The organism is Agrobacterium sp. ST15.13.013, assembly GCF_027956525.1.
Lineage (GTDB): Bacteria > Pseudomonadota > Alphaproteobacteria > Rhizobiales > Rhizobiaceae > Agrobacterium > Agrobacterium salinitolerans.
In genome coordinates, this window is the sequence record NZ_JAQKGP010000002.1 from 56,129 (window position 1) to 167,797 (window position 111,669).

At 59.8% G+C, this 111,669-nt stretch carries 110 protein-coding genes (2 of these 110 only partly in view); 53 read left to right on the forward strand and 57 right to left on the reverse strand.

All coding sequences use genetic code 11. The annotated features are described in order from the left end of the window. Both PL597_RS02140 and PL597_RS02145 read right to left on the reverse strand, forming a co-directional pair. Nucleotides 1-806 carry the 5' portion of a bifunctional monoglucosyl/glucuronosyl diacylglycerol synthase gene (locus PL597_RS02140; protein ID WP_271364505.1) on the reverse strand. 244 nt of this gene lie to the left of the window's left edge, so the window shows 806 of its 1,050 coding nt (coding positions 1-806); its start codon is at nt 804-806; its stop codon lies off the left edge, out of view. A gap of 258 nt (nt 807-1,064) precedes the next feature. Next, the gene (locus PL597_RS02145) at nt 1,065-1,985 is read right to left on the reverse strand and encodes a sugar kinase (protein ID WP_271364506.1); all 921 of its coding nucleotides are present in this window, start codon (nt 1,983-1,985) and stop codon (nt 1,065-1,067) included. A gap of 156 nt (nt 1,986-2,141) precedes the next feature. Here PL597_RS02145 and bglA point away from each other — a divergent pair, with 156 nt between their 5' ends. The 3 genes from bglA (at nt 2,142) to PL597_RS02160 (ending at nt 5,120) form a co-directional block, all read left to right on the forward strand. Further along, nucleotides 2,142-3,806, forward strand: coding sequence for a beta-galactosidase BglA (gene bglA, locus PL597_RS02150; protein ID WP_271364507.1), 1,665 nt, complete (start codon nt 2,142-2,144; stop codon nt 3,804-3,806). After that, nucleotides 3,803-4,261 (forward strand): aminoglycoside 6'-N-acetyltransferase, encoded by a 459-nt coding sequence (aac(6'), locus tag PL597_RS02155; protein ID WP_271364508.1) that lies wholly within the window; start codon nt 3,803-3,805, stop codon nt 4,259-4,261. Before bglA ends, aac(6') begins: the two co-directional genes overlap by 4 nt. 307 nt (nt 4,262-4,568) lie before the next feature. Continuing rightward, nucleotides 4,569-5,120, forward strand: coding sequence for a hypothetical protein (locus PL597_RS02160; RefSeq protein WP_271364509.1), 552 nt, complete (start codon nt 4,569-4,571; stop codon nt 5,118-5,120). 65 nt (nt 5,121-5,185) lie between these two features. Here PL597_RS02160 and ade read toward each other — a convergent pair whose 3' ends face one another. Next, a complete protein-coding gene (gene ade, locus PL597_RS02165) occupies nt 5,186-6,880 on the reverse strand; it encodes an adenine deaminase (protein ID WP_271364510.1) in 1,695 nt (564 codons plus the stop codon). A 271-nt stretch (nt 6,881-7,151) separates the two neighbouring features. On the opposite strand from ade, the gene PL597_RS02170 reads away from it, so the two are divergent. Next, nucleotides 7,152-8,099, forward strand: coding sequence for an HD-GYP domain-containing protein (locus PL597_RS02170; RefSeq protein WP_271364511.1), 948 nt, complete (start codon nt 7,152-7,154; stop codon nt 8,097-8,099). On the opposite strand, the gene PL597_RS02175 is transcribed toward PL597_RS02170, so the two are convergent. Together PL597_RS02175 and PL597_RS02180 are read right to left on the reverse strand one after the other, a co-directional pair. Further along, nucleotides 8,096-8,605, reverse strand: a complete 510-nt coding sequence (locus tag PL597_RS02175) for a GNAT family N-acetyltransferase (protein ID WP_271364512.1) — start codon at nt 8,603-8,605, stop codon at nt 8,096-8,098. The two genes, PL597_RS02170 and PL597_RS02175, sit on opposite strands and share 4 nt — an antisense overlap. Next, nucleotides 8,605-10,794: an anthranilate synthase gene (locus PL597_RS02180; RefSeq protein ID WP_269825210.1), complete on the reverse strand. Its 2,190-nt coding sequence runs from the start codon at nt 10,792-10,794 to the stop codon at nt 8,605-8,607. The genes PL597_RS02175 and PL597_RS02180 overlap by 1 nt, the downstream gene beginning before the upstream one ends. Before the next feature lie 335 nt (nt 10,795-11,129). Here PL597_RS02180 and PL597_RS02185 point away from each other — a divergent pair, with 335 nt between their 5' ends. Next, a complete protein-coding gene (locus tag PL597_RS02185) occupies nt 11,130-12,053 on the forward strand; it encodes an extensin family protein (RefSeq protein ID WP_271364513.1) in 924 nt (307 codons plus the stop codon). Nucleotides 12,054-12,109: 56 nt separating this feature from the next. Here PL597_RS02185 and PL597_RS02190 read toward each other — a convergent pair whose 3' ends face one another. Then, entirely contained in the window at nt 12,110-14,350 is a 2,241-nt protein-coding gene (locus PL597_RS02190; RefSeq protein ID WP_271364514.1) for a TonB-dependent hemoglobin/transferrin/lactoferrin family receptor, read from the reverse strand. Nucleotides 14,351-14,692: 342 nt separating this feature from the next. Between PL597_RS02190 and PL597_RS02195 the strand changes: the two genes are divergently transcribed. Then, complete coding sequence (locus PL597_RS02195; protein ID WP_271364515.1) at nt 14,693-15,214, forward strand: TIGR00645 family protein; 522 nt, start codon at nt 14,693-14,695, stop codon at nt 15,212-15,214. A 93-nt stretch (nt 15,215-15,307) separates the two neighbouring features. Further along, nucleotides 15,308-16,024, forward strand: a complete 717-nt coding sequence (locus PL597_RS02200) for a helix-turn-helix transcriptional regulator (RefSeq protein WP_271364516.1) — start codon at nt 15,308-15,310, stop codon at nt 16,022-16,024. A gap of 27 nt (nt 16,025-16,051) precedes the next feature. Here the strand turns inward: PL597_RS02200 and PL597_RS02205 are convergent, their stop codons facing one another. The 4 genes from PL597_RS02205 to PL597_RS02220 form a co-directional block, all read right to left on the reverse strand. Then, entirely contained in the window at nt 16,052-17,209 is a 1,158-nt protein-coding gene (locus tag PL597_RS02205) for a DUF2333 family protein (protein ID WP_077981539.1), read from the reverse strand. A gap of 235 nt (nt 17,210-17,444) precedes the next feature. After that, nucleotides 17,445-17,897 (reverse strand): pseudoazurin, encoded by a 453-nt coding sequence (locus PL597_RS02210; protein ID WP_077981540.1) that lies wholly within the window; start codon nt 17,895-17,897, stop codon nt 17,445-17,447. A gap of 113 nt (nt 17,898-18,010) precedes the next feature. Then, nucleotides 18,011-18,592, reverse strand: a complete 582-nt coding sequence (locus PL597_RS02215; protein ID WP_077981541.1) for a thymidine kinase — start codon at nt 18,590-18,592, stop codon at nt 18,011-18,013. Between the two features lie 25 nt (nt 18,593-18,617). Beyond that, complete coding sequence (locus PL597_RS02220) at nt 18,618-18,920, reverse strand: hypothetical protein (protein WP_131829392.1); 303 nt, start codon at nt 18,918-18,920, stop codon at nt 18,618-18,620. A 56-nt stretch (nt 18,921-18,976) separates the two neighbouring features. On the opposite strand from PL597_RS02220, the gene PL597_RS02225 reads away from it, so the two are divergent. From PL597_RS02225 to PL597_RS02240, 4 genes are all read left to right on the forward strand, one after another. Further along, on the forward strand, nt 18,977-19,879 hold the full coding sequence (locus tag PL597_RS02225; protein WP_416372218.1) for a choline ABC transporter substrate-binding protein: 903 nt from the start codon (nt 18,977-18,979) through the stop codon (nt 19,877-19,879). A gap of 286 nt (nt 19,880-20,165) precedes the next feature. After that, complete coding sequence (gene choW / locus PL597_RS02230; RefSeq protein ID WP_077981628.1) at nt 20,166-21,017, forward strand: choline ABC transporter permease subunit; 852 nt, start codon at nt 20,166-20,168, stop codon at nt 21,015-21,017. Beyond that, entirely contained in the window at nt 21,014-22,060 is a 1,047-nt protein-coding gene (choV, locus tag PL597_RS02235; protein WP_191217489.1) for a choline ABC transporter ATP-binding protein, read from the forward strand. The genes choW and choV overlap by 4 nt, the downstream gene beginning before the upstream one ends. Before the next feature lie 543 nt (nt 22,061-22,603). Beyond that, entirely contained in the window at nt 22,604-22,924 is a 321-nt protein-coding gene (locus PL597_RS02240) for an ArsR/SmtB family transcription factor (protein ID WP_006314636.1), read from the forward strand. A 130-nt stretch (nt 22,925-23,054) separates the two neighbouring features. Here the strand turns inward: PL597_RS02240 and PL597_RS02245 are convergent, their stop codons facing one another. Next, nucleotides 23,055-24,230, reverse strand: coding sequence for a DUF3095 domain-containing protein (locus tag PL597_RS02245; protein WP_077981544.1), 1,176 nt, complete (start codon nt 24,228-24,230; stop codon nt 23,055-23,057). Nucleotides 24,231-24,515: 285 nt separating this feature from the next. On the opposite strand from PL597_RS02245, the gene PL597_RS02250 reads away from it, so the two are divergent. From PL597_RS02250 to queF, 4 genes are all read left to right on the forward strand, one after another. Continuing rightward, the gene (locus PL597_RS02250) at nt 24,516-25,622 is read left to right on the forward strand and encodes a branched-chain amino acid ABC transporter substrate-binding protein (RefSeq protein ID WP_077981545.1); all 1,107 of its coding nucleotides are present in this window, start codon (nt 24,516-24,518) and stop codon (nt 25,620-25,622) included. A 67-nt stretch (nt 25,623-25,689) separates the two neighbouring features. Continuing rightward, the gene (locus tag PL597_RS02255; protein WP_191217491.1) at nt 25,690-26,091 is read left to right on the forward strand and encodes a glyoxalase superfamily protein; all 402 of its coding nucleotides are present in this window, start codon (nt 25,690-25,692) and stop codon (nt 26,089-26,091) included. Nucleotides 26,092-26,247: 156 nt separating this feature from the next. Next, entirely contained in the window at nt 26,248-27,162 is a 915-nt protein-coding gene (locus PL597_RS02260; RefSeq protein WP_137410786.1) for a cation diffusion facilitator family transporter, read from the forward strand. 16 nt (nt 27,163-27,178) lie between these two features. Next, the gene (gene queF / locus PL597_RS02265) at nt 27,179-27,643 is read left to right on the forward strand and encodes a preQ(1) synthase (RefSeq protein ID WP_137410785.1); all 465 of its coding nucleotides are present in this window, start codon (nt 27,179-27,181) and stop codon (nt 27,641-27,643) included. Nucleotides 27,644-27,667: 24 nt separating this feature from the next. Here queF and PL597_RS02270 read toward each other — a convergent pair whose 3' ends face one another. Continuing rightward, nucleotides 27,668-28,414, reverse strand: coding sequence for a DUF2076 domain-containing protein (locus PL597_RS02270; protein WP_271364517.1), 747 nt, complete (start codon nt 28,412-28,414; stop codon nt 27,668-27,670). Nucleotides 28,415-28,514: 100 nt separating this feature from the next. Next, nucleotides 28,515-29,105 (reverse strand): HupE/UreJ family protein, encoded by a 591-nt coding sequence (locus PL597_RS02275; protein WP_271364518.1) that lies wholly within the window; start codon nt 29,103-29,105, stop codon nt 28,515-28,517. 235 nt (nt 29,106-29,340) lie between these two features. Between PL597_RS02275 and PL597_RS02280 the strand changes: the two genes are divergently transcribed. From PL597_RS02280 to PL597_RS02290, 3 genes are all read left to right on the forward strand, one after another. Continuing rightward, complete coding sequence (locus tag PL597_RS02280; protein WP_271364519.1) at nt 29,341-29,922, forward strand: ATP-dependent Clp protease proteolytic subunit; 582 nt, start codon at nt 29,341-29,343, stop codon at nt 29,920-29,922. Nucleotides 29,923-30,159: 237 nt separating this feature from the next. Further along, entirely contained in the window at nt 30,160-30,675 is a 516-nt protein-coding gene (locus tag PL597_RS02285) for a sigma-70 family RNA polymerase sigma factor (protein ID WP_162520318.1), read from the forward strand. Further along, nucleotides 30,672-31,316, forward strand: a complete 645-nt coding sequence (locus PL597_RS02290; RefSeq protein ID WP_271364520.1) for an NrsF family protein — start codon at nt 30,672-30,674, stop codon at nt 31,314-31,316. Before PL597_RS02285 ends, PL597_RS02290 begins: the two co-directional genes overlap by 4 nt. Before the next feature lie 73 nt (nt 31,317-31,389). Here the strand turns inward: PL597_RS02290 and PL597_RS02295 are convergent, their stop codons facing one another. Next, a complete protein-coding gene (locus PL597_RS02295; RefSeq protein ID WP_077981553.1) occupies nt 31,390-32,472 on the reverse strand; it encodes an esterase-like activity of phytase family protein in 1,083 nt (360 codons plus the stop codon). Between the two features lie 277 nt (nt 32,473-32,749). Between PL597_RS02295 and PL597_RS02300 the strand changes: the two genes are divergently transcribed. The 4 genes from PL597_RS02300 to leuA all read left to right on the forward strand — a co-directional run bounded on the left by PL597_RS02300 (nt 32,750) and on the right by leuA (nt 36,484). Further along, complete coding sequence (locus PL597_RS02300; protein WP_269826241.1) at nt 32,750-33,928, forward strand: benzoate/H(+) symporter BenE family transporter; 1,179 nt, start codon at nt 32,750-32,752, stop codon at nt 33,926-33,928. Between the two features lie 36 nt (nt 33,929-33,964). Further along, a complete protein-coding gene (locus PL597_RS02305; protein WP_142911745.1) occupies nt 33,965-34,258 on the forward strand; it encodes a BrnT family toxin in 294 nt (97 codons plus the stop codon). Continuing rightward, nucleotides 34,215-34,457 carry a type II toxin-antitoxin system BrnA family antitoxin gene (brnA, locus tag PL597_RS02310; RefSeq protein WP_020808480.1) on the forward strand — a complete coding sequence of 81 codons (243 nt, stop codon included), beginning with the start codon at nt 34,215-34,217 and terminating at the stop codon, nt 34,455-34,457. Before PL597_RS02305 ends, brnA begins: the two co-directional genes overlap by 44 nt. A 317-nt stretch (nt 34,458-34,774) precedes the next feature. Beyond that, nucleotides 34,775-36,484 (forward strand): 2-isopropylmalate synthase, encoded by a 1,710-nt coding sequence (gene leuA / locus PL597_RS02315; protein WP_077981555.1) that lies wholly within the window; start codon nt 34,775-34,777, stop codon nt 36,482-36,484. 43 nt (nt 36,485-36,527) lie between these two features. Here the strand turns inward: leuA and PL597_RS02320 are convergent, their stop codons facing one another. Then, nucleotides 36,528-37,493 (reverse strand): metallophosphoesterase family protein, encoded by a 966-nt coding sequence (locus PL597_RS02320; RefSeq protein WP_271364521.1) that lies wholly within the window; start codon nt 37,491-37,493, stop codon nt 36,528-36,530. Nucleotides 37,494-37,574: 81 nt separating this feature from the next. Between PL597_RS02320 and PL597_RS02325 the strand changes: the two genes are divergently transcribed. Next, complete coding sequence (locus tag PL597_RS02325) at nt 37,575-38,051, forward strand: NUDIX domain-containing protein (RefSeq protein ID WP_202048244.1); 477 nt, start codon at nt 37,575-37,577, stop codon at nt 38,049-38,051. A 15-nt stretch (nt 38,052-38,066) separates the two neighbouring features. Here the strand turns inward: PL597_RS02325 and PL597_RS02330 are convergent, their stop codons facing one another. Then, a complete protein-coding gene (locus PL597_RS02330; protein ID WP_077981558.1) occupies nt 38,067-39,059 on the reverse strand; it encodes a glutathione S-transferase family protein in 993 nt (330 codons plus the stop codon). 295 nt (nt 39,060-39,354) lie between these two features. Between PL597_RS02330 and PL597_RS02335 the strand changes: the two genes are divergently transcribed. Then, complete coding sequence (locus tag PL597_RS02335) at nt 39,355-39,924, forward strand: GNAT family N-acetyltransferase (RefSeq protein WP_271364522.1); 570 nt, start codon at nt 39,355-39,357, stop codon at nt 39,922-39,924. Between the two features lie 124 nt (nt 39,925-40,048). Beyond that, complete coding sequence (locus PL597_RS02340; protein WP_271364523.1) at nt 40,049-41,362, forward strand: MFS transporter; 1,314 nt, start codon at nt 40,049-40,051, stop codon at nt 41,360-41,362. A 59-nt stretch (nt 41,363-41,421) separates the two neighbouring features. Here PL597_RS02340 and PL597_RS02345 read toward each other — a convergent pair whose 3' ends face one another. Continuing rightward, complete coding sequence (locus PL597_RS02345) at nt 41,422-42,387, reverse strand: MBL fold metallo-hydrolase (protein WP_271364524.1); 966 nt, start codon at nt 42,385-42,387, stop codon at nt 41,422-41,424. 88 nt (nt 42,388-42,475) lie between these two features. On the opposite strand from PL597_RS02345, the gene PL597_RS02350 reads away from it, so the two are divergent. Next, nucleotides 42,476-43,429: a LysR substrate-binding domain-containing protein gene (locus PL597_RS02350; protein ID WP_271364525.1), complete on the forward strand. Its 954-nt coding sequence runs from the start codon at nt 42,476-42,478 to the stop codon at nt 43,427-43,429. Nucleotides 43,430-43,447: 18 nt separating this feature from the next. On the opposite strand, the gene PL597_RS02355 is transcribed toward PL597_RS02350, so the two are convergent. The 5 genes from PL597_RS02355 to PL597_RS02375 form a co-directional block, all read right to left on the reverse strand. Next, the gene (locus PL597_RS02355; protein ID WP_137410771.1) at nt 43,448-43,861 is read right to left on the reverse strand and encodes a GNAT family N-acetyltransferase; all 414 of its coding nucleotides are present in this window, start codon (nt 43,859-43,861) and stop codon (nt 43,448-43,450) included. 89 nt (nt 43,862-43,950) lie between these two features. Beyond that, entirely contained in the window at nt 43,951-46,035 is a 2,085-nt protein-coding gene (locus PL597_RS02360) for a hypothetical protein (RefSeq protein ID WP_137410770.1), read from the reverse strand. Between the two features lies 1 nt (nt 46,036). Beyond that, entirely contained in the window at nt 46,037-48,847 is a 2,811-nt protein-coding gene (locus PL597_RS02365) for a DUF4159 domain-containing protein (protein WP_173989880.1), read from the reverse strand. Next, the gene (locus tag PL597_RS02370) at nt 48,844-49,770 is read right to left on the reverse strand and encodes a DUF58 domain-containing protein (RefSeq protein ID WP_271364526.1); all 927 of its coding nucleotides are present in this window, start codon (nt 49,768-49,770) and stop codon (nt 48,844-48,846) included. Before PL597_RS02370 ends, PL597_RS02365 begins: the two co-directional genes overlap by 4 nt. A 38-nt stretch (nt 49,771-49,808) precedes the next feature. Further along, nucleotides 49,809-50,819, reverse strand: a complete 1,011-nt coding sequence (locus tag PL597_RS02375; RefSeq protein ID WP_077981567.1) for an AAA family ATPase — start codon at nt 50,817-50,819, stop codon at nt 49,809-49,811. A 138-nt stretch (nt 50,820-50,957) separates the two neighbouring features. Between PL597_RS02375 and PL597_RS02380 the strand changes: the two genes are divergently transcribed. From PL597_RS02380 to PL597_RS02390, 3 genes are read left to right on the forward strand one after another with little or no spacing between them, the layout of a single operon-like run. After that, entirely contained in the window at nt 50,958-51,587 is a 630-nt protein-coding gene (locus PL597_RS02380; RefSeq protein ID WP_271364527.1) for a DUF1285 domain-containing protein, read from the forward strand. Continuing rightward, the gene (locus PL597_RS02385) at nt 51,584-52,216 is read left to right on the forward strand and encodes an NUDIX hydrolase (RefSeq protein WP_191217499.1); all 633 of its coding nucleotides are present in this window, start codon (nt 51,584-51,586) and stop codon (nt 52,214-52,216) included. The genes PL597_RS02380 and PL597_RS02385 overlap by 4 nt, the downstream gene beginning before the upstream one ends. Further along, nucleotides 52,213-53,469, forward strand: a complete 1,257-nt coding sequence (locus tag PL597_RS02390) for a CCA tRNA nucleotidyltransferase (protein ID WP_271364528.1) — start codon at nt 52,213-52,215, stop codon at nt 53,467-53,469. The genes PL597_RS02385 and PL597_RS02390 overlap by 4 nt, the downstream gene beginning before the upstream one ends. 26 nt (nt 53,470-53,495) lie before the next feature. On the opposite strand, the gene PL597_RS02395 is transcribed toward PL597_RS02390, so the two are convergent. From PL597_RS02395 to hemF, 3 genes are all read right to left on the reverse strand, one after another. Further along, a complete protein-coding gene (locus PL597_RS02395; RefSeq protein WP_004442982.1) occupies nt 53,496-53,681 on the reverse strand; it encodes a DUF1059 domain-containing protein in 186 nt (61 codons plus the stop codon). Nucleotides 53,682-53,801: 120 nt separating this feature from the next. After that, entirely contained in the window at nt 53,802-54,071 is a 270-nt protein-coding gene (locus PL597_RS02400) for a hypothetical protein (protein WP_077981571.1), read from the reverse strand. A 123-nt stretch (nt 54,072-54,194) separates the two neighbouring features. After that, nucleotides 54,195-55,106, reverse strand: coding sequence for an oxygen-dependent coproporphyrinogen oxidase (hemF, locus tag PL597_RS02405; protein ID WP_173989874.1), 912 nt, complete (start codon nt 55,104-55,106; stop codon nt 54,195-54,197). A 129-nt stretch (nt 55,107-55,235) separates the two neighbouring features. Here hemF and PL597_RS02410 point away from each other — a divergent pair, with 129 nt between their 5' ends. Then, nucleotides 55,236-55,511, forward strand: a complete 276-nt coding sequence (locus PL597_RS02410) for a hypothetical protein (protein ID WP_077981631.1) — start codon at nt 55,236-55,238, stop codon at nt 55,509-55,511. Nucleotides 55,512-55,571: 60 nt separating this feature from the next. Here PL597_RS02410 and PL597_RS02415 read toward each other — a convergent pair whose 3' ends face one another. Together PL597_RS02415 and PL597_RS02420 are read right to left on the reverse strand one after the other, a co-directional pair. After that, nucleotides 55,572-57,224 carry a Na/Pi cotransporter family protein gene (locus tag PL597_RS02415; protein WP_077981573.1) on the reverse strand — a complete coding sequence of 551 codons (1,653 nt, stop codon included), beginning with the start codon at nt 57,222-57,224 and terminating at the stop codon, nt 55,572-55,574. 173 nt (nt 57,225-57,397) lie between these two features. Continuing rightward, nucleotides 57,398-57,859 carry a tRNA (cytidine(34)-2'-O)-methyltransferase gene (locus PL597_RS02420; RefSeq protein WP_191217501.1) on the reverse strand — a complete coding sequence of 154 codons (462 nt, stop codon included), beginning with the start codon at nt 57,857-57,859 and terminating at the stop codon, nt 57,398-57,400. Between the two features lie 378 nt (nt 57,860-58,237). Here PL597_RS02420 and PL597_RS02425 point away from each other — a divergent pair, with 378 nt between their 5' ends. After that, on the forward strand, nt 58,238-60,088 hold the full coding sequence (locus tag PL597_RS02425) for an ABC transporter ATP-binding protein (protein WP_142911734.1): 1,851 nt from the start codon (nt 58,238-58,240) through the stop codon (nt 60,086-60,088). 124 nt (nt 60,089-60,212) lie between these two features. Continuing rightward, entirely contained in the window at nt 60,213-62,081 is a 1,869-nt protein-coding gene (locus PL597_RS02430; RefSeq protein WP_271364615.1) for an ABC transporter ATP-binding protein, read from the forward strand. A gap of 9 nt (nt 62,082-62,090) precedes the next feature. Here PL597_RS02430 and PL597_RS02435 read toward each other — a convergent pair whose 3' ends face one another. Then, a complete protein-coding gene (locus PL597_RS02435) occupies nt 62,091-63,023 on the reverse strand; it encodes an endonuclease/exonuclease/phosphatase family protein (RefSeq protein WP_142911733.1) in 933 nt (310 codons plus the stop codon). A 309-nt stretch (nt 63,024-63,332) separates the two neighbouring features. Between PL597_RS02435 and petA the strand changes: the two genes are divergently transcribed. The 4 genes from petA to PL597_RS02455 all read left to right on the forward strand — a co-directional run bounded on the left by petA (nt 63,333) and on the right by PL597_RS02455 (nt 66,977). Further along, complete coding sequence (gene petA, locus PL597_RS02440) at nt 63,333-63,911, forward strand: ubiquinol-cytochrome c reductase iron-sulfur subunit (protein WP_035220195.1); 579 nt, start codon at nt 63,333-63,335, stop codon at nt 63,909-63,911. A 14-nt stretch (nt 63,912-63,925) separates the two neighbouring features. After that, complete coding sequence (locus PL597_RS02445; RefSeq protein ID WP_077981576.1) at nt 63,926-65,248, forward strand: cytochrome b; 1,323 nt, start codon at nt 63,926-63,928, stop codon at nt 65,246-65,248. Between the two features lie 22 nt (nt 65,249-65,270). Further along, a complete protein-coding gene (locus tag PL597_RS02450; protein ID WP_077981634.1) occupies nt 65,271-66,182 on the forward strand; it encodes a cytochrome c1 in 912 nt (303 codons plus the stop codon). A 252-nt stretch (nt 66,183-66,434) separates the two neighbouring features. Further along, complete coding sequence (locus tag PL597_RS02455; RefSeq protein WP_077981577.1) at nt 66,435-66,977, forward strand: adenine phosphoribosyltransferase; 543 nt, start codon at nt 66,435-66,437, stop codon at nt 66,975-66,977. Nucleotides 66,978-67,021: 44 nt separating this feature from the next. Here PL597_RS02455 and PL597_RS02460 read toward each other — a convergent pair whose 3' ends face one another. The 3 genes from PL597_RS02460 to ychF all read right to left on the reverse strand — a co-directional run bounded on the left by PL597_RS02460 (nt 67,022) and on the right by ychF (nt 69,362). Beyond that, the gene (locus tag PL597_RS02460) at nt 67,022-67,489 is read right to left on the reverse strand and encodes a MaoC family dehydratase (protein WP_271364529.1); all 468 of its coding nucleotides are present in this window, start codon (nt 67,487-67,489) and stop codon (nt 67,022-67,024) included. Then, nucleotides 67,486-67,959: a MaoC family dehydratase gene (locus PL597_RS02465; protein WP_080790123.1), complete on the reverse strand. Its 474-nt coding sequence runs from the start codon at nt 67,957-67,959 to the stop codon at nt 67,486-67,488. The genes PL597_RS02460 and PL597_RS02465 overlap by 4 nt, the downstream gene beginning before the upstream one ends. A gap of 299 nt (nt 67,960-68,258) precedes the next feature. Then, nucleotides 68,259-69,362, reverse strand: a complete 1,104-nt coding sequence (gene ychF / locus PL597_RS02470; RefSeq protein WP_035260423.1) for a redox-regulated ATPase YchF — start codon at nt 69,360-69,362, stop codon at nt 68,259-68,261. Between the two features lie 238 nt (nt 69,363-69,600). On the opposite strand from ychF, the gene clpS reads away from it, so the two are divergent. Continuing rightward, nucleotides 69,601-69,915 carry an ATP-dependent Clp protease adapter ClpS gene (gene clpS / locus PL597_RS02475; protein WP_373692756.1) on the forward strand — a complete coding sequence of 105 codons (315 nt, stop codon included), beginning with the start codon at nt 69,601-69,603 and terminating at the stop codon, nt 69,913-69,915. A 3-nt stretch (nt 69,916-69,918) separates the two neighbouring features. On the opposite strand, the gene PL597_RS02480 is transcribed toward clpS, so the two are convergent. From PL597_RS02480 to PL597_RS02500, 5 genes are all read right to left on the reverse strand, one after another. Continuing rightward, complete coding sequence (locus PL597_RS02480; RefSeq protein ID WP_142911732.1) at nt 69,919-70,371, reverse strand: GNAT family N-acetyltransferase; 453 nt, start codon at nt 70,369-70,371, stop codon at nt 69,919-69,921. Between the two features lie 7 nt (nt 70,372-70,378). Then, the gene (pth, locus tag PL597_RS02485) at nt 70,379-71,095 is read right to left on the reverse strand and encodes an aminoacyl-tRNA hydrolase (protein WP_077981582.1); all 717 of its coding nucleotides are present in this window, start codon (nt 71,093-71,095) and stop codon (nt 70,379-70,381) included. A gap of 88 nt (nt 71,096-71,183) precedes the next feature. Next, nucleotides 71,184-71,897: a substrate-binding periplasmic protein gene (locus PL597_RS02490; RefSeq protein WP_269823766.1), complete on the reverse strand. Its 714-nt coding sequence runs from the start codon at nt 71,895-71,897 to the stop codon at nt 71,184-71,186. Between the two features lie 17 nt (nt 71,898-71,914). After that, entirely contained in the window at nt 71,915-74,302 is a 2,388-nt protein-coding gene (locus PL597_RS02495; protein ID WP_271364530.1) for an EAL domain-containing protein, read from the reverse strand. 308 nt (nt 74,303-74,610) lie between these two features. Continuing rightward, nucleotides 74,611-75,219, reverse strand: coding sequence for a 50S ribosomal protein L25/general stress protein Ctc (locus tag PL597_RS02500; protein WP_077981585.1), 609 nt, complete (start codon nt 75,217-75,219; stop codon nt 74,611-74,613). A 302-nt stretch (nt 75,220-75,521) separates the two neighbouring features. Here PL597_RS02500 and PL597_RS02505 point away from each other — a divergent pair, with 302 nt between their 5' ends. From PL597_RS02505 to adh, 3 genes are all read left to right on the forward strand, one after another. Beyond that, nucleotides 75,522-77,603, forward strand: a complete 2,082-nt coding sequence (locus tag PL597_RS02505; RefSeq protein WP_142911834.1) for a putative bifunctional diguanylate cyclase/phosphodiesterase — start codon at nt 75,522-75,524, stop codon at nt 77,601-77,603. A gap of 107 nt (nt 77,604-77,710) precedes the next feature. Beyond that, nucleotides 77,711-78,670: a helix-turn-helix domain-containing protein gene (locus PL597_RS02510; RefSeq protein ID WP_077981636.1), complete on the forward strand. Its 960-nt coding sequence runs from the start codon at nt 77,711-77,713 to the stop codon at nt 78,668-78,670. 173 nt (nt 78,671-78,843) lie between these two features. Next, the gene (gene adh, locus PL597_RS02515) at nt 78,844-80,361 is read left to right on the forward strand and encodes an aldehyde dehydrogenase (protein WP_191217506.1); all 1,518 of its coding nucleotides are present in this window, start codon (nt 78,844-78,846) and stop codon (nt 80,359-80,361) included. Between the two features lie 132 nt (nt 80,362-80,493). Here the strand turns inward: adh and PL597_RS02520 are convergent, their stop codons facing one another. After that, on the reverse strand, nt 80,494-82,758 hold the full coding sequence (locus PL597_RS02520; protein ID WP_271364531.1) for a methyl-accepting chemotaxis protein: 2,265 nt from the start codon (nt 82,756-82,758) through the stop codon (nt 80,494-80,496). A gap of 342 nt (nt 82,759-83,100) precedes the next feature. Here PL597_RS02520 and PL597_RS02525 point away from each other — a divergent pair, with 342 nt between their 5' ends. The 4 genes from PL597_RS02525 to PL597_RS02540 are packed head-to-tail and all read left to right on the forward strand — an operon-like array spanning nt 83,101 to nt 86,425. Beyond that, nucleotides 83,101-83,796 carry a glycosyltransferase family 2 protein gene (locus PL597_RS02525; protein WP_271364532.1) on the forward strand — a complete coding sequence of 232 codons (696 nt, stop codon included), beginning with the start codon at nt 83,101-83,103 and terminating at the stop codon, nt 83,794-83,796. 20 nt (nt 83,797-83,816) lie between these two features. Beyond that, nucleotides 83,817-84,104: a lipid-A-disaccharide synthase N-terminal domain-containing protein gene (locus PL597_RS02530; RefSeq protein ID WP_031233742.1), complete on the forward strand. Its 288-nt coding sequence runs from the start codon at nt 83,817-83,819 to the stop codon at nt 84,102-84,104. Continuing rightward, entirely contained in the window at nt 84,079-85,587 is a 1,509-nt protein-coding gene (locus PL597_RS02535; protein WP_271364533.1) for an ArnT family glycosyltransferase, read from the forward strand. The genes PL597_RS02530 and PL597_RS02535 overlap by 26 nt, the downstream gene beginning before the upstream one ends. Then, nucleotides 85,577-86,425 carry a phosphatase PAP2 family protein gene (locus tag PL597_RS02540; RefSeq protein ID WP_269833372.1) on the forward strand — a complete coding sequence of 283 codons (849 nt, stop codon included), beginning with the start codon at nt 85,577-85,579 and terminating at the stop codon, nt 86,423-86,425. Before PL597_RS02535 ends, PL597_RS02540 begins: the two co-directional genes overlap by 11 nt. Before the next feature lie 250 nt (nt 86,426-86,675). On the opposite strand, the gene PL597_RS02545 is transcribed toward PL597_RS02540, so the two are convergent. From PL597_RS02545 to lgt, 6 genes are all read right to left on the reverse strand, one after another. Next, entirely contained in the window at nt 86,676-87,608 is a 933-nt protein-coding gene (locus PL597_RS02545; protein WP_010972147.1) for a ribose-phosphate pyrophosphokinase, read from the reverse strand. 220 nt (nt 87,609-87,828) lie between these two features. Continuing rightward, entirely contained in the window at nt 87,829-88,563 is a 735-nt protein-coding gene (locus PL597_RS02550) for a hypothetical protein (protein ID WP_173989848.1), read from the reverse strand. Nucleotides 88,564-88,652: 89 nt separating this feature from the next. After that, entirely contained in the window at nt 88,653-89,804 is a 1,152-nt protein-coding gene (locus PL597_RS02555) for a M24 family metallopeptidase (RefSeq protein WP_080790155.1), read from the reverse strand. A gap of 1 nt (nt 89,805) precedes the next feature. Then, entirely contained in the window at nt 89,806-90,600 is a 795-nt protein-coding gene (gene pgeF, locus PL597_RS02560; RefSeq protein ID WP_271364534.1) for a peptidoglycan editing factor PgeF, read from the reverse strand. A 150-nt stretch (nt 90,601-90,750) separates the two neighbouring features. Beyond that, nucleotides 90,751-91,851 (reverse strand): class I SAM-dependent methyltransferase, encoded by a 1,101-nt coding sequence (locus PL597_RS02565; protein WP_271364535.1) that lies wholly within the window; start codon nt 91,849-91,851, stop codon nt 90,751-90,753. A gap of 15 nt (nt 91,852-91,866) precedes the next feature. Further along, on the reverse strand, nt 91,867-92,679 hold the full coding sequence (gene lgt, locus PL597_RS02570) for a prolipoprotein diacylglyceryl transferase (protein ID WP_162520317.1): 813 nt from the start codon (nt 92,677-92,679) through the stop codon (nt 91,867-91,869). Between the two features lie 310 nt (nt 92,680-92,989). Between lgt and PL597_RS02575 the strand changes: the two genes are divergently transcribed. The 4 genes from PL597_RS02575 to PL597_RS02590 all read left to right on the forward strand — a co-directional run bounded on the left by PL597_RS02575 (nt 92,990) and on the right by PL597_RS02590 (nt 95,353). Further along, nucleotides 92,990-93,253, forward strand: coding sequence for an accessory factor UbiK family protein (locus PL597_RS02575; protein ID WP_077983100.1), 264 nt, complete (start codon nt 92,990-92,992; stop codon nt 93,251-93,253). 425 nt (nt 93,254-93,678) lie between these two features. Beyond that, nucleotides 93,679-94,179, forward strand: coding sequence for a YbjN domain-containing protein (locus tag PL597_RS02580; RefSeq protein ID WP_052818067.1), 501 nt, complete (start codon nt 93,679-93,681; stop codon nt 94,177-94,179). 1 nt (nt 94,180) lies between these two features. After that, entirely contained in the window at nt 94,181-94,999 is an 819-nt protein-coding gene (proC, locus tag PL597_RS02585; protein WP_271364536.1) for a pyrroline-5-carboxylate reductase, read from the forward strand. A 12-nt stretch (nt 95,000-95,011) separates the two neighbouring features. Beyond that, nucleotides 95,012-95,353 carry a tRNA-binding protein gene (locus PL597_RS02590; RefSeq protein ID WP_003522868.1) on the forward strand — a complete coding sequence of 114 codons (342 nt, stop codon included), beginning with the start codon at nt 95,012-95,014 and terminating at the stop codon, nt 95,351-95,353. 15 nt (nt 95,354-95,368) lie between these two features. Here the strand turns inward: PL597_RS02590 and PL597_RS02595 are convergent, their stop codons facing one another. The 4 genes from PL597_RS02595 to PL597_RS02610 form a co-directional block, all read right to left on the reverse strand. Beyond that, nucleotides 95,369-96,748 (reverse strand): ATP-binding protein, encoded by a 1,380-nt coding sequence (locus PL597_RS02595; RefSeq protein WP_077983062.1) that lies wholly within the window; start codon nt 96,746-96,748, stop codon nt 95,369-95,371. A gap of 31 nt (nt 96,749-96,779) precedes the next feature. Continuing rightward, nucleotides 96,780-97,493, reverse strand: a complete 714-nt coding sequence (locus tag PL597_RS02600; protein ID WP_077983101.1) for a response regulator — start codon at nt 97,491-97,493, stop codon at nt 96,780-96,782. A gap of 2 nt (nt 97,494-97,495) precedes the next feature. After that, nucleotides 97,496-97,996, reverse strand: coding sequence for a MarR family winged helix-turn-helix transcriptional regulator (locus PL597_RS02605; RefSeq protein WP_077983063.1), 501 nt, complete (start codon nt 97,994-97,996; stop codon nt 97,496-97,498). 240 nt (nt 97,997-98,236) lie between these two features. After that, complete coding sequence (locus PL597_RS02610; RefSeq protein WP_142911723.1) at nt 98,237-98,836, reverse strand: DUF1236 domain-containing protein; 600 nt, start codon at nt 98,834-98,836, stop codon at nt 98,237-98,239. A 231-nt stretch (nt 98,837-99,067) separates the two neighbouring features. On the opposite strand from PL597_RS02610, the gene PL597_RS02615 reads away from it, so the two are divergent. After that, on the forward strand, nt 99,068-99,712 hold the full coding sequence (locus PL597_RS02615) for an MBL fold metallo-hydrolase (protein ID WP_077983066.1): 645 nt from the start codon (nt 99,068-99,070) through the stop codon (nt 99,710-99,712). A 152-nt stretch (nt 99,713-99,864) separates the two neighbouring features. Here the strand turns inward: PL597_RS02615 and PL597_RS02620 are convergent, their stop codons facing one another. The 4 genes from PL597_RS02620 to PL597_RS02635 all read right to left on the reverse strand — a co-directional run bounded on the left by PL597_RS02620 (nt 99,865) and on the right by PL597_RS02635 (nt 102,964). Beyond that, nucleotides 99,865-100,080, reverse strand: coding sequence for a cold-shock protein (locus PL597_RS02620; protein ID WP_003494703.1), 216 nt, complete (start codon nt 100,078-100,080; stop codon nt 99,865-99,867). Nucleotides 100,081-100,525: 445 nt separating this feature from the next. Further along, the gene (locus PL597_RS02625) at nt 100,526-101,428 is read right to left on the reverse strand and encodes a DMT family transporter (protein WP_271364537.1); all 903 of its coding nucleotides are present in this window, start codon (nt 101,426-101,428) and stop codon (nt 100,526-100,528) included. A 151-nt stretch (nt 101,429-101,579) separates the two neighbouring features. Further along, nucleotides 101,580-101,891, reverse strand: a complete 312-nt coding sequence (locus tag PL597_RS02630) for a hypothetical protein (RefSeq protein WP_271364538.1) — start codon at nt 101,889-101,891, stop codon at nt 101,580-101,582. Nucleotides 101,892-102,037: 146 nt separating this feature from the next. Next, nucleotides 102,038-102,964 carry an EAL domain-containing protein gene (locus tag PL597_RS02635; protein WP_077983069.1) on the reverse strand — a complete coding sequence of 309 codons (927 nt, stop codon included), beginning with the start codon at nt 102,962-102,964 and terminating at the stop codon, nt 102,038-102,040. A gap of 211 nt (nt 102,965-103,175) precedes the next feature. Here PL597_RS02635 and PL597_RS02640 point away from each other — a divergent pair, with 211 nt between their 5' ends. Next, nucleotides 103,176-104,378: a pyridoxal phosphate-dependent aminotransferase gene (locus PL597_RS02640; protein ID WP_077983070.1), complete on the forward strand. Its 1,203-nt coding sequence runs from the start codon at nt 103,176-103,178 to the stop codon at nt 104,376-104,378. A gap of 58 nt (nt 104,379-104,436) precedes the next feature. On the opposite strand, the gene PL597_RS02645 is transcribed toward PL597_RS02640, so the two are convergent. Beyond that, nucleotides 104,437-105,543 carry a calcium:proton antiporter gene (locus tag PL597_RS02645; RefSeq protein WP_271364539.1) on the reverse strand — a complete coding sequence of 369 codons (1,107 nt, stop codon included), beginning with the start codon at nt 105,541-105,543 and terminating at the stop codon, nt 104,437-104,439. 194 nt (nt 105,544-105,737) lie between these two features. Here PL597_RS02645 and PL597_RS02650 point away from each other — a divergent pair, with 194 nt between their 5' ends. Continuing rightward, entirely contained in the window at nt 105,738-106,004 is a 267-nt protein-coding gene (locus PL597_RS02650; protein WP_077983072.1) for a DUF2188 domain-containing protein, read from the forward strand. Nucleotides 106,005-106,062: 58 nt separating this feature from the next. Here the strand turns inward: PL597_RS02650 and PL597_RS02655 are convergent, their stop codons facing one another. Next, nucleotides 106,063-107,007, reverse strand: a complete 945-nt coding sequence (locus tag PL597_RS02655; protein WP_077983073.1) for a LysR family transcriptional regulator — start codon at nt 107,005-107,007, stop codon at nt 106,063-106,065. 88 nt (nt 107,008-107,095) lie between these two features. Here PL597_RS02655 and PL597_RS02660 point away from each other — a divergent pair, with 88 nt between their 5' ends. Both PL597_RS02660 and PL597_RS02665 read left to right on the forward strand, forming a co-directional pair. Further along, the gene (locus PL597_RS02660; RefSeq protein ID WP_271364540.1) at nt 107,096-108,133 is read left to right on the forward strand and encodes an NAD-dependent epimerase/dehydratase family protein; all 1,038 of its coding nucleotides are present in this window, start codon (nt 107,096-107,098) and stop codon (nt 108,131-108,133) included. After that, entirely contained in the window at nt 108,133-108,522 is a 390-nt protein-coding gene (locus PL597_RS02665) for a DUF6220 domain-containing protein (protein WP_077983075.1), read from the forward strand. Before PL597_RS02660 ends, PL597_RS02665 begins: the two co-directional genes overlap by 1 nt. A gap of 54 nt (nt 108,523-108,576) precedes the next feature. On the opposite strand, the gene PL597_RS02670 is transcribed toward PL597_RS02665, so the two are convergent. The 4 genes from PL597_RS02670 to trxB form a co-directional block, all read right to left on the reverse strand. Next, nucleotides 108,577-109,689, reverse strand: a complete 1,113-nt coding sequence (locus tag PL597_RS02670) for an alkene reductase (protein ID WP_271364541.1) — start codon at nt 109,687-109,689, stop codon at nt 108,577-108,579. 122 nt (nt 109,690-109,811) lie between these two features. Then, nucleotides 109,812-110,102 (reverse strand): ArsR/SmtB family transcription factor, encoded by a 291-nt coding sequence (locus tag PL597_RS02675; RefSeq protein WP_137411041.1) that lies wholly within the window; start codon nt 110,100-110,102, stop codon nt 109,812-109,814. 599 nt (nt 110,103-110,701) lie between these two features. Beyond that, nucleotides 110,702-111,598, reverse strand: a complete 897-nt coding sequence (locus tag PL597_RS02680) for a LysR family transcriptional regulator VtlR (RefSeq protein ID WP_046798419.1) — start codon at nt 111,596-111,598, stop codon at nt 110,702-110,704. 24 nt (nt 111,599-111,622) lie between these two features. Beyond that, on the reverse strand, nt 111,623-111,669 hold the 3' portion of the coding sequence (trxB, locus tag PL597_RS02685) for a thioredoxin-disulfide reductase (protein WP_077983077.1). 928 nt of this gene lie beyond the right edge of the window; only the last 47 of its 975 coding nucleotides appear in the window; its start codon lies beyond the right edge, outside the window — the gene reads right to left on this strand; it ends in the stop codon at nt 111,623-111,625.

Genomic DNA, 111,669 nt, shown 5'->3' on the forward strand with positions numbered 1-111,669 from the left:
CCGCTGGCCAGCGCTTCGAGAATGGTGTTGCCGAAGGTGTCGGTTTTCGAGGGGAAAACGAAGACATCGGCCTGCGCATAGGCATCGGCCAGCTCCTCACCGGTCTTGATGCCGGTGAACAGAACATCAGGGTATTTTTCCTGCAATTCATGGTGGGCGGGACCGTCGCCAACGACGATCTTCGATCCCGGTAGATCGAGTTCCAGGAATTCCGGCAGGTTCTTTTCCACAGCCACTCGTCCCACCGTCATGAAGATCGGTCTCGGCAGATCGAAAGGCAGCTTGGTTTTCGGGCGGGGATGGAAAAGCTCGGCGTCGATGCCGCGGCTCCAGCGTTTCAGATTGCGCACGCCGCGGGCTTCCAGTTCGGTCTCAAGGCTCGGCGTGGCCACCATGCAGGTGTTGCCGCCATTGTGGAACCAGCGCACGAAGGCGTAGAGCCAACTTTCCGGGACGGGGAAACGGGCGGCTACATATTCGGGAAAGCGGGTGTGGTAGCTGGTGGAAAAACGCATACGGTTCTTCACGCACCAGCGCCGGGCCATGAAGCCCAGCGGCCCTTCCGTGGCAATATGCACAAAGGAGGGCTGGCTTTTTTCGATCTCCGCCGCCACACGACGATAACCGGCGACCGACAGGCGGATTTCCGGATAGGTGGGGCAGGGGATGCTGTAAAAACTCTGTGGCGTGACCATGTGCACATCGACGCCGAGCCGTGCGAGTTCGGTATTGGTGTTTTCAATGGAGCGAACCACGCCGTTGACCTGCGGGTGCCAGGCATCTGTGACAATCGTGATTCTCGTCATGAAACACTGATCCTGCTCATCTGCGCGCGGGCGAATCCCCATTGCCCGGCTTCTGCCCGTATATGCGGCGTGCGTGTTACAGGATCATGTCAGGGTGTATGGCGGTGGGGAATCGTGGTTGCGCTCAAAATTTTGCTGTTGTCGGCGGCGCTGCCTTCTGTCCTTATCCCTGTTCCTCGGACTTGTTCCGGGGAACAGGAATGAGGGAACCCGAGGTGGCTGCATGCGAAAATCCACGTTCGCGCAGTGTGGCGAGCCCTATCCCACCAGTGGAAGCAACTCGGGGCTGATCAGCGCGCCATGGTGGCCGATGACGGTTGCCGCAGCCCTTGCCGCGAAGGTGGCGGCCTCTTCGGGAGAGCTGCCGGTCACGTAACGGGCGAGGAAGGCGCCGTTGAAGCTGTCGCCGGCGCTTGTCGTATCCACCACGTCCACGGCTTTCACCGCCGGGGCGTGAGTGCGACTGCCGCCGAAATCGAGCGTCGCGCCCTTGGCGCCGTCCTTCACGACGATGTTTTCAACGCCAAGTGAACGGTAGCGGGTGATGGTCGCTTCCACGGACACATCGCCGAAATGGCTGGCCTCGTCATCGAAGCTCGGCATGACAAGCGTTGCGGCGCGCGCACCGTTGGAGATGGTTTCGAGCATCGTATCCCTGTCCGCCCACAGGCGCGGGCGAATGTTGGGATCGAAGACCACCAGCTTGCCCGCCGCTTTGGCGCGGCGCAGTTCGGCGAGGAACGTATCGACATCATGGGCGGAGGCGAGAACGGCGAGCGTGATACCGGAGAAATAGACCACATCGGCACTCTCGACCGTTTTGCGCAGGTGGTCCGCGTCAGTGGCAAGCTGCCTTGCGGCGGCGGCGTTGCGCCAGTAACTGAAGGTGCGCTCGCCGTCCTTCAGGTTGATGAGGTAAAGGCCGGGCGTGCCGCCCTTGATGCGGCGGATTTTTTCCGTGCCGATGCCGGCATCCGCGATGAAGGTGAGCATGTCTTCAGAGAGAGGATCGTCGCCGAGCGCGGTAAAATAATCGACGGACCAGTCTTTCGGCAGGCAAGCCCGGGCATACCAGGCGGTATTGAACGTATCGCCGGCAAAACCCTTGCGCAGCAGCCCGTTGCCGGCCTGCGACAGTTCCACCATGCATTCGCCAATCGACAGAAACCGTCCGCCCACGCCGTCATCCTCCCGTTTTTTCCAGCCATGCGGCTTACGACGAGTGCGCGCCGCTGACAAGGGCGGTTGTCGCCGTTTGTGCATGTGCGAAGTTCCGGTTTACGCGGGCGCAACGGCTTTATATTCTCCCGGCGTGACACCCTCAGGAGATCGCCGATGACACTGCCCCATGCCCCGGTCCACAAATCTCAAGCACAATCGGACTGGTGGAAGGGAGCGGTGATCTATCAGGTCTATCCGCGCTCGTTTCAGGATACGACCGGCGACGGCTATGGCGATCTTGCCGGAGTGACGAAACGTCTGCCCTATATCGCCTCGCTCGGCGTCGATGGCATCTGGCTCTCGCCCTTCTTCACCTCGCCCATGGCCGATATGGGCTATGACGTTTCCGATTATTGCAATGTCGATCCGATGTTCGGCACGCTTGCCGATTTCGACGCGCTGATGGCCGAGGCGCACCGGCTGGGGCTGAAGGTCATCATCGATCAGGTCATCTCGCACACGTCGGACCAGCATCCCTGGTTCGTGGACAGCCGAGCGAGCCGCACCAACAGCAAGGCCGACTGGTATGTCTGGGCCAATCCCAAGCCGGATGGCACGGCCCCCACCAACTGGCTTTCCGTCTTCGGCGGCCCGGCATGGGAGTGGGACGGCGTGCGCAAGCAATATTACATGCACAGCTTCCTCGCGTCGCAGCCGGATCTCAATTTCCATAATCCGGATGTGCAAGATGCGCTTCTCGAAACCGTGCGTTTCTGGCTGGATCGCGGCGTTGACGGTTTCCGGCTCGATACCGTCAACCATTATTTCCATGACAGGCTTTTGCGCGACAACCCGCCGCTTTTCGACGAGGAAAGTTTCGGTCTCGATGCTTCCGACGTCAATCCCTATGGCATGCAGGACCATCTGTACGACAAGACGCGGCCGGAAAACGTGGCCTTCCTCAAGCGTTTTCGCGCGCTGCTCGACGACTATGAGGGCCGCGCCACGGTGGGTGAGGTGGGAGACGGGGCGCGGTCGCTGAAGACGGTGGCGGCCTATACGTCCGGCAATGACAAGCTCAACATGTGCTACACTTTCGACCTGCTGGGGCCGGATTTCAGCGCGAAGCATCTGCGCGCCTCGGTCGAGACCTTCGGCAAGGTGGTGACGGATGGCTGGGTGTGCTGGGCCTTTTCCAACCATGATGTGGTGCGTCACCTCAGCCGTTTTTCCGAAAGTGCGGAGGAGCAGGTGCGGGTGGCGAAGCTTGCCATCTGCGTTCTCGCCAGCCTGCGGGGTTCCATATGTCTTTATCAGGGTGAGGAACTGGGTCTGACCGAGGCGGAACTTGCTTTCGAGGATCTGCGCGATCCCTACGGCATCCGCTTCTGGCCCGCCTTTAAGGGGCGGGACGGATGCCGCACGCCGATGGTGTGGGAGACAGGAAAGCCGAATGCCGGTTTTTCCAACGCTGAAAAGCCCTGGCTGCCGGTGCCCTATGTCCATGCCATGCAGGCTGTGGATGCGCAAGAGCGCAAGCCGGACTCGGTTCTGAACCATTACCGCGCCGTCTTGTCCTTCCGAAAAGGTCACGGCGCGCTGCGCGATGGCGACATGCATTTTATCAAGACCAATCTCGATGTGCTGGCCTTCACGCGCCAGAAGGGGGATGAAAAACTGCTGTTCGTTTTCAACCTCACCCGTGAGGCGGTGGAATTCCCGATACCGAAGGCCATGCGGGTCACCGATATACTGCCGATGCCGGGTTTCGCACCGTTATTCGATGCGGGTATCGTGACGCTCGAGGGGCTGGATGTGTTTTGCGGGGTCGTTGCATGAGCGGGCAATTTGCCATCGAGACGGCTGGCGAAGCATCGCTCGATGAGTGGTCGCTTCTGCGGCACCGCTTGTGGCCGGATGCTTCACCCGCCGAACACCGGGCGGAGTTGCAGGACACCTCCGACAATGAAGTTGGATTTATTGCCTATGATCCGGCGGGCATGGCCATCGGTTTTGCCGAAGCCAGCCTGCGGCATGATTATGTCAACGGATGCGACACCTCACCCGTGGCGTTTCTCGAAGGCGTTTATGTGGAGGAGGCCTTTCGCAAACAGGGCGTTGCGGCTGCTTTGATTGCCGAAGTAACCCGTTGGGCGACCAGCAAGGGTGTGAGCGAACTTGCTTCCGATGCCGACATTTCCAATGTCGATTCACACCGCATGCATGCGGCGCTGGGATTTGAGGAAACGCAGCGGGTGGTTTATTTTCGCAAGTCCCTGCTTTTGGGTTCATAGCCTCCCGGCACTGTTCGGCGATGGATTAATATCAGACATTGCGGGTGCGTTCTGACGATCAAATGCGGCACCATGATCGCGTCTTGGGGCGGTGAATAGTAATATTTAAGTATTTATGAATTCTACAATCTCTTAAATTTTAATTATTTCATAATTAAAACTTATTTATATTCGTGATGATAGCTATTGAGTGGAAATTTTTTCAGATTTACTTCGCTTTTGGCGAGCCTTATGCAAGCTTCCAGTATTAATCGTTGAAGCCTACAGATTTTTCGGTCTCCACCCATAAGGTGAAGCAGGGATTGTCATGTCCGTTTCAATCAAGAATTTCAATCAGCCCAATACCGCGAATTCCACCTCGTCGCGCGCCAAAGCTAAGGCCGCGCCTCCATCCATCCGAGAGGTCTTTCTCTCCGGACAATCGGCAGCCGGCGCATCAACACCGAAACCAGCCCCCAAAACCTCGTCAGCCGACTATATCGCATCGCCCGACTTCATGCGGAATCTGAGGGCCAAGCTTTCCCTGGCGGGGGACGATCCGGCGCAATATCTGCGCGCCCGGTCGATGATGAGTGCTCTCGAGCGTGGGGCCTTGCAGGTTTCGAACCCCACTCAGGGCAAAACGATCCATGCGTGGGATCCGAACCAGAAAAACGCCAAGCCGACGACAGCCACTGACATTACCAAGACCAACTGGGTGGATTTTCTCAATACGCAGCTGAAGCGCAGCGAAGACGGCGCGCTTTCCAGGGATGGAAGCGGCAGCTATGTCGACAATGCGACAGGAAAACACGCCTATTTTGGCAGGGTCGCGGGCAAATATTATTACGTCACCTGGCCTTCGGAAGCGAAAGCATGAGGCCGCTCTAGCAGCCTCAAAGCGCGAATTGAGCGTTTTCCGCTGCTCCGGTCGGCAAGCCTCCGTCAGATCAGCGCAAACCTGTCCACATCCACCATACCCATATCGGAAATCTTCAGATGCGGGATGACGGGCAGGGGCAGGAAGGCGACCTGCAGGAAAGGTTCTTCCAGTGTCGTGCCGAGCGCATAGGCTGCTTTTCTGAGCGTGTGCAGCGTATCTCGAACGGTCTCGTAGGGTTCTAGGCTCATCAACCCGGCGACGGGCAAAGCGATCTCGCCCGTCACCCGGCCGTCTTCCACCACCACGAAGCCGCCCTTGATTTCGCCGAGCCGGTTGGCGGCCAGCGCCATGTCGTCTTCGCTGACGCCGACAACGCAGATATTGTGGCTGTCATGGCCGACGGTGGAGGCGATGGCGCCCTTTTTCAGGCCGAAGCCCTGAACGAAGCCATTGGCGTGATTGCCGTTCTTGCCGTGGCGTTCGATGACGGCGACCTTGATGATGTCGTTTTCAAGATCGACGGTGGTCTGGTTGCCGTCCGTTGGCAGCTTGTAGCGGCGGTGTTCGGTAATGATCTTGCCGGGAAGCACGCCCATGACGGGGCTTTCGCCCTCTGTGACCGGCACGCCGAAATGCGAGGCGAGCACGGGCCTTGCCTTGACGCTGTCAAGGCCGACGGGTGCGACCGGTTTGCGGGTGGCAAACAGCGCGTCATCGACGATCCTGCCGCCGGAAAGCACCATGCTGGCCTTGCAATTCTGCAGGCTGTCGATGACCACGAGATCGGCGCGCCACCCCGGTGCGACAAGGCCGCGGTCGCGCAGGCCAAAGGCTTTTGCGGCGGAAATCGAGGCGGCGCGGTAGATGGCGAGCGGTTCCACGCCGCTGGCGATCGCCGTGCGGATCATATAGTCGAGATGGCCCTGTTCGGCGATATCGAGCGGGTTGCGGTCATCTGTGCAGAGCGCCAGATAGGGCGAGAGGCGCTCGGTGATGATCGGCATCAGGGCGTGCAGGTCCTTCGAGACCGAGCCTTCGCGCACCAGAATATGCATGCCCTTGCGGATTTTCTCCAACGCCTCAGCCGCGCTCGTGCATTCATGTTCAGTGCGGATGCCGGCGGCGAGATAGCCGTTCAGTGCCGTGCCGGAGAGAAGCGGCGCATGCCCATCGATATGCTGGCCCTGAAAGGCCTCCAGCTTTGCCATGCACACCGGGTCCTTGTGGATGACGCCCGGAAAATTCATGAATTCGGCAAGCCCGATGACCTTCGGATGATTTCGGAACGGTAGCAGTTTTTCGATGGGCAGATCGGCGCCAGCGGTTTCAAGGTGGGTGGCGGGCACGCAGGAGGAGAGCTGCACCCGGATGTCCATGATGGTTTCCATGGCGCTGTCGAGGAAGAACTGAAGCCCCTCAACGCCCAGAACATTGGCAATCTCATGCGGGTCGCAAATGGCGGTGGTAACGCCATAGGGTAAAACGCAGCGGTCGAATTCATGCGGTGTAACGAGCGACGATTCGATATGGAGATGCGTATCGATGAAGCCGGGAACGATGATTTTGCCGGAAATATCGATTTCCCGCCGACCCTTGTAGTCTCCACATGTGCCAACGACAGTATCACCGCAAATGGCAATGTCCGAAGCAACAAGTTCCCCGGTCACCAGGTCGAAGAATCGCCCGCCTTTGAGAACCATATCTGCCGGTTCGCGGCCCGTACCCTGATCGATGCGCGTTTCAAGTTTCGAATTCATGCGGCTCTTCTTCGACTTCTGGTTTGCGTCATATGCGAGAATTTTCAGTATTTACATTCGTGGGTTGTTTCTTGGTGTCTTCGTATTGATTCTTCGTATTTTAAATATATCCTGAGTAAATAATTTTCATATTTGTGCTATGTTGTGTTTAGTGTTGCATACTTGAATATTTTAACGGGCTTATATTTGTCCATCTGGAGGCTGGTTTATGTCGGCCTTTATCAATAGCGGGCCACGTTAACATTCCCGGGGAGGAAAATAAAAGCGTCTGATGTTGAAGCGAATTTCCACCCGGCAATTAACTGTTGGCATGTTTATCGAGGCGGTCGAGGGAACGGCGTCGAACCGGCAGATTATGCAACGACATCGCTTTCTCCTGCGGCATGAGGATGGGGTGCGCCAGCTGAAAGCGAGCGGCGCGGAAAGCATCGTCATCAATACCGCCAGGGGAAACGATGTCGAAGTAAGTTTGGGTGTTGGCGGACCGGCGACAATGAAAACGGACAGTTCCCCAGAGACCACCGCTGTGATCAGCCATGCCGTGCGTTTGGCAGCCGATGCGGTTGCGGAAACCTTTGCGGTTGCGGAAACCGGTGGCGGTGTCTCGTTGACAAGCATGGCGACGGCAGCGGGTAGGATTTCCGACGCCGTGCAGTCGAACCCGGCGATTTTCATCGGGGTCACCCGATTGAAATCCAAAGACGAAACGACGTTTGTGCACTCCGTCTCCGTCAGCGGGCTGATGATCCTTTTCGGTAATTATCTCGGGCTCGACAGGGCAACTGTCAATCTGCTCGGTATCAGCGGGTTGCTACATGATATCGGCAAGGTGGAAATTCCTTCATCGATCCTCAACAAGGCGGAAGGGTTGAGCGCCAGCGAGCGGCAAATCATCAATCTCCACCCCGCATTCGGCCGAGATATATTGTCGCGCAACGCGCAGATGCCGGAGATGCTGCTCGATGTCTGTTTCAATCATCATGAGCGGATGGATGGCGGCGGTTATCCGAGCGGCCGTGCGGGCAGCCAGATCAGCCTCTATGCGCGTATCGCGGCGATTTGCGACGTCTATGACGCCATCACCTCGGTCAGGCCCTACAAGAAGCCGTGGACTGCGAATGATGCGTTAACTTGGATGCTGCGGCGGGAAGGGCATTTCGACATGCAGCTGCTGAAGAAATTCGCGCTGTGCATTTCCGCCTCGCTGCCGAGGGGTTAGTTGCCGAAGATGATCGCCATATTGAGGCTGTCGATGTAACGCCCGTCGATCAGAACGGCATCGCGGGCCCGGCCTTCATGCACAAAGCCGATCTTTTTATAAAGTGCAATGGCTCTCGCGTTGTCCGCATGCACGCTCAGTTCGACACGATGCAGCCCGAATTCGCGGGCGGCATCGAGCGTCCGCCGCATCAGTCGTCCACCCAGTCCCTTGTCCCGATAGGCAGGCAGGATACCCATGCCGAGCGTGCCGCAATGGGCGCGGGTCGCTCTGTCCTGGCGGCGGATATCGCACCAGCCAATCACTTCGCCATCCGCAATCGCCACGAATTGCGGATGGTCGTTTTCGATCATGTCGAGAACGAAGGCGCGGACCGAATCGAGCGGCGGCGCCTCCAGGAAGCTCAGATATTTCCGCTCGCGCGATACCGCATCCAGAGCACGGTGAAAGCTTTCAACGTGCTCTGCCCGGATGGGTTCGATGCTGATGGCGTCGCCAGCAGCCATCACGCCGCTTTCGTCTTCGCCTTGCGGGTCAGATGCACCACGACGTTTTCGATCATGCGCATGCCGGCGTCCTGGCCGAGCGTCATGATCGATTCCGGGTGGAACTGAACGGCGGCCACCGGTTCCTTGGCGTGTTCTATGCCCATGATCGTGCCATCCTCGCTTTCCGCGGTGATGATGAAATCACGCGGAAGGGTGGAGGGGTCGGCGAAGATCGAGTGATAACGGCCGACGGTCACTTCCTTGCCGAGACCGGAGAAGACGAGGCCGGGCTCAAGTACACGGATGCGTGAGGGCTTGCCGTGCATCGGCACGGCCAGCTGGCGCAGCTCGCCGCCATAGGCTTCCGCCAGTGCCTGAAGACCCAGGCAGACGCCGAAGATCGGCAGGTCACGGGCGCGGGCGGCTTTGATCGTCGCCTTGCAGTCGAAATCCGTCGGGCTGCCCGGTCCGGGAGAGAGCACGACGAGATCGGGCTGGAAGCGATCGAACACGTCGGCTGCGACCGGTGATCTGACGGTCGAGACCGTGGCACCCGTCTGGCGGAAATAATTCGCCAGCGTATGCACGAAACTGTCTTCGTGGTCGACGAGCAGGATCTTCACGCCGGTGCCCACCTTGGCGGCGTCGCGCTTGGTGGCGGCGGAGTTGGCGCCTTTTGCATCGCGAATGGCCGATATCATGGCCGACGCCTTCAGTTCGGTTTCGGCTTCTTCTTCCTGCGGATTGGAATCGTTGAGCAGCGTCGCGCCGGCGCGCACCTCGGCGATGCCGTCCTTGATGCGGATGGTGCGTAGCGTGAGCCCCGTATTCATGTCGCCGTTGAAGCCGACCATGCCGATTGCGCCGCCATACCAGGCGCGCGGGCTCTTTTCATGGCCTTCGATGAAGCGCATGGCCCAGAGTTTCGGCGCACCGGTGACGGTGACGGCCCAGGCGTGGCTGAGGAAGCCGTCAAAGGCGTCCATATCGTCACGCAGGCGGCCTTCAATGTGGTCCACCGTGTGGATGAGGCGCGAATACATCTCGATCTGGCGGCGGCCGATGACCTTAACCGAGCCCGGCTCGCAGACGCGGCTCTTGTCGTTACGGTCAACATCCGAGCACATGGTGAGTTCGGATTCGTCCTTCTTCGAATTGAGCAGCTTCAGGATCTGCTCGCTGTCGGCAATCGGGTCGTCACCGCGCTTGATGGTGCCTGATATCGGGCAGGTCTCGATGCGGCGACCGGAGACGCGCACAAACATTTCCGGCGAAGCGCCGACCAGATATTCCTGATGGCCGAGATTGATGAAGAAGGAATAGGGCGAGGGGTTGATCGCCTTCAGACGACGAGAAATCGCCGACGGATTGCTTTCGCAGCGCTCCATGAACTTCTGTCCGGGCACGACCTCGAACAGGTCGCCGCGGCGGAAGCTTTCCTTGGCCTTCACGACCAGTTCAGAATATTCGCCCGGACGGTGATCGCCCTTGGGCGGGATGGTATCGGTGGTCTTGAACGGATCGGGTGTGATGTCGGAGGACTTGCCGTCCGTCGTCACGCCGCCTTTTTCGAAATCGTAGCGGTCGATCCAGGCCTTGGCGGAATAGTGGTCAACGACGAGGATTTCGTCCGGCAGAAACAGCACCATGTCGCGCTGATCTTCCGGCCGCGCCAGCGACAGCTTGATCGCGTCGAACTGGAAGGCGAGATCGTAACCGAAGGCGCCGAACAGGCCGATGGCCGAATCCGCATTCGAATAAAAGAGGTCGACGATGGCGCGCAGTGCGGTGAAGACGGTCGGGATTTTCGAGCGTTCTTCTTCGGTGAAAACGCGGTCCGGTTCGTTGACGGTGAGATCAAGGCGGCGGGTCGAGGCGGCGCCGAGGGTAAGGTCGGGCGTTGTCTTCAGCTTTTCCGTGATGAAATCGAGCAGCACTTCGCCGCGGCCATTATAGGCCTCGATCCACATCTTGCGGCCGAAACAGGAAATGCCGAGCGGCGGATCGATAATGGCTGTATCCCAGCGGGTGTAACGGCCTGGATATTCATAGTTGGACGAAAAAACCGCGCCGCGATGGGAATCGAGCTTTTCGATATAATTATCGATGGCGCTGGCGTAATCGGCGGGCCGACGCTTTCGGCTGACCTTGATGCCGCCTTTCGTCTCGTAGGTTTCCGCTCCGTCATCCTGAATGATCGTTACCATTTCTCTTGCACTCATTTTGTCGCATGTCGTTGTCGCAAAACCGCCAGGCACTTTTGCGCGCATGCTGTCTGTTGTTCAAGCCCGATGACAGGCGGCAAAATAACAAAAAAGCCGCCTGAAAATTCGGGCGGCTTGGACTTTGTCTGAAGACATGACTGGTCAAGGCCGCAAAAAGCTGCTCCACCACCAGTTAGCAATGTTCTTAGACACGATGTTCATGGGAAAATTGTTAGCGTGCACGATCCGCCTTGGCAAGCGGATTTAGAGGCGGAATGAACCTTACCCGTCGCCGCCGCGTTGCACTTCTGCCGAAACGGTCAGGAGTGCCCCATAAAATGCTTCATCGCGTCTGTCTTCTGGTAACCACCCTCGCATTCATTTCCGCCTCTGAACCGCCGGCGCAGGTGCCGGTGCCGCAACCGAAACCGGGTGAGGGGCAACCTGCCACTCCCTCGGAAAAGCCATCGGACGAGCCGCCGCAAAGCCCGGCGGAAGCGCCGAAACCGGCCCCGAAGCCGCAGGTCCCGGAAGAGCGGAAACCGGATGACGGCATGACGCCGGAAGACAAGGGGCCCGATGACAGCAAGAAAGGCGTGGAGAACAAGGCGGGTGAGGGCAAAGAGGAGGGCGAACAACGGAAACCGGATGGTGACGCCGCAAAACCGGAAGAGAAGCCGCCCGAGCCGGTGAGGCCGGAAGATTCGGCCGCGCTTCAGGCATGCCTTGGCGCGTTGAAGGAGATCGGCGCTGAATTCAAACAGCTTGAGCCGATCCGCGATGTGGAGCAGGGCTGCGGCATCGAAGCGCCTGTCGAGCTTTCCGTGGTTTTGCCCGGTATCAAGCTGGAGCCATCGGGGACCATGCGCTGCGAAACCGCGCTCGCGCTTTCCCGCTGGACAAAGGAGATGATGCTGCCGGCGGCGGCTCTGGCAATGCCGGAAAAAAAGGTGAGGTCTATCGCCAATGCCTCGACCTATATCTGCCGCAACCGCAACAGCGCGGAAAACGGCAAGATTTCCGAACATGCCAAGGGCAATGCCGTCGATATTTCCACCATCGCCTTTGACAAGGGCGAGCCGCTGGTGATGAAGCCGCGCGGCGAGGACGGGACGCCGGAAGGCGCTTTCCAGCGCACGATTACCGCCGCCGCCTGCCTATTCTTCCGCACGGTTCTTTCGCCCGGCAGCGACGCCACCCATCAGGATCACCTGCATCTCGACGTGCTGGAGCGAAAAGGCGGCTATCTCTATTGCCGCTGACAAAAAAGGGGCGACCCGAAGGCCGCCCCGACTGGAGATGATGTTTCTGCGCGGTTTTAGAATTTCTGGGTCAGAGAGATTTTGAAGGTGCGTCCAGCTTCGGTATAGAAGTCCACCGGCTGGTTGACGGTGCTGACGGAATTCGGGTTCACGTCGCGAACACCGACGGCATTCCAGTATTTCCTGTCGAACAGATTGTAGATGCCGGCCTGGATACGCAGGCCCTTGGTCTGTTCCGGTTCCCACCAGCCGGTCAGGTTGAAGACGCCGTAGCCGGGGGCGTCGAAGGTGTTGGCCACCCTGTCGTCACGCATGCCGGAGGAGAAGACACCGGTCAGTTCCGTGCCACAGACGTCCTGCTCGTAGCCGATGCCGACGACGGATTTGAAGGGCGCGACCGTGCGAATGAATTCGTTGGTGTCGGTGTCCTTGCCATAGGCGTAAGCGAGCGAAGCATGGGCGAAGAAGCCGTTTGCGAGATCCTTGCGGACCTTGGCTTCGACACCTGATATTTCGACGTTGTTACGGTTGCGATAGGTGAAGAGCGAGCCGTTGCCCCTGCCACCGAAGCCGGGGAAGAGCGTCGTCGAGGTCGTGTACTGCTCGATGAAGTTTTTGTACTTGTTGTGGAATAGCGTCAGGCTTCCCGTCAGGTCGCCGGAGGCGTAGTTCGCGCCGATTTCGAAACCGTTGCTGGTCTCGGGATTGAGGGCGGAATTGCCGACCACCGCGTAACCGGAGCTGACGTTGGAGAAGTTCAGGTAGAGTTCGTTAATCGTTGGGGCGCGATAGGCCATCGACCATTGGGCGAAGAGTTGCAGTTCCGGCGTGACGTCATAGGTCGCGAGAAGCTTCGGCGAGAAGCGCGAGCCGCTATTGCCGGTCGGCAGGCCAAACGTTCTGTAGCCGCTGTTGCTCGAAACCGAGCCGTCCGGGTCGTAGTCATAGGAATCGAAGCGCAGGCCGGGGGTCAGGCGGAAGCCATTGCCGAAGGCGATTTCGTCATCGAGATAAAGGCCGAGGCTCTTGCCGCTCACGTCAGGCATGTCGGACTGGGACGAAGAGGTCACGCCGGCTGTGTTGGCGTAAAGTTCCTGGCTGAAATCGGTCGTCATGGCGTTGCCACCGAAACGGACCGTGTGCTGCACACCGCCAAGCTCGAAGCCGGATTCAAGGCCGCCGACGATGCCGAATGCGCTGTTGCGCATGCTGTCTTCGCGGATGTAGAGCGAATTGTTGGTCAGGCGGTCGCCGGCGCCGGACTCCTTGGAAAGACGCGTCCAGTAGAGCGAAAGATTGGCGGCATCGATCACGCCGTCGGTCGAAGGCGCTTCGTATTCGTAATCGAGCGATACGCGATTACGCTCCGTATCCTCGTAGCCCCGGTAGTCGCCGATCCGGTAGGTCGAGCCTGAAACGCTCACGCCCTGCAGCGTCTTCATGTCGCTACGGTTTCTCAGCGAATAACGCTCGGCCGTCAGCCCGATGCTGTGACCGCCCTCCAGATCCTGCCGGATCTTGAACATCAGGTTGCTTTCGTAGGTGTCGGCGGGGTTTGGCTTGGTGCGGCGTGTTCCGTAGATATCGGCCGTGCCCTTGTTGTCTGTCTCGTTGCCGCGCTTGTAGGAGCCCTGGAACAGAACTGACGTATTCTCGATCTTCTTGGCGACAGCGAGCGATCCGCCCACGCTTCTGTCTTCGCTGTCATAGGTGGTCTTTGCCACACCGCCCCAGTCCTTGCCTTCGCCGATCAGGTCTTCCGGCTCGAGCGTGCGCAGCACCAGCGCGCCGCCGAGAGCACCGGAGCCGATACGGCTGGAATCTGCACCGCGCACCACATCGACCGTCGAGAGCGAGGAAAAATCGAAGCTCGAATTCGTATTGCTGAGGGTGGTCGTGGCCTGACCCTGCCGGGCGAAGTTTTCGAAGAAGGGAACGGGAATATTGTCGATCAAGGTGACGACACGCGCGCCGCCGAGGCCGCGAATGAACAGGCCGCCGGGCCGGCCGGGCTTGGCATCGACGTAATCGACGCCCGGTTCCGTGCTGTTGCCGAGGTCCTTGATGCTGCCGATGTCTTTTTTGCGGATGTCTTCCGCTGTCGTCTGGCTCGCCAGCGGCGTGTCAGCGGCGGCATTGACGCTTTTGACACGCTTGCCCTTGACGACGATCCTTTCAAGCGTGGTGGCGCCGTCCGCCTGCGACGCGGTATTCTGTGCCAGGGCGGGGCCGGCAAGCGGCAGAAGAGAGATGGCAGTGCACAAAAGCAGCGCGGAATGCGTGCGCGAAATGGACATTAATTACCCCCAGGTAGGCGCGCGAACGGGCCGCGGCGTGCGAAGGCACGCCGCGCTTGCCGCTGCGGCTGAAACTGTTTTGATTGTTACGGGCGAGCCGATAAGCGAGGACTAAAAAACATGATGATAACTGTCAACATATTATATATGACTTTTCAAATCATGTTTTAAAGCATAACGGCATGTTGCAAAAATATGACGCTTATCCGTTCTCGGACCCGATCGGTGAATAGGTGCGAAAACGCCACGGTATGGTCAAAGTCCGGACATGGCGGCTTGCTAGGATATACGCAGCCAGTTTACATGGCGGTACAATAAATGGACTATTAATCGGATACGGAAATGAAGTCTCTTGAACTGCTCGTTGAGCGGATCATCCTCTCCAGCCGCTGGTTGCTCGTCGTTTTTTATCTCGGGCTCGTCGCGGCGCTGGCGGTTTATGCGTTTTCCTTCGCGCTCAAGTTTCTGAAAGTTGCCAAGAACGTTTTCACCTATGACGAAGCGGACATGATCCTCGCCATGCTGGGTCTGATCGATGCGGCGCTGGTCGCCAGCCTGATCGTCATGGTGATGATTTCCGGTTACGAGAACTTCGTCAGTCGCTTCGACGATGCCGATGCCGAGGTTTCCTTTCTGGGCAAGCTCGATTCCGGCAGCCTGAAGATCAAGGTCGCGTCGTCGATCGTGGCGATCTCGTCGATCCACCTGCTGCAAATCTTCCTCAACGCCAGTCAATATTCGGACAGCAAGTTGATGTGGTTCACCATCATTCATCTGGCTTTTGTCGTCTCGGCGGTCATGCTCGGTTTTCTGGAAAAACTGATGGCCAAGCCGAAAGGCAAATCCGAAAAGCCGGCGCTTTAGGTCATCTGGTCGGCTCGTCATGAAGGTCGCCCCCCGTTTGAACCGCTCACCTGTTCTTCGCTCCGGCCAGTCCGGCATGGCGGCGGTGCGTGAATGGTGAAGACGGAGCGTCAGGCCAGACTGTGCCGGGATCTGTCGGCCGCCGCCGATAAATTCCAGTGGCTGGAGGCGCTACAGGAGGTGATGCACGCATTTGGCTATGCCCATGTCACCCTCTTGAAGTTACCCGGCGGACCGAACGGTTTTGCTTTGCCGGTGGTTGTTGAAAGCAGCCTGCCGGTCTGGGTCGTGAATGCGATGACCAAGGATTGTGCGCTTGGAGACTGTCCGGTCATCAAGCGTGGTGCCTCGTCGATGTTGCCGCAATATTGGTCGCTGGAAGACCCGGAAATGGCCTGCGGGTCGCTGGTGGAAGCGGTAGATTCGGTCGGCAGCATGGGCATTACTTCCGGTCTCATGGTGCCGGTGAACGGCATGTCCGGAAACCGGCATCTGATGAATTTCGCGGGCGATCGCGATACCCTGCCGCAGGCGTCTCTGAACGAACTTTGCATGATCGCGCTGCATGCGCTGGAAACCTATGACCGCCTTTGCCGCGTCGCTTCGAAAGGGCCGTCGCCTTTGACGAAGCGGGAGCTCGATGTGGTTCGCTGGACGGCGCAGGGGAAGACCTCCGTGGAGATTGCCGAGCTTCTCTCCATCTCGGAGCACACCGTCAATACTTACATGAACAATGCCATGCGCAAGCTCGACTGCGTCAATCGCACACAGCTGGTGGCCAAGACCATCCGTTTGCGGCTGATAGAATAAGCCGGCCGCAACGGACCGGCTTTCCTATTACCGGTCGAGAACAGAGCGAAGTTCGACGAGGTTCGAGCGAACCCGCAGGACGTAAAATCCCATGGTGGCGAGGTGCGAGGGCATGATCCAGCCGCTTTCCTCACCATTGGAAATGATCGCCGGCTGTATGCGCAGAGCTGCGCGGGTCTGCGACAGCGTGTCGTTCCACAGGTTGGTCAGGTTGCGCTCGCGGATGACCTGCGCGAAGTCCGATCCGGCCGCGGAAAGCACGCCGTAATAACCGTAAAGCTGGCCATAGGCGAACCAGAAGCGGTCATCGGCGCGGGTATCGAACCAGCCGCCATTATAGTTTTCCGAACGTTCGCGAAGGATCGCCGAAGTCGAACCGATGTCGCCGGCGATACGGTCGATGAACTGGATCAGGTTGTCGGCGCGGGTGTCAAAAACCGCCTTGCAGGCCGTGAGTTCGCCGTTGAAGGCCTGGAAGCTGCGGATGGCGGCGCGGTAATAGCTGGGGGTCGGCGTCTTCGGGCCGAAGGGATCGAGGCCGAAATACCAGGAATATTCGCTGAACTGCATGTTCCCGCGTGCTTCCTGGAGATTGTTGTTGATGCCGGAGGTTCCGCGCACGCGGCCGAGCGTATCCACCAGTTCCACCGAGGTGCGGCGCACGGCCTGGTTTACGCCGCGCTGGAAAGACGCCTTGTTGTCCAGAAACGGCGTGCTGTCCCAGTCCATGCCGAAGAGGCCGAGGCGATAGAGCAGCATGGAGGAAATCCATGCGTTCTGGTTGACGTTGAAATCGGTAAGGTCGGCGGCCGCGTCAACGATGGCCGAACGCTGGCAGACCGGCGCGGATGTGTTTGCGGCTACACCGGTTGCGCCGGCGGCGGCAGCAGGGGTTACGGCCGGCAATTCCTGTCCGGGGGGCACGGTGCGTTCGGCAAGTTTGTAACGGGAAATGTAATCCGGATCGAAATTCGTCCAGACCTGCGTCTGCCAGACAAAATATCCGTAGAAACCGGCCAGCAGGATGACGATCAGAGCAATCGGGCCCTTGATGAGCCAGTTGCGACCGCTGTACCAGCCATGCGCGGCCATGAAGGGCCATAACAGCCATGCGACGAGAAGACCGGCAGCCTTGCCGATGGCGCTGAAACCTGCCTGAATCAAAGCGGTGATCCGGTCTATCATGTCGTCATCGTCTCCTCTGCCCGTGGGCCGGATGCGGCAAGAAAAATCCGCGGTTCGGCAGGGTGCCTTTGGCGTTGCCTGTCAACCGCGGTCATTTACTGTCTTCCAGATATGTCCCGGTCAACCGGGATACAACATGATTGCGAAACTTTTCTCAACCTGCGGTCCGCGCCGGCCGTCATGGCTTTTCACACGGATTGTGGAACAGCCGCCGCGGAACCGAAGGCATATGTGGTTAGAGGCCGAGCTTGGCGATCTCGTCATTCAGGCGGTCGCGCGCCTTTTTCGGCAGTTTGCCGTTCTTGACGGCGTCAAGATTGGCCGGCGCCGCATCGCCGACGACGACAAGGGCGATCATGCCCATGCCGAGATGCGGTGTGCATTTGACGACGTAGGCGCCTTCCTTCTCGACGATCACCTTCACCGTCTCGTTCATCTTGCCCTTGAAGTCTGCGACGCCCTCGGGGATCATGTCCTTCACGGCGGCCGCATCATGGCCCTTGTCGACCGGGACGAAGGTGATGATGTCGCCGACGGCGGCCTTGACGGTTGCGGGTTCGAAGACCATCGCCTGGCCGTCGCTGCCCTTGTTGAGCATCTTCACTTCGATTTCGGCAGCAAGGGCGGGAAAGGCGAAAAGACCTGCGAGAATGGCAAGGCCGGCGAATTTGGCAGTTCTGTTCTGCATAGTTTTGCTCCTGAGAGAAAGCACATCCACGCGAATGTGTCGCCGTCGTCTTAGCCCGGGAGCAGGGCGGCCATCTTTGCGGAAAATCAAATGCGGCAACCGGACGCAGATGTTCACTCGCCCTTAAACGTCTCCACCCAGTGGCGGCGGCAGAAGGAAACATATTTCTCGTTGCCGCCGACATCGATCTGCGCGCCTTCCGTCACGACCTTTCCTTCACTGTCGAAGCGGGCCACCATCGTCGCCTTGCGGCCGCAATGGCAGATGGTGCGGATTTCGCGAAGCTCGTCGGCAATGGCGAGCAGTTCTTTCGAGGCGGGGAAGAGCTTGCCCTGAAAGTCCGTGCGCAGGCCGTAGGTCATGACCGGGATGTTCAGCCTGTCGACAATGTCGGCAAGCTGCCAGACATGGTGTTCGGAGAGAAAGTTGGCTTCATCGACAAAAACGCAGGCGACCGGCGCTTCGGCGGTGAGGGCCGATACCTCGGCGAACAGGTCGGTTTTGTCATCGAAGGTCAGGGCGTCGGAGGACAGACCGATGCGCGAAGCAACACGGCCGACGCCGGCCCGGTCGTCAAAGGCAGCGGTGAAAATCAGCGTGCGCATGCCGCGCTCCTGATAATTATAGGAGGCCTGCAGCAGCATGGTCGATTTGCCGGCATTCATCGTCGAATAATTGAAATAGAGTTTTGCCATTATCCACTCCAGGAGCACCTTTTCATCATTCCGACGTGCGTTTGAATGCTCCGGCCTCATCAATCGGCACACCGTGTTTCACAATCGGTCCCGGATTTCCAGCCGATGCTGCATTCAGCGTCTTTTGACGGCGAAGAGGCGGGTTGAAAAGTATGGCTATGTGAAAAACACAGATTTCTACGGTCTGTCCTTTTTCGACATTGCTCCGCTGAATACCGACATTTTCACGATTTTGTCGCAAACGGTGCGCCAAAGCACGCAAATGCGCGCGAGTTGATTGTGTCCGGCAGATATTGATAATGGCAAGGGAACGAAAAACAGGGAGCAAGCCATATGTTTGCAAATAGAAGCCGCTGTCTGGCCCTGGCCGCAGCAATCTCCTCCATGACGTTCAGTGCGGCCGGTGCTGCGGAACCGGCAAGCTGTGGCACAGTGCGCTTTTCCGATGTCGGCTGGACCGACATCACCGCCACGACGGCGACCGCCACCGTGCTTCTGAAAAGCCTTGGCTATGAAACTGACGTCAAGCTTCTCTCCGTACCCGTCACCTACACATCCCTGAAAAACAAGGACATCGACGTCTTCCTCGGCAACTGGATGCCGACCATGGAAGGCGATATCGCGCCTTACCGCGAAGACAAATCCGTCGAGACGCTACGGGAAAACCTGACCGGCGCGAAATACACGCTGGCGACCAACGCCAAGGGCGCCGAACTCGGTATCAAGGACTTCAAGGACATCGCCACCCACAGCGCCGAACTCGGCGGCAAGATCTATGGCATCGAGCCGGGCAATGACGGCAATCGCCTGATTCTCGACATGGTGGCCAAGGACAGTTTCGGTCTGAAGTCGTTCGAGGTGGTCGAGTCGTCCGAACAGGGTATGCTCTCCCAGGTGGCCCGCGCTGAAAAATCCGGCGAGCCCATCGTCTTCCTCGGCTGGGAACCGCATCCCATGAATGCGAATTTCAAACTGACCTATCTGACCGGCGGCGACGATGTCTTCGGCCCCAATCTCGGTGGCGCGACGATCCATACCAATGTCCGCAAGGGCTACGTCGAGGAATGCCCGAATGTGGGCGCCTTCCTCAAGAACCTGCAATTTTCCCTGCCCATGGAAAACGAGATCATGGGCAAGATCCTGAATGACGGCCTTGAGGGCGAGGCGGCTGCAACCGCCTGGCTGAAGGCCAATCCGACGGCGATCGAGCCCTGGCTCGCCAATGTCAAGACCAAGGACGGCAGCGCTGATGCCCTGCCTGCCGCCAAGAAAGCTCTCGGCCTCTAAGCCGCAAGGACGATGCATGACTGTATCCGGCCTGCGCGGCAGGCCGGATCAGCGGGAAATAACGATGCCCATGCATGACCTTGCCTGTGAATTTTCAGACATTGAAGGTCATGCGCCAGCACCGCGTCCGGCAGTTTTGTTGCCGGCCGTCATTTTTGCATTGGAGCAATCCCGGTGAAACGGGATGACGATGCTCTATTTCTTTGTTGTCTGCGCAATTCCGGAGGCAAAACCGCTCTGCAGTTTTGCCGGAATTGTTTTAGTTCACGAAAGGTCTTTTCTTACCGTGGAATGGCTCAGCGCTTCTGAAAACCGCCTGCCCGTCGGCCGATATGCCAAGGAGGCCATCGACTGGCTGACCGGCAATCTCGCTTTTTTCTTCGATTGGCTTTCCTTCATTTTCCAAGGTGTCATCAACGCCCTGCTTTATGTGTTGCAGGCGCCGCATCCGCTTATCATCGTGGCGATCCTGACGGCGCTTTCGGCCTGGACGCGCCGCTCCGTCGGCATGCCCGTCTTCACCGCGCTCGGCCTGCTGCTCATCATCAATCTTGGCTACTGGAAGGCGACGACGGAGACGCTGGCGCTTGTCATCGCCGCCAGCACCGTGTGCATGATCATCGGCATACCGCTCGGCATATTGGCGGCAAGGCGCAAATGGATTTATGCCGGTATGCGCCCGGTGCTGGACCTGATGCAAACCATCCCCACCTTCGTTTATCTCATCCCGGCGCTGGTGCTGTTCGGTCTCGGCATGGTTCCGGGGCTCATCGCCACCGTCATCTTCGCCATTCCAGCTCCCGTGCGGCTGACCCGTCTCGGTATCGTCTCGACCCCGCCGGCGCTGGTGGAGGCGGCCGTCGCCTTTGGCGCCACGCCATCGCAGGTTCTGCGCAAGGTGGAGCTTCCCTTCGCCGCGCCGCAGATCATGGCCGGTCTCACCCAGACGATCATGCTGTCGCTGTCGATGGTGGTCATTTCCGCGCTTGTGGGCGCCAATGGCCTGGGGGTGCCGGTGGTGCGCGCGCTCAATACCGTCAATATAGCCATGGGCTTCGAAGCGGGATTGTGCATCGTCATACTGGCGATCGTTCTCGACCGACTTTTCCGACTTCCCGGCGCGGAGGATGATCTATGAGTGATGCTATCATCTTCGGAAATGTCGATATCGTTTTCGGCAACCGGCCCGATGCTGCTTTGCCGCTGATCGACAAGGGCAGTACGCGTGAGGAGATCAATGCCGAAACCGGGCTGGTGCTCGGTGTCGCCAATGCCTCGCTGTCCGTCAAGGAAGGCGAGATTCTCGTCCTCATGGGGCTTTCCGGATCCGGCAAATCTACGCTGCTCCGGGCCGTCAACGGGCTTGCGCCCGTGGTGCGCGGCAATGTCGGCGTGAAGACCAGTTCGGGTTATGTCGATCCCTATCGCTGCCCTGCGAAAACGTTGCGTGACCTGCGCATGCACACGGTCTCCATGGTCTTCCAGCAATTCGGCCTGCTGCCCTGGCGCAATGTGGCCGACAATGTCGGCTTCGGGCTTGAGCTTTCCGGCGTGCCGGAAGCCGAGCGCAAGCGCATGGTCGCCGAGCAGCTCGAACTGGTCAATCTTTCCGCCTGGGCCGACCGCAAGGTGGGCGAGCTTTCCGGCGGCATGCAGCAGCGCGTGGGTCTGGCGAGAGCCTTCGCCACCGGCGCGCCGATCCTGTTGATGGACGAGCCGTTCTCGGCGCTCGATCCCCTCATCAGAAGCCGCCTGCAGGACGAACTTCTGGAATTCCAGAGCCGGCTGAAGAAAACGATTCTCTTCGTCAGCCACGATCTGGACGAGGCCTTCCGCATCGGTAACCGTATCGCCATGATGGAAGGCGGACGCATCATCCAGTGCGGAACGCCGCAGCAGATCGTCAAGCAGCCGGCCACGCCCTATGTCGCGGATTTTGTGCAGAACATGAACCCGATCTCCATGCTGACCGCCGCCGATGTGATGAAAAGGGGCGTGGACGAACGCAATGGACAGATGGCAGTCGCCGCCACCGCCCGTCCGTCATCGCCGCTGATCGATATTCTCGATGCGCTGTCAAAACATTCCGGCGCGATCGGCGTTGTCGACAATGGTGCGATCGTCGGCACGATTTCCGCCGATGAAGTTGTGGCGGGGCTGACGCGTCACCGCAAGAAATAGCGATTCGCCTCTCCCCCAAAAAAGAAAGGGTCTTCCGTCGTGGAGGGCCCTTCGTCTTTTCCGGGAGGTCTCTGCGGCGCAAATTATACCTTCCCACGGCAGCAAAGAATATTTTTTGACCTCACAAGTTATGCATTAAAATAATTACTAATAAAAATCATATTGCAAATTCGGCGAAAATTGCGCAATGTTAATCTAGATTCTTTGGTTCGCTATTAAATTTAAGGTGGTAATAGATTGTGGCGTCAAAATCCGGCATCGAGCGTTGGTATTGAAGTGCTCAATTTTTAATCTATTATTTCTTATGGATGCTATTTCTAATACATAATTTTATTATATTTTTCATAAAATCAGGCGAAACGCCGATAAATTAATCACAATTTATTAAGTAAATAATCGGTCAAGAATAGTCTTTGGAAGGGGCGCGATATAAGCAAGATTTAGGTATATACAACGTATCGACCGAATTATAAAAACACCTTTAGAACACCTATTATTGCCACCATGACCGTCTCTCGGACTGTCATCAGGAGACTTGAGCGTATGGATAATCAATCTCTGTCGGAACACAGCATCGCCGCTGCAGACTTGCTCTCAGCGATGGCGAACCCAAAGCGCCTGATGATCTTGTGCACGCTGGTGGATACGGAAGTGCCTGTTGGTGTTCTCGCTTCTCAGGTTGGCCTCAGTCAGTCCGCTCTCTCGCAGCATTTGTCGAAATTGCGTGCGCAGCGACTGGTGAAGACACGACGGGATGCGCAGACCATCTATTACTCCAGCAACTCCGAATCCGTGAAGAAGATCCTTGCTTCACTCGAGGACATCTACTGCCAGGCGCAGAAAAGCAGCAAGACTGCGGCTTGATCCCAAGGTCCTGTTAAGGCCCGGCAGCATCACCCAATTGAAACCGGCGCACGACGCCGGTTTTTCTTTTCAGCGGCCTTCCCGCGGCTGCATCCGGCACAGGGATCGGGGCTGCGTATTAGCGCGGTTTTCATACCGGCGCAGCCGTTTGTATCTGTTGTTTGAGGCGGGTTGCTGCAGCGGCATATCCGCCGTCGGCGCCATCCACGAAATGCATGTGGTCTCTCGAAAGCGGAGATGGAACAATACAGGTCATCAATGCGGCATCCTGTTCGTGCAGGCCGTAATAACAGCTTCCCGACAGGCGCCCCTGTTCCAGCCGCGCGCGGATATTTTCGAGTCGGGCGGCGTCGATATCAACGGTCATCTTCAGACCGTCGTCGAATTTCCTGAAATCGGTGTTGCTGGCGACCGAGCGTCTGTAACGATCCGCATTAAATCGTCCAAGCGACAGTTTGGTCAAACCGAGGAGATTGACGAGGAAGCTTTCACCCAGGATGCGAAACGAGCGGCGCATCCTGCCCCAGGCATCGTGATAGGCAGCGCCGGCCCGGGCTTCGAGGCTAAGACCCTCGCGCACGAAACCGAGTTTCGGCCCATCCTCCGGCACGGGGTGGCCGTGTCTTGCATCCTGCTCGGCGAGATCAACGAGATCGATGACCAGCTGACGGAATGCCGGCATGTCCCGCGACGGTCCCGGCACGGCGATAATCGACACCACCTTGCCGTGGGTTGCCGGAATGGGGTTCCAGCGGCAGGAAAGACCGGTGAGATCGGGGCGTTCGCCCGTTTCCGCGGCGGGCAGGGCATATTGCCCGTCCTTCATCCGCGCTTCCGCCCAGCTGTTGCCGCCACCTGAGAACATGGCGTAGGAAACATCCTCGCTTGCCTGAAAGCGCGCGACGCGAATATCGAAGCCATTTTCACGAATATCCTCGATGGGAACCAGCGCCACGCGCATGGCAAGATCGAGATCGTCCTTTACCCAACGCTGCACATTCGAAAGTGCCGTTCGTGCGACAGGCAGCCCCTGGGGCGGCACCGTGACGGCGGCGCCATCGCCGCCGAAAACGAAAGGCAGGTCGTGACGCCCGAGACTGTTCGATACGCCTGATATGACCGCCGCACCCGCCATATTGACGGCCTTGTAGCGGCCGGTGCCGATGGCCGAAGTCGAATCGACGATATCGGCGATGGCCAGCCCCCATCCCGGCGGCAGGGCGCGATAAAGCGTCGGGTCGGCCACATCTTCAAAATGCCGGAAGACGGGCAGGCCCGTCAGAAATTCTTCATCTGCTGCGATCATGGCGTATTATCCTCCAGCGGCGACCAAACGCCAAGCGTTTACGGAAAGCCGATGCGTCCTTTCCGATGGCGCAATCACGGTCGATCCGGCGATTGATTTACCGCTAATAGAGCTAATCCAGCAAAGGTGACTTGCATAAATCATCAAACCTTCCGTATGAGTTGAGTGGAAGGCTCGGAATTCAAAAATGGAACGAGTTTTCGCCGGGAGGCGTCCGATAGTTTCATTCGGTCGGCGCCCATGGCGCTCACCGGGTCCCGCGACCCCCTTTAAGGAGACACCAGGATGAAACTGAAGACATTGACCAGCGTGACGCTTGCAGCGTCCTTCGCATTCGCACCCCTTGCTCATGCCGAGATCGTCATCGGCCTGATTGCGCCGCTCACCGGTCCTGTCGCCGCCTATGGCGACCAGGTTAAGAACGGCGCCCAGACGGCAGTCAATGAAATCAACAAGAAGGGCGGCATCCTCGGCGAACAGGTCGTGCTGAAGCTTGCCGATGACGGCGGTGAGCCGAAGCAGGGCGTTTCCGCGGCCAACCAGCTTGTTGCCGAGGGCATCCACTTCGTCGTCGGTCCTGTGACGTCCGGCGTCGCCATTCCGGCATCGGATGTCTTTGCCGAAAACGGCGTGCTGATGGTGACGCCGACGGCGACCGCGCCGGGCCTGACCAACCGCGGCCTTTCCAACGTTTTCCGCACCTGCGGTCGTGACGACCAGCAGGCCGAGGTTGCGGCGAAATATGTTCTCGCCAACCTCAAGGACAAGAAGATCGCCATCATTCACGACAAGGGCGCTTACGGCAAAGGTCTGGCAGACGCCTTCAAGACCACGCTGAACGCCGGCGGCGTGACCGAAGTGCTCTACGACGCGCTGACGCCCGGCGAAAAGGATCTCGGCGCGCTGACGGCCCGTCTGAAGTCCGACAATGTCGACATCGTCTATTTCGGCGGTTACCATCCGGAAGCGGGTCTTCTGGTGCGTCAGCTGAAGGATATCGGCTCCAAGGCTGCCGTTATCGGCGGTGACGGCTTGTCGAACAGCGAGTTCTGGAACATCGGCTCGCAGGCTGGCGAAGGCACGATCTTCACCAACGCTTCCGACGCGCTGAAGAACGACGATTCCAAGGCCGCTGCCGAAGCGCTGAAGGCCGCCAACATTCCGGCGGAAGCCTTCACGCTCAACGCCTATGCCGCTGTTGAAGTGCTGAAGGCCGGCATCGAGAAGGCCGGAAGCGCCAAGGATTCCGAAGCCGTCGCCACGGCCCTGAAAAGCGGTGATGCTTTCCCGACCGCAATCGGCAAGGTGACCTACGGCGAAAACGGCGACCTGACCTCGCAAGCCTTCTCGCTTTTCAAGTGGCAGGACGGCAAGATCGTCGCAGCCGAATAAGCTGATCCTACCGGCCGCACCTGTGCGGCCGGTTTCATTTTTGCGGCCGAAAATGGGTCAAGGCAGCATGGGCGACGCCGGGAAACAGATTTTTGGAGACATCGGCTTCGGACGGACGTTCCCGATTGTCCGGATCTTCGACGAGGCCAAGGCGCGGGAGTTCTATGTCGAGTTTCTCGGTTTCGGGGTCGATTGGGAACACCGATTCGGCGAAAATTTCCCGCTCTATATGCAGGTTTCACGAGCCGGAATGGGGCTTCACCTCAGCGGCCATCATGGGGATGCGACGCCGGGTTCCAACATCTTCGTCACCATGCACGGCGTTCACGCCTATCAACAGGAACTGGCGGCGAAGGACTATCGCTTCATGAAGCCGGGCGTTGAAGAACTGCCATGGGGCGATGTGATGGAAGTGACCGATCCGTTTGGCAACCGCATTCGTTTCTGCGAGCAAAAAAGCGAAGCATGACGTTTTGGACGAGGGCTCAAGGCCCTTGACCTTGTTCTCCGTTTGAAGGATAGAACGCGCAAATAGCGAACCGCGCGCACGGAGACCCCGTGCGCGCGGTTCGTGCGTTTTGGCACTTGATGATGCAATTCGTTCGCATCCGCACGGGGGCAGAAAATGAACAATGAAGGCAATATGCCGGGCGGGGCGCTGGTTCGCAAGCTCGCATTCTGGGGCATCCCGCTTTCTTTCGGCGTCCTTGGCCTGAAGCTCGTGGCCTGGTGGGTCACGGGCTCGGTCGCGCTTTTATCGGACGGTCTGGAATCGACCGTGAACGTGGTCGCGGCCTTCATCGCCTATTTCGTCATTCGCTATGCGCAGAAGCCGGCCGATGACGACCACCAGTTCGGCCACCATAAAGCGGAATATATTTCCGCGGTCGTGGAGGGTGTACTCATCGTCGTTGCCGCGCTCCTGATCGTGCAGGAGGCCTGGGGCGCTCTGTTCAATCCGAGATTGCCGGAAGCGCCGGTGCTTGGTCTTGCGATCAATGCCGTGGCCGGTATCGTTAATGCTGTCTGGGCGATAATCCTGATTCGCGTCGGCAAAAAACATTCCTCACCCGCGCTTGCGGCCGATGGCCACCACATCATGTCGGATGTCGTTACCTCGGCGGGTGTTCTCGTCGGCCTTGTCCTTGCATTGCTGACGGGCTACGCCATTCTCGATCCGCTGCTTGCCATTCTGGTGGCCATAAACATCCTGTTCCAGGGATCGAAGGTCATTCTGCATTCGCTTGGCGGGCTGATGGATCGGGCCGTGGAGCCGGAAGAGGACGAGGCGATCAAGAAGGCCATCGCCGAACATTCCGGCGGTGTGATTGGCGTACACGATCTGCGGACACGTCGCGCCGGCTCGGCCGCCTTCATCGATTTTCACGTCGTGGTCCCTGCTGTCATGACGGTGCGGGAGGCGCATGATATTTGCGACCGCCTTGAAGATGCCATAAGGGACGTCATACCGGGCGCCAGCCTTGCCATTCACGTCGAGCCTGAGGGCGAAAAGGCGCATGGCGTCAAAGTGATTGTTTGAAAAACAGGAGTTTTCCATGTCCGTGACGGATGTTTCCGGCCTGTCGCAGCTGGGCACGAAGGTCGATACGCCTGAGAGCCCGGAAAAGGCCGTGCTCGAAAAAGTGCCGAACGGCAATGCCGGCACCGATTATGTCGTGCGCTTCACTGCGCCCGAATTCACATCGCTTTGCCCGATGACCGGCCAGCCGGATTTCGCCCATATCGTCATCGACTATATTCCGGGTGATTTCCTGGTGGAATCCAAGTCGCTGAAGCTGTTTTTGCAGTCCTTCCGCAACCACGGCGCATTCCATGAGGATTGCTCGGTCTATATTGCCAAGCGGCTGGTGGAGCTGCTGCAGCCGAAATGGCTGCGCATCGGCGCTTACTGGTATCCGCGTGGCGGCATTCCGATCGACGTCTTCTGGCAGACCGGACCGGCGCCTGAAGGTGTGTGGCTGCCGGATCAGGGCGTTCCCACCTATCGCGGTCGCGGCTGATCCGGCTTTGTCGGGATCGATGATTCAGGCGAACGAACCGTCGTCGCCTGAATCGAAATCCGCATCGTCGACGTTATCGTCGTAATCGGCCTGCTGGATATCGTCATCGTCGTTGTTTTGCGGGCTGGCGCTGTCGCCATAATAATTGTTGATGACGGTTTCCTCGACTGGCGCGTTGCCGATGCCGCTATTGCCGCCGAAGGGAGAGCCAAGGCCGAGCGACGACATGTGGCCGCCGAAAATGCCGCTCAACGAATTGGCGAGCAGCATGCCGCCGGCGACACCCGCGGCGGTTCCGAGCGCCCCCTGTAGAAAACCACCGCCTGATGTGCGCCCGAATGCGGCGGGCTGCTGGCTCCAGGGGCCGCCGGGTTGCTGGCCTGCGGGCGATCCCCAGGGACCCGCCGTCTGGCCGGCGGTATCGTTGCGCCATGAGGCTTGCGGGGCAGGGACGGGTGTCGGTGCTGGCGGCTGTGACTGGCCGGTTCCGAAGATGGAACTCAGAAAGCCGCCCTGCGCTGCGGCCTGTGGGGCGCTATTGCCGCTTTCCAGCGCGTGGATACGGTCTTCGAGCTGCTTGATATGGGCTGCGGCCGCTTCCAGTCCCTTTTCCTGAACGATGACCGCCTGGGCGAGATAATAGGGGGCCGCGGGCTGATCGCGCACGGCGTCTGCGATCAATGTTTCCGCCTCGCGGTCACGCGGGGTGGCGGATGCGGCCCTGGTTCTTTCGAACAGGCCCTTGAGAAGCTGACTTTCTTCCGGTGACATATGCTGCCTCCTTACCGTGAAGCGAAAATCCACGATAAGGAGGTAGGCCTCAATTCCGGCTTTTCAAAGCGGCCCGAATTTTAAATTTCGGTAATGATCGTCAGCCGCCGAAGGCGAGCGAGAGACCCGCAATCGCTGTCAAGGCGCCGACGGTGCGGCTGGCTACTGAGCCGAAACGGGCAATGCCGAGGCCGAGCGCAATGCCGGCCGCATGCAGGATGGCGGTGGCGATCATGAAGCCGATGCCGAATTGAAGCGCGCCGGCGCTGCCGAGTTCACCGCCATGGGCATGGCCATGGAAAAGCGCGAAAGCGCCGACGACGGCCGCCGCCGCTGCCGTGGGAAGCCTTGTCGCCATGGCAACGAGCAGGCCGGGACCGATGACGGAGGCGAGAATGGCCGGTTCGACGAAGGGAAGCCCGATGCCGTAAACCGCCATCAGAAAGCCGACGGCCATGGTGCCGACGAAGGCGGAAGGCACTATCCACAGCGCCTTGCGGTCGTTCTGCGCCACGGCGATCTGCGAGGCCCAGATGCCGACGGCCACCATCGCCAGAATGTGATCCGCACCAAAGAAGGGGTGGGAGACGCCGGCCATGAAGGAGCCGTGTTCTTCCGGGTTCAAATGGGCGAAAGCGGGCAGGGCGGTAACGCCCAGTGCGGCGGCTGCGAGGCTTAGTCTTTTCAGCATGGTTCCCTCTTGAGATTATGACCGCCCGCAACGGGATCTTGGGCTTCCCGCAGCCGGCGGCGCTGTAATGAGGCGTCAACGATATCGCGAAGGCAGACAGGCTGTCCATGCGTCATCTGCCGGTGGTGCTGTTTATTGTTGGAGGGCAAACCTTGCCTTTTTCGCTCATTGCCTTACGTAACAAGTCGCACTATGTCCGAAGGGCATGCACGAATTTTGCTGGAGAGAGCCGTTGATGAACGAAGACGAAGACGACAAGAGCAAGGAACTGCCGATCGGCAAGGAAACGGAAGCGAATCTTTTCAAGTCGCGTTCGATCTTCATCTATGGTGGCATCACGCAGGAACTGGCGCAGAAGGTTTGCACGCAGCTCGTGGCCCTTGCCGCCGCCAGCGACGACGACATTCGCGTATATGTCAATTCGCCGGGCGGCCATGTCGAATCGGGTGATTCCATCCATGACATGATCAAGTTCATCAAGCCGAAGGTCTATATGATCGGCACGGGCTGGGTCGCTTCCGCCGGCGCGCTGATTTACGTTTCGGTGCCGAAGGAACGGCGCCTGTGCCTGCCGAACACCCGCTTCCTGCTGCACCAACCCTCCGGCGGTACGCGCGGCATGGCCTCCGACATCGAAATCCAGGCCCGCGAAATCATCAAGATGAACCAGCGCCTGATCAAGATCTTCTCCAAGGCCACCGGCCAGAGCGAAGAAAAGATCGCCAAGGATATCGATCGCGATTATTGGCTCGGCGCGGAAGAGGCCAGGGATTACGGCCTCGTCGGCAAGATCGTCGAGAGCCAATCGGAACTCTGAGCTTTCGATTTTTCAGTTGAGAAAGCCCGTATCGGTGGAAGCCGGTGCGGGCTTTTCGTTTAAGGTCGGTGTTATTTCATCATGTCGCAGGCCTTGGGCCGGCCGTTACATCTTCACGTGCTTGTGAGGGCAAGTTCGAGCGAGATTTTTTTTGAGTCACCATGTAACAATATCCTCCTGAGCGCGAATAACCCGATAGTGACGATGACAGGCAGCCCTTCGGAAGAGACACTGAAAATGCTGATGCTGCGTTCCCTCGATGGGGACGAAGGTGCCTACAGGCATTTGCTTCATGCCCTGAGACGGCTGCTGATCGCCTATTACGGCAGGCGCATGGCCGCCGCCGCCAGAGGCGATGTCGAAGATATTGTGCAGGAAACCCTGTTGTCGCTTCACGCCAAACGAGAGACCTATGATCGTGCGCGACCTTTCACGGCGTGGTTCTTTTCGATAGCGCGCTACAAGCTCATCGATCACTATCGGGGCCGGGGTGCGCGCCTGTTGGCGGAAGTCGAACTTGATGAAACGCTGGAGGCGGAACCGTCTGTTGACGCGGTCACAGCCCGCATGGATGTGGAGCGGCTGCTCGACGAACTGCCGGAACGGCAACGGGATCTCATTCGAAGGGTGAAGCTAGAAGGTCACTCAATTGCCGAAGCGGCGCAACAGTCCGGCCAGACCGAGCTTGCGGCGAGGGTCGGTATTCACAGAACGCTGAAAGTCCTGGCGGCAAAGTTGCGGGGGGACACGTGAAGAAGACGGAAGACATCATCGAACAACTGGCGGACGATCTGAAACCTGTTGCCGCTTTCGCGCTGGAGCGGAGGTTGGCGTTCGCCGTCTTGCCTGCGCTCGGCTTTTCGCTGGTGCTGATGCTGGCCATTCTGGGGCTTCGCGTCGACATGAGTGACGCCATGACCGAACCGGGTTTCTGGGTCAAATCCGCCTATAACGCCGTTCTTGCCACGGTTGCCTTTTTCGCCGTCATGCGGCTTGCGCGGCCGGAAGGCGAGCGGGGTTTCCTGTTTGTGTGGCTTGCGCTGATTTTTGTCGCCATGGCGCTTATCGCGCTCGTTCAACTCGGATTTGCCGTGCCCGGCACCTACAGCACCCTTATTATCGGGTCGTCGGCGCTGCATTGCCCGTTTTTCATCGTTGCTTTTGCACTGCCGCTGTTTATGGCGAATTTTGCGGTTCTCAAGCGTTCGGCTCCCGCTGATCCCACGCTTGCGGGATTTGCCGCAGGCATTGCCGCGGGTGCGGCCGGAGCTTGGGTCTATTCGTGGTTCTGCACCGAAAACGGCATGGCTTTCGTGTTGATCTGGTATTCGCTTGGCATCTTGGCGACCGGCATCGCCGGCGCTTTTGCCGGCTCACGTCTGCTTCGCTGGTGAAGACGCCTCTCGGAATAATTGCCGATGCCGGCCCTGAGCTGATTCAGAGCCGGCATTCCGCTTCTGGCGGATTTCACTGACTGAGGTTGGCGGGAATTGCGAAAGCTGCAAACTGGGTGAACTGCTTGCCCGTGTTGAAATTGTCATCGGAGGCGATGACGAACAGCTGCTTGCCATCCACCACCGGGCCGAAGGCGAAGCTCTCGATATTGTCGATATCGAGGCCGAAATCGCCTTCGTTGATTTCAAACCAGGGTGATTTGGATACGGCGGCCACGGATGCCGGATCGATCTTGTCCTTGCCGAGAATATTGTCGGCGCGGGACATGTCGGCGATGAAAAAGCGGATGTGGTTGCCGACGCCGGAGGCAAAATTGCGCTCGACGGCGACAAAACGACCATCCGGCAGTGCGGCGATGGCGGAAAGGCCGTTGTCGTTATATTTCGGCTCGGCGGCCGTCGGCGTCTTCGAGATTGCCTCGGTGACATAGACGTGCTCGGCGACCGGCTTCAGCGTCGCCGTGTCGATGACGAGGATGCGGGCCGGGCTGCCCGCCTGCGGCGTCGCCTTGGGGCCGTCCTGGATGAGAGCATTTTCGGTGGCGGCGATCAGCCGGCCGGGCATCAGGGTCAGGCCTTCAAAAGCGAGGTTGTTCTGGACGCCCTTGGTCTTTGCGTCGTCGACGAGATAGGCGTCCGGCAGCTCCAGCCGCTTCACATTGCTGCCGTCGAGGTCCGCGACGTAGAGAGCCGGCTGGTTCTTCAGGTCGCGTTCGGACGACCAGTAGAGCTTGCCGCCCTTGCGGTCGAGCGCGACGCCCTCCGCATCGATGCCCTTCGGCGCATAAGCGGCGCCAGTCTCATCCTTCAGTTCGCGCGTGGCGGCGATGTTGAGCGTGGCGGCGCCTTCCGTCACGGCCAGTTCCAGCTCGTAATAACGGGCCGGCCCTTTTTCCACGCGGTCATCGGAAATTGCGAGATAACGTCCGGTTTCGCTGTCAAAGGCGAGATCGGAAATGCCGCCGAAGGTAACGCCATCGATGGAAAGACCCGATGGAACGACGATCTGGCCCAGAAACGCCGGTGGCGGCGGGGTCTGGGCTACGGCCGGCAGAGCTGCAAAACAGCAGGCGACGATGGTGACGGTGCGGAGCATGGCAAGGGTCCCTCTTGTTGTGCATGATCGGTCGTGATGCAGGCAGGATTAGCGCCGCGCCGCTAAACTTTGATGACGTTTTCCGCTCCGCCGTACCTGAAGTCTGGCGGCTCATCTTGCCAAGCGGCGTCTTTTTTGATCCTGAATATAATCACGCTTCATCCAGAGCGTGTCGCCATCCCCGGATTCGCGCGTCACGCTTCAGTTTTGTTTCTGCCTGTCGCCAATGTGGACCGTTGCGGTTGTTTGCGACAGGCAGCAGGCCGCAGAGTGCTTCATGCTGAAAGATTTTTCCGTCCAGAGCCTGTTCATGGGCTGCCTCACCGCCTTTGTCGGTTTCGCCAGCTCCTTCGCCGTCGTGCTGCAGGGCCTGAAAGCTGTCGGTGCGACGGATTTCGAGGCGGCTTCGGGGCTGATGGCGCTTTCGGTAGCAATGGGGCTTTGCGCCATTATCCTTTCCGCCGCCACCCGGCTTCCCATCAGCATCGCCTGGTCGACGCCGGGCGCTGCGCTGCTTGCGACCACCGGCGTCATTGAGGGCGGCTTTCCGGCGGCCGTCGGCGGTTTCATCATCTGCGCCATCCTGATCATCATCGCGGGCCTATTCAGGCCGCTGGGAAAGGCTGTCGCCTCCATTCCTGCGCCGCTTGCCAACGCCATGCTTTCGGGCGTCATCATCGGCCTGTGTTTCGCGCCCATCAAGGCGATCGGTTTCAACCCGGCGCTTGGATTGCCCATCATCCTTGCCTGGATCGTGGTGGGAGCCTTCAAACGGCTGTTCGCTGTGCCCGCCGCCCTTGCCGCCTTCGTGCTGGTGATGATTTTCGGCGTCGACATTCCGGCGGGTGCGCTGGACAGCGTGGCGCAATCGCTGACGCCGCCGATGGAGTGGGTAACGCCTGTCTTCAGTCTCCACGCGGTTGTTTCCATCGCGCTGCCGCTCTTCATCGTCACCATGGCCTCGCAGAATATTCCCGGTATCGCGGTGCTCAAGGTCAATCATTACAATCCGCAGCCCGGACCGCTTTTCGCCTCGACCGGCTTTTTCTCGCTGCTCTCTGCGCCGTTTGGCGGGCATGCGGTCAATCTCGCGGCGATTACGGCGGCCATGTGCGCGGGCGAGGACGCCCATCCCGATCCAACGCGGCGTTACTGGGCGGCGATCATCGGCGGTGTCGGCTATATTATTTTCGGTCTTTTGGCGGGCGTGGTCACCGCCTTCGTGGCGCTGGCGCCGCCCATCCTCATCCAGGCGGTGGCGGGGCTGGCGCTGGTCGGCGCCTTTTCCGGCTCCGCAGTCGCAGCCTTCAGGGAGCCGGAAACCCGCGAGGCGGCGGCCATTACCTTTCTCATCACCGCATCCGGCCTTTCCTTCGGCGGCATTTCCGGAGCCTTCTGGGGGCTGATCGGTGGCGGGCTGATGATGGCGTTGCAGCGGGTGGTGAAGCGTGGTTAGATGGTGGAAATGGTATAGTTTTTATATTATATTCCTATGGTATTCGAATTTGATCCGATAAAGAGCGCTGGCAATAAAGACAAACACGGCATCGATTTTGTCGATGCACAGGCATTGTGGCACGATAAATACGGTTTGACGGTTACAGCGCAGAATATTGGAGAAGAGCGGTTCGCCCTCATCGCACTTCTCGGGGAGAAGTTGTGGTTGGCTGTCCATACAGTGCGGGGTGGCCGTATTCGCATCATTTCCGTGCGACGTGTCCGAGAATTAGAGAGGTATCATTATGAAGACAATAAGCGCAGAAGAATTCGACAGGATGGCCGATGACGGCGAAGACATCAGCGAATATCTCGACTGGTCGACGGCGCGCCATCTGAACATCGAACCCAAGCGCGTGAACATCGATTTTCCGACGTGGGTCGTCAACGATCTCGACAACGAAGCACGTCGTCTCGGTGTGACCCGGCAATCGCTTGTCAAATTGTGGATCGCTGAAAGGCTGGAGACTGGCCGCCAAGCAAAATAAGCCTGCGCATCACAAGATCACTTGTCAGGCCGCCAGCCGCTGTTTATACACATCGCCATGAGCAACAGCATCGCAACCATTTTTGGCATGAGCGCGCAGATTTCTGCGAAGGCCTCGCCGTGCGGTGCACTCTCGCTTCTTAGCCTCGACCTTACACGCGGTTGCCGGGTCCAGTGAGGAGCGCCCGGCGGCCGAAAGCCCGCTGGCGCAAACGCTCCTCATCTCGAAATCTCATTTTATACTGGATTTAGGCCCTGAAGGGCCGCGCATCCGCCGATGGTGAAAGACGCCCGCGGACTGCGCAAGGAGGAAGCGAAATGGACGGCAAGATCACCAATATTTCCAAGGGCATGGCTGACGCGAGCGTGAAGTATCGCCCTTACCCGACCATCAATATCCCCGACCGGACATGGCCGGGTAAGACCATCGACAAGGCGCCGATCTGGTGTTCGGTGGACCTGCGCGACGGCAACCAGTCGCTGGTCAACCCCATGGGTCACGACCGCAAGGCACGCATGTTCAAGCTGCTGCTCGAAATGGGTTTCAAGGAAATCGAGATCGGTTTCCCTTCCGCCTCGCAGACGGATTTCGATTTCGCCCGCTGGTGCGTGGAAGAGGGCAACGTGCCCGACGATGTCTCCCTGCAGGTGCTGGTGCAGTGCCGCCCGGAGCTGATTAGCCGCACGTTCGAGGCGTTGGAAGGCGCCAACAAGCCGATCATCCATTTCTACAATTCCACGTCGGAATTGCAGCGCCGCGTGGTGTTCGGCAAGGATGTGCATGGCATCAAGCAGATCGCCGTCGATGCCGCCAAGATGATCACCGATATGGCGGCGAAGGCTGGCGGCGGTTATCGTTTCGAATATTCGCCCGAGAGCTTTACCGGCACAGAGCTGGAAGTGGCGCTGGAAATCTGCAACGCCGTGGTCGAGGTGGTGAAGCCGACGGCGGACAACAAGCTGATCCTGAACCTGCCCTCGACCGTCGAAATGGCGACGCCGAACATCTATGCCGACCAGATCGAATGGATGTGCCGCAATATCGACAACCGCGAAAACGTCATCATCTCCCTGCATCCGCATAATGACCGTGGTACCGGCATTGCCGCGACCGAACTGGGTCTGATGGCGGGTGCGGATCGCGTCGAAGGCACGCTGTTCGGCAATGGCGAGCGCACCGGCAATGTCGACGTCGTGACGCTGGCGCTGAACATGTATACGCAGGGTGTGGATCCTGAGCTGGACTGCCGCGATATCGAGCGCATCAAGGATGTCTACGAATATTCCAACGAGATGACGATCCCGGAGCGCCACCCTTACGTGGGCGAACTGGTCTATACGGCCTTCTCCGGCTCGCATCAGGATGCGATCAACAAGGGCATGAAGGCGATCAAGGTCGCCAACCACCCCGTTTGGGAAGTGCCCTATCTGCCGATCGATCCGAAGGATGTCGGCCGCTCCTATGAGGCGATCATTCGCATCAACTCACAATCCGGCAAGGGCGGTATCGCCTATATTCTCCAGCAGGATTACGGCATCAACCTGCCGCGCAATTTGCAGGTGGAGTTCCGTGAGGACATCCAGCGCATCACCGATGAAGAGGGTGTCGAGCTGCCGGCCAAGCGCATCTACGAGCGTTTTATCGAGCGCTACGTGACACAGCCGAATGCGCGCATCAAGTTCGTGGATCACCACACCTATCCGGCCGGCGATTTCAAGGGCGTGCGCATCGTCGCCGCCGAGATCACCGACAATGGCGAGGTGAAGCGCATCGAGGGCAAGGGAACGGGTCCGATCGACGGGTTCATCAATGCGCTGTCGGTTTATCTTGGGGTTGATCTGTCGGTGAACGATTATTCGGAGCATTCACTGCAGCATGGCTCGAATGCTTCGGCCATCGCCTATGTCGAGATGGAGCATCCGGGTGGTAAGTTGTTCGGCGCGGGGATCAACACGAATATCGTAGCGGCTTCGCTGGAGGCAATCGTTTCGGCGGCCAACCGGGTGTTGGAAGAGCGGGCGAAGTGAGCTTGCTTGGAGGGTGGGTTTACCCCCCCCACCCTCCGTCGCTTTACTCCTCCGGACTCTGCTCCGCAGGACGCGAAAACCCAAGCGGCCTACCATTCTCATAAAACACCCTGATATCCTCAAGCGCCACACCCGTGCCGGCCTCGTTGAGGCTATGCCGTTCGCAGGCAACGTTCCAGGTACCGGGACCGCCGGAAATGTTGAAGAGATTATAGGCCGCCCGCGGTTTTTCGCCGCCCGGCCCCTGGCTGGCGGAGGAAATGCCGACGACGGGGATATGGTCCAGCCCGTGATGTGTATTCAGCCAGTAAACCGTGTTCAAATGGGTGTGCCCATGCAACACCAGTTCCGCACCGCCGACGCCAAGTGCTGCTGCAAAACGGCGAACGCCGAACATGCGCTTGTGGGCGGCAGTGGCACCCCGGATCGGCGGATGATGGATCATCACCACGCGGAACAAGCCCTGTTCACCGGCTTTTTTTAAGAGTCCCGCCGTGGCGCGGGCCTGCCGGTTACCGAAATATCCCGTTGCGGAGAAGGGCGGTGTGGCAATGGAGGTGGAGCAGCCGATCAGCGCCACGGGGCCGCGCAAGCGCATATAGGGGAAAATCTTGCGGTCATCATCCCATTCCGCAGGGTCGCCATCACCGCGCACGTAAGGATACCAGGCCTGCATGGCCTTGTCGTGCGCGCCGGACACATAGGCGTCGTGATTACCGGGAACGACGGAGGTCTTTTCGGGATCGCCCACTTCCTCCAGCCAGTCGGCGGCGGCGCGGATTTCGATGCCGGTCGCAAGATTGACGAGATCGCCGGTGATAGCCAGATGATCCGGCGATTTTGTCTCGAGATCGTCGAGCAGCTTTTCAAGCGTATCGGTGAAGAGATGCTTGCGGCGGTTGCGATGCCAGTTGACGAAACCGGTGATCCGTTTCGATGCAAGTTCCCGGAAAGTGAGTTTCGGCAAAGGCCCCAAATGGACGTCTGAAATATGCGCAAGTTTGAACATGGCGGGAGAGATAACCTATGATATGCCACACGTCCAACAAAAGCCTGCCGACGGGGAGAAACCAGAGTGAGTGATGAGACAATGCGGCGGGACGCCCGCCCGTTCCACACGCGCCTGCTGATCCGCATTCTGCATTTCGTTTTCCTGTTCACGCGCGGTGCAACCCTTGGCGTGCGCGCCGCTTGCTACGATGAACAGGGCAGGATTTTTCTCGTGCGGCACACCTATCTGCCCGGCTGGTATCTGCCGGGCGGCGGGGTGGAACGCGGCGAAACCCTGCTCGCGGCATTACACAAGGAAATTCGCGAGGAAGGCAATCTTGAGGCTTCCTCGAAGCCGGAGCTTTTGCATGTCTACCTCAATCTGGAAGGCAGTAACCGCGATCATGTGGCGCTCTACCGGCTTCAGGTCACCCAGACCACGCCGAAAAAACCGGATCATGAAATCACTGAAAGCGGTTTTTTCGATCTCTCAGACCTGCCGGAAAATGTGACACCCGCCACCCGCCGCCGCCTTGCCGAACTTTCCGGCAAAGCGGCGATTGCCGACTACTGGTAGCGGCTATCGCTCCCGTCAGGCAAGGGCCTCGCGGCCATGGGCCATGGTCAGGTCCAGTTCCGGGCCAACGGGCACGATGCCGGTCGGATTGATGGTGCGGTGGCTGCGGTAATAATGTTCCTTGATGTGGCGCATATCGACCGTTTCAGGTACGCCCGGCGTCTGGTAGAGATCGCGCAGATAAGCCGTCAGGTGCGGATAGTCGTGGATGCGGCGGATGTTGCACTTGAAATGGCCGACATAGACAGGATCGAACCGCACCAGCGTGGTGAATAGCCGCCAGTCCGCTTCCGTCTGCTCCGCGCCGAACAGGAAACGTCGATCCTTCAGGCGGTCCTCCAGCATATCCAGCGTTTCGAATACCTTTACGGCGTTCTGCTGGTAGGCATCCTGCGTGGTGGCGAAACCGGCTTTGTAAACACCGTTATTGACGGTGTCGTAGATTACCTCGTTCAGTGCGTCGATTTCCGAGCGCAGTGCTTCAGGATAATAATCGGCCTGCGAGCCGGTGAGATCGTTGAAGGCCACGTTGAACATGCGGATGATTTCCGCCGATTCATTGGAGACGATGGTGCCGCGTTTTTTATCCCACAGCACTGGCACGGTGACACGCCCCGAATATTTGGGGTCTGCTTTGGTGTAGACCTGCCAGAGCGCCGAGGAGCCGAAGAGGTGATCCTCGGTCGCGCCCGGTGTGCGCTCGCCCTCAGGCTTGAATTCCCAGCCGTTTTCCAGCATCAGCGGATCGACGACGGAGACGGAAATCAGGTCTTCCAGCTTCTTCAGCTTGCGGAAGATCAGGGTGCGGTGCGCCCAGGGGCAGGCGAGGGAGACGTAGAGGTGGTAACGGTCCTTCCCCGCCTCGAACCCGCCTTCTCCGGAAGGGCCGGGTGCGCCGTCCGCTGTAATCCAGTTGCGGAATTGCGAGGCACTGCGCTTAAAGTGCCCCTTGGTTTCCTTGGTGTCGTACCAGACGTCTTTCCATACGCCTTCCACGAGCATACCCATGATGATCTCCTTGGTTGTTTCCTTGTGGCCGATCCTACCCGTTTCACGGTCAGGCGCGAACCCGCCAGGTATTGAACAATGCGTTTCCGCCTCGCATAGCGGGAATGGCACGGCGTAGCGATTTGTTCTGGACGGGCCGTTATTTTCCTGATAATTGCGATTTTCACAATTCTGAGGAAATTTTTGATTATGATCGAACCACGGATGCTCCGACGACGCTGACGCTCCTGAACGCCCTTACCGGCGCAGCCGTCATCTATTGTCGCATCCGTATTCTGGAAGTTTCGGTCTCTTCATGTCCAAGCACGATCTTGTCTACCTCATCGAGGACGCGTCGCACGACGCCATCATCGACGTCATCAACGAAGAAGCATTCGGTCCCGGCCGGCATACCCGTGCGGCCGCGCGCATCCGCGAGCAGGGGCCGCATGACCGGTCGCTGTCCTTCGTCTGCGCCGATGATGGCGAGACGATTGCTTCGGTGCGCATGACGCCGGTTCTGGCCGGCGGGGTGAAGGGCCATATGCTCGGGCCCCTTGCCGTTCGGCCCTCGCACAAGAACAAGGGCATCGGCCGGGAACTCGTCCGGATCGCCATTGCCGCCGCCCGGCGCAACGGCTCGGAAGCGGTAATCCTGATCGGCGATCCGCCCTATTATATGCCGCTCGGTTTCGAGAAGGTCGCTTATGCGGCGCTCGATTTTCCGGGTCCGGTGGACCCGAGCCGGGTGCTGGTGGTGCCAATTGGAGACGACGTGCATCAGCGGCTGAAGGGCAAGATCGGCTGGCGCAACTGCCAGGCCGTCATGCCGGCCGCCATGGCGGCAGATGAGGGTTTTGAGGAGCCGCTCAGGGTTTACGGCTGAGGGGTTCGTTTATCGTTGCGGCGTGCATTTCGTTCCAACCGTGCAAACCCTCCACAGAATTCAATTCCGTTTCCTTCCCCTATACGATAGCAAGTCAAAGTCGATTTCTGCAAAGGGGCGGGGCATGACGGCTATCACCATGAACGATGCGCTGGAGCGCGCGGGCGCAGGCGCCTATCAGCGGCGGCTGATGGGCATATTCGGCCTCGTCTGGGCCGCGGATGCCATGCAGGTTCTCGCCGTCGGCTTCACCGCCGCCTCGATTGCCGCAACCTTCGGGCTGACGGTGCCGCAGGCGCTGCAGACCGGCACGGCGTTCTTTTTCGGCATGCTGCTTGGTGCTGCCGGCTTCGGGCGGCTGGCGGATCGTTACGGGCGTCGCCGTGTGCTGATCGTCACCGTGGCCTGCGATGGGCTGTTCGGTGTGCTTTCGGTGTTCGCTCCTGATTTTACCATCCTGCTTGTTCTGCGCTTTCTCACCGGTGCCGCCGTGGGCGGCACGCTGCCGGTGGATTATGCGATGATGGCCGAGTTCCTGCCCGCCAAAAATCGTGGCCGCTGGCTGGTCTTTCTGGAGGGTTTCTGGGCTGTCGGCACGCTGATCGTGGCGCTGGCGGCCTGGGGCGCGAGCCTTGCCGGTGTCGCCGACGCCTGGCGTTACATTTTTGCCGTGACGGCGTTCCCGGCCGTTCTGGGTCTGGGCTTACGTTTTCTGGTGCCGGAATCGCCGCTTTACCTGCTGCGCAGCGGGCGATTGGAGGAAGCCAAGGCCGTCGTCAACCGCATGCTGGTGACGAATGGGCGCGCGCCGCTCGATGCCGGGACGGCGCTTTTCCAGCCTGATGTGGCTAAGGGCCAGGGGATATTTTCACCGGCGCTCAGGCAGCGCAGCCTCATGATCCTTGCGATCTGGTTCCTCGTCTCTGTTTCCTATTACGGCGTCTTCACCTGGATGCCGGCGAAACTGGCGGGTGACGGTTTCGGTTTCGTGCGCGGTTACGGGTTTCTGGTGCTGGTGGCGCTGGCGCAGATCCCCGGTTATGCGCTTGCCGCTTATGGCGTTGAAAAATGGGGTCGCAAGCCGACGCTGATCGGTTTTTGCCTGCTCTCGGCGCTCGGTTGCCTGCTGTTCACACTCGCGGTCGGCGGCGTCATGATTGCCGCTTCGCTGCTGATCATGAGTTTTGCCCTTCTCGGCACCTGGGGCGCGCTCTACGCCTTTACGCCGGAGCTTTACCCGACCGAATCGCGCGCAACCGGCATGGGGGCTGCGGGCGCCATGGCAAGGCTGGGCGGCCTGCTGGCGCCGTCTCTGCTTGGCTATGCCATAGCGCAGGGTTTTGGCGTCGCAATCGGCATTTTCGCCGGTCTGCTGGTGCTTGCCGCCATTGCCGCGACGATGATCAATGCGGAAACGCGGCAGGTGGCGCTGACCTGACGCGTCGTTCCCGCGCAAAGGCCTGACCCGTTGAGGATCAGGCCAGGCTGTTTCGCCCCTTAGAGCGCCGTATAATTGACCGGCAGCCAATCGTAATTGGTGCTGTCGGTGCGCACATGGCCGATACCGGGGAAGGCTATATGTGCGCCAGCCACCAGATATCTGCCTTCCACCGCCTGCCGGAACGCCAGATCACGCGCCACGACGGCGGCCTTCTGGTCGACGTCGAATTCGATCGCCACATCCGGCTCATCGAACTGGAGGATATCGCCATGGGTGATATCGCCCCAGAAGACGATTTTCTGGCCGTCGCTTTCGAGAACAATAGCGCTGTGGCCGGGCGTGTGGCCGGCGTAAAGGACAGAGCCGAGACCGGCAACCGGCGCGGCATTATCGCCGAATGTCTCGAATTTGCCGGCATCGATATAGGGCTGGATGCTCTCCTTCGCTTCGGCATAACCCTTCTTCAGCGCTTCGGGGGCCGCCTTGGCCTTTGCCGCATCGAGCCAGAAGGCGGCTTCGCGCTCGTTGACGTGCAGGGTCGCATTGGCAAAGACACGTTTGCCATCGGCCGATAGCCCGCCGGAGTGGTCGGTATGGATATGGGTGAGGACAACGTCATCTATGTCAGCGCTTTTATAACCGGAGGCCTCAATATTGGCGACGAGCCTTCCGAGGGACGGGCCGAGATAGGCGCCGGTGCCGGCGTCGATCAGCACCAGCCTGTCTCCTGTGTTGACGAGAAATGCATTGACTGAGGTAGGCGTCTCTTCCGGCAGGAAGGCGTCCTGTAAGACCTTCGAGGCGTGTTCCGGTGTGGTGTTGGTGTAAATCTTGGCGAGTGGCAGCGCGATGACTCCGTCCGAGAGGGCGGTGACTTCCGCCTTGCCGACCATCAGCCGATGAAAGCCGGGGGCCTGTGTGGCGGCAAGGGGCGCCTTGGCGAATGCGACGGCGGGTGCAACAAAAGGCGCGGCGAAGATGGCGCTGGCGGCGCCTTTTAGAAGTGAGCGACGTGACGGCATTGGGGGACTCCTGGGTTGAAGGAATGTCTTGAAACTTTCCGCACTCCAGCTAAGTGTAGACAGGTCAGCAATCAAATCGATGTGACTTATGCAAACTATCGATCATTTCAATCTCCGTTCCTTCGACCTCAATCTTCTCATCGCTTTCGATGCGATGATGGAGGAGATGAACGTTACGCGCGCCGCGCGGCGGCTGAAAATCCAGCAGCCGGCGATGAGCCATAATCTCTCCACCCTGCGGACGCTGTTTCAGGACGAGCTTTTTATCCGCGTGGGGCAGGAGATGAAGCCGACGGCGCGAGCGCTCCATCTGGCTGGCCCGGTGCGGCAGGCGCTCCGGCAGGCGCAGGCGGCGGTTTTGACGGCGGATGTGTTCGATCCGGCCACCGAGCGCCGCACGTTCCGGCTGGGCATGTCTAGCGAGGTGGAGCTGTTGCTTTTGCCGGATCTGACGGCGCGGCTGCGCGAAATCGCGCCCGGCATCCGCATTCTGGCCCGCAGCGGGCAGGAGCAGGAGATCACGGCGATGCTGGATACGGGCGTGATCGACATGGCTGTTGGATGCACCTATTCGAAGGAGCAGCGCCACCGTTGCGAACCGCTTTATTCCTCCAGCGTGCTGTGCTGCTTCAACCCGGCTTTGCTCGATCTGCCCAATCCCGTGGGACTGGACGCCTATATCGAGGCCAAACATGCGGTCATATCGCAGACGGACAGCCTGCATGGCTGCATCAAGGATGCACTGGAACTGAGCGGCTTGGAAATCGATGTCGTTGCGGCTGCGCCGGATTTCCTTTCGGTTCTGGCGACGGCGCGATCCTCAGCGGTGCTGGCGACCGTGTCCTCACGCATCGCCCTTCGTTATGCGCCAATGCTGGGGCTGGAAATAAGCCCCGTGCCGCTGACGCTCAGTTTCCCGCCCGTCGCCATGGTCTGGACATTGCAGACTGACGCGGATGCCGGAGCCGTGTGGCTTCGCCAGCAAATCCGCGAGGCCATGGGCCGAACGGTCGACGGTGGGGTATCGGGGATCGCCGCTTAGAGGCGCTTAGTGGATGCTCTAGAAGCGCTTCTCCAGCCAGGTGATCGACTGGCCGCTGGAAAGGGGGCCGAGCGAGCCGATCCTGATAAAACCGTAGCGTTCGTAGGTTCTCAGGGCATCCGGGTTCATCGTATCGATATAGGCGCCCATGCAGCCGCGTTTTCTGGCTTCCGCCTCCGCCATGGCAAGCAGCTTCGGGCCTATGCCCTGACCGCGCATGGTTTCCGGCACGAAAAGAAGCTGGACGTAAAGCCAGCCGCGAGCGGTGTGGCCCACCAGGCCGCCGGTGACGATGTTTTCGTCGTCGCGGATGGTGATGTTGAGTTCACGTTTGTCGCTTTCACCGAAACGGGCGAGATTATAGGCCACCAGCGGATCGCGAATGGCCTTTTCGGCCTCTGCATCCGCGACATCGCTCAAAACGAAATTCATGTTCATCTTCCCGGGCCGCCGGGCGGCAGCCGTTTCCCGTTTTCCGTTCCGAGACGTGAATCGTCTTAAGCTCTGCGCTGGAAACGCCCTTACCGGCCCTCACGCCACCAAAGCGCGGAAAAGGCAAGCAGCAACGCGCCAAGCCCGGCAAAACCGGCAAAGAGCGGCAGGGTGTTGACGCCTTTCAGCACCGTCTCGTCGGTCATGCGTATCAGCATGCGATCCTCATCGGCAACCCTGATATCTCCGCGCACCGGCAATATATCGGGAAGGGCGATGCGGCCGGAACTATCGGCCACCCGGTGCACGCTGCCCCTGGTGGCATCGGCCAGCGGTTTCAGCGTTTCGGTCGTCGAGATCATCGCCTTGAATTCCGGCGCATCCACCGCGCCGACATGAACGAGAGTGGTGAAATCGCCGTTCTTGATCTCGAACAGGCCGGTTTCATCCATGCGGCGCTCGATTTTGTAAAGACCGGGCTCGGTGCTGGTGAAGGCCATGTTCTCCGTCTTGCCCGAAGGGAAACGCACGCTTGCCTGACCGGGATCGTCGCCGATAGTCTGGCGGGTGATCTGCAAGGTACGGCCATTGGCACGCGCCGTCAGAGCCTCTTCCTCAAGCTCGGGCTCCTTCATCAGCCAGTGGGCGATACGGCGGTAAAGCGCCACATGCGGGCCGCCGCCTTCATAACCACGCGCCCAGAGCCAGCCCTGATCCGACAGCAGCATGGCAACACGGCCTTCGCCCTGGCGGTTCAGCACCAGAAGCGGGTCCTGCCCGTCGCCCAGCATCACCGTCTGGCCCTGCGGCGGGTCGACGCTGATGGTGCGGAACCAGCGGCCCCATTGCGGCGGCTCGGCGCCAGATCCATCCAGCCCACGGGTGACAGGGTGTTTTTTGCCCGCTTCCGAAAGGCGCGGGTAGAAAGCGGCCTGATGCACCTGCCCGGTCGGCTGCGCCGGCAGCACGGAGGCGAGCGGTGTCATTGCGATCGAATCCTGCCCGGCATGTTCCGGACCGGCGGCGATCAGCAGCGCGCCGCCCTTTTCGACATATTGGGCGATGTAATCGTAATAGAGGATCGGCAGCACACCGCGATGCTGGTAACGGTCGAAAATGATGAGATCGAAATCCTCGATTTTTTCGACGAACAGCTCGCGGGTGGGGAAGGCGATCAGCGAGAGTTCGTTGATCGGGGTGCCGTCCTGCTTTTCCGGCGGGCGCAAAATGGTGAAATGCACCAGATCGACCGAGGCGTCGGATTTCAGGAGGTTACGCCACGCCCGTTCCCCGGCGTGGGGTTCGCCGGAGACGAGCAGCACGCGCAGGTTCTGGCGAATGCCTTCGATCAGGTGAACGGCGCGGTTATTGGCAGCCGTCACTTCACCGGGAAGCTCGGCGACGGAAAATTCCATGACATTGTTGCCGCCGCGCGGAACCTTGAAACTGAACGGCGTCGGCTGGCCGGGTGTCGCCTGAAGCGTCGCGATTTCCTCACCGTTCATCTTCACCGTCACTTCCGCAGCACCGCCGCCGGCGGGGCGACCGTCATCGAAGACGCGCAAGGTCAGCTGTTGTTCCTCGTTGACGATGCCGAAGCGCGGGGCGCGGACGATCTCGATACGGCGGTCGAATTCATCGGCCTTGCCGGTGATCAGTCCGTGGACGGGGGCGCGGAAGCCCAGCACCTGTTCGGCATTGGGCAGGGCATTCGGGATATCGTGAATCTGGCCGTCGCTGAGGAAGATCGCGCCGCCGACGCGGGATGGCGAGACATCCGAAACGGCGGAGGAAAGGGCCGAGAAAAGCTGCGTCGAGGGTGAATCGCTCTCACCATTGTCACGCACTTCCACGATGCGCGGCTCGATGCGCGGGAAGCGGGACAGCCGGTCTTGCAGCGCATTCAGGGCGGTGTCGGTCATTTGCGGCCGGTCCTGCACATCCTGACTCTGCGAGCGGTCGACGATGACGGGAACGATGGTTGAAAGCGGTTCGCGCTCCTCCTGCGTCAAAAGCGGATTGGCGATGGCGGCAAGCAAAGCGGCGAGCGCCAGCCCGCGCAGCCATGCGCCGCGGACACCGCGCCACAGGCCGATGAAGGAGAGGACAAGGGCGGCGACAGCCAGAACGGCAATCACGATCCACGGCAGGAAGGGGGCGAAGGTCAATGTCATGTCACTGCCCCAACCGTTCGAGAAGTGCCGGAACATGGACCTGATCGGCCTTGTAGTTGCCGGTCAGCATATACATCATGATGTTGACGCCGGAGCGGAAAGCATGTTCGCGCTGCAATTCGTCTGGCGGCACAGTGGGCAGAACCGGAGCGCCCTGCGCGTCGACGGCCCAGGCACCGGCGAAATCATTGCCCGTTATCATGATCGGCGTCACGCCATCGCCGGAGGAGGAGAGACCGGAGGTGGTCTTCGCCGCTCCCTGTCGCGATTCCACCCAAAGCGGTGAGCCGTTGTAACGGCCGGGGAAATTGGTGAGCAGGTAGAAGGAGCGCGTCAGAACATGGTCTTCCGGCACAGGTTCCAGCGGCGGAATGTCGATATTGGCAAGGATCGCCTGCAGGCGTTCGCCGTTGGGGCTGGTCGCGCCGGTGTCGAGTGAGGAGAATTGGTCGCGCGTATCGAACAGAACGGTGCCACCGGCACGCATATACGCATCGATGCGCGATATAGCGGCGCTAGACGGCATCGGGGCGGAGGCCGAAACCGGCCAGTAGATGATGGGATAAAAGGACAATTCATCCTTGGAAATATCGAGTCCGACAGGCTGGCCGGGTTCTAGCGTCGTGCGCCAGGTCAGGAATTCGCTGAGACCTTGGAGACCCTGCTCGGAAATGCGGTCGACATCGTCTTCGCCTGTGCGGACATAGGCGAGATGCGTCGTGTCCAGCCGCTCGAAAATCTGCTCGTCACCGGGTTTGGGGTCGTCGGCGCGGGCGTCCGTTGGAGACATGGCGGCAAAGGCGCCGAGCGCCAGAAGCACGGTGGCGGCGGTCGCGCTGCGGGCTTTCGGCAGGCGTGCGAAGGCGCCGTTCATGAAGAGCACGATGAGACTGTCGGCAATCAGCATCAGGAAGGCAGCGATGAACAAGGCCGGGCGCAGCGATTTCGCCGTTTCGCCGATCAGTGCTTCGCTGGTGGTGTTGACACCGGCGACCGAGGTATCGAGCGGGCGAAGCGTGGCGCCAGCCGGCAGAAGATTGAGAGCCACGAAACCATCCTCTGTGCCATAGAGGCCGGGGGGATTGTCGAAACCGGAGCGGGGCGGTTGGCCGGCGCGCATTTCCAGCGGCCGGGCAGTGCCGATTTCGGCGGAAAGCGCGCCTTCGGCCGTCAGCAGCCGGAAGGGGGGCAGGGCAGCGGCCGGGGCGTTTGCGTTGGCAGAAGCGCCGCCCGCCTTCGACAATTGCACGATACGGCGCAGCATATCGACGAAATGGCCTGAGATCGGCAGGTCAGACCAACTCGCTTCGGCGCTGACATGGAAGAGCACGATGCGGCCTGCCTCGACATTGCGGGTGGTGACGAGCGGCGTGCCGTCTGCAAGGCTAGCCCATGTGCGTTCAGCCAGATCGGGTGTCGGCTCGGCCAGAACCTGGCGTTTGACGAGGACGCCATCGGCCTTCGGCATGCCGGCGAAAGCGCCGAAATTCGGGAAATCGGCCAGCGGCTGCGGCTCGGCCCAGGAGAGCGCGCCACCAAGCGCGCGTTCGCCCTGTCTGAGTGTTACAGGCACCAGCGGATCGTCGGCCGGGGCTGCGGCAAGGCGCGGTCCGGCAAAACGGATGAGCGTGCCGCCGCCCGCAAGCCATTTTTGCATCGGCTCATAGGTTTCCTGCGGCAGGCGGCCGATATCGGCCATGACGATGACCGAAGGATTGGATTGCAGGATTTCCGGGATCGCCTGCGCGAGATCGGCCTGCCGCTGCGGAATGAGATCAACGAAGGGCTGAAGTGCACGGCTGATATAATAAAGCGGTTGTAGCAGCGGCTGGAAATCATTGCCGGTTTCGCCGGCCAGCAGCGCCACGCGACGCCGGCGGAAGCCGTCGTCGAGAAGATGCACCGCGCCTGCCGTCGAAACACCTTCGAGGGAGAGACGGGCGAAATCGTTTCGCAGTTCGAAGGGCGCTTCCACCGTCGCCGTGGTTTCGGCCGCGCCGGGCGCGAAGTTTGCGATGCCGTTGGCGAGGATACGGCCCTGGCTGTCCTGCGCATTGACGGTCAGCCGGGCGGCTTCGGCCGTGTCGAGCCGTGACAGTGTGACGCTCATGGCATCGGCATTGTTGCTGGCGCCGGTAATGGCGTTGATCGCCTTGCCGTCGCCTTTCACAATGCGGAATTCGGCGGGTGAGAGGCTGGCGAGCGTCCTCAGTGCGCTTTCATCCTGCGCGGTTTGAACGCCATCGGCGATATAAGCGAGCGTGCCGGGGGGCGTGCCGTTCAGCGCCTCTGTGATGGCTTCTGCCGTGCGCACGCGGTCCGGCACGAGCGGCTTCGGCTTTGCTGCGGCGAGCTTTTCCAGTGCAACGCCTGCCGTTCCCGGTACAGCGTCATGTTCTGCATCGGCGGTGAAGCTGATGGAGACGGGGCGGTCGGCCCGTTCCGCATCGCCGATCAGGGCCTCAGCGGTTGCAACGCGTCTTTCCCAGTCTGGCGCGGAGGCCCAGCTATTGTCAACCACCAGCACCAGCGGGCCACTCCCGGCAATGCTGTTGTTGCGCGGGTTCACCACCGGATCGGCGAGCGCGAAAATCACGGCGGCGGCGAGCGCCATGCGCAGGAGGGTCAGCCACCATGGGCTTTTCGAGGGCGTTTCCTCGCGTTTCAGCACCGTCGCCAATATCTTCAGCGGCGGAAACACTTCCGCCTTGGGGCGCGGCGGCGTCAGTCGCAGCAGCCACCAGATGGCGGGCAGCGCCAGCAGGCCGAAGAGGATATAGGGACTGGTGAAGACGAAAGGCAATGCGCTCATCGACGGCCACCGCCTTGCCCACCGCCCTGTGCCGGCGCGCCGGAAAGATACATGTGAACGGCGACGAGCGCCTCGGAGGCGAGATGATCGGTGCGGTGGAACACGAAGTTCCAGCCGAGACGGCGCAACGAGGAGGACAGAGCCTCACGCCTTGCGAGATAGGCGCGGGTGTAATCCTCGCGAATGGTTTCGGCACGGCCCGACACCAGTTTTTCACCGGTTTCCGGATCGGTGAATTCGGTGCGGCCGGAATAGGGAAAAGTCTCTTCGGCCGGATCGGCAATTTCCACCACATGACCGCGCAGGCCGCGCCGCGCGAGCGGCGAAATGCGCTCCATCACGGTCTGTGCATCATCGAGAAAATCACTGATCAGCACGATGTCGCTCGCGCCGCGGATCATGCCCGTTTCCGGCATGCCAGTGGTCAGCGGCGCGTGCATGATGGCGGCGGCCAGTCGTTCGGCGGCGTTTCTGGCCGACACAGGCTCCATGATGCCGGGGCAACCGATGCGCTCACCCGAGCGCGCGAGGATTTCCGCAAGTGCCAGCATCAGCACCAGCGCCCGGCTTTCCTTTGAAACAGAGCCAAGGGTGGATTTGAACATCATAGACGGCGACATGTCGGCCCAAAGCCAGATGGTGTGGGCCGCTTCCCATTCCCGGTCTCGCACATAGGTGTGGTCGTCGCGGGCCGAGCGCCGCCAGTCGATGCGTGACAGGCTCTCACCTTCGGCATAGGGGCGGAACTGCCAGAAATTTTCGCCGATGCCGCGCTTGCGGCGGCCGTGCCAGCCGGCGATAACGGTGTTGGCGATGCGCTTTGCCTCGACCATGCAGTCCGGCACCAGGGCGGCGCGCTGGCGTGCACGCGCCAGAACTTCGCTACCCGGCGTCTTGTCTACGATCTGGCCGATGGATGCCACATGCCGTCCTTTCGCGAAAATTTAGGCCTGGGATGCGTTCAGTTCTTCGCCTGCTCCACAAGCGCTGCGATGACATCGCGCACCGACATGCCTTCGGCGCGGGCCGCAAAGGTCAGCGCCATGCGGTGTTCCAGCACCGGTTCGGCCAGCGCATGGACATCGTCCAGCGACGGAGCGAGCCGGCCTTCGTAAAGAGCACGGGCGCGGGCCGTCAGCATCAGCGACTGGCCGGCGCGCGGACCCGGTCCCCAGGCAACGTGCTTGTCGGTCAATTTGTTGCCATGGCCGGGGCGGGCGGAGCGGACGAGCGAAAGGATCGCATCCACCACCTTGTCGCTGACCGGCATCTGGCGGATCAGGGACTGGATTTCCATCAGACGCCCGGCATCGATCACGCCGCGCGCTTCGCCCGAGGCGGCGCCTGTCGTGTCGAGAAGGATCTGTCGCTCGGCGGCAAGTTCGGGATAACCGACATCGACCTGAAGCAGGAAGCGGTCGAGCTGGGCTTCGGGCAGCGGATAAGTGCCTTCCTGTTCCAGCGGGTTTTGTGTGGCCAGAACGTGGAACGGCTTCGGCAGCTCGTAGGTCTGGCCGGCCATGGTGATGTGATATTCCTGCATGGCCTGCAAAAGGGCGGACTGCGTGCGCGGGCTGGCGCGGTTGATTTCGTCGGCCATCAGCAACTGGCCGAAAATCGGACCCTTGATGAAGCGGAAGGAACGGCGACCGTTCTCGTCCTGATCCATGACTTCGGAGCCGAGAATATCTGACGGCATCAGGTCCGGTGTGAACTGGATGCGATTGGCATCGAGGCCGATTACGGTGCCGAGCGTGGTGACGAGCTTGGTCTTGGCGAGGCCGGGAACGCCGACGAGCAGCGCGTGGCCGCCCGAGAGGATGGCAAGAAGCGTGTTCTGCACCACTTTTTCCTGGCCGAAAATGACCTTGGAGACTTCCGTGCGGATGGCCGCAATGTCGGAAAGCGCCTTTTCGGCCGCAGCGACGATGGCCTTTTCATCAAGGGTTTCGCCGGTATTCATCACGCCCATGTCGCTCTCCTCATACCTTCGCCACCGGGCCTATATCGCCCCGCTTACAGCTTATTGCTCTCTTGGCCGCTGACAAGCGCCATTCGAATGACTATGTCGTGACTTAGTATTTCCTTATCGGCAAAGCGAGACTCGAATATGGCAGCGGAGACGATAAATTCGGCAGGCGATGCGGCCGGGCTTGCGGCGATGATTTCCCGCGCCGCGGAACAGACCGGCGATGCGAAGCGCGGGCCGGCGCCGGTGGAACGCTGGAATCCACCTTATTGTGGTGATCTGGACATGGAAATCCGGGCTGACGGCACCTGGTTCTATCTCGGCACGCCCATTGGCAGAGCGCCGCTGGTGCGGCTGTTTTCCACCGTTCTGCGCAAGGATGAGGACGGGAAGACCTATCTCGTAACTCCTGTGGAAAAAGTCGGCATCCGCGTGGTGGACGCGCCTTTCGTCGCCGTGGAAATGAAGGTGACGGCGGGTGAGGACGATGGCGAGCCGCTGCTGACCTTCCGCACCAATGTCGGCGACGTGTTGGAGGCGGGGCCGGAGCACCCGCTGCGGTTCGAGGTTTTCGGTGAGAACCGGGAATTGAAGCCCTATCTTCTGGTGCGCGGTAGGCTGGAAGCGCTCGTCTCGCGGGCCGTGATGTATGACCTCGTCGCCCTTGGCGAGGTGATCGACGTGGATGGCGTTGAGATGTTTGCCCTGCGCTCGGGCGGGGTGATCTTTCCCGTGATGCCCGCCAAGGAACTGGAACGGCTTTCGCAATGACAATGACGACATTCAAAGGTTTTACCGCCAGCGATTTCCGCCGCCGGGTGCTGCAGGAAGGCGAGGGCGTGGCCGAGCGGGAAAATGGCGACCATGTGCTCAATCCGGGCGTAGTGCTTTCTGGCAACGGTATCCGGCTGAAGGATGCCGCCGTGCTGATACCTGTCATCGATGATGGCAACGATGCGCGGGTGATCTTCACCCAACGCACGGCAACCCTGCGCCAGCATTCCGGCCAGATTTCCTTTCCCGGCGGCGGCATCGATGCCGAGGACCGCACGCCGGAAGAGGCAGCGTTGCGCGAGACCGAAGAAGAAATCGGCCTTTCGCGGTCTTTCGTGGAGACGGTCGGGCGTCTGCCGGACTACATTTCCGGGACGGGATTTCGCATCAAGCCGGTGCTATCGGTCGTTCGCCCCGGCTTTGATTTGACGCTCAATCCCACTGAAGTGGACGAGGTTTTCGAGGTGCCGTTGTCCTTCCTGATGGACCCGGCCAATCACGGGCGCGGCAGCCGCATCTTTCAGGGGAAGGAGCGGTTTTTCTACGAAATGCCCTATGGCGAACGCTACATTTGGGGCATTACGGCGGGCATCGTCAGGACGATTTACGAGAGGTTTTATTCATGAGTAGCCTTGCCGGGCGGGACTGGTTTCAAAAACCGGCGCTGAAGCGCATCTTTGCGCTGCTGAATGCCGATGGCGGCGAGGTGCGGATCGTCGGCGGCGCGGTGCGCAATGCGCTGATGGACCTGCCGGTCGTCGATGTCGACATGGCGACGACGCTCACTCCGGACGTGGTGGTGGAGCGGGCGAAGGCTGTGGGCATCAAGGCGGTGCCGACCGGCATCGAGCACGGCACGGTAACGCTGGTGATCGATGGCGAAGGTTTCGAGGTAACGACGCTGCGCCGCGATGTCGAAACCAATGGCCGCCACGCACAGGTGGCCTTCGGCACCGACTGGCAGACCGACGCCGAGCGGCGCGACCTCACCATCAATGCCCTCTATGCCGATGAAAAGGGCGAGATCATCGATCTTGTCGATGGTCTTCCCGATATCGAGACCGGCACGGTGCGTTTCATCGGCGATGCGGCGATGCGGATTTCGGAAGATTATCTGCGGATTCTCCGGTTTTTCCGCTTTTTTGCCCATTACGGTTCCGGCCGCCCGGATGCGGACGGCTTGCGGGCAAGCGCGCGGGCCAAGGACAAGCTGGGCACCCTTTCGGCCGAGCGGGTGTGGAGCGAATTGAAAAAGCTGCTTTCCGCCCGCGATCCTTCGCGCGCCCTTTTGTGGATGCGGCAATCGGGCGTTCTGGCGGAAATTCTTCCCGAAACGGAAAAATGGGGCATCGACGCCATTCATGGACTGGTGGCGACGGAGCAAACTCTCGGCTGGGCGGTGGACCCGATGCTGCGGCTTGTCGCCATCGTGCCGCCGGACAGGGACAGGCTGGCTGCCCTTGCCGCGCGCCTCCGGCTGTCGAAAGCCGAAGCGGCTTATCTTAACCACTGGGCCTCGGCTCCGGCGGCTGACCCTGAGTTGAAGGAGACGGCGCTCGACCGGCTGCTATATCGCCAGGGTGTGGAGGGCGTGAAGACGCGGCTGAAACTGGCGCTTGCTTCGGCCCGCGCCGATCTTTCGGCTGGCGACACGGCCATGCGGAAAGTGGCGCGGCTTTCGACTTTGCTGGCGCGGGCGGAAAAATTCCACAAACCGGGCTTTCCTCTGAGCGGCGCGGATGTGATGGCCGCTGGCGTCGAGGCCGGTCCGAAGGTGGGCGAAGTGCTGAAAAGCCTCGAGGAAAAGTGGATCGACGTCAATTTCTCGCTGGACCGGGCAGCGTTGACCGCCCGGCTGAAAGATATGCTGGAGAATTGAAGCCGCAATAGTGGCGGCGTTTCGGCTTACGCCGCATTCGCTTCGTCGCGGATGCGCGCCTTGATGTTTTCGATCATATTTTCGCGGATGACGGTTTCGCCATGGGCCGAGCGCATATGTTCAACGGTTCGGCGCACGACTTCGGCATCGTCGTCTGCGCGGGTGTGCCAGGCGCAGCCGGGCACGAGCGTTCCACATTCAAACAGTCTCATGGTCTTGCCTCCCTGTTTTGATTGAGGGACAGCAATCCAATTGCCTGCTGTCCCTCCAACAAGAAACGAAAGTTCACCGCTTATGTTCCACAGCGGCGTCCCTCGACCTTATTCAAGCCCCTATTCGGGCATCGCCCAGCACTGGAAAACAGAGGATGTGCCGGCTGCCGGAATTTTTGTACGAGGCATTTCGTCATTGTCCGCCCGCCGCGCCGTGTTTTGTCCGGCAAGGGAGCGTTTTACCTGTTCGACATAAAAGGAATGCGGCAGTTCGCGATCACCCGTGGCGCGCATTTCCGCTGCCAGGCGGTCGATCAATTCCGGGGTATCGATGGATTGCTGTGCTCCCTCGGGGGAAGCAGAGATAGGCATGCTGTTCGAAGTAATCATGACGATAGCTCCTCCAGTACGTCTGCGAGGAGGAGACTATCATTGCCTTGATTTTTCCATAAGTCCTAATTTGCGCTATTTGCGACGAAATGGCTGATAAGCGTCAAATTTATGTGAGGTTCTTTAGGGCCAGCGCACCACCGGCGGCAGGGAGGACAGGATCGATTCGACGTTGCCTCCGGTCTTGAGGCCAAAGATCGTGCCGCGATCGTAAAGCAGGTTGAATTCCACGTAACGGCCACGACGGATAAGCTGCTCGTCGCGGTCCGCTTCCGTCCAGGCCTGGTTGAAATTGGCGCGGACGATTTTCGGATAGACCAGATTGAAGGCGCGGCCGACATCCTGCACGAAGGCGAAATTGGCGTCCCAGCCGCCATTCTCCTCCTGTGGGTGCAGCCAGTCGAAAAAGATGCCGCCGATGCCGCGGGCTTCGTTGCGGTGCTTCAGGAAAAAATACTCGTCGCACCACGTCTTGTAGCGCGGATAATCGGCGACCGGATGGCGGTTGCAGGTAATTTCGAAGGCGCGGTGGAAAAGCTGGCTGTCCGGGTCTTCCTGCGTCCGTCTGCGTCCCAGCACCGGCGTCAGATCCGCGCCGCCGCCGAACCAGTGGCTGGTGGTGACGACCATGCGGGTGTTCATGTGCACGGCCGGCACATGAGGGTTGACCGGATGGGCGATGAGCGAGATACCCGACGCCCAGAACTGCGGGTCTTCTTCCGCACCCGGTATCTGCTTGCGGAATTCCGGCGAGAATTCGCCATAGACGGTGGAGGTGTGGACGCCGACCTTTTCGAAGACGCGGCCTTCCATCATCGACATCTTCCCGCCGCCGCCTTCGCCATTGTCGCGCAGCCAGTCCTTCTGCACGAAACGGCCGGGCTCCTGATCGGAAAGAGGGCCCGTCAGGTCGCTTTCGAGGGTCTCGAAGGAGGCGACGATGGTGTCGCGGAGATGCTGGAACCAGGCTTGGGCAAGGGCCTTCTTGTCCTCGATGTCGTCGGGCAAGCCCTTCGGCAAGATTGGCCGTTCCATGCGTATTCTCCTTTGGTGACGTCGATTCCCTGTCGCGTCTAGCAGGTGCAGGCCCCGCGCACAAATTCGACTCGCCAAGTTCACATGCGGGCACTATCTTTATCGATGTAGGTGCCAGAGGTGAATATCATGACGAAATTTACCGGACCGCCGCCGCTCGACGGGCTGAAGCGCAGGATCACCAATCATCGCAGGGAACGTGAAAGCGCCGGCGGTGAACAAAAGCGCGACGGCATGTTCGTGCGCCAGACCTTCTGTCTTGGCCGCGAGGAAGCCCGCGCCAAGGCGCGCGAATGGTTCGACAGCTTTCCCAAAGCGGCCTATTGGACGGAAGTGGAAAGCTGGCGGCAGCTGGAAGGCGACCGCATCGAATTCACCATGCGGCGTCTGCCCTCTGCCGATTGAATTTTAGAGCGTCTTCGCTTTTCCGGACGGAAAACCGGGCCCACTTTTCCTGGAAATGCTCTAGGCGCGTGGCTCCGCGTAACGCAGGCGGCTTTCGATCAGCACGCCGCTTTCATCCAGAATGGGATGCGCCACCGTCACGATATGGGCGTTGATGCGCTTCAAATCCCGCAGCATGTCCAGATGCAGCGAACTGGTCTGCATGCTTTCCGCCAACCCGTCGCGCAGCCGCTCCAGATGGCGGTTGGAGGATTGTTTTTCGAGGCGGCGTATATCCACCTTGCTTTCCATCAGCCGGCGGGCGAGCTCGAAATCGCCGGTCACCAGAATGCTCTGGGCGGCGCGCAGGTTCTCGATGGTCATGTCGAACAGGGTCTTCAGCTCCTCATAACCGTCATCGGAAAATTTGAAGCTGTTCAGCACCTTCTTGCGGATCTGCTCGCAGATGCCCTTTTCGATGATATCGCCGATATGTTCGAGGTTGATGGCATAATCGATGATGGCGATCGAACGACGCGCTTCCTCGTCGGTCAACCCTTTGCGGCCCAGTTGCGAGAGATAGACCTTCACCTCCTGCTGGCGGCGGTCGACCTTCTTTTCGAGCAGGGACACTTCCTGAAGCGGTGCCAGATCATTGTGCTTGAAGGCGTTTTCGGCACGGATCAGCATCCGCTCGATGCTGTCGCCGACGCTTAAGACCTCGCGGGTGGCGTTGGCAAGCGCAACGACCGGCATATCCAGCGCCTGCTGGTCGAGGAAATTCGGCCCGTCTTCGGCTTTCGGATCACCCGGCACCAGCTTTGTCATCAGGTCGGAAATCAGGCCGGAGAAGGGCCAGGCCAGCGCCGCGAGGATGACATTGAAGATCAGGTGGGCGTCGACGGGCAATTTGGCGGGCGAAAGCGGCAATTGCTGTAGATACGTTGCGCCATAGGAGGCGAGCGGCATGGCAACCAGGCAGCCGATGGTGCGAACGACAAGATTGCCGATGGTGATGCGCCGCGCCGATGCCGGGCCGGACAGCGTGGCGATGACGGGCGGAATGGCGCCGCCGAGATTGGCGCCGAGGATGAGAACGATGATGAGTCCCGTGGACAGGGTGCCGGTGGCGGCCAGTGACAGGATCAGCACCACGACGGCGAGGCTGGAGGAGGAGACGAAGGCGAGTACGGCGGAAAAGATCAGCGCGACTGGCCATGCGCCATCCAGCAGGCCGATGAAGACGCCGAGCGCCGGAGAGGCGCGCATGGGTTCGGTGGCGCCGCTTAAGAGATGCAGTGACAGAAGCATCAGGCCGATACCGATGACGGCGGTTCCGCCGCCCTGTCTGGCATTGGAACTGCCTTTTTTCAGGATAATGCCGGCAAGGATCAGCAGCGGCGAAAGCCACTCGACGCCGGCGGCGACGATCCATGCGGTAACGGCGGTGCCGACATTGGCGCCAAGCAGCACGACCTGTGCCATGCGTGGCTTGATGAGATCCCGTTCCGCGAAGGAAGCGACTGTCAGCGCCGTCGCGGTCGAACTTTGCAGGGCGACGGTGGCGAAGAAGCCGGAACAGAAGGAGCGCGGACCGTTCTGGGTGCCTGTGGCCAGCACGCTTCGCAGTTTCATGCCGAAAGCGCGGGTGACACCGTCCTTCACCTGGGCAAGGCCGAAGAGCAGCAACGCGACGGCGCCGAGAAGGTTGACGATGACAATGGTGGATTGCATGCGACGTCTCCTCACACCCGCCGGCAGATGGTTCCGGCGAGCACGATTTTTGTTGTCCGGCTAATCAGTATAGGAGCGTGAACGCCTTCGGTACAGGCCGGGTTGCGACAGTTCCGCGGTAAAAACGTTCAATTTTCATATTTGCCTGAAAAATTGGCTGTAAAGATGGCAGATTAGGACCATGCCACCTGGCGCAGGGCTTCGCCGGTGACCATCGCCGCCGACATGGCGACGTTGATCGAGCGCTGTCCGGCCATCATCGGGATGATGATTCGTTCATCCGCCTTGTCATGCACATGATCAGGCACACCGGCACTTTCCCGGCCAAACAGCAGGATATCGTTGGCGCGATAGGTGATATCCGTATAGGGCAAGGCGGCCTTGGTGGAGGCGAGAACGAGGCGGCGGCCGGTGGTTGCCCGCCATTCCTCGAAACGGTCCCAGCTGACATGGCGCGTCAGCGCCGCCGCCGCGATGTAATCCATGCCTGCCCGTTTGAGATTGCGGTCGGAAATATCGAAACCCGCCGGCTCGATGATGTCGACGCCAAGGCCAAGACAGGCGGCCAGCCGCAGGATGGTGCCGGTATTGCCTGGAATATCGGGCTGGTAGAGGGCGATCCTGATTGTCTGCATGGTCTCCTGATCCATGTTTTGCGGGCAAATCCAGATCGCACTGCCGGGAAAATCGAACGGGCAAATCCGTGCCGATATACGGTTGCACTTTTTTGAGGCAGGCGGCTGGTGTTTCGTCTTCTTTTGCGATAAAAGATCGGCGTCTTCAACACCAGCCAAAGGAGGTTCTCATGCCAAATGACATTCGCATTCGCCTCCCGGCCCCAGTGGTTCGCCTGCTGGCTTAGGTGGTATCCCGCGGCGCTGCCGCGTTCCCCTTTTTTGATTCACCATGTGGCTGTTGCGGCCATGTTCAAAGACTTTTCCGTTCCGTCGTGAGCCATATTTGTGTCTGCTCACCCTGTGACGATGGAGCGATTGATTGCCGGAGCTTGGCCTATGTTTGGCTGGTTTGAAAAACGCCTCGATCCTTTTCCCGCTTCGGCGCCGTCAGTGGCGCCACAGAAGCTTTTGCCGTTCCTGTGGCACTATGTGAAGCCCGCCTGGCCGTGGTTGCTGCTGCTCGGCCTGATGTCGATGGGCATCGCCATTGCCGAAGCCATGCTTTACAAATTCCTCGGCAACATCGTCGACTGGCTTTCCACGGCCAATCGCGAGACGTTTTTTGCCGATGAGGGCTGGCATCTGATCGGCATGGCAGGGCTGGTGCTTATCGTGCTGCCGCTGATGGGCGCGGTCCACACCATGACGATGCACCAGACGCTTGCCGGCAATTTCGGCATGATCGCACGCTGGAAAATGCACCGTTTCCTGCTGCGCCATTCCATGAACTTCTTCGCCAACGAGTTTGCCGGCCGGGTTTCCACCAAGGTGATGCAGACGGCGCTGGCGATCCGCGAAGTGGCGCTGAAGGTGATCGACGTGTTCGTTTATGCCATCAGCTTCGTGGTTTCGATGCTGTTCATGGTGGCTGCGGCGGACTGGCGGCTGGTCATTCCGCTGCTGGTCTGGCTCGGTATCTATATGGGTATACTTACCTATTTCGTGCCGAAACTCGGCCGGCTGGCGCAGGAACAGGCCGATGCGCGCTCGATGATGACGGGCCGGATCGTCGACAGCTACACCAATATCTCGACGATCAAGCTGTTTTCCCATGCGGGCCGCGAGGAAAGATATGCGCGTGAGGGCATGAACGTGTTTCTTGGAACCGTTCACCGCCAGATGCGCAAGATTTCCGGCTTCAACATCCTGATCGACCTCAACAATGCCGTGGTGCTGTTTTCCACGGCGGCGCTCGGTCTTTATTTCTGGATGCAGGGTTCGGTCACGGCTGGTTCGGTCGCCATTGCGATCAGCCTTGCCATGCGCGTCAACGGCATGTCGCAGTGGATCATGTGGGAAGTCACCTCGCTGTTCGAAAATATCGGCACGGTCTATGACGGCATGTCGATGATGACGAAACCTCATGACATCGTTGACGTTCCGAAGGCGCCGGAGCTGGCCGCGCCACAGGGCGCCATCCGTTATGACAACGTCCGCTTCCACTATGGCAAGAACAAGGGCGTGATCGACGGGCTGACGCTGGATATCAAACCGGGCGAAAAGGTCGGTCTGGTCGGGCGTTCGGGTGCGGGCAAGACGACGCTGATGAACCTGTTGCTGCGCTTTTATGATCTCGAAGGCGGCCGGATCACCATCGACGGGCAGGACATCTCCAAGGTCTCGCAGGACAGCCTGCGCGAGCTGATCGGCGTGGTGACACAGGATACCTCCCTGCTGCACCGTTCGATCCGCGACAACATTGCCTATGGCCATCCCGAGGCCACGGACGAGCAGGTGATCGCGGCGGCGAAGCGGGCGAATGCCTGGGACTTCGTCGAAACGCTTGTCGACATGCATGGCCGACAGGGTCTCGATGCCCAGGTGGGCGAACGTGGTGTCAAGCTGTCCGGCGGCCAGCGCCAGCGTATTGCGATTGCCCGCGTCTTCCTGAAGAACGCGCCTATCCTGGTGCTTGATGAGGCGACTTCGGCGCTCGATTCGGAAGTCGAGGCGGCGATCCAGGAAAACCTGTTCGCGCTGATGGAAGGCAAGACGGTGATCGCGATTGCCCACCGCCTTTCGACGCTGACGGAAATGGACCGGCTCATCATCCTCGACAAGGGCCGGATCGTGGAAGCGGGCAGCCACGCGGAGCTGGCGGCGATGGGCGGCATCTATGCCGACCTGTGGCGTCGCCAGTCCGGCGGCTTTATCGCCGACCACGAGGCGGAAGTGGCCGCGGAGTAAGCAAAAGCGAAAGGGCGAGGAACATTCCTCGCCCTTTTTCATTCCTCGAATGTTACCGAAATATAATCTCTTCCCGAAGCCTTCGCGGCTGTTCCCGTTCCGGGAATCCGCCTATATCCGAACCATGGTTATTACCCGCATCTTCGAGTTTTTCGAGAACTGGATAAAGCCCTTCGCCCGCAAGGACGATGTGCGTCCGCCTGAGAGCACGTTCGCCTTCATCTGGTTTTATATCTCGCAGGCCAAGGCGCCGTTTTTCGCGATGCTGGTGCTCGGCGGTTTGACGGCGGCCATCGAGGCGGCGCTGTTCTGGTTCGTCGGGCGGCTCGTTGATATTCTCTCGACGGTAAAGCCGGAAGAGGGCTGGGCGGGGCTGCTTGCGGCCCATGGCGGCGAACTGGTGGGCATGCTGGTGCTGATCGCCGTCGTGCGTTTTGTCGTCACCATGGTGACCGCGCTGGTGGATCAGCAGATCATTACTCCCGGTTTTTACAATCTGGTGCGCTGGCAATCCTACATGCATGTGGCGCGGCAATCGCTGACCTTCTTCCAGAACGATTTTTCCGGCCGCATCGTGACCAAGGTCTGGTCCGGCGGGCAGGCGGCGGGCGATCTCGTTACATCGCTGATGGAAAGCGTGTGGTTCGTCGGTATCTATTCGGTTTCCATGCTGTTCCTGATCGGCGGGCTGGACTGGCGGCTGGCCGTGGTGGTCGTCGTCTGGGTGGGGATCTTCTCGCTGCTGGCGCGCTATTTCGTGCCGCGCATCCGCTATCATTCAAAGGAGACGGCGGAAGCCGCCTCGATGCTCTCCGGCCGCATGGTGGATGCCTATAGCAATATCCAGACGCTGCGGCTGTTCGGGCGCGACGACGCCAATGATCGCTACATGCGTCAGGGCTTCGATATCTTCCAGACCGCGACCATGACGTTTACGCGGTTCATCACTGGCGTGCGCGCCTCCATGGCGCTTCTGTCGGGCGTGATGATCACATCCATGGCCGCGCTCTGCACCGATCTGTGGCTGTCCGGCAAGATCAGTTCCGGCGCGGTCGCCTTCACGCTGGCGCTGGTGCTGCGCCTCAACTTCCTGCTCGGCCGGTTGATGACGCAGTTCAACGGCATCATGCGCAATTTCGGCACGGTGCAGAATGCCGCCGAGTTGATTTCGCAGCCGATCGGTCTCGTCGACGCCCCGGAGGCGACGGTGCTGGAGGTGAAGAAGCCGGGCATCCGTTTCGAAAATGTCAGTTTCCACTACGGGCGCGCGAACGGCGTCATCGACCATCTCAATCTCGATGTCCGGGCGGGCGAGAAGGTGGGCATCGTCGGACGCTCCGGGGCGGGAAAATCCACCCTCGTCAATCTGCTTTTGCGTTTTTACGATGTCGAAAAAGGCCGTATCCTGATCGACGGGCAGGATATCGCCAGGGTGACGCAGGAATCGCTGCGCGCCCATATCGGCATGGTCACGCAGGATACGTCGCTGCTGCATCGCTCCATTCGCGACAACATCCTGTTCGGCCGCACCGACGCCACCGAAGCACAATTGCAGGAGGCGACGCGGCGCGCCAAGGCGGATGATTTCATCGCCAGGCTTGAGGATCAGCGCGGTCGCAAGGGGTTCGATGCACATGTGGGCGAACGCGGCGTGAAATTGTCCGGCGGCCAGCGCCAGCGCATCGCAATCGCCCGCGTGATGCTGAAGGACGCACCGATCCTCGTGCTCGATGAGGCGACGTCGGCGCTCGATTCGGAGGTGGAGGCGGCGATCCAGAGCAATCTGGATGAGCTGATGCAGGGCAAGACGGTGCTGGCCATTGCCCACCGCCTGTCGACGATTGCTGCTCTCGACCGGCTGATCGTGATGGATCAGGGGCGCATCGTGGAGGAGGGCAGCCATTCCGATCTGGTCATGCAGGGCGGTCTTTATTCGGAACTCTGGGCGCGGCAGTCGGGCGGTTTTCTTGCCGCGGACGAAGCGGCGCAATAGGGCCTTCGGCTATTTCCCGATCATGAAATCCGCCATCAGTCCAAAGTGATTGGAGCCGAGGCTGTCGGGCAGGCGGGTGGTTTTCATCAGCGTCGCCGGTTCGCGGGCGAAGATGTGGTCGATGGCGATGCCGAAGCGACCGGCCTCCGTTGGCCATGTGGCGGGTTCGAAGGTCGCCTTCTTCAGATCGTTGGCGGCGAGGAAAGCGCGCATGTCAGGCGCGATGCTGGCCGAATTGAAATCTCCGGCCAGAATGAGCGGCCCGGTGACACGAAAGAGAATTTCGCTCACTTCGTCGAGTTCGTCGCGATGATAATCGTCGAAATAGGGCTTGGTGATATGCCCGGCGGCGAGCGTCAGTTCCGTGCCGTCGAGGTCGATATGGGCTATGGCGAACCGATCCCGCCGAAGATCGCTGAGGCTGTGGAAACGGCCTTCCAGCAATGGTCTTTTTGACAGGATGACCAGATCGCATCCGGGCGTGCCGGCGTAACAGCCAAGCCTGTGCGGATAGGTTTGCTGCAGTCGCGGCAGGGCCGATTCAAGCGCCGCTGCTTCGAAGAGATAGACCGCATCCGCGCCCGATTCGAGAATTTTGTCGGCAATTGCATCGGCATTGGCGGCATTGTCCATCAGCACGTTGAAGGACAGCAGCCGGAAGGGTTTGGCGCCCGGCGCGGGGGCGGCGGATGTGGGAAATTCCAGGAGCATGGCAATGGCGTGGATGGCGAGCGCAAGCGACCAGACCACGAGGAGCGCCGAAACCGCATCGCGCGTCAGCCAGAAGACGAGGCATGACAGCAGGATGCAGACGATGGCGATATGGAGCTGAAAGCTGGTGACGAAGGCGAGAAGCCAGAAATCGGTGAGGTAGCGCAGGCTGGCGACGAAAAGAACGGCAGCCACTGCCGTGGAGACCATGCAAGAGAGCTTCGCCGTCATCCGAATCCCTGCTTTCCGTGCTCTCCCTTGAAGTCTCCTAACATGGTGCACGGATGCGCACAATGTTGCCCGCCTGCCGAGTACGGCGAAAAAATGAGAGCCAAATTGGCCCCCTCCGGCAGAATTACGGCAGCTTTGTGTGCTTTGCTCTTGCCAAGTCGGTCAATATTTTGCGATCACACAGAGTGACGCGGTTTCTTGATGCCGCAGTTGTGTCCAGGACGGTGGGACGGAGTTTGTCCTGGATCAAATCTTAGCGGGAGGACTCATGCGATTTACGGCAAAAACAGCGCAGAGGATGGTGTAGCGGTGAGCGAGCACGTAACCAATCACGACGCTTCGGGTGAACCGACCCGTCGCGATTTTCTTTATCTAGTGACGGGAATGGCGGGTGCCGTTGGTGCCGCCGCAGTAGCATGGCCTTTTATTGACCAGATGCGTCCCGATGCATCGACACTGGCGCTTGCCTCGATCGAAGTGGATGTCGCGGCCGTCGAGCCGGGCATGTCGCTCACCGTGAAGTGGCGCGGCAAGCCGATTTTCATCCGCAACCGCACGGAGAAGGAAATCGAGGAAGCCAAGGCCGTCGCTCTCGGCGATCTGAAGGATCCCGTGGCGCGCAACGCCAACATCGCCGCGGACGCGCAGGCGACGGATATCGACCGCTCCGCCGGCCAGGGCAAGGAAAACTGGATCGTCATGGTCGGTTCCTGTACCCATCTCGGTTGCGTTCCGCTTGGCCAGGCCGGCGATTTCGGCGGATGGTTCTGTCCCTGCCATGGCTCGCACTACGATACGGCGGGCCGCATACGTAAGGGTCCGGCGCCGCAGAACCTCGCCATCCCGACATTTGCATTCACATCCGATACCGTGATCAAGATCGGATAAGGGGACAGATATTCATGAGTGGTCATTCCAGTTATCAGCCGTCCACCGGCATCGAGAGGTGGATCGATTCGCGGCTTCCCTTGCCGCGCATGATCTATGACAGCTTCGTTGCCTACCCTGTCCCGCGTAACCTGAACTACGCCTATACGTTCGGCGCGATGCTTTCCGTCATGCTCATCGTGCAGATCCTCACCGGCGTCGTGCTGGCCATGCATTATGCCGCCGAAACGACGGTCGCGTTCAATTCCGTCGAAAAGATCATGCGCGACGTCAACCATGGCTGGCTGCTGCGCTACATGCATGCCAACGGTGCGTCGTTCTTCTTCATCGCGGTTTACCTGCACATTGCCCGTGGCCTTTATTACGGCTCCTACAAGGCGCCGCGCGAAATCCTCTGGATTCTCGGTTGCGTGATCTTCCTGCTGATGATGGCGACGGGTTTCATGGGCTACGTTCTGCCCTGGGGCCAGATGTCCTTCTGGGGCGCGACCGTCATCACCGGCTTCTTCACGGCATTCCCCGCCATCGGTGAATGGATCCAGCAGTTCCTGCTTGGCGGCTTTGCCGTTGACCAGCCGACGCTGAACCGCTTCTTCGCGCTTCATTATCTGCTGCCCTTCATGATCGCAGGCGTCGTTATCCTGCACATCTGGGCTCTGCACGTCACCGGTCAGACCAACCCGACCGGCGTTGAAGTCAAGAGCAAGACCGACACGGTTCCCTTCACGCCCTATGCGACGCTGAAGGATGCGCTCGGCGTTTCCGTGTTCCTGATCGGTTATGCCTGGTTCGTCTTCTATATGCCGAACTTCCTCGGCCACCCCGACAACTACATCATGGCAGATCCGCTGAAGACGCCGGCGCATATCGTTCCGGAATGGTACTTCCTGCCGTTCTACGCCATGCTGCGCGCCATCACCTTCAACATCTGGGTCATCGATTCCAAGCTTGGCGGCGTTCTCGTGATGTTCGGCGCGATCGTCGTGCTGTTCTTCCTGCCCTGGCTCGATACGTCGAAGGTTCGCTCCGCCGTTTATCGTCCCTGGTACAAGATGTTCTTCTGGGTCTTCGTGGTGAATGCCATCATGCTCGGCTGGCTGGGTTCGCGCCCGGCGGAAGGAACGGGCCTGATTGGTCTTCTCACCGGCGATCTGAAAGGCAATTATGTCGGCTATTCTCAGCTCGGCACGCTTTATTACTTCGGTTTCTTCCTCGTCATCATGCCGATCCTCGGTCTGGTCGAAACGCCCCGGCGTATTCCGAATTCGATTACCGAGGCCGTTCTCGAAAAGAACGCCGCCAAGACGGGTGCCGCATCTGCGGCTGCCGAAGTCTGAGCGCGAAGGAAGGATGACGACAATGAAGAAGCTTGTAACAAGCATCGCGCTTTTCGCCGCCATCGGCTGTTCCGTCACCGTCGTTTCGGCGGCGGAAGAGAGCCATGATCTCGCCGCACAGGCCACGCATGCTATCGCCGGCAACCACTTCCCGATCATTAAGCCCGAGGAACAGAACTGGTCTTTTGCCGGTCCCTTCGGGAAATATGACAAGGGCCAGCTGCAGCGCGGTCTGAAGGTCTACAAGGAAGTCTGCTCCGCCTGCCATTCCATGAACCTGGTTTCCTTCCGCACACTGGGTGACCTCGGCTATTCGGACGACCAGGTGAAGGCTTTCGCGGCTGAGTACGAAGTGCAGGACGGGCCGAATGCCGATGGTGAAATGTATAATCGCAAGGCCGTACCTTCCGATCATTTCCCTTCGCCTTTCCCGAACCATGAGGCGGCGGCAGCCGCAAATGGCGGGGCGGCCCCGCCGGACATGTCGCTGCTCGCCAAGGCGCGCGGCGTAGAGCGCGGTTTCCCGCAATTTATCATCGACATGATCCCGATCATCGGCGGTTATCAGGAAGGCGGGCCGGACTACATCCACGCGCTGCTGACTGGTTATCAGGACGCGCCGGCCGGCATTAAAAACACGGATGGTTCGGACTACACCGTGCCTGAAGGCACCCACTTCAACCCTTATTTCGTCGGCGCCACCTCCTTGAAGATGGCGCCGCCAATCAGCGCCGATCAGGTGACTTACGACGACGGCGCGCCGCAGACCGTGGACCAATATTCCAAGGATGTGGCGGCGTTCCTGATGTGGACCGCAGAACCGCATCTGGAAGAGCGCAAGCGCACCGGCTTCATGGTCATGGTGTTCCTGTTCATCTTTACGGCGCTGATCTATCTCACCAAGAAATCGGTCTACGCCAACAAGGAACATTGATCGATATCCAGATGCCTGTCAGTCATTGGCCCCCACGGTCTTTCGTGGGGGCCTTTTCATGGGTGCCTTTTCATGGGTGCTGGTGAACGGCAAGCATCGGTTGCCCGGTTGAGAGACGCCGCAGGGCCGGAGCGCGGGTCACAGCAATGCCAGGGAATGAGCGCGGGTCCTTTTTAGTTGGTCCGCAGCCGCCAAGTTGATAGGGTGGCCTGAACCTTCTGATCCATTTCCCTTATCTCAACTGGAAATACCATGACCGTTATCGCTTCGGAGCTTTCCGCTGCCATCCGTTCCATTCCCGACTATCCGAAGCCGGGCATCATCTTCCGCGACATCACGACACTGCTCGGCAACCCGCGCGCCTTTCGCCGCGCCGTGGACGAACTCGTGCAGCCCTATGCGGGTACGAAGATCGACAAGATCGCCGGCATGGAAGCACGTGGCTTCATTCTGGGAGGGGCGGTGGCGCATCAGCTATCGGCCGGTTTCGTGCCCATCCGCAAGAAGGGCAAGCTGCCGCACACCACCGTCCGCGTCGCCTACAGCCTTGAATACGGCGTGGACGAAATGGAAATGCATGTGGACGCGGTCCAGCCGGGTGAGAAGGTCATTCTGGTCGACGACCTGATTGCCACGGGCGGCACCGCTGAAGGTGCGGTCAAGCTGTTGCGGCAGATGGGAGCGGAGATCGTTTCCGCCTGCTTCGTCATCGATCTGCCCGATCTTGGCGGCCGCAAGAAGCTGGAAAACCTTGGTGTCGAGGTGCGGACGCTGGTGGAATTTTCCGGCCATTGAGATGGTAGCGGGGCAATGGTGACGCTATTGCCCCGGCGCTCATTCTATTCGAATTCCAGAACCCCGCTCCGGAAGGTCAGCACCGTTTCTCCTGACTGGTTGACGCCCTCGTTAAATGTAGTGTTCAGCCAGACGCCGGCTCTGGATTCCAGCGCCCGGGTGTCGAGCAGGGTCACGAAATAGGTGACATCGTCTCCGGCAAAGACCGGTTTTTTCCATTTCAGTTCTCGAAAGCCGGGCGAGGGGCCGAGTTTGGGCGGCTCAAGGCCCTGTAGTTTCAGCCTGTTCACCTCCTTGGCCCAGTGGGAGAGGAAGCACTTCATCCAGCCAGCACCTGTGTGCCATCCGGAAGCGCAAAGACCGCCGAAAATGCTGTTCTTTGCGGCTTCCGCGTCGAGATGAAAGGGCTGCGGATCGAAATCGCGGGCGAAACGGGTGATGTCTTCGGCGGAGAAATGCAGCGTATCGAGTGTGACGCGTTCGCCGATAGGAGAAAGTTCTGCCAGTTTCATGCTGCAGCGCCCCCATTGTCGCGCATGCGGAACATCACGGTGTTTTCGCCGTGCGATACCAGGACGCCGTGTTGGTTATAAAGCTCGTGGCGTAGTTTCACGAGGCCGATGCCGGGGCGCGACGCGGAGGGCCGCTGTTCCAGAACAATGGATTTTCCCGCAAGCGTATCGCCCGCCAAAACCGGTTTTTTCCAGTCAACGAAATCGATGCCCGGGCTGCCCTCCGAGGTCGAGTTCGAAATGTAGCTGTCCGCCATCATCCGCATCAGCAGGCTGCAAGTGTGCCAGCCGGAAGCCGCTAGCCCGCCGAGAATGCTCTGGCGTCCGGCCTCTTCGGACAGGTGCATGGGTTGGGGGTCGAATTCACTCGCAAAAGCAACGATCTGCTCTGCGGAAATCGATTGCGGTCCAAGGGGAAATTCCTGTCCGACGGGAAAATCCTCATAGGCATAAGTCGCGACCGGCGTCATGGCGTCCTCCCTTCGCACAGTCAATATCGGCTGCATCTAAAATGATTTTTCCCTTTACGTAAAGGTCAAATCGAGGATGCAATGCAGAGGAATGGGGCGAGGCGGCTGCCGCTTGTTTCTTCTCCCCGAGGGGAGAAGGTCGCGGCAGCGGGATGAGGGGGCTAGGGTAGAGATATTCGGCAACGTTGCCCCCTCATCCGACCCTTCGGGCCACCTTCTCCCCGGCGGGGAGAAGAAACCGTGCCGCGATGTTCGGCTTACCCTTCTCAGCGACCCTATCGAGGCCGCCAAAGGCCAGATCAGGTATTGAAGCGGAAGTGGATGACGTCGCCGTCCTGAACCACGTATTCCTTGCCTTCGTCGCGAGCCTTGCCGGCTTCCTTCGCACCGACTTCGCCCTTGAAGGCGACATAGTCGTTGTAAGCGATGGTGTTGGCGCGGATGAAGCCGCGTTCGAAATCGGAGTGGATGACGCCGGCGGCCTGCGGGGCCTTGGTGCCGCGCTCAATCGTCCAGGCGCGGCATTCCTTCGGGCCGACGGTGAAATAGGTGATGAGATCGAGCAGCTTGTAGCCTGCGCGGATCAGGCGGTCGAGGCCTGCTTCCTCGAGCCCGAGGGCCGAAAGGAACTCCTTCGCCTCTTCATCGGGAAGCTGCGCGACTTCGGATTCGATCGCCGCAGAGATGACGACGGATTCGGCGCCCTGGGCCTTGGCCATTTCGGCAACGGCTTTCGTGTGTTCGTTGCCGTCGACGGCGTCGCTTTCGGCGACGTTGCAGACGTAGAGGACCGGATGCGCGGTCAGGAGGTTGAGGCCCTGAAGGATGCGCAGCTCCTCGGCATCCAGCGTGGAGAGCAGGGTGCGGACCGGCTTGCCTTCGTTCAGAAGCTTCAGCGAGGCCTCCATCAGCGGCAGCTGCGCCAGCGATTCCTTATCCTTGCCGGTGGCGCGCTTGCGGGTCTGTTCCGTGCGGCGCTCAAGGCTTTCGAGATCGGAAAGCATCAGCTCGGTCTCGATGGTCTCGGCGTCGGCCACGGGGTTGATGCGGCCTTCGACGTGGGTGATGTCGTCATCTTCGAAGCAGCGCAGAACGTGCACCACGGCGTCCACTTCGCGGATATTGGCGAGGAACTGGTTGCCGAGGCCTTCGCCTTTCGATGCGCCGCGCACCAGGCCGGCAATATCCACAAAGGAGATACGGGTGGGGATGATTTCCTTCGAGCCGGCAATGTCGGCGAGGATTTTCATGCGCGCATCCGGAACCGCCACTTCGCCGGTATTCGGCTCGATGGTGCAGAAGGGATAGTTGGCCGCCTGCGCCGCTGCCGTTTTCGTCAGCGCGTTGAAGAGAGTGGACTTGCCGACATTTGGCAATCCAACGATACCGCATTTGAAGCCCATGGCTTGAAACCTGCCCGTTTGAAAGAATTCGTTGAGGAGCCTTTTGCGGAAACGGCAGGGCAAGGTCAAGCCCGCGGGCGGATTTGTGCGGGCAAAGCCCCGTTAATGGTGCGGAATTTCTGGCAGGGTTGCCGATGCCGCGGTTGCGGCGCAATATAAGCGGGTCAAGCGACCGATCTTTCGTCATCAACGGGGTTTTCCCATGAACAACCGCGATGAGCGACAGGCACGAGCGACCATGATGGGTGACAGTCCTGTCGATCTCAAACCGAAACCGAAAGTCAAACCGAAGCTGGAGCGGCCGAAGCTCTACAAGGTCATTCTACTGAATGACGACTATACGCCGCGTGAGTTCGTTACCGTGGTGTTGAAAGCTGTCTTCCGCATGAGCGAGGAAACCGGCCACCGGGTGATGATGACGGCGCACCGCTTCGGAAGTGCGGTCGTCGTTGTCTGCGAGCGCGATATCGCCGAGACCAAGGCCAAGGAAGCGACCGATCTCGGCAAGGAAGCGGGATTTCCGCTGATGTTCACCACTGAGCCGGAAGAGTGAGCGTTAATCCTGCCTTTTCTGGAAACCCGTCTTGTTCTGCACAAAGCCACAGCTTTCGTAAAATGCATGGACCTCCGGGCGTTGTCGCCCGGTCAGCAGCATCACCTTATAGCAGTTCGCTGCAAAAGCGGCCTCGACGGCATGGCACACCACCGCGCGACCATATCCATGGCCGCGACGGTTTTCGAGCGTCACCACGTTTTCAATAAGGGCATAGGAGCGGGCGGCGCGCGTCAGGTTCGGCACGATCTGGAGCGTGGCGGTGGCGACCGCTTCTTCGCCTTCGGTCGCAAGAAACACGGTCAGGCCGGGCTGGGCGAGCATGGCCGCGAAAGCCGCGCTCGCTTCTTTTGCCGTCATTTCAGGGTCGGACGGATTGAGCGCCCGGTAGAGTTCAAGCAAACCGGCTAGATCGCCGGCTCCGGCTGCGCGCAGGACGATGGGCTTCGAAGACATTCGCGATCTAGTCCTTCTTGCTGAACATACGCTTTAGCATTTCGGCCATAGGGCCGGTTTCCGGCAGCTTTTTCGGCTGGGCGCTGTTGCGTGCCTGATGGATATGGGACTGTGCGGCGGGTTTGGCTGCCTTGGCCGGTTTTTCGGACTCCGGCTTGCTGCCTGTAGCTAGCGCCAGCTTGTTCATCAACTGCGAATCCTCGGCTTTCACCAGCATGGCGGCATTGTCGGCAATGGCGTCCAGAAGCGGATCGAGCCAGACCCGGTCTGCCTTGGCGAAATCGCCGAGCACGTGGCTGTGCACCCGCTCCTTGTCACCGGGATGGCCGATGCCGAGGCGCAGGCGGCGATAGTCCTTGCCGCAATGGGCGTCGAGCGATTTCAGGCCGTTATGGCCGCCATGGCCGCCGCCCGTCTTGATACGGGCGCGGCCGGCCGGCAAATCCAGTTCATCATGGATGGCGATGATGTCCGCCGGCGCAAGCTTGAAGAAGCGCATGGCCTCGCCGACGGACTCACCCGAAAGGTTCATATAGGTCAGCGGCTTCATGAGCAGAACCTTTTCACCGCCGATCTCGCCTTCGGAAATCTCCGCCTTGAATTTTTTCGACCAGGGCGCAAAGGACGGCAGGCGCTGCAGCGCATCGACGGCCATGAAGCCGATATTGTGACGGTTTCCCGCATATTGCGCACCGGGATTACCAAGTCCTGCGATGATCTTCATGGGGCATGTCCGCGTTTTGCCTGATGATGCTGTTGTCACCACCCCGAAAACCGCCGGCTGTCAATCTTTTTATGGAGTTTCGGATGGTTCAGGGACTGACGAGATTGTAGCGGTCGAATATTCGCTGCTGTGTTCCATCGGCGATCAACCTGTCCAGCCGGGCCTGCAATTTTGCGATCACCTCGTCTGGTACGCTTTTGTTACATGCAAGGCCAAGCTGCTGCCGTGAGAGGGTTATCACTTCCCTGAACGTGTCGGCCGGCAGGCTTTTGAAGGTGCTCTCCGACATGGGCATCAGGTCAATGCGGCCGGCATTCAGCTTGTGAAGGGTGATCTCGAAATCCGCGCCGACATCCACCTGCGGGAAACCGAGCTTTTCGAGAAGCGCCTCGGTGTAATCTCCACGCTGGGTTCCCACCCGATATTTCCTCGCGTCCTCGAGGCTGGAGGCTTCGATATTCGCGTCGCGGCGCGCCACGAGAATGTTGCGGTCGATATGGATCGGCGTGACCCATTTGAACTGCTTCTCCCGCTCCAGCGTTCTGGCAGCGGCGAAGACGCAGTGCATGGCCTGCGTTCTGGCCAGTGCGATGGCCCTTGCCCAGGGCATGACGGCGACTTCGTAGCTGGTACCGGTGTCCTCGAGCACGGTTCTGAGCTGGTCGAAATAGACACCCCGCACGCTGCCGTCGCTGGCCTGCAGATTATAGGGCGGATAAATCTCGGTGGTCAGGAACAGCTTGGCGGCGCTGGCCGGAGTGGCGAGCGCAAGGAAGATGAGGCAAAAGCGGATCAGTCCCATGGCTGGCCCCCTGCGGTTCATGCTTGTCGCGCCGCGGCGCGGTCTTGCCCGGACGCGGTGTCGAGTGAGGTGATCAGTTTTTCCACGGGTTGCGGGCGTGCGAAGAAATATCCCTGTCCGAAATCAGCGCCTATGTCGGTCAGAAGCGCTTTCTGTTCTTCCGTCTCGACACCCTCGGCAATGACAGCGCAGTTCATCTTGTGCGAAATGGCCGCGATGCCTTCGACCAGCATTCGATTGCGTTGCCTGATGTCCATCCTGTCGTCGCAGATCGAGCGGGTGAAGGACTGGTCGATCTTGACGATATCGACCGGAAAACGGCTGAGATAGCTGAGCGAGGAATAACCCGTGCCGAAATCATCCAGCGCGATGCGGCAGCCGAGCTGGTGGATTGCGTTGAGGATCGCCCGGATTTGCGGATCGTCCTTCATGATAACGGCTTCGGTGATCTCGATGACCAGCCGTTTCGGAAGAATGCCGTGGCGGTGCAGAACGCCGGCGATGCGGGTCGGCAATCCCGGTTCGAATTGCAGCGGCGAGAAATTCACCGCCACATAGGTCTGTTCCATACCCGGCAGGCGCGACAGCCTGGCGAGATTGGCGATCGACTGATCGAGAATGACATTGCCGATGCGGTGGATAGTGCCGTTTTCTTCCGCAAGGCTGACGATCGCGGCCGGGGAAAGCAAGCCCTTGTCCGGGTGGTTGAGACGCAGCAGCGCCTCGAAACCCGCCGTCTGGCCGGTGGCGAGGTTTTCTATCGGCTGGAAATAGGCCTCGAACCAGTCTTCGGAAAGCGCCTGCGCGATATCCCGTTCCAGCTCCGCATGTTCGCGCGCCCGGTCCATGATCGAGCTGTCGAAGACCTGCGAGCCGTTCTTGCCCGTGCGCTTGCGGGTATACATCGCCATGTCGGCATTCTGCAGAAGCTCGGAGGCGCTGGCGGCGTGCAGGGGATAGACCGCCATGCCGATGCTGGCGCTGAGGCGGATGCTGTTGCTTTCAATCTCGAAAGGCGTGTCCAGCATGGCGCAGATGCGCTCGCAGAATTGCAGGGCGCGCTCTTCCACCTTGTCACCGGCCAGAAGAATGGCGAATTCGTCGCCGCCGAGCCGCGATGCGCTGTCCAGCGGCGTCAGCAGCGGTTCGAGCTTCAGCGTGAATTGTTTGAGCACGGCGTCGCCCGCAGCGTGGCCGAGATTGTCGTTGATCGCCTTGAACCGGTCGAGGTCGATGAACAGGCAGGCCAACTCGCTACCATTGCGATCCGCATCGCGGATCTGCACGTCGAGAATCGCCTCGAAGCCCTGCCGGTTGAAGAGGCCGGTCAGGTGGTCTGAAATGGCTTGCTGTCGGTTGCGCTTTTCCGACTGGCGCAGTTCGGTTACGTCGGTCATGACGCAGAGGCAGATGCTCTGATGGGCCGCATCGCCGGAATCAAGAGACTTTTCCAGGATGAGAGCGTCCATGACGCCGCCATCCATGCAATGGAAACGCACGGTAATGCCGCTATGCGAGGCATCGGGCAAGGGATGCGCGGTCTTGCGCTGCTGGAACAGAAGCCTGTCATCGGGATGGATGAGATCGGCGAAATTCAGGCCGAGTATCCGGGAACGATCGTAGCCCGTCGCCTGCACCCAATAGTCGCTGACGGCGGCAATGCGGTCGTGCCTGTCGAGCGAAAACAGCATGGCGGGCGTCCGGTTGTAGATCTCCGTCTTGCGCTCGTGTGCGTTCTTGATCTCCAGTTCTTCCTTTTCAAGCTGGGACTGCATTTCGTTGAAGCTTTTCGCCAGCCTGCCGATTTCGTCTTTCGAACGCCAGTCGACGTGGTGGCGCGAGCCGAGACGCCGCGTCGCTTCTATTGCCGCCGCAAGCCGCATCAGCGGACGGATGACCATGAAGCGGTTGCCGGCGATGGCGGCGAGAACGATAGTGAGGACGGCGAGGATGAAAATCGTAATGAAAGCCAGTTCGGTGCGGCTCAAAGAGGTCATAAGGCTGACATTGTCGTAATAGATCGTCAGTTGCCCGACGGTGACGGAGCCCTTCGTGGTCTTGTAGGTTACTTCGCGCGTCGTCGAGGCTGCATCCTGAATGATGTCGCTGCCGGCTGTCTGGACGACATCGAGTTGGCCGGACGTATCCCTGACCTCGACCATCCTGATCACGGGGTCGGAAATGAGCGTTCCGGTAATCTGGTTTATGGTGTCGTCATCAAGATCCCACAGTGGTCGTCCAAGCGCCTGCGCATTGGTCGACAGCAGAATCTCAAGGTGGTTACGCTGGCTGCGAATGGCTTCGTGATAGGACAGCGTCAGCAAAAGCGTGAAGAGCGGGGCGACCACTGTAAGAAGTGCGCCGGAAACTATCGCGATAAAGCGGCTTTCGACGGAATGAGCCATGTTAAATTGCAGCTACCCTTTGCCCCAAACTTGCTGCGCCGCGTTTCGTCTGCCCGGAGGGTTTTGCAGGGTTTCCGGCGAAAGCCCGTTTCACCACGCATTTCCTCAGCCCGGCCGGTGTTCCACGACAGCGCGAGGGTATCGTTTCATGGAAGTGTTAATCGACACTGAAACGGTTTCCGTATCAGGTCAGGATGGCGAGCTTTCTGGTTTTAAAGTTCATGAAAACTAAAAGGCCCGTTCCGAATACGGAACGGGCCTCATTTTTCAAAGCTGTCTTCAAGGTCGTCCAGCCTTGCGGCCGCCGATTATTCCTCGGAAGCTTCTTCGGTCGTTTCTTCAGCGACGCCAGCAGCCGGAGCAACGATCGTTGCGATCGTAAAGTCACGGTCGGCGATGACCGGCGTGATGTTCTTCGGCAGCTTCACATTCGAAATGTGGACGCTGTCGCCGATCTTCAGACCAGCGAGATCGACCGTGATGAATTCCGGAATGTCGTTGGCCGGGCAGTGGAACTCCACGGTGTGGCGAACGATGTTCAGAACGCCGCCGATCTTGATGTCCGACTTTTCTTCGTTTTCGAAGTGAACCGGAACTTCAACGTTGACGAGCGTGTTGCCCGAAACGCGCAGGAAGTCGACGTGCATGGTGAAGTCGCGGACCGGATCAAGCTGGTAATCCTTCGGGAGAACCTTGATCTTCTTGCCGTCGACGTCGATGGTCGCAACCGTCGTCATGAAACCGCCAGCGTGGATACGCTTGGTGACTTCGTTGGTCGACAGAGCGATGGAAATGGGGGCCTGCTTGTCACCATAGATGACAGCGGGAATCAAACCGTTGCGGCGAAGTTCACGAGAGGACCCCTTACCAACTCGTTCGCGCGCCTCGGCCTTGAGCTCATACGATTCTTTGCTCATGGCAATTCCTTTCGAGGTTATATGGAGAGTTCATGCCCGCGGGCGCTGAACTGGGGAGGTGCAAGCACCATCCCACCCGCGTTGCCTCCAAGGGTGTCTACACGGGTGCGGGCGCTATAATACAAACGGCAGACAAAGACAAGAGTGGCCAGGTTTTGGCTGCTGACGCTTTGTAATTTTATTAGAGTTCACTAATTCACCTGTTTGTTGCAACCTTTAATATATGCTTATCCATGCACATAAACCCGGTGAAAACTTGGCGAATGATAAGGCTATGCAAAATTCCAATTGCGTAGATGACAATGCTCAAAGTTCTCGAGTGCCTCACCATAGATCACGACTATCGATACACTGCCGCAGCAGTCTTCGTCTGCATGCTGGGCAGTTTCGTTTCGATGCGCCTTTTTTCGAAAGCGCGTCTGGCGACGGGTGTGCAGAAGGTCAACTGGTTGTTCCTGGCGGGCGTCAATGGCGGGGCGGCGATATGGACCACCCATTTCGTGGCGATGCTGGGATACGTCGCGGCCGGTGAGGTGGGGTATGATCCTTATCTGACCGGGCTGTCCCTTTTGATCGCCATTACCACAACGACTGCCGGCTTCGGCATTTCCGCCTATGGAGGGCGCAGCGTGCTGGTGGAAGCCGGCGGCATGATCCTCGGGCTCGGCATTGCGGCAATGCATTATACAGGCATGGCGGCCTACAATGTTCAAGGCATGATCTTCTGGGATCAGGCTTATGTCATCGCTTCGCTGTTGCTCGGGGCAGTGCTTGGCGCCCTTGCAGTCAATCGCATTGCCCGGCCCCTCAACCGCTTCTGCCAATATGGCGCGGTGACATTTCTCATCCTCGCCATTGCGTCGATGCACTATACCGGCATGGCTTCCATGTCCTTCGCTTTCGATCCGCGCATCGTCATTCCGGAAAATCTGCTGCCGCCGGCCATCATGGGCGGGGGCGCAATCGCCGTGACGCTGCTGCTTCTGGCGCTCGGACTTTCCACCTATGTCATCGATGCCCAGTCCACCCAGCAGGCGGTCGCGCGCTATCGTCATCTTTCGTTGCACGATCCGCTAACGGGCATTCCCAACCGGGCGGCCTTTATCGAACATCTCAATCGCCGCACACTCCATATTTCGTTAGGCGCGCATACCGCGCTTCTGTCGATCGATCTCGATCGTTTCAAGGAAATCAACGACGTGCATGGCCATGCGGCGGGTGACGCTGTGCTGCGCGCCATCGCAGACCGCGCGAGTTCCGTGCTGAAGGCCGGGGAGTTCCTGGCGCGCATGGGCGGCGATGAATTCGTGGCGATGACCCATTCCTATTACACCCGGGCCGATGGGGCAGAATTCGCGCAACGACTGATCGAGCAAATCAGCAGGCCGGTCGAGTGGAACGGCCAGACATTTTCTGTCGGCGCCAGCGTCGGCATCTCTGTGCGTAACACCGGTGCTATCGATGCCGATACCTTGATGGCGCAGGCGGATGTTGCGATGTACAGGGCAAAAAGCGGTACTTCGGACACGATCTGCTTCTATGACAAATCCATGGACGAGGCCGCGCGCGAGCGCAATGCACTTGCCATCGCCATGCGCAGCGGCCTCGCCAACAATGAGTTCGAGCTTTATTACCAGCAGCAAAACGACACCAAAAGCGGCAGCATCGTCGGTTTCGAGGCGCTTTTGCGCTGGAACCATCCCGAACGCGGCATGGTCTCTCCCGTCGAATTCATTCCGATCGCCGAACAGACCGGCTTCATCGTCGAACTGGGCGAGTGGGTTCTGAGAGAGGCATGCGCGCAGGCGGCGAGGTGGAAAAAGTCACTCGCCATTGCCGTAAACGTCGCGCCGCAGCAGCTTGCGGACAACGATTTCCCCGACAAGGTTGAGAGAATTCTTGCCGAAACCGGGCTTGCTCCGGAGAGGCTGGAGCTTGAAATCACCGAAGGCAGCATCATAGCCGATCATCGCCACGCGCTCGTCACCATCCGCAAACTCAAGGCGCTCGGCGTCAAGATCGCCATGGACGATTACGGCACGGGCTATTCCTCGCTTTCGACCCTGCAGAGCTTCCCCTTCGACAAGATCAAGATCGACCGTGCCTTCATTGACGGCCTCTCGACCAACGTGCAGTCGGAGGCGATCGTTCGCTCGACGCTCATCCTGGCGCACAGCCTCAATATTCCGGTGCTTGCGGAAGGGGTCGAAACCAAGGCCCATATCGAGTTCCTGCGGCGTGAAGGCTGCCTGCAGGTTCAGGGCTTCTTTTTCGGCAAGCCCGGTCCGCTGACCTCGATTGCCAATCTCGTGGACGACACCTTCCTCTCGGCCGAGGACGAAACGGAAGTGACCGCCGGCCGGCGTTATTTCAAGGCCGTCTGACAGTCTGGCGCAGCCACGCTTGCGCCCGGCAAGGCCAGCCTCGAAATTTTTTGTTGAAACATGGCCGCTTCCAGCGCACCATCGCACAAAAGCTTTGGGAGGAGCGTATGCCGACAGACATCGCCCATGCGGAACGCGTGTATGAAACCGCGCGACACCGTTCTGCCGCCGCAAGTTCTCCGATTGTGGCCTCCTGGCGTCGCTGCATGGTCAAACATCACCTTGCACCCGAGGAAAACCGCAAGCCGATCTTTCTTAGCGAGGTTGAATTCCGCCGCGCCCGTGAGAGTGCGGCTGGCCTGATTGCCGAAAGCACGGATGAACTCGACCGCATTTTCCAAAGCGTCGGCAAATCCGGCTGCTGCCTGCTTTTGACCGACGCGCAGGGCGTTGCGCTGGAGCGGCGTGGTGCCTCGGGCGATGATCGTGATTTCCGAGCGCTTGGTCTCTGGTCCGGGGCGGTCTGGAGCGAAGCGAGCGTGGGCACCAATGGCATCGGTACGGCGCTCGTTGATGAGCGCTCGGTGGTGGTCTACCGCGATCAGCATTTCTTCACGTCGAATACCGAACTCTGCTGCACGACAGCGCCCATCCGTGACCATACCGGCCGGGTGACCGGCGCCCTCGATATTTCCACCTGCCGTGACGATATCAACGAGATGACCTTCTCCTTCGTCACCCAGGCGGTGAAGGATGCGGCGCAGCGAATCGAGGGCAATCTTTTCCGCCGGGCCTTTCCGGGTGCGCGCATCGTTGTCGTGCCGAGCGGTTTCGGGGCGGCGCTTTCGCTGCTTGCCGTGGATCAGGACGATCTCGTGCTGGGGGCGACCCGCGCCGCACGCCTTGCGCTGAAGCTGGACGATGCCCGGATCGCGCAGGGACTGCCCGCCGCGGATGTTCTTCAGGAACAGCGCCACGACAGCGGTTCAGACCTTGCGGAAGCGGAACGTTCGGCGCTTCGCCGCGTCTTGTCGCGCACCAACGGCAATGTCACGCAGGCGGCCTCGCTGCTCGGCATCAGCCGCGCCACGCTTCACCGCAAGATGAAGAAATTCGGCGTGCACTAAGGTCCTCGCGGTTGCGATCCGGCCGATCATGCCGGATCGCGGCGTCTTTGTCGCAGATGTGAGACAATGTGCGCTGCGGAACGGCGCCGCCCCTCTACCGAACCGCATCATCTAGGCCCACCTTCCTCCCATGCGGTCCGCTCAGGATCGTTTTCATCAGGGAGGATGAAATCATGAACATTCAGGTTCAGCAGAAAGCGGGCGAAGCGCCCTTCAAGCTGAAATACGGCAATTACATTGGCGGCAAGTGGGTGGAGCCGAAGTCCGGCCGCTACATGGATAATCTTTCGCCGGTCACCGGCCATAAGATCTGCGAAGTTCCGCGCTCGGATGCGTCCGACATCGAGTTCGCGCTCGACGCAGCACACAAGGCCCGCGACAAATGGGGTAAGACCAGCATAACCGAGCGCTCCAACATCCTGCTCAAGATCGCCCAGCGGATCGAAGACAATCTCGATCTCATCGCCCGGGCCGAGACCTGGGACAATGGCAAGCCGCTGCGTGAAACCACCAATGCGGACATTCCGCTCGCCATCGACCACTTCCGCTATTTCGCGGGCTGCATCCGCGCTCAGGAAGGCACGATCGGCGAAATCGACAACGATACGGTCGCCTATCACTTCCATGAGCCGCTCGGTGTCGTCGGCCAGATCATTCCGTGGAACTTCCCGATCCTGATGGCTGCCTGGAAGCTGGCGCCTGCGCTTGCTGCCGGCAATTGCGTGGTGCTGAAGCCTGCGGAACAGACACCGGCCTCGATTCTCATCGTGATGGAACTGATTGAAGATCTGCTGCCGCCCGGCGTTCTCAACATCGTCAACGGCACGGGCCTTGAAGCCGGCAAGCCGCTGGCGCAGAGCAACCGCATCGCCAAGATCGCGTTTACCGGTTCGACATCGGTCGGCAAGGAAATCATGCGGTATGCGGCTGACAACGTCACCAACATCACCCTGGAGCTGGGCGGCAAGTCGCCGAACATCTTCTTCGCCGACGTGATGAACGAGGACGATGCCTTCCTCGACAAGGCGCTCGAAGGTTTTGCCTTCTTCGCGCTGAACCAGGGCGAAGTCTGCACCTGCCCCTCGCGTGCGCTGGTGCATGAATCGATCTATGACCGCTTCATGGAAAAGGCGATCAAGCGCGTTCAGGCGATTAGCCAGGACGATCCGCTCAACCCGTCGACCATGCTGGGCGCGCAGGCCTCGCAGGAACAGTTCGACAAGATCATGAGCTATCTGGAGATCGGCAAGAAGGAAGGTGCCAAGGTTCTGACCGGCGGCGACCGCAAGACGCTGACGGGCGACCTGAAGGACGGTTATTACATCCAGCCGACCGTATTTGAAGGCAATAACAAGATGCGGATTTTCCAAGAGGAAATCTTCGGTCCTGTCGTTTCCGTCACCACCTTCAAGACGGTGGAAGAAGCACTCGAAATTGCCAATGACACGGTTTACGGTCTGGGCGCGGGCGTCTGGAGCCGCGACACGAACATCGCTTATCGGGCCGGGCGTGGCATCGAAGCGGGCCGTGTGTGGACGAACTGCTATCACGTCTATCCGGCGGGTGCTGCCTTTGGCGGTTACAAGCAGTCGGGCATCGGTCGAGAGACCCACAAGATGATGCTCGATCACTACCAGCAGACCAAGAACCTGCTCGTGTCCTACAGCCCGAACAAGGTCGGTTTCTTCTGAGGTCCTCCCCGGAAGCCGGCGAGGGGCTGTGGCGCCAGATCGCCGGCGTGTTCCCAGGGGTTTCGGCCCCTGGGAACCCGGCTTCAAACAGAAAGGCCGGAGGTTCTGCCTCCGGCCTTTTTTCGTTGCGGTTTATGCCGCGTAACGCTGGTCTTGTTGGCGGAGGCTGCCGACCGAGAACTGCCCCACCTGTTCGGTCAGGCCGTCGGCCTCGCTGGACAGCGAGAAGGCGGCGGCCGTCGTTTCCTCCACCATGGCCGCATTCTGCTGCGTCACATGGTCGAGTTCGTTGACGGAGGCGTTGATTTCGCTGAGACGGCCGGACTGATCGCGCGATGCGGTGGCGATCTCGCCGATCTGGTCGTTGACCGACTGGATGCGTTTCTGGATCTGCTCGAGGCTTTCACCGGTCTTCAGCACCAGCGCCACGCCGCTTTCCACATCGCCTGCAGAGGTTGCGATCAGCGTCGTGATGTCACGCGCGGCGGCTGCCGATTTCTGGGCCAATTCACGAACCTCCTGCGCCACGACCGCGAAGCCCTTTCCGGCCTCCCCGGCGCGCGCGGCTTCCACACCGGCATTCAGCGCCAAAAGATTGGTCTGGAAGGCGATCTGGTCGATGACGTCGATGATCTGGCGGATCTTGGCCGACGAGGTCTCGATACGTTCCATCGCGACAATCGCTTCTTTCACGACAGCGGTGGATTTATGGGCGTCCTGCATCGTGCCGGCCGTTGCTTCGACGGCGACATTGCAGCGCGACAGCGAGAGATTGACGGCCTGCGTCATGTCTCCGAGCGCTGCTGCCGCTTCCTCAAGGGCTGCGGCCTGGCGTTCGGTGCGACGCGACAGGTCTTCCGATGCGCTTTTCAATTCGCCGGAGCCGGAGCGGATGGCATTGGCGCTTTCGCCGATGTTGGAGATGGTCGCTTCCAGGCCCGCCATGGAGTTGTTGAAGTCGACGCGCAGGTGATCGAGCGACGGCACGAAGGATTTGTCGATGCGGAGATCGAGCCTGCCGGCCGCAAGATTGGCAAGACCGGTGGCGAGTGCGTCGACAGCCTCTTCCAGTTCCTTGGCGCTTCTTGCCTTTTCCATCTCGCGCTGGGCGCGTTCCTCGTCCAGTTCCTCGCCCTTGCGATGGGCTTCTTCTTCCATGCGCTGCTTGTCCAGAATGCCCTGGCGGAAGGATTCCAGCGCGCGCGCCATGGTGCCGATCTCGTCGCCGCGGGAAACGGCCTTGATCTCGATATTGCTATCACCGCCGTTCAGGCGTTCCATCAATGCGGCAAGGCCGGTCAATGGCTTGGTGAGGCTGGCGGACACAAAAATACCGATCAGCGTCATGATCGCGAGTACCGCCAGTGTTGCGATGGTTGCCCAGAAGGCGAGATCGTTGGCGGCGGCCAGCACCTTGCTCTCCTGCTGGCCGATGGCCAGAAGATGTTTCTGTCCGAAAACGGAGAACGGGCGATAGGCATAGAAGATGTTACCGGCAGGCGTCTGCGCCATCACCATTCCGGCATCGCTTGCGCCCGACAGGGCCGCGAGATTCTCGGAAACGGTGGCATCCGCACCGCCCGAGAGGACCCCGGCGCGGCGTTTGCCATCCGCGCTCAGAAGAACGGCGTCATCGATTGTCTTGCCGGTTTCTTCGGGTGTGACAATGGCGCCGATACGGTCGGCGGCGATGCGCATGATGACGGCGCCCTTGCGCTGAATCTGGCCCCAGTTGGAAACGGCGAGCGGCATGCCGATCATGGCCGAATCATTTTCCCCACCGCTGAAGCCGGTGGTGCTGACGACACCGTCCTTGCCGGCCTCGATGCGGTCGAACAGCTCCTTGATCGCAGCGTTCTGCGGTTCCGTCACGCTGGTGAGGAAGTTCTTCCCCTTGGTCACGGTGTAAATAATGAGGCCGGTCTTGTCGATCACGTAGATGTCGCTGACACGGGTGTTGCGCCAGACGCTGGCGATGGCGGCGTTGATGGTGGCGTGGCGAATGGCGTAAAGCAGTCGCAGGCCTTCGCCGTTGAAGGAGGCGCGCTCCTCCTCGGAAACGCCCTCGCGGCGGAAAGCCTGGATGATGGCGTCCTTTTCCGTCGGCACAACGGTGGTCATCGTTTCCAGCGCCTGTGCGATTGCAGCATTCTGCGACAGTTCGGAGATGCTCTGTTCGACACGCAGAGTATAGGCATCAAGCTGCTTGGACTGGTTGCTTGCAACCGTTTCGAGCCTGATTTCGCTGGCGTCTATAAGACCCGACTTGCCCATCTCGTAGGATAACAGCCCCACGGACAGGCAGGAGACCAGCGTCGCGCCCGTGACGAGCGCTGCGAATTTGGCCTTGATCGACAATGATTTAGCTTTGACAGCAGTCGGATTTGCACCCGGCATCCTGTTCCCTCCCCCAAAAAAAACGTAGCCGCACGGTGGCAAAAATTGCTTACGGTCGCGTTAAAGGGTTGCGAATTGTAGGATTATTTCCCGCATGCCGTGAGAAAAACTTCGACAGCAATCGAGGTTCCACCGAAACGTGCCGTTATAAAACTGCAATAGAACAGGCGCATATCGAGCGAAGATCAACGGCTGTTCATGTTCATGCAAGCTTTTCGCGCTCCTTCTCTCGCCACTATCGATGATGTCTGCGGACTGAATGCAGACGGATATGACGGAGCCAGCGTGAAACCGAGGCCGGATTTCGCCGTTGTCGTGCCCATGCACAATGAGTAAGCGAGTGTGGAAACGCTCGTGGCGGAGATTTTCGTCGCCTGTCAGCCGGTCGGCGCCTTCGAGATCGTGGTTGTGGACGATGCGTCTTCCGACGGCACGGTCGACGCGGTACTTGCGCTCGGGGACCGTTATCCGATGCTGCGGCTCGTCCGGCACGATCGCCAGGGCGGCCAGTCTGCGGCGATCCACAGCGGCGTGCAGGCGGCGCGTGCGCCGGTCATTTGCATGCTGGATGGAGACGGGCAGAACCCGCCGGACAATCTGCCGGCACTTCTTGGGCCGCTTCTCTCCGCCGGCGCCTCCAGCCGGCTCGGTCTCGTGGCCGGCCAGCGCGTCGGCCGGCGCGATACGCTCGGAAAACGCCTTTCCTCCCGCTTTGCCAACGGGCTTCGGGCGCGGATATTGAAGGACGGCACGCGTGACACCGGCTGCGGTCTAAAGGCTTTCCGCCGCGACGCCTATCTCGCCTTGCCCTATTTCGATCATCACCATCGCTATTTCCCGGCGCTGTTCAATCGCGACGGCTGGCAGGTCGCCCATGTCGACGTCACGCACCGGGCACGGCTGCACGGGAATTCCCATTACACCAATATTGGCCGCGCGCTTGTCGGCATCCACGATCTGATCGGCGTCGCCTGGCTGCTGCGCCGGCGAAAGCGGTCAAGCTGGGCTGAAACTTTCAAAACGGAGACATCGCCGTGAACGCACCGGCTTTATGGTCCATGCTGCATGTGAACAGCTGGAAGGAATTTCTGTGGGTCTGCACCGGCTTCATGGGCCAGATGCTGTTCACCATGCGCTTTCTGGTTCAATGGATTTCTTCGGAACGGGCAAACCGCTCGGTCATTCCGGTGGCGTTCTGGTATTTTTCCGTTCTCGGCGGTCTGGTGCTGCTTTCCTACGCCATCTGGCGGCGCGATCCGGTCTTCATTCTGGGCCAGGCGTCCGGCCTTTTTATCTATGCCCGAAATCTCTGGTTGATTCATGCAGAACGCCGCCAGCATGCATGAGGCGACGACCCTGCCTTATGCGCAGGCAGGCGATGAGCGTCGGTGGCTGACATTTGCATTCGCGGCGATCGTCCTCGTGACGGCGCTGCGCGTCCTTGCGCTGGCCTTCAACCGGACCGACCTTTTCGTCGATGAGGCGCAATATTGGCTATGGGGCAGGGAGATGGCGTTCGGCGCCTATTCCAAGCCGCCCTTGATCGGCTGGCTTATCCGCGCGGCAACCGTTCTGGGCGGCGGCGAGGGCACTTTTCAGGTGCGGCTGGCCGCACCCGTGGTGCATGGCGTGGCGGCGGCGGCCATCCTTGCCCTCGGCCGCATGATCTATGATGTCAGGCTGGCATCCCTGGCCGCCCTTATCTATCTGACCTTGCCGGCGGTAACGCTCGGTAGCCTGCTGATCTCCACCGATACACCGATGATGCTGTTCATCGTGCTGTCGATGATCTCCGTGCGCAAGCTTGCGCTCGCCCGCTACGAGGGCAGGGCGTCGTCGGGCTGGAGCATCGCCCTCGGTCTGTGCTTCGGCCTCGGGCTGATGTCGAAATATGCGATGATCTATTTTCTGCCCTGCTTCATCGCCGCCGGCTGGCTCTGCGAGGCGTGGCGCATCCGGCTGCGTGACGCGGCATTTGCCGCGCTCGTCTGCGTTGTCGTCATCGCGCCCAATCTGTGGTGGAACGCGGCGCATGATTTCATGACCGCACGCCATACGGCGGATAATGCGAACTGGCATGGCGTCCGGCTGAAGGTCGGTTCCGCGCTGGAATTCTTCTTCTCCCAGGCGGGCGTGGTCGGCCCATTCGTTTTTGTCGGCATGATCGTCGCAACAATTCGTGCGAAGAATGCTGAAACCCGGGCGCTGGTCGCTCTTTCGGTGCCGATTGTTCTGCTGATCACCGCGCAGGGTTTGATGTCGCGGGCGCTCGCCAACTGGGCGGTCGGGGCCTATGCGGCCGGCGTGCTTCTGGCGGTGCCGGTCCTGGCGTCGCGGCGCTGGCTCATCGTGTCCACTCTCGTGCTCGGCGGCATCGTGGCCGTGGCGCTGCCGCTGATGACCATTGCCGGAACGCAATTGCGCCTGCCGAGTGGTGAACTGGCGATGAAGCGGTATCTGGGGCGCGCCGACCTGGTGTCGACCGGTCTGTTACGGGCGCGCGAGGCGGGGGCGGACGCCATTGTCGCTACGGACCGTTCGATACTCGCCGAGCTCTTTTATCAATTGCGGGACGAAAAACAGGTGAAGACGCGCGCACTGCCCGAAACCGGCGTGCCTTCCAGTCATTATGCCCTTCTTTACCCGCTGAAACCCGGCGAGGCGAAATATCCCTTGTTCCTGGCAAGTGCGGATGGCCTGCCGGCGTGCCTTGCCGGTGAGGCGCCGGTCGCCCGCTGGACCGCCGGGCCGGGCTTCCTCGGGGGCAGGGAAATCGGCCTCTGGCGCCTGCCGCCGCGATGCATGCCGGAGGGCAGCAATGGACAATGATCTTTCGCATATGCGGATCACGATCTGGGTGACATTCGCGACATTGGCGCTCGTCATCCTGTTCGCGACCTTTCCCTCCATCGATCTCAGCTTCTCCGCCCTGTTTTTCTCGCCCGTCGAGCAGCCATGGTCCGGCCGTGAACCGTTTCCCGAATGGTTGCGGGATACGCTGCGCGAAGGTACGGAGCTTGCCACTCTTCTGGCTTTCATGATCCTTGTCGGCAATCTTCGGCTGGGTACGCTGCAAAGAACCGGCTGGCGAGTGTGGGCCTTCCTGTGCGGGCCGGTGATCCTTTGTGCCGGGCTTCTCGTCAATGGTGTGCTGAAGGCGACTATCGGTCGCGCCCGCCCATTCAGCGTCACCGAATTCGGCGGTCAGCAGCTTTTCACGCCGCCTTTCCAGTACAGTGCGCAATGTTATTCGAACTGCTCGTTTTCTTCCGGCGAAACCGCGCTGATCGCCAGTTTCTTCCTGCCGCTCTGCGTGCTCGTCTGGCCCCGGCTGCAACGGCGCGGACGCTTGGCGATGGGAAGCATCGCCGCCGGCATGATCGTCCTTATGTCCGGCTTGCGCATTGCGGCCGGCGGACATTTCCTCAGCGATGTGGTGATGTCGATCCTGTTTTCCGCCTTGACGACCCTGTTCCTCTATCGGCTGCTGGCGGTAAACCGTCACCGTCACCTGTTCACCGTCAATGCGGTCAGAGCCGATACGGTCAGCATCTGGCGTAATGGTCGCCATGCTGTCTACACGCGGCTTCGGCGCTGGTGGCCGAAAATCAAGGCTGCAGCCTCACGTCTGCAGCGGCCGCCGGACGCGGGTGCGGCATCGTCTTAAGAGGAACTTCAAAGTTCGCTTCAATGAGGTGAATGGCGAGCGCGCCAGATACTCCTGCGCCACCCTCGTACTTGTCCCGGGGATCCGCGGCCTATTGATTTTATTCACCGCGATAAGATCCTCGGCACAGGGCCGAGGATGACGTCGAGGCAACCAGCGATTTCGAGATGGACCGCAGCCTGCCCGGAAATCTGAACCGGGCGGCAATTCGCCAGGCCGCAGAATGATTGCCGAGGTTTGCCGCAGCTTCTCAGTCGAACAGGCCGGATACCGACTGTTCCTGCGCGGTGCGGTTGATCGCCTCGCCGAGCAGGCCGGCAGTGCTGACCACGCGGATATTGTGCGCGGACTGGACACCGGTGGTCGGCTGGATGCTGTCGGTGATGACGAGTTCGCGCAGCTTCGAGGAGGCCACGCGGGCAACCGCGCCGCCGGAAAGTACACCGTGGGTGATATAGGCGGTAACGCTGGTCGCGCCCTTTTTCAACAGGGCTTCTGCGGCATTGCAGAGCGTGCCGCCGGAATCGATGATGTCGTCGATGAGGATACAATCCTTGCCGGAGACGTCGCCGATGACGTTCATGACCTCGGATTCGCCGGGACGGTCACGGCGCTTGTCGACGATGGCCAGAAGACAGTCGAGACGCTTCGAAAGGGCACGGGCGCGCACCACGCCGCCGACGTCAGGTGAAACCACCATGACATTGTTGGTGTCGTAATGGTCCTTCACGTCGCGGGCGAGAATGGGCGCTGCGAAGAGATTGTCGGTGGGGATATCGAAAAAGCCCTGGATCTGGCCGGCATGGAGATCGAGGGTGAGAACGCGGTCGGCGCCGGCTTCGGTGATCAGATTGGCGACGAGCTTGGCGGAAATCGGGGTGCGGGGGCCTGCCTTGCGATCCTGGCGGGCATAACCGAAATAGGGCAGCACCGCGGTGATACGTTTTGCCGAGGAGCGGCGCATGGCATCGATCATGATGAGCAGTTCCATCAGATGATCATTTGCCGGGAAGGAGGTGGACTGGACGATGAAAACGTCCTCGCCGCGCACGTTCTCGCTGATTTCTACGAATATTTCCTGGTCAGCAAACCGCTTTACAGTGGCATTTCCGAGAGGAACGTTCAGATACTTGCAGATCGCTTCGGCAAGGTGCCGGTTCGAATTGCCTGCGAAAACCTTCATTGCGGCCGCCTGTTTCCATGCCATCGCCTTGCATTACGGGGCTCAATCCACCGTAACCAAGCGTCGTTCAAGGGGAGGAACATCCGGCTGAAAAGCCTTTGCCGGATACGCCTTGTTGCCATGCGCGCCTTAATAGCGCTGTTGCTTCCGATTGCAAGAGGACTCCGCGCTTTCGCAATGATTTTCGTGAAATCTCTGTGACTTCTCCCGCCGTTTCACCTCATCCGCGTTGAGACTGCTTCCATGACGTATACTCACCCAGCGTTTTTGCAGCGATATCCTGCATGACCCTGTCGGTCACGGCGGCCCATGGATCGCTGCCTTTTGCTACGACGCTTTCCTGTCCCTGCAGGCGGTGCAGCCGCACACCATTGGCGTCCAGAATGTCCCAGACGTAAACGATGTTGACCTTGCCGCCATCTGCAAAGGCGGAGAAATATCCCTTCAGGATGTTTTCAGCCGAATTGTCGTTGGAGGCCCGGATGGTCAGCCCCTTCGCCCGCGCTTCGGCCCCGAGCTGGCGCGACAGCGGCGTGACCGCCTGAACCGGTGCACCGATGATCGGCAGGAAGCGGATGGAATTACCGGAGGTCGCAGGCGCAAGTGACGCCGTCTGCTGTGCGGGTGCGGGTTGAGCGGCGGCGGTCTGGCTCTGGCGAAGCGGTTCGCCATATTGGCTGCCATTGGACAGGGCTTGCGCCTGCGCCTGCAACGAGTTCTGCGGTGCGTAGGCAGGAACGGATGTCGCGGTTGCCGGAGCGCCAGCGGGGGCGCGGTCGGCGGCGGCGGCCATCTGGTCGAGGTCGCCCTGCGTTACGGGTGTCGATTGCGAGGTGTTATGGCCGACATCCACCTGTGGTGTCAGCGCTTCCGTCGTGTTGCAGCCTGACAGGGCCAGCATCATCGCTGGAACAATGATGGCTGGAAAAAGGGGGGTAAACCCCATCCGGCTCATGCGATTTTCCCTCTCATGTTCCGCTCCTTCTTGCCCAAGGTGGCGCAATGTAAGGGCGGTCTTCCCGCTCTGTCAAACCCGGCGGCGATTTAAGCTGTGAGAAGATCGAGGTTGTGGCGCGAGAGCGGCTCCGGCGCGCCGTCGGTGGTGAGATAGGTCTGGCCGAGCGTCATGGCCGTACCGGAATCCGAATCCATCACGATCATATGCACGAAGAGCGTCATGTCGGCGGTGATCTCCTGCGGATTGCCGGTATGGAACATCTGATGCTCCATCCAGGATGGCGAGAAGCGCGCGCCCAGCGAATAACCGCAGGAGTTCAGCCGATGGCGCGTCAATCCACGTTCATCCATCACGCGGGCATGCACGTCGAAGACATCGCCGAAGGTCTTGCCCGGTCGCAGCACCTCTTCGATGGCGGTGAGGTTTTGCAGGCAGGCGCTGTAAAGCTCCTTCTGGCGGAAATCCTGTTCGCCGATCACCACCGTGCGCATCATGGCGGCATGGTAATGGGCGCTGACGCCGGCCCATTCCAGCGTCAGCTGGTCTTTGGCGTCGAGCCTGCGGCGGCCGGCCTTGTAGCGGCACAGCAGCGCATCCGCGCCGGAACCGACGATGAATTCATTGGCGGGGTAATCGCCGCCGCCGGCCAGCACCGCTCCCTGCATCGCTGCCAGGATCGCGGCCTCGTCCGCGCCGGGCCTGATGAGCGGAAGCGCCGCGTCGAGCGCGGCATCGGCCAGTTGGCCCGCCTTGCGCGCATGGGCGATCTCGGCGGGGCTTTTGACCAGCCGCAGGGTGCTGACCAAATAGGAAGCGTCGCTCATCTGGCAAAAGCTGGCGAGCTGGTTGTCCAGCAGGCGGGCGACGCGGCCGGTCATGCCGTGTGTGTCGTATTCGACGCCGATCTTTGCACCCAAAAGGTCAAGATCGCTCAGCAGGTTCTTGAGGTCGAGCGTCGGGTCGGCATTGGGCCGGTCGGCCCAGATCTGGATATTCTCGATGATGGAGGTATTGCGCGCCTGGCGCAGATCCGCCGAGCGGGTCAGAAGCGTCATGGAGCCGTCCGATTTCACCACCAGCGTCTGGAAGAAGCAGTAGCCGAACGTGTCATAGCCGGTCAGCCAATACATGCTTTCCTGTGCAAAAAGCAGCAGGGCGTCCAGCTTCTCCTCGGCCATTTTTGCGAGCAGCCGCTCGCGGCGGGCATCGAATTCCGAAAGCTCGAAATGCAGGGCCATGTCAGTCCTCCAGAATTGCGATTGCGGAAATCTGCCGGCCGTAATCGGGTTCGGCGCGGTGGGTGGTGCGGCGGTAGGAATAGAAGCGATGTTCGTCGGGATAGGTGCAGAGGCCGAGGTTTTCCGTCTTCACGCCGGCTTTCGTCAGCCGGTCGACGGTGAATTGCTTGAGGTCGAACAATGCGTGGCCTTGCCTTTCCGTCCCGGCGAAATAATCCGCGTAGGCCGGATCGATATCGGTGAAGCGCGCCACATATTCCGGTCCGACCTCATAATTATCCTGGCTGATAGACGGGCCAAGCGAGGCGGCGATGCGCTCCCGGCTGGCGCCGAGCTTCGTCATGGCCTCAATGGTGTTTTCGAGCACGCCGAAGAGCGCGCCCTTCCAGCCGGCATGGGCTGCACCCACGACGCCTGCTTCCGCATCCGCAAACAGGATCGGTCCGCAATCGGCGCTCAGCACGCCCAGCACGAAACCGGGGGTTGCCGTGACCATCGCGTCGGCCTGCGGACGGCTGCCGTCGTAATTGTCATCGACAACGACGACGTCGGGGGAGTGGACCTGATGCACGGTGGCGAGGCGCCCCGGCGGCAGGCCGAACCATTGCGTTACGCGCCGGCGGTTTTCCTGCACTTTTTCGGGTTCGTCATGGGAGCCGAGGCCGACATTGAGGCCCTGATAAAGCCCTTCCGAGACGCCGCCCTGCCGGGTGAAGAAACCGTGGCGGACACGGTTTTCGCCTGACGCGGCGAGCAAGGGGGACTGGAGCGGGAGCGGCAGCGTTGCGTTCTGCATGGTGTGGGAATTCCTTGGAGAATGTCGCTGTTGGCCAGTGGAATAGGGTTAAGCGAGATGTTTCCTGTTGCCGCGGCATTGCGCGGCGATGTGATGCAGTGTGCCTGCTTCGTGTGTCGCGGCGATGTTGGCCCAGAGGCCATTGCGCTGTCAATCCACCGCTCGAAACGGCAAAAGGTGAAGCGCGGGACTTGAAACGGCGATGACCTTGAAAAGTTCCCCCATCTTGCCGGCGCCTTCGCCGGCGAGGCGATTGACCGCTTCGGCAATTTCAAGCGTCTGGTCGGGCGTCGCCTTGGCGGCAAGCGCGCCTGCCCGTTCCTTGAGGCCGAGGCCATATAGGAAATCGCCCTGTCGCAGCGCGCCGTTGACGTGAACGCCGGTCGCTTCCGCTGTTTTCACGAGGCTTTCGAAATCGACATGGCTGGTCAGATCGGCTTCGCCGGGATGCGCAAGCGCCGGGTCGAAGGCATGGTTGCGCATGGCCTGCAGCGTATCGCCATAACCGGCAACCAGATGGCCGTAATCAATGGCGAGCGCCGTGCCGCCATGGGCGGAGAGGCGCTGGCAGATCGCGGTCATCACTGCCTCGCGGGCCGGCGAAATCTCGAATATGGTGCCGAGCGGCTGCCGTTCGGGCTGCGGCGGCAGCAGGGACGGGTCTATGCTGGCAAGGCCCGTTGAGAAGACGAGTTCGTCATTGGCATCGAGGTTGACCACGCGCTCGCGAAAACCCTGCGGTGTCCTGACGAATTGACGGATGGGAATGGCGTCAAAGAGTTCGTTGGCGACAAGCAGCAAGAAGCCATCCGGCACATTGTCGAAACTGTCATGCCATGTCAGCCGACTTGAATGTTCGGCCAGCGTTTCCTTCTGGATGGCGGAAAGGCGGGGACTGGTTTCGACCAGATGCACTCGCATCGTCGCATAGAGCGGCGGTGCGATGCGGCGGATGACGCGCAGCATATCCGACATCATGGTGCCGCGGCCGGGGCCGATTTCCACCAGCTGCGTTTGTGCGGGAGCGCCATGCCGTTGCCAGGCATGCACCACGAAGACCCCGAGCATTTCGCCGAAAAGCTGGTTGACTTCTGGCGCGGTGATGAAATCACCCGAACGACCGAAGGGTTCGCGACTCTTGTAATAACCGTGTTCAGGATCGGCGAGGCAGAGCGAAAAATAGTCGGTAACGCTGAGCGGACCGTTGAGCCGGATAAGTGATTTAATACGTTGCGCAAGCGGTGTCGTCATGGGCAATCATACCGTTTAGGCGCTTTTTGTCGCACGGCGAGCCCGCAGGACCGCCCAGAGGCCGAGGGCGAACATCGGGGTGGAGAGCACCATGCCCATGGTCAGCCAGTTGCCGGCGAGATAACCGATCTGGGCGTCCGGTTCGCGGAAAAATTCCACGAAGATGCGTGACAGCGCGTAACCGCAGACGAAAATACCGGTGACGGTGCCGGGCGTCTTCAGCGCCCTGAAGGCATAGATGGCGATTGCAAGAACGATGACGAGCACGAGCCCTTCGAGGCCCGCTTCATAAAGCTGGCTCGGGTGCCGCGCAAAGGGGCCGCCGGTCGGGAAGACGACCGCCCATGGCACATCGGCAATGCGGCCCCACAGTTCGCCATTGATGAAATTGGCGATGCGGCCGAACAGCAGACCGATGGGGGCTACGGCCGCGACGACGTCGAACATGCTCCAGACCGGAATGCCGTTCTTGCGGGCGAAAAGGATCATGGCGATGGTGGTGCCGATCAGGCCGCCATGGAAAGACATGCCGCCGTTCCAGATCTCGAACGCCCTGACGGGATTGGCAGCGACAGCGGCGAGATCGTAAAACAGAATGTAACCGATGCGGCCGCCGAGCACGATACCGCCGGCTGCCCAGAGGATGAAATCGTCAAGATGCTGCGCCGAGATCGGCGACGTTTCGTTCGGCCACAGCCGATCCGTACGGGCGAGGCGGCGGGCGTAGAACCAGCCGAGCATGATGCCGGCGACATAGGCGATGCCGTACCAGTGGATCGAGAGCGGGCCGAGGGACAGTGCCACCGGATCGATATTGGGGAAGGGCATGATGGCGAGTTGGGTGGGAGCGGCTATCAATCCGTATATATTCCGTCATCGTTGTTGGGAGGACAACGGAACGAGCCATTGTCTCAAGGGGCCGGGCGATGATGCTCACCGGTCTCCCTGACGCCAAGGAAAATGGCGATTGCGATGGCGGCGGTCAAGGTGATTCTTTAAGCTCCGGCTCAAGATACCGTGGGTCACGCAAGCTCTTGTGATTTTTCGATTTCGCTTGCAAGGCGGCGATGGAGTGCCTACCTGAAGGCTAGCAACAGCGGGCAAGACGATGCCCCTGAACCGACGAAGGATGAGCGCCATGAGCACGACAGGCACCAACCGTTTTCTGGATGAATTCGCCAAGCTGATGACCGATGCGGCAGGTGCCGCGCAGGGTGTGCGCAAGGAAGCCGAAGCGGCGTTTCACGCGCAGGCGGATCGCTGGCTGAACAGCCTGGATGTCGTCCGCCGTGAGGAATTCGACGCGGTCCGCGAGATGGCCATCCAGGCGCGGGATGAAAACGACGCGCTGCGCGCCCGCATCGAGGCTCTCGAAACAAAGCTTTCGGCCGCCAAGGACTGATTTTTCATCACTTTTCTCAGAAGCCCCGGATCGCAGGCGATTCCGGGGCTTTTTGTTTTTCGGCTCCCTTGGCCGACTTGACCTCCGGTTGCCGAAAGTCGTGCTCGGACGCGAATTTTTTGGGCCTGTGGACACTTCCAAAAAACACAATCGGCAGAGTCGCTTAAGACTCTCGCCTGAGGTGATGGGGGAGGAGATATCCACTGTTCAAAAGGCAAAAATGGCGGGGAAGGGGTGGCAGCAGGACTCGGCCATTATACACTGATTTTAAATGATGATTCGAAAAGACCGGTAAGCTCCAGACAGGGTCAATGCGTAATTCTGGTGGTGTCGGGCAATCGTCTCAAATGTTTATCCCGGTTTGTATGTGCGTTTTGTGCCCGGCGTTCAAAACAGGACATCCCTACCGGCTGAGAAGGTGCCGCATGAGTCTGATAGAATTTGAAATTGAGCGTCAGTCCAATCCAGTCGACATGATCGAGATTGTCGCTGCCTCGAATGACTGGTCTTTCGAGCGGTCGGGCGAAGACGAGATTGCCATGACTGTGGCAGGCCACTGGGCCGACTACCACGTTTCCTTTGCGTGGATGGAGGATTTCGAAGCGCTGCATCTTGCCTGCGCCTTCGACATCAAGGTGCCGGACCAGCGGGTCAACGAAGTCATTCGTCTGCTTTCTCAGGTCAACGGTCAGGTGCTGATGGGGCATTTCGATCTGTGGCGCCAGGAAGATGTGGTGATCTTCCGCCAATCCCTGCTTCTGGCGGGCGGCGCCGAGCCGAACAACCAGCAGGTGGAAGTGCTGCTTTCCAGCGCGCTGGAGGCCTGCGAACAATATTATCAGGCATTCCAGTTCGTCGTCTGGTCTGGGCTGGATGCGAAAAGTGCAATCGAAGCGGTCATGTTCGAGACCGTCGGAGAAGCGTAAGATGGCGTATAAGGCTTCCGGGCCGCTCGTCCTGGTGGGCGCCGGCAATATGGGCGGCGCTCTGCTTTCAGGCTGGCTGAAAAAAGGTGTGCCGGGATCGCAGGTCATGGTCATCGATCCGCGCCCTTCCGATGCCATGCGGACGACGATTGCGGAAGCCGGAGCTGCCCACAGCGAAAGCGTGCCCGAGGGCGTGAAAGCCGGTATTCTTTTCGTGGCAGTGAAGCCGCAGATGATGGAAGCCGTGCTGCCCTCGCTGAAACCCCTGCTCGGCGCGGATACTGTCGTTGTTTCGATCGCGGCGGGCACGACCATCGGGACGTTCGTTTCGCATTTCGGCAAGGTTGCCGCCGTGCGGGCCATGCCCAACACACCGGCCATGGTCGGCCGTGGCGTCACGGGTGCCTATGCCAACGAACTGGTGACGCCGGAGCTTAAAACGGTGGTGGACGGGCTGCTGAAAGTCAGCGGCCCGGTCGAATGGGTGGATGCCGAAAGCGATATCGACGCGGTGACTGCGGTTTCGGGTAGCGGCCCTGCCTATGTCTTTTATCTAGTGGAATGCATGGCCGAAGCCGGCCGCAAGGCCGGTCTGCCTGCGGATGTGGCCATGCGTCTGGCGCGCGAGACCGTGGCCGGCGCCGGCGAGCTGCTGCATCAGTCCTCCGACGAGGCGGCGCGCCTGCGCCAGAATGTGACCTCGCCGGGCGGCACCACGGCTGCGGCGCTCTCCGTGTTGATGGCCGATGACGGCATGCAGCCCCTTTTCGACCGGGCGGTTGCTGCCGCAAGAGCCCGCGCCGAAGAGCTGGCGGGCTGAAGGGGCAAGGTCATGAGCGGTGAAATTTCCTATGCCGATTTCGAGAAGGTCGATATCCGCGTCGGCACCATCATCGAGGCAGAGCCTTTTCCCGAAGCGCGCAAGCCTGCTTTCAAGGTGAAGATCGATTTCGGGCCGGAGATCGGCGTCAAGAAGTCGTCGGCGCAGATCACGGTGCATTATACGCTGGAAAGCCTTGTCGGCCGGCAGGTTCTGGGCGTGGTGAATTTTCCACCGCGCCAGATCGGTCCTTTCCGGTCCGAGGTCCTGACGCTCGGTTTTGCCGATGCGAATGGCGATATCGTGCTTGCCGCCGTTGAGCGACCGGTGCCGAACGGCGAGAAAATGTGCTGACCGGTGCGTTTGCCGCTAAGCCGGAATTTTGACGATTACCCGCAAGCCGCCCATCGGACTTTCATCCAGCGACACGTCGCCGCCATGGCTGCGAGCGATGTCGCGAACGATGGAGAGGCCAAGGCCGGTGCCCGAAGCATTGAGGTTGCGCGCTTCGTCCAGCCGGAAGAACGGCTTGAACACATCCTCGCGTGAATTCTCCGGTATGCCCGGCCCGTCATCGTCAAATGTCATGATGATGGAACGCGGCGCCTTGCGGATATCGATGTGGAGATTACTGGCGTAGCGCCTTGCATTTTCCGCCAGATTGGCGACAAGCCGGGACAGCGCATTGGGCCGCGCGATGATCCTCTCGATATTATAGAGTTCGTAGCTGAATTTCTTGCCGTGCAGCTCGAAATCATGACCGATTTTTTCAAGAAGGGCTGGAAGCTCCAGCGTGCCGACATCCTCTTCGACATCGGTACGGGCGAAGGTCAGATAGGCCTCCAGCATCGACTGCATGTCCTCGACATCCTTGTCGAGTCCCTCGAGATCGGGATTTTCGCCTGCGAGCGCCAGTTGCAGCTTGAAACGGGTGAGAATGGTGCGCAGATCGTGGCTGACGCCGTTCAGCATGGCGGTGCGCTGCTCCATCTGCCGCTCGATACGCTCGCGCATCAGGATGAAGGCGAGGCCGGCGCGCCGCACTTCGTCCGCGCCGCGCGGGGAATAACCGCTGATCTTCTGGCCCCTGCCAAAGTTTTCGGCCGCCTTGGCAAGGGCTTCGATCGGCTTGATCTGGCCACGCAGGAACAGGATCGAAATGGCGATCAGCACCAGCGATGCGCCGACCATCCAGACAAGGAAGATATGTGTGTTCGAGGCATAGGCCGCGCTGCGGCTGGTAAAGACGCGCAGTGTCTTGTCTTCCAGCTGTACGCGGATTTCCACAAGCGAACCGTTGCCATAAGTGTCGATCCAGAAAGGCCTGCCGATCTGCTGGGTGAGTTGATCTGCCAGGATTCTGTCGAGAATGGAAAACAGCGGTTCCGGTCTTGGAGCAGGCAGATCCGCCTTCGGTTCGATATAGACGCTCAGCCCCAGCTTGTCGCGGGCAATGCGGATGACGCGCTGATAGTCGTCTTCCTCCGGGTCCGTCTGCAAAAGCTCAATGATCGCGGCGATATCGCGCGTCACGGCGGAGGAGAGGCGTTCCGTTACCAGTTGCCAATGCCGCTCCATGAAGACCGCAGCGACCACGCCCTGAAGCAAGATCATCGGCAGGATGATGATGAGCAGAGAGCGTGTGTAAAGGCCGGTGGGCAGCCAATGGCGCAACCACCTGCCGGAAAGGCGCCAGGCCCTGGCCACGCCGCTTTTTTTGACCGTGCTCAGAAAATCGAGGCTCGCCATGACCGTGCGTTCGCCCTTCGTTGGTTGCTCGTCAGTCCACGCTCAGGCGGTAACCGATGCCGCGCACCGTTTGCAGATAGACAGGATTGGCAGGGTCGTCCTCGATCTTGCGGCGAAGACGGTTGATCTGCACGTCGATGGTTCTTTCGCCCACTTCCGATTCCGCTTCCACCAGCTCATGACGGGGAATGGTATCGCCGGCGCGCAGCGCAAAAAGCAGCATGATCTCCTGCTCGCGATCCGTCAGGCGGATTGTTTCGGGGCCGCGCCGCAATTCCTTCTTGGGGATGGAGAAGCTGTAGGGGCCAAACATGATCTGTTCGATCTTGGGGGTATCGGGCGAGGTATTGCGCCGCAGGATATTGTTGATGCGCAGGACGAGTTCGCGCGGGTCGAAGGGTTTGGCGAGATAATCGTCCGCTCCCGCCTCCAGCCCGGCGATGCGCGAATCCGCCTCCGAACGGGCGGTCAGAAGGATGACCGGCACGGATTTGTTCTCGTTCAGCGAGCGGGTGAGCGAAAGCCCGTTCTCGCCGGGCATCATCACGTCGAGGATGAGCAGGTCGAAACGGATGCCCATCATTTTGCGCCGGGCTTCGGCCGCATCGGCCGCCACGGAAATGCGATAGCCCTTGTCGCCCAGAAAACGCTGCAGGAGATCGCGAATGCGGGCGTCGTCGTCAACGATCAGGAGATGGGCCGCATCGTCATCCGCCGGTGGACGTTTTGTCGGTGCTTGCGCCATCGTCACTCGTCCTCCACGGTCGTCGTCGGGCTGCGCATCTGCGCCAGGAATTTGCGCACGCAGGCGCGGGCGTCCGGCCCGAGACCTTCCAGCGCGCGGTCGATGCGGCGCGATTGCGGCTCGCTCAGCGCCAGCGCCAGTTCGCGGCCCGTCAGCGTGGGGTAAAGCCTGCGCTGACGGCGATCTTCCGGACCTGCCATCTGGCGAATGTAACCGTCGTCGATCAATTGCTTCAGCACACGGGCAAGGCTCTGCTTGGTGATCTGCAGCGTATCGAGCAAATCCGCCACCGTCATGCCCGGCTGCCGGCTGACGAAATAGACCACCCGGTGATGGGCCCGCCCATATTCCAGTTTCGATAAAATGACATCGGGATCGGAGACGAAATCGCGATAGGCGAAAAACAGCGCCTCGATCGTGTCGAAGTCGATCTTGCCGTCGTCAACCTTCGGGAGTGCCGGTGTTTGCCTGGAGGCGGCGGTTTTGAGCGATTGCGGTGGCACTGCGGTTCCTTCATATCCTGCGGCTGTCTGATCATAGGCTGACAGGCGTCGATGCGCCAATATTCTGTAAACATAGCCGAAAATGCGTCCGCTCGGGAGAATGCCGCCGATCATTTTCTGTTGCGGTGGATAATATGGCGCGGGTGCGGGTGCAACTGGAATCCTGAGTGACACTTACCTGAAATAGAAAAGAGCGCGGAAACTCCGCGCTCTCCTTCATTTTTTGTCGTAATGACGATGTTACTGGTAAACGTAGACAATACGACGGGTCGAAGGTTCTACGAGAACAGGCACGTCATTCACCCGGACATAGCGGTACTGATAGTCAGGTACCTCCACAAGGCGGGTATCGGCCGGCAGGACGCTACCTATGGCAATATCGCCGTCATAGGTGACGGTATCGGCAGGGTGTTCATCAATATAGGTAATGACCGACTGCGGCGGATCGACTTCACCGACACGGCCAAGGTTCGGGTCACCGGGGTTAGGCTCCGCCTGAACGCTTGAGGTCTTTTCATAGGTTACGACCGGCACGCTCAGTTCCGCGCGGCGTTCCTTCAGAATGACGGGCGAACCTTCATACATCACGTTCAGGTAATCCGCATGAGCCCAGCCGCGCAGGCCGTTCACCTCGATGCGGCACCAACTGCTGCCATCCATGCAGCCATCAAGCACGGCGTTGCTGCCACGCGTGGCAAGGCCGATTTCGGGATAATCCTCACCGGGGCCGGAACGAACAGAAATATCCGAGGCGGTTGTTGCGACCATGGCGGCATTTGCATAGCCTGCCATCAAGGCAAAGGCGCCACCAGCGATCAGCATTTTAAGCGTCTTGTCCATGTGTCTCACTCCTTTCAAGACTGGTGCTACAACGTCGCAACCATCCGGGCGTTCCACATTTTTCGACGAGATGATGCCTACAGACAGGGCGTGTTCGTGCTATCTGCCTGTATGGCATAGGGATTTTCTTAACGAATTGGTGGGCTGAAAATGGGCGTCACCTGTCGCCATTCTGCCGCAACCGGTCGCGGGCTATAGGAGGCGGGAGCTTTCAGACAGGAGACGCAGGATATGGGAAAGTTGCAGGCGGGCATTGTTCCGGTCACGCCATTCGAGCAGAATTGCACCATCCTGTTCGATCAGGACACCAAGGAGGGCGTCGTTGTCGATCCCGGTGGGGATGTGGACGTCATTCTTCAGGTCGTTTCTGAAAACGGCATCACGCTGAAGGAAATCTGGCTGACGCATGGGCATCTTGACCATGCCGGCGGTGCTGACGAACTGCGTGAGAAGCTGTCGCTACCGGTCATCGGGCCGCATGAGGACGACCGTCCATTGCTCGAAAGGATTGAGGCGCAGGCCGAAAAATACGGCGTTAGCGGCCTTCGGAATGTCGCGCCCGACAAATGGCTCAAGGACGGCGATAGGGTATCTTTCGGGGACCACGTCTTCGAAGTCTATCATTGTCCGGGCCACGCGCCCGGCCACGTCATCTATTACAACCGCGACCAGAACTTTGCCCATGTCGGCGATGTGCTGTTTTCGGGATCGGTGGGGCGCACGGACCTGCCGGGCGGAAACCACGAGCAATTGATGGCGTCCATTCGCGACAAGCTCCTGCCGCTGGGCGACGATGTCGGTTTCATCTGCGGCCACGGCCCGGGAGGACGGCTGGGTGAGGAACGGCTCACCAACCCCTATCTCAAAGGGCTCTGAGCGCCGGCCTATTAGAACTCTTTGTTTTGGCGCCTTTCCGGACGGAAAACCGAATTCCACTTTTCCTGGAAATGCTCAAAGGCCTGCGGGACCGCACAAAAAAACCCGGCATTCCTGCCGGGCTTCAACTAGAAAAGAAAGCCGTTTTAGGGTCAGCCAGCAATCTGCAGATTGACTGCCTTCGGCCCCTTGCCGCGACGATCCGGTTCCGTGTCGAAGCTCACTTTCTGATTTTCTGAAAGTCCGGACAGGCCGGAAGCCTGCACGGCAGAGATGTGAACAAAGATATCAGCGCCACCATTATCTGGCTTGATGAAGCCAAAGCCTTTGTCTGTATTGAAGAATTTTACGGTGCCAGTTTCGGCCATGCATCAGGTCCTTTTCGCTCTGCCCGCGTTCAGCTACAGGCAGCATTACAGTTTTGCCCCGCGTGGGCGTTGGCAGGCAGTTTTTGACTATTGAGAAAAAGGACCTTCGCAGCGGGAAGTAATGGCGTTCTCATCCAACGTTTTTCGTCCCACCGCCCGAGGTTTATAGCGTCCCCAGTGCGCAAATTTATAGGCCTTCCCATGCTCGCAAATTGCCCGAACCGCGGTAGAGTGATGCGTTTATCGAAAATTGGCAAGCAAAAGTTTTCACGGGCTTTTTGTCAGATAAAAAACCTGCGGTAGAATAACTGCGCGTAATCGCATAATTTTTCCGCAGAAGTGATAATCGATGAAATAAAAGCCGTTCTCCGCAGGATTTTGCGACAAAATTTGAGTGCAACGCCCGGATTTAGGGGCGGGATGAGAAAAATGAGTTCTTTTTACGTCAGGCCGCTCCGGCCATGGATTTTTGCCGTTTTCGCGTCAGTTCCGGCACCAGTTCGACGATCAGGATCGCGACGAATATGATCAGACAGCCGACATAGCCGGCGCCGGAAATGGTTTCATTCAGGAAAATCGAGGCCAGCAAAGCGCCGAAAAGCGCCTCCGATGACAGGAATATCGCGGCCTGCGGGGCAGTAGTGTAACGTTGGCCGATGACCTGCAGCACGAAGGCGAGGCCGGAGGAGACGAGGCCGACATAGAGGATTTCCGCCAGCGATGCTTCGATGGAGGCCATGCTGATCGGTTCGAACACGACACCGATCATGCAACTAAGAAGGGAGCAAACGGCGAACTGGGTGCAGGAAAGCACGAGCGGCCTTCCGCTTTCGGAGACGAAGCGCCCGGCCAGCGTGATCTGGATCGCCCAGAAGAAGGCGCAGATGATGCTGAGAATATCGCCCGTGGTCAGCGCCTCGAAAGCGCCGCCGGAGAGGAGGAATATGCCGCCCAACATCATCAGTGCGCCCGGCCAGACGATCCAGTGGGGATGGCGGCGGTAAAGCACGACCGCGATCACGGGTACGAAGATCACGTAAAGCCCGGTCAGGAAGCTGGAATTGGTGACGGTCGTGGTCAGAAGCCCGACCTGCTGGGTAGTGGCCCCGCCGAACAGGGCAAGTCCCACGAGGATGAAACTGCCGATTTCGCGCCGGCGCGGCGGCGATTTCAGCGATCGTGTTTCCGTGAGCGCGAAGGGCAGCACGGCGATGGCGGCGATGGCGAAACGCAGGCCGACGAACCAGAAAGGGCCGATCGAGGCCATGGCGGAGGATTGCGCGACAAAGCCGCCGCCCCAGATTGCTGCGGCGAGCAGAAGCAGCATATTGGCCTGAATACGCGTCATTATTTGGCACCAGCACAGCAAGGCCGGAAGATCATTCAGTCGCGGCCGTGGCAAACAGGGGGATTTTGAAATATCGATCCGCGAAGCGGACGATTGTTTCCGGCTGCTTTAGCAGCAACATGCCGAGGCCGCAAGTCGAGGGGAGGGCCGCTTATTTATAGCGGCGGGCCTCATCCTTCAGGCTGCGCCGGGTGAGCATCAGGCCGCCGACGCCAAGGCCGATGAAGGCTGCGGCCGAAAGGACAATGAGCAGGATATGAGGCCCGGCCTGCGTGATCGCGGCTACCTGCGGGATGGCGGACGTATGCAGGGTATCGACCGCCTGCGTGGCGGCGTTCGCCGAGGTTGCTATGCCGGCGGCCATGGTGACGATGACGAGAAAAGCCGCAACGGCCATCCAGAGGGAAAACAGTGTTCTCTGCGCCCTTAACCTTTCAACGGAAGTCCGATCGTTGGTAAACATGGCTATCGCCTCTTGTCCCTGTTCTTAAAGGATAAGAGAGGCTTCGAAATGGACGGCTTGGAGACGGAATTCTGGCGTTCTGCGGTATTTATTGCGGCAATATTGTGGCTAGGCCTGATATGGAAGCCGTTTGGTCGCCCATGGCGTCAGAGGCGACGTTTTCCGAAGGTTCGGGTCTGGCGCAGCGGATGCGGCTCGGCCGGGCGTTCTTCCCCGAAAAATGCCGGTGGCGCAGGACCCCTCTCCGCCCGGGGCGGGGTGAGATATTCACTGCCGAGTTCCGGGAAACGCGCGTCGAAACTGGTGGGGGCAAGTTCGGGCTTTGCCAGCACGTAGCCCTGCATCAGCAGGACGCCGAGTTCCTCGCACAGATCGACCTGCCATGCTGCTTCCAATCCCTCGAAGACCGGCTCTATGCCATCGGCGCGAAACTGGCTGACGATGACGCGCAGAAGGGCGGCGCCCGCTGAATTCTGCATGAAATCGCGCACCCAGCCTGCTTCGAATTTCACATAGTCCGGCTTGATGAGCTTTACCCGGTCAATGTCGGAATCGCCGGCGCCATAATCATCGAGCGCGACGCGAAAGCCGATATCGTGCATGTGATAGGCGAAGTCAGCGACCATCTGCGTGTCGGAGGCTTTTTTCTCGGAGATTTCGCAGACGATGCGGTCCGCCGTCATGCCCGCCTCGTGAGCGGCAAGACGCATGCGCTCCACTTCCTGGCGCATCTTGGCCGGCGTCTGGAACAGGCCCGGATGGAAATTGACGAAGATGCGGGCGCGGGACCGGTTGAGCCTGCCGGTGTTGAGAATGTGGATCGTGCGCAGGATGCTATCGATATTTTCGATGTCTTCAGACGCCACAAGCGAGAAGAATTCACCTGGCGTCACCGGCTCGCCGTTGCGGTGCGGCCGCACCAGACCTTCGAAGGAATCGATGTCGAGCCTGCCGCTTGCCGTGCGGCGGAAAATCGGCTGCAGGGCCGATTTCAGGTTGAAGGTGCGATAGGCCGTGGACCATGTGCCATCGACCTCGCGGACAAGACTGGAAAAGATGCTTTTGGGCGCCATTTTTCAACCAGCTATAGAGACACGACCCCTAGGCTCGCCAATGTAGCGTATCAAGCGTTACTTCCGGGTTAAGGAAGGTTTAAATTCTCCGCTGCGGCACATAAGCCGGCTTTTGACCTTGAAAGAAGGCCTGTCTTTCGACATAGAAAATGCCGCAGATGACAAGTTTTCCAACCTCTGCTGATGTCAACCCCAATAGGACCGATTAAAAATGGCCTTCCTTGCCGACATTCTCTCCCGCGTAAAGCCATCCGCCACCATCGCCGTTACCCAGAAAGCCCGTGAGCTGAAAGCGAAGGGCCGCGATGTGATCAGCCTTGGCGCCGGCGAGCCGGATTTCGATACGCCCGAAAACATCAAGGAAGCGGCCATCGACGCCATCAAGCGCGGCGAAACGAAATACACGCCGGTTTCGGGTATTCCGGAACTGCGCAAGGCCATTGCCGACAAGTTCAAGCGTGAAAACGGCCTGGACTACAAGCCGGAGCAGACGATTGTCGGCACCGGCGGCAAGCAGATCCTGTTCAACGCCTTCATGGCCACGCTGAACCCGGGCGATGAAGTCGTCATTCCCGCGCCCTACTGGGTCAGCTATCCGGAAATGGTGGCGATCTGCGGCGGTACGCCGGTTTTCGTTAACGCCACGCTGGAAGACAATTTCAAGCTGAAGCCGGAAGCGCTGGAAAAGGCGATCACGCCGAAGACCAAGTGGTTCGTGTTCAACTCGCCTTCCAACCCGTCGGGTGCGGCCTATTCGCATGACGAGCTGAAGGCGCTGACGGACGTGCTGGTCAAGCATCCGCATGTCTGGGTGCTGACGGACGACATGTACGAGCATCTGACCTATGGCGATTTCAAATTCGTCACCCCTGTGGAAGTCGAGCCTTCGCTCTATGACCGCACGCTGACGATGAACGGCGTTTCCAAGGCCTATGCCATGACCGGCTGGCGTATCGGTTACGCCGCTGGCCCGCTGCCGCTGATCAAGGCCATGGACATGATCCAGGGCCAGCAGACCTCGGGCGCAAGCTCGATTGCCCAATGGGCCGCTGTCGAAGCGCTGAACGGTACGCAGGATTTCATTCCGGAAAACAAGAAGATCTTCGAAGGCCGCCGCGACCTCGTTGTCTCCATGCTCAACCAGGCCAAGGGCATCAGCTGCCCGGCGCCTGAAGGCGCATTCTACGTTTACCCGTCCTGTGCCGGCCTGATCGGCAAGACCGCGCCGTCCGGCAAGGTCATCGAGACCGATACGGATTTCGTGTCCGAGCTTCTGGAAGCCGAAGGCGTCGCCGTCGTGCAGGGATCGGCTTTCGGCCTCGGCCCGAACTTCCGCATCTCCTACGCCACGTCCGAAGCGCTGCTGGAAGAGGCCTGCAAGCGCATTCAGCGCTTCTGTGCCGATTGCCGCTGATCGGTTATGATCTCAAATGAAGAAGCCCGGCAGCGACGCCGGGCTTTTTTCGTTTTGGTCAAAGCCCCAGAAACAGCAGCATGATGAAGGTGGCGAAGAGGATGAAATGTGTCATTCCCTCGATCGCGTTGGTTTCGCCGTCATTGAGATTGATGGCGGCGGCGATGAGGGTGATGAAGACCATGACGGTCTGAACCGGTGTCATTGCCATGATGAAGGGCTGACCGGTATAGAGCGCGATGCCCTCCATGACGGGCACGGTGAGGATGACCGTCGACAGGGATGCGCCCATGGCGATATTGACCACGGCCTGCATGCGGTTGCGCAAGGCGGAGCGGAGCGCGGTGAGGATTTCCGGCGATGCCGAGATCGTGGCCACCACCACCGCCATCAGCGCCGGCGGCGCGCTTGTGCCCTCAAGGCTTTCGCTCAGGAAGGTCGACATGAATTCCGCCAACACGCCGATCAACACCACGCCAGCGACGATGAGACCGATGGAAAGGGGCACGCTGCCTTCGTCCTCCTCTTCCGCGTGGGCGTCGGATGTCTGGCCGGCCGGATGTGCCTTCCGGGGATAGGCATAGCTGAAGAAATAGCTGTGCGGGCCAACCTGCATTTTGAGGAAGAGCGCATAAAGCGCGATCATCGCGACGATGGTGAAGGCGGAGTAGACATGCCAGCTTTCCTTGGGAATGAATTCCGGCACGATCATCGAAATACCCATGGCGGTGAGGATCATTACGCCATAGGTCTTGCCGGAATCGTCATTATAGGGCTGCTCGCCGTGGCGAAGACCGCCGAGAAGTGCTGCAAGACCCAGAATGCCGTTGATGTCGATCATCACGGCGGAGTAAATCGTATCCCGCACCAGAGTGGGCGAATCGGACTCGCTCATGATGATGGCGAGGATCAGCACTTCTACCGCGACGGCCGACAACGTCAGTATCATGGTACCGTAAGGATCGCCAACCTTGGTGGCAAGGATTTCGGCGTGATGGGCAACCCGCATCGAGACGAGGACGATGAACCCGATCAGCGCTATCGCGGCAATCAGCGCCGCCGTCTTTCCAGCTTCGAATATTGCATGTTCGGCCAGATAGGCGAGGATTGCCGCCGGTATAGCCAGCAAGAGCATCCGCTCCTGTTTCAGAATAGAACCCGCCATTGATTTCCTTTCCCCCTGATCGGCTCAGGCTGTGACGTATCGTCCTTCAGATCAAGCAGGATTTGCGCTTGAATGCTTTTGGTAGGATAGTGGTGTCGCAGGACATGCTGCTCATGCCGCGCTGTCCCATCGGGTGCAATGCTTGAAACGCGGTTGTGGTTGCCATGTCGCCTACCGATACAGGAGGACCATGCATGACCAAAGTGGTGTACGAGATCGTCGAACATGACGGAGGCTTCGCCTACCGCATGAACGGCGCTTATTCCGAGACGTTTCCCACCTATGCCGATGCCCGTGAGGCTGCGCGTATTGTCGCTGCCGAACAGCAGGTGGGCGGCGATGACGAGGAAATCAGCTATCAGGATGAGAGCGGCCATTGGCATGAAGAATACAGCCAGGGCGGCGACCGGCCGGAAGCCGAGGTGGTCGACAAGACGACGCAGCAGGCCAGACCGTTTTGATGCGCGATCCGTGGATTTCCAGCAAAGCCGGGATCACTTCGCCGAGAGTTGTTCGGCATTAGCGCCGTTTGGGCGGAGCACTTGGGTCGGTTTCCTTAAGATGCCCCTTGAGGCCTTCGACGAGGGCGCTGAAGACGGCACGGCATCGCGGCGAGGTCTTGAGGTTTTCGTGCATCGCGACCCAGGTGTGGAGCGGGATATCGATGTTTGGGAGAACCTGAACCAGCCGTGGGTCCTTGCGTGCAAGGCCGATCTGGCAGACGCCAATGCCCGCGCTGGCGCGGATCATGGCAAGCTGGGCGAGATTGCTGTCGGCGCGGATTTCGAAGGAAATTTCTTCAATATCGGGTATTTCGGGGTCAAGCGAGCGCATTCGCTGGATGGCCGCTCGGATAAAGGGCGTCTTGCGGTCGAAACCGACCATCCGGTGGCGGTTCAGATCTTCCATGCTTGCCGGGGCGCCGGCTCTTGCCAGATAGTCGCGCGTCGCGTGAAATCCCAGGCGGAAATTGCCGATGTAACGCATAACGATTGCATCCTGCAGCGGTTCGGTCATGCGAATGGCGATATCCGCCTCGCGCCTTAAAAGGTCTTCCAGCGTATCGGATAGCGAAAGCTCGATTTCAAGCCGCGGGTGAACCTCCTGCATGGCGGTAATGATCGGCGGCAGCATTTCCACACCGATGATATCGGATGCGCTGATGCGCACCGTGCCTTCGATCTTGCCGACTTCGCCGGAGGCGGCGCGCATAAGGGCGGCGGTCGTCGCTGCCAGATTTTCCGCATAGGGACGGAGCGCAAGTGCTGCTTCCGTCGGCATCAACCCGTGGGGCGAGCGGATGAACAGCGGAAAACCAACGGCCTCCTCCAGCGCGCCGATATGGCGTCCCGCCGTCGGTTGGGTGATGCCAAGCTCGCGGGCGGCGGCAGACAATGAACCGTCGCTCAGCACGCTGAGGAAGGTGCGGTAGAAATCCCAGCTGATATCGCGGTTCTTCGTCATAATATTTTGTATAGCCGCTCCACTGATTTCGACAATTTCGTATATCGCACATCGGGTCGATACTCCAGACACACAAGGGAGTATGACAATGTCAATCGAGAACGATGCAAGTGCAGTGCAGGATCGGCGGTCTCTGGCTCTCGTCTTGGGAGTGAACGGCGGCGTCGGTGGCCAGGTTTCGCGAATGCTGCTGCAAAGGGGCTGGCGGTTAAGGGCGATGACTCGCCGAAAGCCAGCGTCTGAAGTCGCTGGCGACATCGAATTCGTGACAGGCGATGCGATGGACCGGCAGGATGTTCTCAAGGCGGCGCAGGGCGCTCAGCTCATCGTCCATGCGGTTAATCCTCCCGGCTATAGCGATTGGGAGAAGCAGGTCGTGCCGATGCTGGACAACACGATCGCCGCCGCCGAAAGCTGCGGCGCCAGGATAGTCTTTCCCGGTACGGTCTATAATTTCGGTTCGGACGCCTTTCCGCTACTGACCGAAGAGAGCCCGCAAACGCCGTTTACGCGCAAGGGCGCGTTGCGTGCGGAGATGGAACGGCGGCTGAAAATGGCGTCGATGCGTGGCGTGCCGGTGCTGATTGTTCGGGCAGGGGATTTTTTTGGGCCGGATGCCAGAAACAACTGGTTTTCGCAGATGCTGGTGAAGCCCGGAAAGCCGGTTCGCAGCGTCCAGAATCCGGCCGGCCCTCATGCAGGACACCAATGGGCCTATCTGCCTGACGTGGCGGAGACGATCGGTCGGTTGCTGGACCGGGCAGATGAGCTACCGGCTTTTGCCGTCTATCACATGGAGGGTTTCTGGGATTTCGACGGGCTGCAACTGGTTGAAGCCATCGAGCGGGTTGTCGGTCATCCGGTCAAGAGGCGGCGGCTGTCTTGGGCGGGCATCAAATTGGCCGCGCCCTTCGTTCCCCTGTTCCGTGAAGTACTGGAAATGCAATATCTCTGGCATATGCCGATCCGGATGAGCAATCGCAAGCTTACGGATTTCCTCGGAACGGAGCCCAGAACACCGATCGATGTCGCGATATCGACGACATTGGCGAGCCTCGGCTGCCTCGAGCAAAGGCAGGGTGCGGCGAGCCTTGCTCAACCGGTCGATGCCGGGGGCAGGGTGTGATGGCGACGGTCGGGATTGGGGTGTCGGTTTGGCGTCGCCTGTTTGTCGTGATCTCGGCAAGTGTGCCGTTACTCATTTTCGCGCAGGTGCTGCTGGCCGGGCTATCTATCTATTATGACGGATCGCTGATTTCGCTGCACAAGGGGCTCGGTCTCCTGATTTCGGTTCCGATCCTGTCACTGGTAATCCTCGCTCTGCGATACGACGAGTTGCGGCCCAATCTTGGCCGCGCGCTGGTCCTGCTCGGTCTCTATTGTTTTCAGGTGGCGCTGATGAGCATTGGCAGGGAAACGGGCAATGGTTTTCTGCAGGCGCTGCATGTGCCCAACGCTTTTGTCATGGGCGCGTTTTCCGACTTCGCCGCGCGGCAGGCGCGAAGTCCGTGCTGAGAGAAAAACGCCGCATCGCTTTCAGGCAATGCGGCGTCTTTGTTTTATCCTTTATCAGGCGAGCGCCGGGTAGTCAGTGTAACCCTCGGCCCCGCCGCCATAGAAGGTCGGCTGGTTCGGTTCATTCAAGGGCGCGTTGTCCTTGAAGCGGCGGACCAGATCCGGATTGGCGATGAAGGCCTTGCCGAAGGCGACGGCATCGACCTTGCCGCTTTCCACGGCTTGGATGGCGCTCTCGCGGTCATAACCATTATTGGCAATCCACAAGCCCCTGCCGCCGGCATTGCGATAAGCCGCCTTGAAGGCTGCGTAATCGAAAGGCTTGTCGCCCTGCTTGAAATCGCGCGGGCCGCCGGTTGCGCCTTCAACGACATGGATGAAGGCGAGATTGCGCTTGCCGAGCTGTTCCACCACGTAATTGTAGAGCGGCTGCGGGTCGGCCTCGAAAATATCGTTGGCCGGGGTAACGGGGGAAAGACGGATGCCAGTGCGGCCGGCGCCGATCTCCTCCGCAACCGCATCAACGACTTCCAGCAGGAAGCGGGCGCGGTTTTCAATAGAGCCGCCATAATCATCCGTGCGCTGGTTGGTGCTGGATTTCAGGAACTGCTCGATCAGGTAACCGTTGGCGGCATGGATTTCGACACCATCGAAACCGGCTTCCAGTGCTGCGCGTGCGCCGCTGCGGTAATCCTCGAGGATGAGACCGATATCGTCGATGGTGAGCGCGCGCGGCTCGGAGGTTTCGGCAAAGGCGCCGGTGCCGTCATCATTGATGATATAGGTCTTCGACTTCGCCGGAATGGCGGAAGGAGCAACCGGCTGGCCGCCATGCGGCTGTAGTGAGACGTGGGAAATGCGGCCCACATGCCAGATCTGCGCAACGATCTTGCCGCCGGCAGAATGCACGCCGTCGGTGATCTTCTTCCAGCCGTCGATCGCTTCCCGCTTGTAAAGGCCGGGAACGTCTGCGTAGCCCTGGCCCTGCTGGGAAATCGGCGTGCCTTCGGTGACGATCAGCCCGGCCGTGGCGCGCTGCTCGTAATAGGTAGCGTTGAGGTTGTTGGGAATGGCGCCCGGCGAACGGTTGCGGGTGAGGGGAGCCATGACGATACGGTTGGCGAGCACGATATCGCCGGCCTGTGCCGGTTCGAAAAGACTGGTCATGCGACTTCACTTTCTGGTCGGTTGGCGAAATTGCGCGGTGGACGCGCTTTGTTTTTCGGGTGCCGGCGTGAAACCCGCTGCGGTCTCCAGTCCGGCACCCCGGGGCTCAAAGCTTGGGAGGCTCAGAGATTGGCTTGCAGATAATGGCGGAAGGCATCGATGGTTTCTTCGTTGCGTTCGAAAAACACCCATTGCCCAACTTTTTTCGACCGGATGAGGCCGGCTGCCTGCAACACCGCCAGATGCGACGAGACGGTGGATTGCGACAGGCCGCTGATCTGAAACTGGTTGGCGCACACCCCCATGCTGAGCGGATGCTCCTGGCAGAAATGATTTTCAGGGTTTTTCAGCCATTCCAGGAATTTCAGCCGTGCCGGGTGTGAAAGGGCCTTGAGGACTTCCTCCGGGTTCATCGGTGCTTCTTTAATATCTGACATGACCGATATGTATATCGATCATTATCGATATACAAGTCACGTCTCTGTGAACGTTGCGGGGACGAAAAGGCTGTTCCAAAAAAGAAGGCCGCTGGATCTCTCCGCGGCCTGACAAGTTTGAAGGTCAAAAACCTCCAGAGGGGAACAGCTGTCGCGTGCCTTGGGCGAACGTGACAGCCAACTAAGATATGGGTGTGGGAACAATGCAAAACAAGGTTGCATCGTGCGATATTTCGCCAATTCGGAGAAAATTCTTGCGGGTAAAAAAAGAGGGCCGCCGGATGGATCCAGGGCCCTTTAAGTGTGAAGGTCAAAAACCTCCAGAGGGGAACAGCTGATGCGGTGGAACTGGGAGGAAAAGCCACCGTGTGCATCAGCTGAGAGCGATATGGTGCTTTTTTGTGCACGAAACAACTCTTTTTTGTGCAGGTCAGACATGCGCGCCGCGCAGCCCTCGGTATTTCCGGTATATTTTATGTGCAAAGCTGAAAAGGGGCGCTGTACGCCCCTCTTGCTTCTGCCTTTGTAAGGCTTTGAATTTGAGAGATTATTCTTTGACGTCGATTATTTTAACGTCAGAAGTTCCAGTTCCGCGCCTTGGCGACGATGAAGTCGCGGAAAGCCTTCAGCTTTGCAGCGTTTTTCATCTCGTCGGGATAGCAGAAATAGGTATCGAATGACGGAATATCTGCCGCGAGCGACAGCTGGATGAGGCCAGGATCGCGACCGACGATATAATCCGGCAAACAGGCGATACCTATACCCAGCAGGCATGCCCGCTTGATCGAGGTCTGGCTGTTGATCTGCAGATGTGGAATGCGCGTGTTGTCAGAGGAGCGCCCGGCATTCTCTAGCCAGTTGACGTCTAGCAGGTAGTTTGGCGCCGGTTCACCGAAGGAAATGATGCGGTGATTGTCGAGATCCTCGATCGACTGTGGCTCTCCGTGACGGTTGATATACGACGGTGCGGCATAGACGTGCATATGCACCGTGAACAGCTTGCGCTGAATGAGGTCCGACTGCTGCGGCTGGCGCAGGCGGATGGCACAATCGGCGTGGCGCATGTTCACATCCAGCTCCTCGTTGTCGAGGATGAGCTGGATCGACATTTCCGGGTAGAGCTGCAGGAACTCCTGTACCTTGTCCGTTAGCCAGCCCTGGCCGAGACCGACGGTTGTCGTCACGCGCAGCTTGCCGCTCGGCTTTTCCGTCGTTTCGGTGAGTTGCATCTTCACCGTTTCGAGCTTCAGCAGCACGTCATGAGCGGTGCGATACAGCAGCTCGCCCTGTTCGGTGAGGATGAGGCCGCGAGCGTGGCGATGGAACAGCTTGACGCCGACATCCTGCTCCAGCGCGCTGACCTGACGGCTGATGGCCGACTGGGACAAATGCAGCTTGTCGGCAGCGTGGGTGAAAGACCCAGCTTCGGCTGCGGCATGGAAAATGCGCAGTTTATCCCAGTCCAATGGCATTGCCATGCCTATCCTGCCTTTCGGTTATTCCGCTGCGACCGCGAGCGGTTGTTGCGCGGTGAGATAACGTT

What these genes read in the sequence shown, in the direction of transcription:
- bglA (WP_271364507.1), top strand. Translation starts at nt 2,142, where the DNA reads ATGACACTGCCCCATGCCCCGGTCCACAAATCTCAAGCACAATCGGAC.
- PL597_RS02160 (WP_271364509.1), top strand. Translation starts at nt 4,569, where the DNA reads ATGTCCGTTTCAATCAAGAATTTCAATCAGCCCAATACCGCGAATTCC.
- ade (WP_271364510.1), bottom strand. Translation starts at nt 6,880, where the DNA reads ATGAATTCGAAACTTGAAACGCGCATCGATCAGGGTACGGGCCGCGAA.
- PL597_RS02170 (WP_271364511.1), top strand. Translation starts at nt 7,152, where the DNA reads ATGTTGAAGCGAATTTCCACCCGGCAATTAACTGTTGGCATGTTTATC.
- PL597_RS02175 (WP_271364512.1), bottom strand. Translation starts at nt 8,605, where the DNA reads ATGGCTGCTGGCGACGCCATCAGCATCGAACCCATCCGGGCAGAGCAC.
- PL597_RS02180 (WP_269825210.1), bottom strand. Translation starts at nt 10,794, where the DNA reads ATGGTAACGATCATTCAGGATGACGGAGCGGAAACCTACGAGACGAAA.
- PL597_RS02185 (WP_271364513.1), top strand. Translation starts at nt 11,130, where the DNA reads ATGCTTCATCGCGTCTGTCTTCTGGTAACCACCCTCGCATTCATTTCC.
- PL597_RS02190 (WP_271364514.1), bottom strand. Translation starts at nt 14,350, where the DNA reads ATGTCCATTTCGCGCACGCATTCCGCGCTGCTTTTGTGCACTGCCATC.
- PL597_RS02195 (WP_271364515.1), top strand. Translation starts at nt 14,693, where the DNA reads ATGAAGTCTCTTGAACTGCTCGTTGAGCGGATCATCCTCTCCAGCCGC.
- PL597_RS02200 (WP_271364516.1), top strand. Translation starts at nt 15,308, where the DNA reads ATGGTGAAGACGGAGCGTCAGGCCAGACTGTGCCGGGATCTGTCGGCC.
- PL597_RS02205 (WP_077981539.1), bottom strand. Translation starts at nt 17,209, where the DNA reads ATGATAGACCGGATCACCGCTTTGATTCAGGCAGGTTTCAGCGCCATC.
- PL597_RS02210 (WP_077981540.1), bottom strand. Translation starts at nt 17,897, where the DNA reads ATGCAGAACAGAACTGCCAAATTCGCCGGCCTTGCCATTCTCGCAGGT.
- PL597_RS02215 (WP_077981541.1), bottom strand. Translation starts at nt 18,592, where the DNA reads ATGGCAAAACTCTATTTCAATTATTCGACGATGAATGCCGGCAAATCG.
- PL597_RS02225 (WP_416372218.1), top strand. Translation starts at nt 18,977, where the DNA reads ATGACGTTCAGTGCGGCCGGTGCTGCGGAACCGGCAAGCTGTGGCACA.
- choV (WP_191217489.1), top strand. Translation starts at nt 21,014, where the DNA reads ATGAGTGATGCTATCATCTTCGGAAATGTCGATATCGTTTTCGGCAAC.
- PL597_RS02240 (WP_006314636.1), top strand. Translation starts at nt 22,604, where the DNA reads ATGGATAATCAATCTCTGTCGGAACACAGCATCGCCGCTGCAGACTTG.
- PL597_RS02245 (WP_077981544.1), bottom strand. Translation starts at nt 24,230, where the DNA reads ATGATCGCAGCAGATGAAGAATTTCTGACGGGCCTGCCCGTCTTCCGG.
- PL597_RS02250 (WP_077981545.1), top strand. Translation starts at nt 24,516, where the DNA reads ATGAAACTGAAGACATTGACCAGCGTGACGCTTGCAGCGTCCTTCGCA.
- PL597_RS02255 (WP_191217491.1), top strand. Translation starts at nt 25,690, where the DNA reads ATGGGCGACGCCGGGAAACAGATTTTTGGAGACATCGGCTTCGGACGG.
- PL597_RS02260 (WP_137410786.1), top strand. Translation starts at nt 26,248, where the DNA reads ATGAACAATGAAGGCAATATGCCGGGCGGGGCGCTGGTTCGCAAGCTC.
- queF (WP_137410785.1), top strand. Translation starts at nt 27,179, where the DNA reads ATGTCCGTGACGGATGTTTCCGGCCTGTCGCAGCTGGGCACGAAGGTC.
- PL597_RS02270 (WP_271364517.1), bottom strand. Translation starts at nt 28,414, where the DNA reads ATGTCACCGGAAGAAAGTCAGCTTCTCAAGGGCCTGTTCGAAAGAACC.
- PL597_RS02275 (WP_271364518.1), bottom strand. Translation starts at nt 29,105, where the DNA reads ATGCTGAAAAGACTAAGCCTCGCAGCCGCCGCACTGGGCGTTACCGCC.
- PL597_RS02280 (WP_271364519.1), top strand. Translation starts at nt 29,341, where the DNA reads ATGAACGAAGACGAAGACGACAAGAGCAAGGAACTGCCGATCGGCAAG.
- PL597_RS02285 (WP_162520318.1), top strand. Translation starts at nt 30,160, where the DNA reads ATGCTGATGCTGCGTTCCCTCGATGGGGACGAAGGTGCCTACAGGCAT.
- PL597_RS02295 (WP_077981553.1), bottom strand. Translation starts at nt 32,472, where the DNA reads ATGCTCCGCACCGTCACCATCGTCGCCTGCTGTTTTGCAGCTCTGCCG.
- PL597_RS02300 (WP_269826241.1), top strand. Translation starts at nt 32,750, where the DNA reads ATGCTGAAAGATTTTTCCGTCCAGAGCCTGTTCATGGGCTGCCTCACC.
- PL597_RS02305 (WP_142911745.1), top strand. Translation starts at nt 33,965, where the DNA reads ATGGTATTCGAATTTGATCCGATAAAGAGCGCTGGCAATAAAGACAAA.
- brnA (WP_020808480.1), top strand. Translation starts at nt 34,215, where the DNA reads ATGAAGACAATAAGCGCAGAAGAATTCGACAGGATGGCCGATGACGGC.
- leuA (WP_077981555.1), top strand. Translation starts at nt 34,775, where the DNA reads ATGGACGGCAAGATCACCAATATTTCCAAGGGCATGGCTGACGCGAGC.
- PL597_RS02320 (WP_271364521.1), bottom strand. Translation starts at nt 37,493, where the DNA reads ATGTTCAAACTTGCGCATATTTCAGACGTCCATTTGGGGCCTTTGCCG.
- PL597_RS02325 (WP_202048244.1), top strand. Translation starts at nt 37,575, where the DNA reads ATGCGGCGGGACGCCCGCCCGTTCCACACGCGCCTGCTGATCCGCATT.
- PL597_RS02330 (WP_077981558.1), bottom strand. Translation starts at nt 39,059, where the DNA reads ATGGGTATGCTCGTGGAAGGCGTATGGAAAGACGTCTGGTACGACACC.
- PL597_RS02335 (WP_271364522.1), top strand. Translation starts at nt 39,355, where the DNA reads ATGTCCAAGCACGATCTTGTCTACCTCATCGAGGACGCGTCGCACGAC.
- PL597_RS02340 (WP_271364523.1), top strand. Translation starts at nt 40,049, where the DNA reads ATGACGGCTATCACCATGAACGATGCGCTGGAGCGCGCGGGCGCAGGC.
- PL597_RS02345 (WP_271364524.1), bottom strand. Translation starts at nt 42,387, where the DNA reads ATGCCGTCACGTCGCTCACTTCTAAAAGGCGCCGCCAGCGCCATCTTC.
- PL597_RS02350 (WP_271364525.1), top strand. Translation starts at nt 42,476, where the DNA reads ATGCAAACTATCGATCATTTCAATCTCCGTTCCTTCGACCTCAATCTT.
- PL597_RS02355 (WP_137410771.1), bottom strand. Translation starts at nt 43,861, where the DNA reads ATGAATTTCGTTTTGAGCGATGTCGCGGATGCAGAGGCCGAAAAGGCC.
- PL597_RS02360 (WP_137410770.1), bottom strand. Translation starts at nt 46,035, where the DNA reads ATGACATTGACCTTCGCCCCCTTCCTGCCGTGGATCGTGATTGCCGTT.
- PL597_RS02365 (WP_173989880.1), bottom strand. Translation starts at nt 48,847, where the DNA reads ATGAGCGCATTGCCTTTCGTCTTCACCAGTCCCTATATCCTCTTCGGC.
- PL597_RS02375 (WP_077981567.1), bottom strand. Translation starts at nt 50,819, where the DNA reads ATGGGCGTGATGAATACCGGCGAAACCCTTGATGAAAAGGCCATCGTC.
- PL597_RS02380 (WP_271364527.1), top strand. Translation starts at nt 50,958, where the DNA reads ATGGCAGCGGAGACGATAAATTCGGCAGGCGATGCGGCCGGGCTTGCG.
- PL597_RS02385 (WP_191217499.1), top strand. Translation starts at nt 51,584, where the DNA reads ATGACAATGACGACATTCAAAGGTTTTACCGCCAGCGATTTCCGCCGC.
- PL597_RS02390 (WP_271364528.1), top strand. Translation starts at nt 52,213, where the DNA reads ATGAGTAGCCTTGCCGGGCGGGACTGGTTTCAAAAACCGGCGCTGAAG.
- PL597_RS02395 (WP_004442982.1), bottom strand. Translation starts at nt 53,681, where the DNA reads ATGAGACTGTTTGAATGTGGAACGCTCGTGCCCGGCTGCGCCTGGCAC.
- PL597_RS02400 (WP_077981571.1), bottom strand. Translation starts at nt 54,071, where the DNA reads ATGATTACTTCGAACAGCATGCCTATCTCTGCTTCCCCCGAGGGAGCA.
- hemF (WP_173989874.1), bottom strand. Translation starts at nt 55,106, where the DNA reads ATGGAACGGCCAATCTTGCCGAAGGGCTTGCCCGACGACATCGAGGAC.
- PL597_RS02410 (WP_077981631.1), top strand. Translation starts at nt 55,236, where the DNA reads ATGACGAAATTTACCGGACCGCCGCCGCTCGACGGGCTGAAGCGCAGG.
- PL597_RS02415 (WP_077981573.1), bottom strand. Translation starts at nt 57,224, where the DNA reads ATGCAATCCACCATTGTCATCGTCAACCTTCTCGGCGCCGTCGCGTTG.
- PL597_RS02420 (WP_191217501.1), bottom strand. Translation starts at nt 57,859, where the DNA reads ATGCAGACAATCAGGATCGCCCTCTACCAGCCCGATATTCCAGGCAAT.
- PL597_RS02425 (WP_142911734.1), top strand. Translation starts at nt 58,238, where the DNA reads ATGTTTGGCTGGTTTGAAAAACGCCTCGATCCTTTTCCCGCTTCGGCG.
- PL597_RS02430 (WP_271364615.1), top strand. Translation starts at nt 60,213, where the DNA reads ATGGTTATTACCCGCATCTTCGAGTTTTTCGAGAACTGGATAAAGCCC.
- PL597_RS02435 (WP_142911733.1), bottom strand. Translation starts at nt 63,023, where the DNA reads ATGACGGCGAAGCTCTCTTGCATGGTCTCCACGGCAGTGGCTGCCGTT.
- PL597_RS02445 (WP_077981576.1), top strand. Translation starts at nt 63,926, where the DNA reads ATGAGTGGTCATTCCAGTTATCAGCCGTCCACCGGCATCGAGAGGTGG.
- PL597_RS02450 (WP_077981634.1), top strand. Translation starts at nt 65,271, where the DNA reads ATGAAGAAGCTTGTAACAAGCATCGCGCTTTTCGCCGCCATCGGCTGT.
- PL597_RS02455 (WP_077981577.1), top strand. Translation starts at nt 66,435, where the DNA reads ATGACCGTTATCGCTTCGGAGCTTTCCGCTGCCATCCGTTCCATTCCC.
- PL597_RS02460 (WP_271364529.1), bottom strand. Translation starts at nt 67,489, where the DNA reads ATGAAACTGGCAGAACTTTCTCCTATCGGCGAACGCGTCACACTCGAT.
- PL597_RS02465 (WP_080790123.1), bottom strand. Translation starts at nt 67,959, where the DNA reads ATGACGCCGGTCGCGACTTATGCCTATGAGGATTTTCCCGTCGGACAG.
- ychF (WP_035260423.1), bottom strand. Translation starts at nt 69,362, where the DNA reads ATGGGCTTCAAATGCGGTATCGTTGGATTGCCAAATGTCGGCAAGTCC.
- clpS (WP_373692756.1), top strand. Translation starts at nt 69,601, where the DNA reads ATGATGGGTGACAGTCCTGTCGATCTCAAACCGAAACCGAAAGTCAAA.
- PL597_RS02480 (WP_142911732.1), bottom strand. Translation starts at nt 70,371, where the DNA reads ATGTCTTCGAAGCCCATCGTCCTGCGCGCAGCCGGAGCCGGCGATCTA.
- pth (WP_077981582.1), bottom strand. Translation starts at nt 71,095, where the DNA reads ATGAAGATCATCGCAGGACTTGGTAATCCCGGTGCGCAATATGCGGGA.
- PL597_RS02490 (WP_269823766.1), bottom strand. Translation starts at nt 71,897, where the DNA reads ATGGGACTGATCCGCTTTTGCCTCATCTTCCTTGCGCTCGCCACTCCG.
- PL597_RS02495 (WP_271364530.1), bottom strand. Translation starts at nt 74,302, where the DNA reads ATGGCTCATTCCGTCGAAAGCCGCTTTATCGCGATAGTTTCCGGCGCA.
- PL597_RS02500 (WP_077981585.1), bottom strand. Translation starts at nt 75,219, where the DNA reads ATGAGCAAAGAATCGTATGAGCTCAAGGCCGAGGCGCGCGAACGAGTT.
- PL597_RS02505 (WP_142911834.1), top strand. Translation starts at nt 75,522, where the DNA reads ATGCTCAAAGTTCTCGAGTGCCTCACCATAGATCACGACTATCGATAC.
- PL597_RS02510 (WP_077981636.1), top strand. Translation starts at nt 77,711, where the DNA reads ATGCCGACAGACATCGCCCATGCGGAACGCGTGTATGAAACCGCGCGA.
- adh (WP_191217506.1), top strand. Translation starts at nt 78,844, where the DNA reads ATGAACATTCAGGTTCAGCAGAAAGCGGGCGAAGCGCCCTTCAAGCTG.
- PL597_RS02520 (WP_271364531.1), bottom strand. Translation starts at nt 82,758, where the DNA reads ATGCCGGGTGCAAATCCGACTGCTGTCAAAGCTAAATCATTGTCGATC.
- PL597_RS02530 (WP_031233742.1), top strand. Translation starts at nt 83,817, where the DNA reads ATGCTGCATGTGAACAGCTGGAAGGAATTTCTGTGGGTCTGCACCGGC.
- PL597_RS02535 (WP_271364533.1), top strand. Translation starts at nt 84,079, where the DNA reads ATGCAGAACGCCGCCAGCATGCATGAGGCGACGACCCTGCCTTATGCG.
- PL597_RS02540 (WP_269833372.1), top strand. Translation starts at nt 85,577, where the DNA reads ATGGACAATGATCTTTCGCATATGCGGATCACGATCTGGGTGACATTC.
- PL597_RS02545 (WP_010972147.1), bottom strand. Translation starts at nt 87,608, where the DNA reads ATGAAGGTTTTCGCAGGCAATTCGAACCGGCACCTTGCCGAAGCGATC.
- PL597_RS02550 (WP_173989848.1), bottom strand. Translation starts at nt 88,563, where the DNA reads ATGAGCCGGATGGGGTTTACCCCCCTTTTTCCAGCCATCATTGTTCCA.
- PL597_RS02555 (WP_080790155.1), bottom strand. Translation starts at nt 89,804, where the DNA reads ATGGCCCTGCATTTCGAGCTTTCGGAATTCGATGCCCGCCGCGAGCGG.
- pgeF (WP_271364534.1), bottom strand. Translation starts at nt 90,600, where the DNA reads ATGCAGAACGCAACGCTGCCGCTCCCGCTCCAGTCCCCCTTGCTCGCC.
- PL597_RS02565 (WP_271364535.1), bottom strand. Translation starts at nt 91,851, where the DNA reads ATGACGACACCGCTTGCGCAACGTATTAAATCACTTATCCGGCTCAAC.
- lgt (WP_162520317.1), bottom strand. Translation starts at nt 92,679, where the DNA reads ATGCCCTTCCCCAATATCGATCCGGTGGCACTGTCCCTCGGCCCGCTC.
- PL597_RS02575 (WP_077983100.1), top strand. Translation starts at nt 92,990, where the DNA reads ATGAGCACGACAGGCACCAACCGTTTTCTGGATGAATTCGCCAAGCTG.
- PL597_RS02580 (WP_052818067.1), top strand. Translation starts at nt 93,679, where the DNA reads ATGAGTCTGATAGAATTTGAAATTGAGCGTCAGTCCAATCCAGTCGAC.
- proC (WP_271364536.1), top strand. Translation starts at nt 94,181, where the DNA reads ATGGCGTATAAGGCTTCCGGGCCGCTCGTCCTGGTGGGCGCCGGCAAT.
- PL597_RS02590 (WP_003522868.1), top strand. Translation starts at nt 95,012, where the DNA reads ATGAGCGGTGAAATTTCCTATGCCGATTTCGAGAAGGTCGATATCCGC.
- PL597_RS02595 (WP_077983062.1), bottom strand. Translation starts at nt 96,748, where the DNA reads ATGGCGAGCCTCGATTTTCTGAGCACGGTCAAAAAAAGCGGCGTGGCC.
- PL597_RS02600 (WP_077983101.1), bottom strand. Translation starts at nt 97,493, where the DNA reads ATGGCGCAAGCACCGACAAAACGTCCACCGGCGGATGACGATGCGGCC.
- PL597_RS02610 (WP_142911723.1), bottom strand. Translation starts at nt 98,836, where the DNA reads ATGGACAAGACGCTTAAAATGCTGATCGCTGGTGGCGCCTTTGCCTTG.
- PL597_RS02615 (WP_077983066.1), top strand. Translation starts at nt 99,068, where the DNA reads ATGGGAAAGTTGCAGGCGGGCATTGTTCCGGTCACGCCATTCGAGCAG.
- PL597_RS02620 (WP_003494703.1), bottom strand. Translation starts at nt 100,080, where the DNA reads ATGGCCGAAACTGGCACCGTAAAATTCTTCAATACAGACAAAGGCTTT.
- PL597_RS02625 (WP_271364537.1), bottom strand. Translation starts at nt 101,428, where the DNA reads ATGACGCGTATTCAGGCCAATATGCTGCTTCTGCTCGCCGCAGCAATC.
- PL597_RS02630 (WP_271364538.1), bottom strand. Translation starts at nt 101,891, where the DNA reads ATGTTTACCAACGATCGGACTTCCGTTGAAAGGTTAAGGGCGCAGAGA.
- PL597_RS02635 (WP_077983069.1), bottom strand. Translation starts at nt 102,964, where the DNA reads ATGGCGCCCAAAAGCATCTTTTCCAGTCTTGTCCGCGAGGTCGATGGC.
- PL597_RS02640 (WP_077983070.1), top strand. Translation starts at nt 103,176, where the DNA reads ATGGCCTTCCTTGCCGACATTCTCTCCCGCGTAAAGCCATCCGCCACC.
- PL597_RS02645 (WP_271364539.1), bottom strand. Translation starts at nt 105,543, where the DNA reads ATGGCGGGTTCTATTCTGAAACAGGAGCGGATGCTCTTGCTGGCTATA.
- PL597_RS02650 (WP_077983072.1), top strand. Translation starts at nt 105,738, where the DNA reads ATGACCAAAGTGGTGTACGAGATCGTCGAACATGACGGAGGCTTCGCC.
- PL597_RS02655 (WP_077983073.1), bottom strand. Translation starts at nt 107,007, where the DNA reads ATGACGAAGAACCGCGATATCAGCTGGGATTTCTACCGCACCTTCCTC.
- PL597_RS02660 (WP_271364540.1), top strand. Translation starts at nt 107,096, where the DNA reads ATGTCAATCGAGAACGATGCAAGTGCAGTGCAGGATCGGCGGTCTCTG.
- PL597_RS02665 (WP_077983075.1), top strand. Translation starts at nt 108,133, where the DNA reads ATGGCGACGGTCGGGATTGGGGTGTCGGTTTGGCGTCGCCTGTTTGTC.
- PL597_RS02670 (WP_271364541.1), bottom strand. Translation starts at nt 109,689, where the DNA reads ATGACCAGTCTTTTCGAACCGGCACAGGCCGGCGATATCGTGCTCGCC.
- PL597_RS02675 (WP_137411041.1), bottom strand. Translation starts at nt 110,102, where the DNA reads ATGAACCCGGAGGAAGTCCTCAAGGCCCTTTCACACCCGGCACGGCTG.
- PL597_RS02680 (WP_046798419.1), bottom strand. Translation starts at nt 111,598, where the DNA reads ATGCCATTGGACTGGGATAAACTGCGCATTTTCCATGCCGCAGCCGAA.